The organism is Mycolicibacterium tokaiense (genome assembly GCF_010725885.1).
Classification (GTDB): domain Bacteria; phylum Actinomycetota; class Actinomycetes; order Mycobacteriales; family Mycobacteriaceae; genus Mycobacterium; species Mycobacterium tokaiense.
On sequence record NZ_AP022600.1, the window covers coordinates 230687 to 344255 of the forward strand.

Here is a 113569-nt window from a genome sequence, read left to right on the forward strand (position 1 = left end):
GTCGTCGCGGTGGCGGGCCATGACCGTGCGCAGCAAGCCGGCGGCCCGCGCGCGGCCGGACACCCTGGCGTGCGCCGAGAGGGCGTGTTCACGCTGGATCTGCGCGGCATCGAGCTTGCCGCTGCGCCCCTCCTTGCCGAGCACCGACAGCTCGACGGCGACATCGCGCAGCTCGGCGGCGAACTGATCGTGGCGACGCCTCAGCTCCGTGGCGGCCTGCCGGGCGGCGGTGAGCTCGGTGGCCACCTCCTGCGGCTGCGCCTGCGCAAGGCGGTCGGCCAGCGTCTGCACCTGTTGCGCCGCGCGCGCAGCGGTATCGGCCGCCGCGTGCACACGCACCGCCAGCTCGTCGTCGGCGACGCCGGCGCGCGCCGCAGCCAGCCGATCCTGGGCGGCGGTCAGTTCGGCTTGCGCAGTGCGCGACGCGGCCTGACTCACCTGGGCTGCCACTGTCCGCTGATTCAGCTGCGCGGCGGCCGCAACGGCCAGCTTCTGCTGGGTGGAATGGTGTGCGCGAGCCTGTTTCAGCGCGGCCTCGGCTGCGGCCTGCCCGGCCCGGGCCTGCGGCAGATCCAGAGTGGGCAGATCGTCGTCGAAGAGTCCCGCCGGGGCGGGCGCTGCGGCCTGCAAGGCGGAAAGCCGTTGCCGCAGCTCTGTTTCGTCGTCGGAGCCACGCAGATCCGACAGCCGCGCCCGCAGTTGCTCACGCCGCGCGGTGAGTTCCCGGCGAGCCTGGTCGACGGCGCGGGCGTGCTCGAGGTCGGTGGCACCGCCGCGAGCCAGCTCCGCCCGCAGATGGTCCTGTGCTGCCAGCAGTGTGGCGTGGACGTCGGCGGCACCGGCACCCGGATCGATGTGCGCGGCGACCACACCCGGCACCTGCAGGGTGACGGCCTGTGCCGCGCTGGCCTCATACGACTGGCCCGCCGCCACGGTGACCTGCTGCTCACCGACGGTCAGCGTCACCTCCGACTCCGCGGTGATGTGCACCCGTGGGGCCACCACCTCGACCCGGCCGCGAGCGATCTCGACGGCGGCGGCAGCCTTCTCGACACTGCGGAAGATGCTCTCCGACAATGAGATCGGCTGCAACTGGGCGCACACCTGCGCCAGCTCGCGGGCCAGGCTGTCGACCTTGGCCAACCGCGCCGACAGGCGATCGGCCTCGTCCCGGTCGGAGAGCGTGGTGACGCACGCGCGCGCGGCGTCGGCACGGTCCTGCGCCACGGCGAGCTGCTCGGCCGCTGCTACCGCGGCCAGCTCCGCGGTGGCCACCATGTCCCGGCCCACTGCTTCGGCCTCCTGTGCCTCGGCGGCGGCGGAGGCCGCAGCAGTGACCGCGGCCGCACGCGCGTCTATATCCGCCCGCAGACGCAGCCGGTCCTGGTGTGCCGCCGCCGCAGCCGCCTGCGCCAGCCGGGCCGCGTCGAGTTCGACCTCGGCGGTACGCAGCTCGTCGCGCAGAACGTCGATGTGGCTCTGCGCCTGTTCCGCTGCGGCACACCGCGCCGCCGCGGGCGCCAGCAGCTGCTGGGCGGCCGCGACCTCGGCGCTGAGCCGCGCGTGCTGACGGGTCAACTCGTCGACCTCGGCGAGCGCCTGCGTGCACCGGGCCACCGACTCCTCGGCGGCCTGCAGTGCCTTGACTGCGGAAGACCACTCCCCCGTGGGCTTGCCGGTGGCCGTGAAGTACCGCCCGTACTCGGCCTCGATCTTGTCGATCAGCAGCGGTTCGGCACCGGAGAGGGCACCGCCGGACTCACCGGCGGCGACGTCCAACGCTCGGGACAGCGCGTCACTGCCGGCGAGGTCCACGGCGGCCGTGGACGCCGACTGCAGCACCCGCTGGGCCTGCCACAGGCCGCTGTCGACGGTCTGGTCGAGAATGGCCCGCACCCGCTCGTGCGCCTCGTCCCCGGTGAGTTGCTCGCGGCGCGGCGCGAGCACGGTGAGTTCGGTTTCGGCCTTCTTGTGGAAGCGCTTGCGATAGACGAATCGGTATGCGCCCGAGCTGATCTCGGCCGTGACCTCCGCCCCGACATCAGCGTGGGTGGGCTTGACCTGCTTGACGTCCTTCTTGGTGGAGCGGTCCTTGGACTCCAGCAGCAGGTCCAGCGCCTCGATCATCGAGGACTTGCCCGCCTCGTTGGCGCCGTACACGACCGTGACGCCGTGCTCGGGGAAGTCGATCTCCCGATGCGAGATACCGCGGTAGTTGGTCAGGACCAGCCGGTGCAACCTCATGCCGCACCCCCCAGCGGCGCCGTGAGCCGCAGCAGCAGCGCCAGCGCGGCCTGGGCGTCACCGGCTGACTCGTCGTCCTGTTGCGCCACAGCCACCAGCTCCTCCACCGCCGAGGCGGCGAAACCTCCGATGCCGAGGTCGGTGAACTCACCGTCGGCCGGTACCACCGCGATGTCGGACTGCTTCTCCCACAACCCGACCCAGGCGAACAACCGGGAGTACTTGTCCAGGCAGGCGTCCAGGGCCGCGCGTTCGGTGACCGTGAGCGTGCCCGTCAGCGCCAGCCGGACCACGGTGCGGTCCTTGTCCGGCAGCATGTCGAGGTTCAGGTCGAGATCGGCGATGTCGCGGGTGTCGTCGACGGGGCGACGCAGGGTGACAAACCGCCAGGTACCGACCCGGTGCGGTGTCACACTCGGTTGGTCACCCAGATCGACCACCAGCACCTGCCCCGGATCGGGCTCGATGTCGTCGTAGTTCGTCACCTCGGGCGAGCCGGAATACCAGATCTGGCCCGTCGTCCCGACCCGCATTCGGGAGTGCTTGTCCCCCAACGCCACATAGTGCACTGCGCCGTCACGCAACGCGGCCTCCAGCGCCGACAGCATGATGGAGCCGGGCCGGGTGGGATCCGGGTCGAGGATGTCAACCCCACCGTGGGCCACCAGCACGCGGCGGGTGCCGTCGGCAACCACACCGTCGAGCGCCTCGGCCACCAGATCGTGGGTGGGCTTCTTGGAACGCCAAGGTGCGGCCACGATCTCGACTCCGGGCGCCACCGGGAACACCCCGGACCGGTCCAGCACCGTGACATTCGCCGGGCACTCCTGGCGGAACAGCGCGCTGGTGTACACCGACGAGGCATCCAGCGGATCGTGATTGCCGGGAAGCAGGTAGACCGGCACGCCGATCGCGCGCATGGCCTCCAGCGACTGGCTGACCACCCGTGGATCAAGCTGATTGTGCTCGAACACATCTCCGGCAACCACCACGAACTGTGCCCCGGTGTCGGCCACCAGGGCACCCAGCCCCGCCACGGCGTCACGCCGGGCGGCCGAGTAGCGGGGCTGGGCCTCACCTTCGAGGAAGTGCCGGGTCATCCCGAGCTGCCAGTCGGCGGTGTGGACGAATCGCATCCGGGCCGTCCTTCCTGAGTCGGTGTGATCGGGCGTGTGCCGTTGTGATCGAGCAGGGCGAGTCTAGGACGGCCGTCTGACAGATCAGCTCAACCGCGGCGCGCGTCTGCGTTTCACGATGGCCAGAAGCCGATCCACCAGCAGGAACGCCACCAGCGACATCCCCAGTAGCGGGCGGTGGTCGCCGGCCCGCGGCGGGTGCGATCAGCCTGGCTAGGGTCTTCCTTCATGAGCGACGCCCACCGCACGCTGATCCTGCTCCGGCACGCCAAGTCCGACTACCCGGACGGCGTCGCAGACCACGAGCGCCCACTCGCTCCGCGCGGGGTGCGCGAGGCCGGTCTGGCCGGCGACTGGCTGCGCAGCGGGGTCGTCGACCCGCCGGTGCAGGCCGTGCTGTGTTCGACGGCCACCCGCACCCGGCAGACTCTGGCCCGGACCGGGATCGACGCGCCGGCGCAGTACGTCGACCGGTTGTATGACGCCAGGCCCGGCGACGTGATCGCGGAGATCAACGCCGTCTCACCGCACGTACGTACGCTGCTGGTGATCGGCCACGAACCGGCGATGTCCTCGGTGGCGCTCGGGCTGGCGGGCGGGCCCGGCACCGATGAGTCCGCCGCCCGCGAGATCTCCCGGAAGTACCCCACCTCGGCGCTGGCGGTGCTGCGCGTTCCCGGCCCGTGGGACTCCCTGGAGTTGGGCGGCGCGGCGCTGGAGAGATTCCACGTGCCGCGCTGACGCCAGGGCTGTCGAGTCGCGAAGCTATGCAAACGCTATGAGGATGTGCGTAGCGCCGCGGTACCGAGATAGGTGATAGGGAGCCCGACGCGATCCACTGACCACCGAGGGAACCCATCTGTGACCACCGACGCCCAGCGACTCAACGGCTTCTACTTCTTTCGATCGTGGCTGCGCGACCCGTTGCGGGTCGCGGCTGTGGCTCCCTCCGGCACGGCATTGTCCGAGCTGATCACCCGGGATGTTCCAGCAGGTGCCGGCCCGGTGCTCGAGCTGGGGCCCGGCACGGGCGCGTTCACCACCGCGTTGCTGGCGCGCGGGGTTCCCGAGGCCGATCTGACGCTGGTCGAGTCCGGCCCCGACTTCGCCCGTGCCCTGCGGTCCCGTTTCCCCGCCGCGCGGGTGTTGTGTGCCGACGCCGCCGACGCCACCGACCCGGAGGCCCCCTACACGGCGGTCGTCAGCGGTCTGCCGCTGCTGTCGATGCGGGCCGACCGCGTCCAGACGATCCTGGCATCGGTGTTCGCCCGCAGCACCCCGGACGCGGCGATGTACCAGTTCACTTACGCACCTCGTTGTCCCGTCTCGTCGTCGGTCTTGGCCCAGGCCGGGTTGAGCGCCGAACTGGTGGGCCGGACCCTGCGCAACCTGCCGCCCGCCTCGGTGTACCGCATCACCAGAGCGATCGTCTGAGCGACCAGCGGCCATGTCGTCCGACGGGAGCCTGACCCCGGGACATTCACGGACGACGACACTGTGGGCCACACCACGCTCGCCTTAGGCTCGGCTGGACAGCTGAGGAGGCGATCTGTGTTGAGGGCGACCCGTACCGACGGCCCGGTCATCGACATCCACTGCCACCGCGAATGTGGCCCGGCCGGGGAGTTGATGGCCGAGGCTGCCCGCGCCGCCGGAAAAGTGGCTCTGGGACATGGCAATCCGACCACCCAGGCGGTGAACAAACGGCAGCTGGAGTTCATCCGGCCCAAGATGGACCTGCTGGACGTCCGACTCGAGGACATGGACCGGATGGGCGTCGACATCCAGGCCGTGGCGGTGGCGGTGTACCAGTACTACTACTGGGCCGATCCGGACCTCGGCGCCAAGGTGTCGCGCATCATCAACGAGGAATTCGTCGAATCCACGTCGAAGTATCCCGGCCGCTTCCTGCCGTTGGGCACCGTACCCCTGCAGGACACCGACGCCGCGATCCAGGAATTGCGGTATCTCGCGCAGGAACTCGGTATGCGCGGCATCGAGATCGGCACCCACGTCGAAGGCGAGGAGATCTCGTCACCACGCCTGGACCCGTTCTGGGCGGAGGTGCAGAAACTGGGGCTGGTGGTGGTGATCCACACCCAGGGCGCCACCCACGCACAGCGGTTGGCCGACCACAACTTCGTCAACATCATCGGCCATGCCTTCGAAGCCACGCTGGCCACCTCGCACCTGATCTTCGACGGTGTGGTGGCGCGCTATCCGGATCTGAAGATCGTGGTGGTGCACGGCGGGGGCTATCTGCCCGCCTATGCCGGGCGCATCGATCACGGCTGGCGCGCCAGGGCTGATGTCAGCGAGGGGGTGCCGGACCTGCCGACCAGCTACCTGCGCAAGTTCTTCTTCGACACCATGGTGTTCGAGCCCGCTCAGGTGGAGTACCTGGCCGGGTTGTACGGCGCCGAGCAGATCGTCCTGGGCACCGACTACCCCTACGACATGGGTGACGACGACCCCCTGGCCCTGCTGGGCGCGTGCACCGGGCTCAAACAGGACGAGATCGATCTCATCGCCGGCGGCAACGCCGCCCGACTGTTAGGACTCTCATGACCACCCTGCAGGCGCACGGTACCGTCGGCCTGGCCGTGATCGGCTGCGGGACAGTGGGGCGCATCCGCGCCAAACTGGCTCGCGAATACCCCGGTATCGGCTGGCTGGGTCTGTGTGACGTCGACGAGCAGACACTGAAGGATCTCGAAGCCGACACCGACGCCGACTTCGCCACCACGAACGTCGCCGAACTGCTGGCCCGCCCCGAAGTGGGGGCGGTGATCATCGCCACCGACGAACGCGAGCACGTGGACCCGATCCTGCGCGCGGTGGAACTCGGGGTCCCGCTGTTCATCGAGAAGCCGTTGGCCACCAATCCCGTTGAATCGGCGCAGGTCTATGCCGCCATCCAGGGTGCGCAGGTGGACGCGGTGGTGGGTTACACCCAGCGGTTCCGGCGCCGGTTCCAGACCGTCAAACAGCGGCTCCGCGACGGCCAGATCGGCGATGTCACCACGGTGGTCACCCGGGCCTTCATGAACCGGATGGTGCCCGAGGCCACCTTGCGCAAAGTCCCCGCGGACGCGCCCCGTTCCGCACTGACCCCGATGGTGATCTCCGGGACCCACAGCCTGGACATGAGCATGTGGCTGCTCGAAGGCCGCAAACCCGTTGAAGTCTATGCCCGTTCGACCGACCGCACCCTCGGTCCCATCGGCACCAAAGACGGCACCTCGGGCATCTTCACGATGGATGACGGCGTGGTGTTCAGCATGAACATCAACTGGGCCCTGCCCACCCAGTGGCCGGGTGCGGTCTACGGCCTGGAGGTCGGCATCGTGGGCACCCGCGGTGTCATCGACATCGAAGACACCCACCGCGATGTCATCCTGGCCTCCGAGATCGGTCAACCGGCCGGCTACAACAGCCGCGGCTTCGAACCGCCGGCCGCGCGCCATGTCGATTTCGTGGGCAGTTACCCACCCGGCGACATCTCCGACGGGCTGCTCTGGGGCCCCATGCGTGAGGAGACCACGACCTGGTTCGCCCGGGTCTGCCGTGGCGTTCCGACCCCGCACGCCACCGCCGCCGACGGTCACGCCAACCTGATCCACACCATGGCGATGGACCTCTCCGCCAAGACCGGAAAGCCCGTGCCGCTGCCGATTTCGGCTGATGAACTCCTCGACGAACTGAAAGGCAACTGACATGGACAGGATCAACTTCGGCGTGATCGGGACCGGCTGGTGCGGCGGTATCCGCGCCGTGGCCGCCGCCAACAGTGCCCTGGTGGACGAACTGCACCTCGCCGAGACCAACCCCGAGCGGCGCGCCGAGATCGCCGAGATGACCCGGCCCACCACCGTCACCGACCGGTGGGAGGACATCATCGACAACCCTGCCGTGGACGCGGTGGCAGTGTCGGCGACCCCGGAGACACTGCACTTCCCGATGGCCAAGGCCGCCCTCGAGGCGGGAAAGCATGTGCTGCTGGAGAAGCCGATCGCCGTCACCCTCGACGAGGCAGATGAGCTGATCGAGATCGCCGAGGCCAACAACCTGAAGTTCACCATCGGCTACTCCCAGCGCTTCAACTCCAAGCAGGCGATGATCAAACGCTCCATCACCGCGGGCACTCTGGGCGACGTCAGCAGCGTTCTGCTGAGCCGACACATCACCCGCTCGCTGGGCGCGAAGATCTCCGGTCGCACCAAACTGTCGCCGGCGGCCATGGAGGCCACCCACGACATCGACTTCGCGCTGTGGTGCCTGGAACCGCGTCGCCCGGTGCGGGTGTACTCCCAGAACGCCTGGGGCGTGAGAAAAGACACCCTGGGCTGCCCGGACACCCAGTACCTCGTCATCACCATGGACGACGGCGTGGTGGTCACCGTCGGAGCCGGGATGTCACTGCCGCCGGGTTACCCCAACCAGTCCACCACCTGGATGGAGGTGATCGGAACCGAGGGCGCCATCCTGGCCGATGCCAGCCACCGCGACATCGTGCTCAACACCGTCAGCCAGGGCGTGCAGTTTCCCCTGTCGACCATGCCCGGTGAGTACGTCGACCACGTGTATGCGGGTCCGATGGAACGCGAGACCACTCACTTCATCGAGGCCGTGGCCTACGACCGGCCGGTGATGGTGGACGCGAAACTGGCCAGGGTCACCATGGAGATCTATCTCGCCGCCGACCTGTCGGCCGAGCGCAACCAGGTGGTGGAACTCCCGTTGTCCCGGGAGGACCTCATCTCCTCACTCGGCGAGCACGCAGCGCTCGCATGAGTGCGTGGTGGCCCGAGCTGGCACCGACGGTCGCGCCGTCGCGGGTCCCCAAACCGGGTGTGCCCACGGTCGACGCGCACACCCACCTGTCGGTGCAGCCGGCCGCCACGCTGGCCAAACCGTACTTCCTGCCGGAATACGAGCCACGGTCGTTGTTCTCGTCCCCCGAGACCACGAGGTACAACGCCGAGTACCGGGCCAGTGCACACAACACCGCCCAGTTCGAGGACGCCGAGCAGCGGTTGGCGGACATGGATTTGCAAGGCGTCGACATGCAGATCCTGGCGGTGCCACCCACCGAGTACTTCTACTGGCTGCCTGAGGACGAGGCCAGACGCGCCAACCGGATTCAGCACGAGCGGTTCGCCGAGGTGGTGGCGACGTGGCCGGACCGCTTCGCCGCGGTGGCCAACGTACCGATGGAGTACCCGGCGCTCGCTGTCGAGACACTTCGGGAAGCCCACCGCGACTTCGGCTTCCGGGGCGTGGAAATCAGTGCCGATGTCCTGGGCAAGGACCTCGACGACCGCCGCTTCGACCCGGTGTGGGAGGCGGCGGTGGAACTGGGGATGACGGTGATCCTGCATCCGCAGGGCTTCACCCACGGCCAGCGCTTCAGCGACTACTACCTGGTGAACGTCATGTGCATGCCGTTGGCCTCCACGCTGGCGGTGACCCGGATGATCCTCGGCGGGGTGTGGAACCGGCACCCGGACCTCCGGCTGCTGGTGGTGCACGGCGGGGGTTATCTGCCGTTCTACTCCGCGCGCACCGATCATGCCTGGGCGGTGCGCCCCGAACTGCGCCACCACCTCGAGGTACCACCGAGTGAGGTGCTGAAGCGGATCTATGTCGACACCAATGTCTTCGACCCACGCATGGTGGAACATCTGGTCTCGACGCTGGGCGCAGACCACGTGCTGATGGGTACGGACTACCCGTTCGACATGGGTACGGTGGATCCGGTCGGGTTCCTGGACGGGGCGCAGCTGGACCCCGCTGACCGCGACCGCATCCTCGGCGGCAATGCCCTGCGTCTCTTCGGAATCGACCTGGCCGGACGATGATCCGCTGCCGGGCCGAGACGCTGACGTCGTTCGCCTGCCATGTTCTGCAGGCGTGCGGGGTGCCGCCCGCGGACGCGGATCTCACGGCGCGCCGTCTGGTCGAGGCCGATCTGCGGGGCCGCACCGGTCACGGTCTGATCCGGTTGACGCCGTATGTGGCACGCATCGAGGCCGGCGGCGTGAACGTCACCCCGGTGCTGACCATCCGGCACGAGACACCGGTGTCGGCACTGGTGGACGGCGACAACGGACTGGGCCAGGTGGTGATGACGCGGGCCACCGAGATCGCCATCACCAAAGCCCGGGCCTCCGGTCTGGCCTGGGTGGGCACCGTGCACTCGAATCACGCGGGCGCGGCGGGGCTGTACGCCGAGATGGCCGCCGACGCGGGACTGATCGGGATTTATCTTGCGGTGGCCAACGCCAACGGGATGCCGCCCTGGGGCGGCATCAATCCGATCCTGGGCACCAACCCCATCGCGATCGCCATTCCCACCAAGACTCATCCGTTCGTACTCGACATCGCCTCCACCGCGACATCCCACGGCAGTATCAAAGTAGCTGCCCAGCAGGGTGTTCCGATCCCCGAGGGCTGGGTGTCCGCCGCCGACGGCACTCCCATCACCGACCCCACCCGCGCCCACGAGGGCTTTCTGCTCCCGATGGGCGGCTACAAAGGCGCGGGGCTGACCATCGCCTTCGGGCTGCTGGCCGGTGTGCTCAACGGCGCGGCCTTCGGCGCCGAGGTCGTGGACCACCTGCACGACCTGCACACGCCCACCAACACCGGGCAGGCGATCCTGGTGTTGCGGGCCGACCTGTTCCGCGACCAGGGTGAGGTGCTGGCGGCGCTGACCAGCCACCTGGATGCGCTGCGATACTCAGGCTCCTCCGACGGCGGGCCGGTGCGCCTGCCCGGCGACTCGGCGGCCGCCACCCGCGCAGACAACGAACGGCGCGGTGTGCCCATAGCAGATAGATTGGCCGTCGACCTCGACACGGTGGCCCGCCGGTTCGCCATCGACTCCCCCCTGCATGAGGAGACCACATGAAACTCGTCACCTACCGCTACGCCGAGCGCACCGCGATCGGCATCCTCGACGGCGATGAGGTGATGCCCCTGGCAGCAGACCCCGAACTGCCGTCCACCATGGTGGATTTCGTCGCACTGGGCGCCGAGGGATTGCGGCGTGCCTCCACACTGAGCGGGCCGCGGCTGCCGTTGGCCGATGTGACGCTGCAGGCTCCGATCCGGCCGCGCAACAACATCATGTGTGTGGGCAAGAACTACTACGAACACGCCAAGGAGTTCGCCGGCAGCGGGTTCGACGCCTCCCAGAAGCAGGTCGTGCCCGATGAACCGGTGATCTTCACCAAAGCGCTGTCCTCACTGACGGATCCGGGTGCCCCGGTGAACGTCAGCGCTGACGCCACGCACACCAGCGACTACGAGGGCGAGCTGGCCGTGGTGATCGGCCCCGGTGGCTTCCAGATCGACGAGGCCGACGCCTGGAATCACGTCTACGGCTACACCATCGTCAACGACGTCACCGTCCGCGACCTGCAGAAGCGCCATGTGCAGTTCTTCATCGGCAAGAGTGCCCACACCTACGGACCCATGGGCCCGGCCTTGGTGACCGCCGACGAGATCGCCGACGTGACCGCGCTGCGATTGCAGACCCGTGTCAATGGTGAACTGCGCCAGGACACCACGCTGAAGGAACTGATCTTCGACATCCCGCGGCTGATCTCCGCGATCTCGAACGCGGTGCTGCTGGAGCCCGGAGATGTGATCGCCACCGGCACACCGGTCGGGGTGGGGCTGGGCTTCACTCCCCCGAAATTCCTGAAGCCCGGCGACGTGATGGAGGTGACGATCGACGGCCTGGGGACGCTGACCAACCCTACGGTGTAGACCGCCGCAGCGTCATCACCGTGACATCGTCGTCGGTGAACTCCCGCGCCAGCATCGACCAGATCTGGGACGCCGCAACGTCACCCGCACCGCCGAGGGTACGGCCCAACTCGTCGAGGCCGTCGTCGATGGCCCGTCCGCGGCGCTCCACCAAGCCGTCTGAATACAGCACCAGGCCGTGGTCCGTTTCGACGGTGAACGAACTCGGCGCGTACACAGCGCCGCGGGCCACCCCGATCGGTGGTGACAGCTGGATGGGAGCGGGAACGGCGTGTGACACCGAATTGGTCACGAACGGCATCAGATGACCGGCAGAAGCGGCCTCCACCTGACCGGAGCCCAGATCCACCCGGGCCACCACCACCGTGGCGAACGCTCGCGGCAGCATGTGCAAGCTGAACGTGTTCAGCTGCCCCAGCGCTTCGGCCGGGGTAGCGCCGGCGAACAGCTGAGAGCGCAGGACGTTGCGCAGCTGCGCCATGATGCCGGCCACCGTGACTCCGTGACCCGCCACATCACCGAGCACCACGATCAGCCTGCCATCGCGCAACGTGAAGGCGTCGTACCAGTCCCCGCCCACGTTGTCACCGGCGGCAGGCTCGTAATGTGCTGACAGCGACCAGTTCTCGACCTCGGGCAGCGATTCCGGCATCAGGCTGCGCTGCAGCAGCTCGGCCACCCGCAGGGCGGCCCTGGTGCGCTGATACAGCGACTCGACCAGTTGTCCGCGCAAGGTGTCGGCGGACTCGAGTTCGGTGCGCGACCACGGTTGGCCGCAGCCGTGCACGAGCTCCTGCCACCGCTCGAAGGACTTGCGCGGGCTCAGCCGTACGTCGTCACCCTCCTGGACGGCGATCGCCTTGTTGGACGGATCGCCGCCCCAGTCCACCGAGCGGACGACCTCGCGCCGGAACCAGACGACGTATTGATCGTCGGGGAGGTTGACCACCAGCGCGCCTGCGGCCAGTTGGGGATCCAGCCCCACGGCAGGCAGTTCGCGGGACAGGCACTCGGCGCTGACCACGTCGTCGACACCGGCGCGCGCCCACCCGACGACTGCCTCGACTGCCTCTGAGTCGGGGACCTTGCCGAAGGACCGCCGGTCGCCGTTGATGTTGACCACGACGCCCTCGGCGGGCACGAGGTCCAGCAGATTCGGTGTGCCCAACAAGGTTTCGGCCAACGGCAGCCGGTCATCGAAGGTGGCGGCGATGAGGCGGGTCAGCACGGCCTGCGCGGAGAGCCGATTGCGCAGCTGGTCGTCCTCGAACTGGTCCACCAGCCGCAGCGACAGGGTCGAGCCCAGGAACTCGGCCGCGGCGCGGGTGCCGTAGGGCGGCAGGTGCGGGCGGTCGTAGTGGTGGCAGGCAATGAGCCCCCACAGCTTCCCGTCCCGCAACAGCGAGATCGACATCGACGCCTGCACACCCATGTTCTGCAGGTACTCGATGTGGATGGGCGAGACGCTGCGCAGGGTGGCGAAGGTCAGGTCCTGCGGTTCGCCGCGCTCGGGGTCCACAGCGGGCACCAGGGGTGCCGGGGTGTAACCGACGTCGTCGATCAGCCTGATCCAGTTCTTCTCGTAGAGGGCGCGGGCCTGCGCCGGGATGTCGGTGGAGGGGTAGTGCAACCCGAGGAACGAATTGAGGTCCTCGCGCCGGTCCTCGGCGACCACCTCGCCGTTGTAGTCCTGGTCGTAGCGGTACACCATCACCCGGTCGAACCCCGTGAGCTCACGCACGGCCCGGGCGGTCGTGGTGTACAGCTCGGACAAGGTCGCGGCCTGGTTGAGCTGCTCGACCGACCCGCGCACCGCCTGGTAGGTGTTCGGAAACGAGAAGGGCCGCTCGCCGTAGGCGATCTCCAACTCGAAGAGCAGCACCCCTCCGGGCTCGCGGTGCAGGATGATGTCGAAAGGCTGGAGCCGGCCGTCCACGACCAGTTCACACTCCAGCGGGTTGCGTGACCGCAGGTCGGCGAAGGTCGAGGTGGCCTGTTCGACCCGGGCGGCCTGCTCGGGGCCGATCAGCGCCGACAGCTCGTGGCCCACCACCTCGTCGACAGGCAGGCCCAGCAGTTCGGTGACGTTGGCACTGACCTGACGGATCACCAGATCGGGCTCACGGAGCACTGCCAGCACACCACGGGGCTGGATACTGCCGGGGATGTGGATCGGTTCCCGCGCACAGTTGTCCAGATCGATGGGGGTGCCGACCGGGACGAACCCGTCGTCTGCCCCATCCATGCCGGTCACGCAGCCAACCTCCAACCCTGTGTTCGGTGCACACCCATCCAACCAGAAACGCGCGGGACCCTGTCCGGATCCCGCGCGTCACAGCCGGTCGGCGCTACGACACCGCCAGGGCCCCGATGTCCTCGAACGTCTTGAACACCTCGGCTTTCTTGACCGCGACGTCGGCATCGGCGACGTCGCGGGGGAACGGAAGCGTCAGTTTGATGTCATCAGCCAGCCGTCCACCCTTGGCAAACACGAGGATGCGGTCCGAGAGTTCCACTGCCTCACCCACGTCGTGCGTCACGAACACCACCGTCTTGCCGGTCGACGCCCAGATCTGATGCAGTTCGGCACGCAGGGTGCGTGAGGTGATCGCGTCGAGGTGGCTGAAGGGTTCATCCATGAACAGCACGTCGGGTTCGGTGGCGAACGCCCGGGCGATGCCGACGCGCTGTTGCATACCGCCGGAGAGCTCGCCGGGATACTTGTCACCCTTGTCGCCCAGCTGCACCATCTCGAGGTAGTGCTGGCACCGCTTGCGGGTCTCCTCGGAGCGGTCCTTCTGCACGAACAGCATGTTGTCCATCACCGAGCGCCATGGCAGCAGCCGCGCGGCCTGAAAGACGTAGCCGGCCCGTGCGGGTTTCCCGTCCTGGGTGATGCTCACCCGGCCGCTCGTGGGGACATCGATGCGGCTGAGGATGTTGAGCAGGGTGGACTTGCCGCAGCCGGACGCGCCGACGATGGAGACGAACGTGTGGCCGCTGATCTCCAGGTTGACGTTCTCCAGAGCGATGACCTTGTCGGCACCGAGGCCGAATTCCTTGTGCAGGTCAGAGACGATGATCTCAGCCATTGCTGTTCCTTCTCGGGTTGTCGGGGTCGGGGTCGGTTGTTTCGTCCGGCAAGGCTTTCGGCCCTTCGGTGGCCAGCGTGATGCTGCCCAGTGCCGCCCCGGTGGCGGTGCCCGCGGCGCCCGCGGCCTTGACCGCAGCTTTGGATGGACCGTCGAAGCGTTCCTCCACCACTTCGATGTCGACGGCCGGGCGCCACCTGAACAACCGCTTGGACAGCTGGTCGAACATGAACTTCTCGAAGATCAGCGCGAACACCACGAACAGCAGGGCGTAGCCGATCACGCCGTACGCCCGGTGCGCGTCGTACCAGAACTTGATGGTCCAGCCGGCGCCGTCCTGGCCGCCGAAGACCTCCGCCACCACCAGGCCTTTCCAGCCGAGCGCGAAGCAGTACCGCGCGGCGGCGAACAGGAATGGCATCAGCGACGGAATGAGCACATTGCGAATGACCCGCTCGCGCGGCACATCGAACGCCCGAGCCATGTCGAACAGGTCGGTGGGTGTGTTGCGGACACCCTCGCGGACGTTGATGATGACGAACGGCACGCCGGTGAGTACCACGGTGATGATCGGGCCCAGATCGCCGAACCCGAAGGCCAGGCTGCAGAACAGCGCCCAGGCCAGGTTCGGCATGGCCAGGATGGCCACCACCCAGTCGTTGAAGAACGCGTCGACTGCCCTCGACAGACCCATCGCGATCCCGATTACGGTGCCGATGATCAAAGCGATGACCATACCGATGGCCAGGCGCTGCAACGAGATCCCGAAGGTCACGTACATGTTGTGCGGGGCCAGGGTGTCTCCACGCAGCTCATCGCCCATGAAGCTGAACACCTGCCAGGGGGTGGGCAGGACGTCGACGGAGAACGGCCAGATGGTGGTGACGAGCTTGATGGCCAGCAGCCAGAACACCAGCACCACAACGGGGAACAGAATCCGGCCGGTGGTCGAGCTGCGGGTCACCTTCTGCCAGGCCTTGCCCAGCGGTGACGGAGGCGGCGGGCCGACGTGCCTGGCGGCCCGGTCTTCGTTGATCACACTCATGACTTGAGCTCACCTCTCCAGGAGAAGAACCGGCGTTCGATCGACTCGAGGACCACCTTGTCGAGGAACAGCGCGACGAAGTAGAACGCGAGAATCCAGGTGAGGAACTCGTCGAGCCGGAACAACTGGGTGGCCGTACGCATCTCGAATCCGATTCCCTGCGAGGCGGAGAAGACCTCGGTGAGCACCGTGACCTTCCAGGCGATCGAGAATCCGAACCGCACCGCGGTGAAGGTGAAGGGCGCCAGATGGGGAATCACGATGTGCCGGTTGCGTTTCACCACACTGACATCGAAGGACTTCGCCATGTCGTTGAGGTCCTTCGGGATCGATTTGATGCCCTCGGAGACGTTGACGGTGATGATGGCGAACGTGGTGAGCACGATGGCGATGATGGGCCCGGCCGTGCGGTTGCCGAAGATGATCGCGGTGATCAGGGCCCAGATCAGGCCGGGGGTGGTGACACCGACAGTCACCGCGTCGCGGAAGAACCCGTTGAGGAACCGGTTCTGCATCAGGATGCCGATACCGATGCCGATGATGAAGGCCAGCGAGAACCCGATCGCGATGCGGGTCAAGGTGGTGGCGAAGGCGCCAGGGACCTCACCAGAGGCCCACAGCCGGCCGAACGTCGTGAACACCGTCGACGGCCCCGGCAACAGCCGCTCGTCCATCAGGTTGCCGGACGCGAGCTCCCAGATCCCCAGGAAGAACACGTATCCGGCGAGGCGCCAGCCCCATGTCGTGATTCTGTCTTTGCGTTTCGCCGCGCGAACGATGTCTTCCTCGCTCGTCCGCGTGGGCGTCTTGGGTGGTGACTCCAACGTCGTGGACACTGTCGCCCTCTCGTCTCTGCTGGTCGATTCGGTCTACGGCTTGGTCTGCGCGTCGACTCCCACCGCTTCGAAACGCGGCGTGGGTGCGTCGGCGGGCAGGAAGTTGGCGTTCTCGGGGTTCAGGTTCTTCATCAGGTTCCAGATCTCGGTCTCGACCGGAATCCAATCCGGCTCCAGCGCAACGTTCTTGACGAACCAGTCGTTGTCTCCGGACATGAAGTCGATCATGTAGTTGATGTCCTCCTCGGATTCGACCGAGAAGTGCTGCGGGTACTTGCGGATGACGTCGGCTTTCTGCTCCTGGAACATCTCGACACCGTGCTGCCAGAGCTCGAGGAACTTGCCGGCCAGCTCCTGGTTGTTGTCGTACCACTCGGCCGTGGCGGTGAAGTTGTTGCCGACCACGTGCAGTTGATCGTCGCTGTCGGGGGCGAACTCCGAGTACAGCTGGAACGGCAGCTTGCCGCCGTACATGATCTCGAGCTCGCCCTTGCGCAGCTGCGGCACCGCCGCCTCGGGAATGACGGCTGCCGCTTCGCAGTCGCCGCGCAACAGGTTGGTCGGGTTGACGAAGTGGTCGTTGACGATCAACTGGAAGTCGCCGCCACCCACCCGGTAATCCAGGTTGTGCATCTCCTTGGCCAGCACCGTCCAGAAGGCGGTGTTGGAGGTGGGGCCCGACACGCAGATCTTGCTGCCCTTCGGGATGTCCTCGAGGGTCTCGTACGGGTCGCCCGCGCGCTTGAGCAGCGGCACGCGCTGGTAGTTGTACTTGCCGAATGTCACGGTCTCGATGCCGGTCTGCATCTCCAGCACCGGGGTCTCCTGGGTGGACATCGACACGATGTCGCCGTGACCGCCGGCGAAGTAGGTGAACTCGTCCCAGGTGGTGGAGGTCTCGATACGGATGTTGTTCTCGTCCTGCCACTTGGCCAGCTCGCCGGAGTCGGTGAGCAGGTCCCACACCGGGTCCGGGGCGAACGCGAAGCGGATCACCTGCCCGTCGCCGCCCGCAGCGCTCTCGGAGCCGCCGGAACAGCCGACGACCAGCGTCAGTGCCATCGCCGCGGCCGCTACCACCCGGAGTTTCTTCTTAACGGTCACGAGTGCTCCTTCTGTGTGCACACCCACCGTCTTTGGTGGATGCCGACTGTGACTTGTGACACTCAGTACAGTGCCAGTGGGCTATACCGCATATGTCGTCGCCCGTGAATTTCTGCTCGCCGCGTTGTCGCGGGCTGTGACGCCCGAGCCGGCTCCGCGCGGTGTTGACGCATCGCGTGAAACCGCAGCCCGCAACATCGCGTCGGACGCCACTGATCCAGCCGGGGCTCCCACCGTCTACTGGAGCCACCTGTCCGTCGCTGATCTGGAGGAACAATGCGACTCGGCTACTTCTCGATGCCTCTGCACCCTGCAGGCCGCCCGTGGGCGGACACCCTGCGCGAAGACCGGGAGGCGGTGATCCTGGCCGATCAACTGGGCTTCCACGACGCCTTCATCGGGGAACACCTGACCGACCGGCACGAGAACGTGACCAACAGCCTGGTGTTCCTGGCCACCCTGATCAGCGAGACCCGGCAGATCCGGCTGGGCACCGGCACCACCAACCTGTCGCACCAGCACCCGGTGCTGGTGGCGGCCAACTCGGCAATGTTCGACCACCTCAGCGGCGGCCGCTTCATCCTCGGCATCAGCGCCGGCGCACTGCCGTCGGACGCCGAGGTGCTCGGCATCCTCGACGAGGATCGCAACGAGATGTTCGCCGAATCCATCGACATCATCACCGAGATCTGGAACAGCGACCCGCCCTACTCCCTCGTCAAACCCGGCGGACGGTGGCCGGTGACCACGGAGAAGACCTTCGACGACCAGATGGGCGTCGGCATTCTGCCCAAGACCCTGCAGCAGCCCCGCCCGGAAATCGTGGGCACCGTGGTGGCGCCCTTCTCCAAGGGCGTGGTGGCCATGGGCGCCAGAAACTTTCATCCACTGTCGGCCAATTTCCTGCTCCCGCAATGGGTTGCCACCCACTGGCCCAACTACGTCCAGGGCAAGGAGAGCGTCAACGACGTCGCCGACGTCGCCGACTGGCGGGTGGCGCGCACGGTGTTCGTCGCCGACGACGACAAGGTGGCCCGCGACTACGGCCGGTTGGATCCGAGCAGTCCGTACCGGTACTACTACGAAAAGATGCTGTTCAAGATGCGCAAGATCGGCCGGTTGGAGCTGTTCAAGTCCCGTCGCGATCAGCCCGATGACGAGATCACCCTCGACAGCGTGCTGGACCAACTGGTGATCACCGGCACCGCGGAGTCCGTGGCCGAGCAGATCCTCGAATTCCGCTCGCAAACCGGTGATTTCGGGGAGCTGGTGTACGCGGGCCTGGACTGGGTGGATCCGGCGCTGGCCCGCCGCTCGATGGAACTGATGGCCGAAAAGGTGATGCCGCTTGTCAACAGCTGACCGCCTGCCCCTGCCGGAGTCGTTGACCGGCGCCCAGCGCGCAGCCGTCGACGCGATCACCGCCGGGCCGCGCGGGTCGCTGTTCGGGCCGTTCCTGCCGCTGCTGCGCAGCCCCGAGCTGATGACCCGGCTGCAGGAGGTGGGGGCGTACCTGCGCTTTGGCTCCGAGGTGCCTGCGCATCTTCGGGAGATGGTGATCCTGATCGTGGCGCGGGAGTGGGACCAGGACTTCGAATGGGGCCATCATGCGCCGCTGGCCCGATCGGCCGGACTGGGCGATGACGTGATGGCGGCGCTGAGCCGGGGCGCGGAAGTCACCGGCCCGCCGGACGTCCGCGCGGTCTGGCAGCTGATCCGGGAACTGTTCGACACGCGCGCGGTGGGCGACGCCACCTTCGAGGCGGCCCGCGCAGTGCTGGGCGATACCGGCGTGGTGGAGGCGATCGGCGTCGCCGGCTACTACAGCACCCTCGCCATGACCATGAACGCCGCCCGCACCCCGGTGCCCGACGACTACGAGCGCCTACCAGCCATGAGGAGTACCCGATGACCCCACCGTTCGTCCTTTTGCATCCACTCGGCTCTGACCGCCACTTCTGGGATCCGGTGCGGGCCGCCCTGGGGCAGCATCATTCGATCGCCCTGGATCTCCCCGGGCACGGCGCCGCGCCGGCACTGCCCGTCGGGACCAGCCTGGCCGCCTACTCCGATACGGTGGCGCAGCAGATCGCGAGGCTGGGCACCCCGGTGCACCTGGTCGGCATCTCCCTGGGTGGACTGGTGGCCCAGCAACTCGCGGCGACCCGGCCCGCGCTGGTGGCCTCGGCCTACCTGGTGGACACCGTGCCGGTTTACCCCGAACCCATGCAGCAGATGTGGCGGGACCGGGCCCACACCGCCCGCACCGAGGGCTTGGGCCCGCTGGTGGACCCGATGGTGGCCATGTGGTTCACTCCCGAACTCGCCGACGCCGGGGATCCCCGGGTATTGCAGGCCTGCAGCACGTTTCGGGCCACCGACCCCGAGGGATACGCCCGCTCGTGCGATTTGCTGGCCGGTGCCGACGTGCGCGCCCTGCTGACGCCGGATCTGCCGCCCACGGTGGTGGTGTGCGGCGAGGACGACACGCCGCCGTTCCGCGACGCCGCCGAGTGGATGGCGCGGGTCACCGGCGCCGAACCGGTCTACTGGTTGCCCGGAAAGCACGCCTGCGCGGTGGAGTTTCCCGACCGCTTCGCGGCGGTTCTGCTCAGCGCGGTGCCTGCGTGACCGGCTAGTCCTGTTCCGATGGTGGGAGCAGGCGCATCAGCCGGGCCGCGACCTGCAGCTCGGTGCGCCGCTCCCCCATCGGGTGGCCCAGCAGTTCTTCGGCCTTGTGCAGGCGGTTGCGAACGGTGTGCTCGTGCAGTTGCAGGTACTCGGCGGCCGCCACGTGGGAGCCGAACCGGAACGAGGCCTCCAGGGTCTCGCGCAACCGTGCCGCGTCCACGGTGTCCAACGCCAGCGGGCCGAGTTCGCGTTCGACGAACTGCCGGGCCAGTCGCGGATCGCGCATCAGCAGGATCTCCAGCCCGACATCGTTGTGATGCACCACCGTCGGCGCTCCGGGACGATCCCACGCCGCCCGGATGCGCTCGGCGTCCGTGGCCTCCTGCAAGGTGGTGCGGAACCCCTCGACGCCGGGGTGCGGACCGCTGACCGACGCCGGAACGCCCGCTTCGCCGAGCACCCGGTCCAGCTGTTCGAACATGGCGCGTTTCCATTCCCCGATCCGGCCGAGCCAGACCACGGTGGAGTTCAGGGTCAGTGGATACACCAGCGAGGACTGACAGCTCACCGCTGCGCGCATGCCGACGGCCAACTGCGTGGCCGCGCCCTCGGCCACGGTCGGCAGCAGCACGGCGATGTGCCGGCCACCGAGCTCGTAGGCCAGGATGGCGGCGTCCGACCCGGACAAGGCGTCACCCTCGCCGCGCAGTATGTCCTTGACCAGGCTGCGACGCATATGGGCGCGGGAGCGGTTGAGGGCCTCGTAGTCGCGGGTGTAGGTCTCGGCCACCTGGGAGGCGACAAAATCCTGGTACGCCAGGATGGTCTGAGTCAGCAGTTGTTCGGCCAGCATGGCCTCGTCCCGGTCGATGTTCCGGGCCACCACACAGTCGCGCAGCCGCGCGCTCCACGCCTCCCACATGGTGAAGAAACTGATCCGGTAGGACCGTTGCATGGACTTCTGCGGAATGCGAAGCTGCGCTTGCACTTTGGCGAAGGACAGGACTTCCGAGAGGTAGACGTCCTCGAGTGCGATCTCGCCGGCCACCACAGATCGCAAGGCGCGGGCATTCGCGCGGGTGCTGGCCGTCAGCGCGGCCCGGAAATCGTCGTCATGGGCGTGTGTGGGGAATGCGATGGCCACGCACCGGCCGATGATGCCCTCGACCACCCCGTCGGCGTCGAAGTCCCGCGCCAACGTGCGCACCCACTCGGGCAGCGGCCGGTTATCGCGCCACAGCTGCAGCGGCGTGGGCATGGGCGGCTCGCCTGCGGCAACATCGTGGCTACGGTCGGCGGTGGTCGTCACAGGGCACCTCAGTCCGGCAGTGCAATCGATTGTGTCCCGATACTAGTCATCCTGCCGACGTTTGCGTGCGCTCCGTCACATTCCACCGTCACACGCTCTCCACCACGCCGGACAGCGCCGAGCGGGTGATGGCCTCGAAGGTGCGGGCGTTGACCACCATCTCCTCCATCGGCACCGGATACTCGACCTCCCCCGCGACTGCCCTGGCAAAGGTCTCGATGTTCTCGCGCACCGAGGCGTGCGGAGGGAAGAACTCCGAGGTCTGCGCCTCGCCACGGATCTGCCGGGTGACATCCCAACCGTGGGGATCCTCGGGATGGGTGCGGTCGCGGACCTCCATCCAGCCCTGGGACCCGAGCACCGTCACCCGACCGACGAACGGGGTCGCCAGGATCGCGGTGATCAAGGCCGTCTGTCCCTTCTCGAAGGCGATGGTGATGGTCAGCGTGTCGCCGTTGGCGAAGGTGGTCGCCTGCGTGGACAACCGCGCCCACACCTGGGTGGGTCTGCCGAAGATCGCGATCGCCAGGTCCACCAGATGGATACCGGTCGCCGACAGTGGCCCCACCGGGGCCTCTGCCGCAGACAACCGCCAGTTGTCAGGCGCCAGGTCGAGGAACTTGTCCTGACTGAAGTTGCCCTCGAAGACCAGGGGCGTGCCCAGGTGGCCGTCGGCAATGGCCCGCCGCAGACCTTGCACCGCCGGCTCGAACCGGCGCTCGTGCCCGATACCCAGTTTCAACCCTTTGGCCGCCATCGCGTCCACCGCGCGCTGCGCGTCGGCACCCGAAACGCTCAGGGGCTTCTCGCAGAACACGTGCTTGCCGTGTGCGGCGGCGGCGATGATCTGTTCGGTGTGGAATTTGTGTGGGGTACAGAGGATCACGGCGTCGATGTCCTCGTCGTCGAGCGCCTCGGCATAGTCGGCGTAGGTGCGTTGCACGCACGGCGCCACCGCCTGCCTGGCGTCCGCGTTCAGGTCCACTCCGGCCACCACCTGCACCTGATCGCTCTCGGCGAGGTCGCGCACGATCTTGCCGCCCCACCAGCCCAGGCCCACCACAGCTATCTTCGTCACGCCCTCAGCCAAGTTGGTCGACCCCCGCCGGGCATTGTCGTCAGCCGTGAACTTCCGGGCCCGCACTGTCGCAACACGTCATTGGCGTTCGACACGTGTCCCTACCCGCCAGTACGGACAAGCCAGAATCACGAACTCCGTGAGTGTTTCCCGGCTCCGACCCCCTTTAGATGAGATCAGTTCCAGCGCTGACGGGAGAGTTGTATGACACAGGAGTACGTGACCACCGGTCTGGCGGTGGATACCGACCTCTTCCGTCACGTCGTCGGTCATCTGGCCAGCGGCGTGACCGTGCTGACCACGCGGGTCGACGACCGCGACCACGGGATGACGGCCAGCTCGGTGACCTCACTGTCGATGGATCCGCCGATGATGCTCGCCTGCGTCAACAACGCCGTTCCCACCGCCGCCGCGATCTCACGCAGCGGCCGTTACACCGTGAACGTGCTGGGCCAGGCCCACGGCGATCTGGCCTACCAGTTCGCCTCCCCGCGCCCGGACAAGTTCGCCGGCGTGATCATCGAGCGCGGCGGGGCCGGGGTGCCGATGCTGGCCGAGGCGATCGCGTCTTTGGAGTGTGAGGTCACCGAGCAGGTGGTCGGTGGGACCCACACCATTTTCCTGGGCCATGTGGTGGCGGCGACGGCCCGCGAAGGCTCGCCGCTGACGTACTTCCGGGGCGGTTTCGGCCGGTTTGAGTTCCAGCGCAACGACAGTGCCTATCAGCAGGCCCGGGACATGGTGCTCAGCCGCGTCTTCGGCCCCGGCGAGGTGATCACGGTGGATCATCTGGCCGAGCGCCTCGACGGCGACCGGGCCCGCGCCTTCTACGCGCTGACGCGGCTGGCCTCCGATGGGCTGGTGTTGCGGGATCCCGAACGCGGGTATGTCATCGCCTCCTTCGACGTGCGCACATCGGACCAGACGTTCGAAGCCCGGCTGGCCATCGAGTTGGGCGTCATCGACTGCGTGATCGACAACGTGAACCCGCGGCTGCTGGCCGTGGCGCGGGGACACCTGGAGACGATGTCACGCTGCCTGGTGGGCGATCACTTCGTGGATTTCCAGGCGTATCTGGACGCCAATTACGCCTTCCACGAAGCGATTGTGGCGTTGTCGGGCAATCAGCTTCTCACTGCGGCGTTCTCGTCACTGAGCATCAAGAACGTGATGACCCGCAGCTTCGGCATCACCGCGCAGTCGTCGGCGGCGTTTTTGACCGTTCAGCGCGACCTGCTGGTGGCGCTGGAGGACAATGACGCCGCGGCGGCGCGCACCGCGGCCCGCGGCTATTGCGAACTGGCCAAAGCCCGTGCCCGCCAACTGCTGTCGCTGACCGGCGGCAAGGTGTGATTTCGGCGCGCTGGTAACCGGTGAGCGGTTACCAGCGCGCCGAAATCGCTAGGGGACGCGCAGGATCAGGGCCGAGCCCTGCCCGGTGCCGCCGCACAGCGACGCCGCACCGGTGCCGCCGCCACGACGCTTGAGCTCGAGTGCCAGGTGCAGCGCGATTCGGGTGCCCGACATGCCGAGCGGGTGTCCGATCGAGATGGCACCGCCGTTGACGTTGACCTTCTCTGGATCGACACCGAGCGCTTTGGTGGAGGCGATCCCCACCGCCGCGAAGGCCTCGTTGATCTCGATGAGATCCAGAGCCTTGGCATCGATGCCCTCGGCGGCGCAGGCCGCGGTGATGGCGTTGGCGGGCTGCAGTTGCAGCGTGGAATCGGGCCCGGCCACCATCCCCTGAGCGCCGATCTCGGCCAGCCATTCCAGGCCGAGCTCCTGCGCCTTGCTCTTGCGCATCACCACCACGGCCGCGGCGCCGTCGTTGATGGTGGACGCGTTGCCCGCGGTGATGGTGCCGTTCTTGCGGAATGCGGGCCGCAGGGCAGCCAGCGACTCGGCGGTGGTGTTGCCGCGGATGCCTTCATCTTCGGCGAACTGCAGCGGCTCGCCTTTGCGCTGGGGAATCGACACGGGCACCACCTCGTCGTCGAAGAGCCCGTCCTTCCAGGCGGCGGCGGCCCGCTGGTGCGAACGGGCGGCGAACTCGTCCTGCTCCAGGCGCGCGTAGTCGTTGGCGTCCTCGGTCAGCGCGCCCATGGCCTCGTCGGTGAACACATCACGCAGGCCGTCGTAGGCCAGGTGATCGACCAGCGTGGCGTCGCCGTACTTGAACCCGCCGCGTGACTTCGGCAGCAGGTGTGGCGCCTGGGTCATCGACTCCTGCCCCCCGGCCACCACCACGTCCACCACCCCGGCGCGAATCAGCTGATCCGCCAGCGCAATCGAGTCCAGACCGGACAGACAGACCTTGTTGACCGTCAGCGCCGCGACCGACATCGGGATGCCCGCGGCCACGGCGGCCTGGCGGGCGGGCAGCTGACCGGCGCCGGCCGTGAGCACCTGGCCCATGATGACGTACTGCACCTGGTCACCGGTGATGCCGGCCTTGTCCAGCGCCGCGGCGATCGCGACACCGCCGAGCTGCGCGCCGGAGAAGCCGGACAGCGATCCCATCAGCTTGCCGACCGGCGTCCGTGCCCCGGCCACGATCACCGAGGTCATGAGAGCACCCAGGTCAGCGGCGGCTCGGTGGCAGCCACCACGTCGGCGTAGGACACCCCCGGTGCCAGTTCCACCAGCGTCAGCGAGCCGTCGCCGTCGACGTCGATGACGGCCAGGTTGGTGATGATGCGGTCGACGACCTTCGCGCCGGTGAGCGGCAGGGAGCAGGTGTCGACGATCTTCGGGGCACCCGAGCGGTCGGTGTGTTCCATCAGCACGATCACCCGGTCGGCGCCGTGCACCAGGTCCATCGCCCCGCCCATGCCCTTGACCATCTTGCCGGGAATCATCCAGTTGGCCAGATCACCATGGCGCGAGACCTGCATCGCCCCCAGCACCGCGGTGTTGATGTGACCGCCGCGGATCATCCCGAACGACGTGGCCGAATCGAAGAACGCCGCACCGGGATTCACGGTCACCGTTTCTTTGCCGGCGTTGATCAGGTCAGCGTCCACCGCGTCCTCGGTCGGGTAGGCGCCGGTGCCCAGGATGCCGTTCTCCGAGTGCAGCGTGACCCGGACGTCGGGGCTCAGGTGGTCCGGGATCAGGGTCGGCAGCCCGATGCCGAGGTTGACGTACTCGCCGTCGACCATCTCGGCGGCGGCGCGCGCGGCCATCTGGTTGCGGGACCACCCGGTGAGCGTGCTCGTCATGACTGTGCTCCTTCGCGAACGGTGCGCTTCTCGATGCGTTTGTCCTGGGGGCCGGTGTGGACGATGCGCTGCACGAAGACCCCGGGCAGATGCACGGCCCCGGGATCGATCTCACCGGGAGATACCAGTTCCTCGACCTGGGCGATGGTGACCTTGCCCGCCATGGCGGCCAACGGGTTGAAGTTCATCGCCGACTTCTCGAACACCAGGTTGCCGTCGGTGTCACCCAGGCGGGCGTGTACCAGCGCGAAGTCGGCGTTGATGGCCTCCTCCAGGACGTAGCTGCGGTCGCCGAAGGTGCGCGTCTCCTTGGCCGGGGAGGCGACGGCCACCGAGCCGTCCGCGGCGTAGCGCCAGGGAATGCCGCCCTCGGCCACCGGGGTAGAGACACCGGCGGGGGTGTAGAAGGCGGGGATGCCTGCGCCACCGGCCCGCAGCCGCTCGGCCAGTGTGCCCTGCGGGGTCAGTTCCACTTCGAGCTCACCGGCCAGGTACTGCCGGGCGAACTCCTTGTTCTCCCCCACGTACGACGCGGTGACGCGCCGGATGCGGCCCAGCCCCAACAGGATTCCGAGTCCGTGGTCGTCGACGCCGCAGTTGTTGGAGAACACCTCCAGCCCGGTGGCACCGGATTCGGCCACCGCCTGGATCAGTACATCGGGGATGCCGCACAGTCCGAAGCCGCCGACGGCGACCGTCGCACCGTCACCGATACCGGCGACGGCCTCGGCGGCGGAAGAGTAGACCTTGGAAGACAACAGGAGAGTCCTTTCGCCCATTCATCAAACGCTGACCTCGATTGTTGATCGTGCTGAGCGGTAACAGAACCCGTCGACAGAGATTCCTCGGAAGCTGCTCACATGGTGATCGCTGAACACCAATGCGTTCACTGAGCGAACGCCTAGGCTGTGGGCGTGGATACTGTGATCGCCCGGGTGGGGGCCCTGCTGCGCGCGGTGGGCGCGCACCAACCCGCGGGCGCGTCCACCACCGACATCGCCCGTACCGCCGGGCTGGCTCGGCCCACCGCGCACCGGCTGCTGGCGGCCATGGCCGAGGAAGGTCTGGTGGACCGGGATCTCAAAACCGGCCGTTGGTCGCTGGGACCGGAGCTCTACCTGCTGGGCTCCAGCGCCGCCACCCGCTACGACATCGTCGACCAGGCCCGCGACATCGTGGCCGCGCTGGCCCGCGAATCCGGCGAGAGCGCGTTTCTCTCAGCGCGCCGCGGCGACGAGACGGTGTGTGTGTTCGCCCAGGAGGGCAGCTTCCCGCTGCGGTCCCACGTGCTGCACGTCGGTATCCGCCTCCCCCTCGGAGTCGCCTCGGCGGGCCTGGTGATCCTGAGCCACCTGGCCGACCGCGATATCGAGGCGTACTTCGCGCGGGTGGACGCCAGCGACGGCTGGGGACCGATGCACTCCGAGACCAAGATCCGCGAGCGCATCGCAGCCACCCGGCGCACGGGCTACGCCGTGAATCCGGCGCTGCTGGTCGAGGGCAGCTGGGGCATCGGCGCGGCGGTGTTCGACCGCAACTCCCAGCCGGCCTGGGCGCTGAGCCTGACCGGCGTGGAGACCCGGTTCAAACCGGCCCGCCGCCGCGAGCTGGGCGCGCTGCTACTCGAGCAGGCACACGCATTGTCACTACGGCTGCGTTGACACTGCACCCACCGCGAGGAAGTACGAGTAGGGATCGCGGTGGACGCAGTGTCAACGTGCCGAGGTCAGGAGTTGGTGGCCAGCGTCAGCTCGGCCAACTTGATGGCCTGGGCGCAGGCGTCGATTCCGGGGCCCTGCGGGTTGATCCACCACCCGACCACGCCGGCGGCATCACTGGCCACACCGCACGAACCGTTGGCGTCACCGGTGCGCATGACAATGGATTGGATGCCGGCGATGCGCCGGTCCTCGATCTGGTAGTTCAGCGCCTGGGCCACTTCGCGCTCGTTGTCCAGGCTGCCCTGCTCGAACCAGAACCGGGTGATGTCGACCAGCCCGGCCGGGTTGGCGGCCTGCCAGCGGCACACCGCGCCGACGAACGTGCTCTGGATGTCGCGCGGATCGGCGCCCACGGTCTCGGCCAGCAGGTCCTGGGTCAGCACGTCACATTCCTTGAGCAGGTTGGGGTACTGCTCCTGGGAATCGTTGTTGCGCAGGGTGTCACCGGCGCCGGCGCGCAGCGCCTCGCCGTCCACGGTGCGGCTGCAGCCGGTCATCAACGTGACACCGGCGACGACGGCCGCAACGGCGGCCAGGACCCGGCGGGCGCTCACTTGGCGTTCACGATCGACTGGCGGGTCAGTTCCTCGGCCACCTGGCACGGCGGCGGGTAGTTCTGCTCGGCGAAGCTCACCGACCATTCGATGAAGTCGTCGCCGAACTGGATGCCGATCTCGCAGAGGTTGTCCCCCAGCAGCGGGTCGGTGCCGATGGCCACGAAGCCGTCGTTGCCCTCGACGGAGATGTCCTCGACGCTGGTGCGGGAGAGCTCCTGGGTTTTGCGTTCGCGTCCGATGGGGCTGCCGCGGAACCAGGTGAACGAGAAGTGCGGACCGATGATGCCGCCGTTCTGCAGCCATTGGCAGCCCACCGAATTGGTGGCGGTGTTCTTCAGTCCGCTCACTTTCGTGAGCTCCTGGATGGTCTCGTCACTGATGCCACCGCATTGCGGGAAGATGGGCCCGTGGGCGGCGCTGCCCTGTTCCTGGGGCGCCGACGATCCGGGGCTGGGTTCGCTGGGGCTCTGCTCCTCGGAACAACCCGCCAGCAACGGCAGCACAGCCACAGCCGCTATCGCCAGCTTGGTCATGTTGCGCTTCACAGCAGTCCCTTCTGACACTTCTGGCCGTCCTCGCCATGCACTGTAGCGGCCACACCTTGGCGGAACCACCGACACGCCCGTTGACCTGCTGCTTTGCTGTGACCCAGGTGCAGTGCCACAGTTACGACATGCTCGCGGCGCTGTTGCGGCAGTTCATTCGGCCGTACCGGCAGCTGGTTGGTGCGGTGATGGCGCTGCAGGTGATCAGCACGCTGGCCTCGCTGTACCTGCCGACGGTCAACGCCGCGATCATCGACGACGGCATCGCCACCGGTGACACCGCCACGATCATCCGGCTGGGCCTGGTGATGCTGGCCGTCACCGCGCTGCAGGTGGTCTGCGCCGTCGGGGCCGTGTACTTCGGGTCCCGGGCCGGCATGGGGTTCGGCCGCGACCTGCGCTCGGCGATGTTCCACCACGTGATCACCTTCTCCGAGCACGAGACGGCACGGTTCGGCGCGCCGTCTCTGCTGACCCGGACCACCAACGATGTCCAGCAGATCCAAGTGCTGGTGCAGATGACGTTCACCGTGCTGGTCACCGCTCCGATCATGTGTATCGGCGGTGTCGGCATGGCGATCCACCAGGATGCGGGCCTGTCCTGGCTGCTGCTCATCAGCGTGCCGGTGCTGGGCCTGACGAACTACTGGATCGTGCGGCATCTGTTGCCGATCTTCCGGCGGATGCAGCAGTTGGTCGACGGCATCAACCGTGTGATGCGGGACCAGCTGGCCGGCATCCGGGTGATCCGGGCCTTCGCGCGCGAGCCCTTCGAACGGGACCGGTTCGCCGCGGCCAACCGTGCGCTGTCGGACACCGCGCTGGACGCGGGCCGGTGGCAGGCGCTGATGCTGCCGGTCACCACGCTGACCATCAATCTGTCCAGCGTCGCGCTGATCTGGTTCGGCGGCATGCGGATCGACGCCGGACAGATGCAGGTGGGCTCGCTGATCGCATTCCTGAGCTACTTCATGCAGATCCTGATGGCGGTCATGATGGCGACCATCTTCCTGGCCATCCTGCCGCGGGCGTCGGCCTGCGCCGAGCGCATCACCGAGGTGCTCGCCACGACACCGGCCATCACCGATCCCGATGCCCCGGTGACCACCACACCCAGCGGACAGGTGCAGTTGCGCGACGTCAGCTTCGGCTACCCCGGCGCCGAGCGTCCGGTGCTGCAGCACATCGACCTCACCGTGCCGGCGGGCACCACCACCGCCGTGGTGGGTGGCACCGGCTCGGGCAAATCGACCCTGCTGGCGCTGATCTCGCGGATGTATGACGTCGACTCCGGCGCGGTGCTGGTCGACGGGGTGGACGTCCGATCACAGCGCACCGAGGACTTGTGGGCCGGAATCGGAGTGGTGCCCCAGCGGGGTTACCTGTTCTCCGGCACGGTGGCCGACAACCTCGCCTACGGCCGCGGCGATGCCACCGAGGAGCAGATGTGGGACGCGCTGCGGGTGGCGTGCGCCGACGACTTCGTCGCGCGCCATCCCGAGGGCCTGCTGATGCCGGTGGCCCAGGGCGGGATCAACTTCTCCGGCGGCCAGCGCCAGCGACTGGCGATCGCCCGCGCGGTGATCCGCAGACCCACGATCTACCTGTTCGACGACGCCCTCTCCGCACTGGACGTCAGTACCGACGCCGCCGTCCGCGCGCGCCTGCGTGAGGTGTCCGATGCGGCCACGGTGATCATTGTGGCGCAGCGCCTTTCGTCGATCGCGGCCGCCGATCAGATCGTGGTCCTCGATGACGGCCTGGTGGTGGGCATCGGAACCCACAAGGACCTGTTGGCCGAGTGCCCCACCTATCAGGAGTTCGCCGAATCGCAGGCGTTGCGGGTGGGTGATCACCGGTGAGCGGACCGATGCGCGGCCCGATGCGCATGCAGCAGGGCCCGGCCGAACGCTCGCGCGATTTCACCGGCTCCGCGCTGCGGCTGCTCAGACGCCTCACCCCGCAGCGCTGGCTGGCCGCGGTGGTGGTGCTGCTCTCGGTGGCCGGCATCGGCATCGGGGTGATCGGTCCCCGCATCCTCGGGCACGCAACCGATCTGCTGTTCAACGGCGTGATCGGCAAGCAACTTTCTGTCGGGCTGACCAAGGAGCAGGCCATCGAGGCCGCCCGCGCCCGCGGCGACACCACCTTTGCCGATCTGCTGTCCGGGATGGCCGTCACCCCCGGACAGGGGGTGGACTTCGCTGCGGTGGGGCGCACCCTGTTGCTCGCCCTGGGCTTGTATCTTGTTGCTGCCCTGCTGGTCTGGATCCAGGCCCGGCTGCTCAACGTGGCGGTGCAGCGCACCATGGTGGCGCTGCGCTCCGATGTGGAGGACAAGGTGCACCGGCTGCCGCTGGCGCACTTCGACACCCGCCAGCGCGGCGAGCTGCTCAGCCGGGTCACCAACGACGTGGACAACATCGCGACCTCGGTGTCGATGACCATCAACCAGCTGCTGTCCTCGGCGCTGACCGTGGTGGCCGTGCTGGTGATGATGCTGATCATCTCGCCGCTGCTGACCCTGCTGACGGTGATCACCGTGCCGTTGACGCTGTGGGCCATCCGGTCGATCACCCGGCGCTCACAGAAATTGTTCGTCGCGCAGTGGCGCAACACCGGACGGCTCAACGCCCACGTCGAGGAGACCTACAGCGGCTTCACCGTGGTCAAGACCTACGGCCATCGGGCCAGCGCGCAAGAACGCTTCCGCGAATACAACGACGACGTGTTCCACGCCAGCTTCGGTGCGCAGTTCCTGTCCGGACTGGTGGGCCCGGCCACGATGTTCATCGGCAACCTCAGCTACGTGGCCGTCGCGGTGGTCGGTGGCCTGCAGGTGGCGGGCGGGCAGATCACCCTGGGCAGCATGCAGGCGTTCATCCAGTATGTCCGGCAGTTCAACCAGCCACTGGGGCAGCTGGCGTCGATGTTCAACACCTTCCAGTCCGGCATCGCCAGTGCCGAGCGGGTGTTCGACTTCCTCGACGAACCGGAAGAGTCGCCCGACGCGGTGGCGTCGCTGCCGGCGGGAACCGCCCCGCGGGTCGAGTTCGACCGGGTGTCGTTCGGCTACCGCGCGGACGCCCCCGTCATCGAGAACCTGTCACTGACTGCCGAACCGGGCTCCACGGTGGCGATCGTCGGGCCCACCGGCGCAGGCAAGACCACGCTGGTGAACCTGCTGATGCGGTTTTACAACGTGGACTCGGGCCGGATCCTGATCGACGGCGTGGACACCGCGTCGGTGAGCCGGCAGTCGCTGCGCGGACAGATCGGCATGGTCTTGCAGGACACCTGGCTGTTCGGCGGGACCATCTACGACAACATCGCCTACGGCAGGCCCGGCGCGTCCGAGGACGAGGTGATGGCGGCGGCGCAGGCCGCCTACGTGGACCGCTTCGTCCACATGCTCCCCGACGGCTACGACACCCGCGTCAACGACGACGGCGGGAAGATCAGCGCCGGCGAGAAGCAGTTGATCACCATCGCCCGGGCGTTCCTGGCGCAGCCGCGCATCCTGGTTCTCGACGAGGCCACCAGCTCGGTGGACACCCGCACCGAGCTGCTGGTGCAGCACGCGATGGGCGAATTACGCAGGCAACGAACCAGTTTCATCATCGCCCACCGCCTGTCCACCATCCGCGACGCGGATCTGATCGTGGTGATGGACGGCGGCGCGATCGTGGAGCAGGGCACCCACGAGGACCTGATCGCCACCCGGGGCGCCTACTTCGCGATGGTCAACCGCTGACCGTCAGAGCTGTGGCCCCTGGTTGCGCAGCTCGTCGACCTCGGTCATGGCGGTGCGCAGCTTGGCCAGCCACTCCTCGGTGTGCTCGCCCACCAGCCGCACCGACCACGCCAGGGCGTCCGAGCGGGACCGGGCCACACCCGCGTCCACCAGGGTGTCGAGGACCTGCCGCTCGGGCTGCTTGAGCCTGGTCATCACCGGAACGGCGATGTGGGTGAACAGGATTCGCTCGGTGGTGTCACCGTCGGCCACCTCGACCCCCCAGGAGACCTTGCGGCGGTAGCGGTCTTCGGCCTCGTCGGCGATCCGCATGCGATCCGAGCGGGTCTGCTCGCGGAAACGGGCCACCCGGCCGGAAGCGCGGGCCTTGGAGTCGTCGCCGTCGGCCGGCAGCCGGCCGATGACGGTGATCTCTTCCTTGTCGACGGACACCTGGGGGTCGCCGTCGAACCAGTCAGCGGGGAGCCGGCCGGCGAACCAGTCGGCGGCGTCGGCAGCGTCGGGCTGCGGACGGGAATGATGATGCCTTCTCATGCTTACATGATTACACCGTTACAGCACGGGTGGCGCTGTGTTCGCCGCGGGCGAACCCCCTGCGCACGACAACCGGCGGCCTACGCTGGAAGCGTGACCGGACCGAATCAGGGCAGTTGGCAGCCCGACCCAGAAGGCCGATACGACGTTCGCTGGTGGGACGGATTCCAGTGGACCGATCAGGTACACCACCAGGGGCAGCAGTTCACCGCCCCACTCGGGGCGCCACCGAGCTCGCAGGCTCAGAGCGCGCAGTCGCAGGCCCAGCCGGTTCCGCAGGCGCAACCGGTGGCGCTGGGCCCGGCTGCCCAGGGTGACGGCTTCGCCGGGATCAGCGGCGATCTGGTCGACGGGCGCTTCAGCGAGAAGGAATCGCGGCCCATCGCCAACCAGAACATCAAGATGCTGCGGGTGCGCCTGGGCGAACCGTTCATGGCGCGGCAGGGCTCGATGGTCGCCTATCAGGGCAATGTGGACTTCGAGTACGAGGGCAGCGGCGCCGCCAAGTTCCTGAAGAAGGCCCTCACCGGCGAAGGTCTGCCGCTGATGCGGTGCACCGGCCAGGGCGACGTGTTCCTGGCTGATCGCGCCTTCGAGGTCCACCTGCTGCAGATCACCGACTCCGGGCTGTCGATCAGCGGCAAGAACGTGTTGGCCTTCTCTCAGAGCCTGGACTGGAACATCGAACGGGTGCGCGGCGCCAGCATGGCCGCAGGCGGACTCTTCAACACCACCTTCCGCGGCTCCGGCTGGGTGGCGCTGACCACCGACGGCCCGCCGGTGGTGCTCAACGCCGCCGAGGCACCCACCTTTGCCGACACCAATGCGATCGTGGCGTGGTCGGCGAGCCTGCAGACGCAGCTGAAGACCAGCTTCAAAGCCGGGGCCCTGATCGGCCGCGGCTCCGGTGAGGCCGTGCAGGTGTCGTTCCACGGCAACGGTTTTGTGATCGTGCAGCCGTCGGAGGGCGTACCGATCCCTAGCCAGCCGTAGCGGCCCGGCGGGCCCGGAACACCTTGGTCTCGCCCTTCACGCCCTTGAGGTGCTTGCCCCCGGCGAAGGACCAGTCGTAGCCGGGGGCGTCGCCGATCGCCTCCCGCGCCGCCTCGGTCACCAGCACCGCCCCCGGGCGCGCTGCCCCGGTGACCCGGCTGGCCAGATTCACCGGCGCGCCGAACCAGTCGCCGGCGCGGCTGACCGCCTCACCGAACGACACCCCCACCCGCAGCCGCGGGAAATCCTGGATCTCCTGGGCGGCCTCACAGAGGGTGACCATGGCGTCCAGCAACAACACCGGGTCCGGGCAGACCAGCATCACCGCGTCGCCGATGGTCTTGACCAGCCGCACCGGCGGCACGGCGACATCGCGGGCCAGGTCTGCCAGGTGGTTGGCCAGCCGTTCCAGCTCTTCGGGTTCGACGGCCTCGCCCAGGCGGGTGAACCCCACCAGGTCGGCGAACGCGACGCCCACCTCGCGTGCGCCCGGCAGCGGCGCACCCGCGGCCCGTTCACTGGCGCTCACGGCCTCGGTCTCCATCGAGTGGCGCAGTTGCAGCAGCAGCATCTCGCGCACCAGCTCACCGAGCAGCGGCTCGACCTGGACCACCAGTTCCTCGAGCCGCTGCGCGATCTGCAGTTCGGTGGCCCCCGGTTGCAGCACCGCGGCCATCCCGGTGTAGCGCATGACCTCAGCCGCGGTGGCCAATCCGTCAGCCAGCGTGCGGGTCACCTGCACCAGGTTGTCCGGGTCCAGGCCCAGTTCGACACACTGCTGCAGCACCGCGGCGATGTGGCCGTCGGCGCGCAGGAACACCGGCGCATCAGGGCTCTCCACCCTCGGCAGCCCCGCGGCCCGCTGGAGTCGTTGCACGAGTTCGAGGTCCATCCCGGTCTCGTCACTGATCTGCCGGGTGGAGACATAGGTGCCGTCGTCGCCGATGATGCGTCGCGGCGCCAGCAACATCGGCGAGAACGAGTTGCGGATCTGTTCGGCGGTGATGCCGCGCTGCTGCAGCCAGGCGATCAGCTCAGCGCGTTCGTCACTGCTCTCGTCGGCCACCTGAGAAAGGTACAACGCCTGGTGGAAGTACAGAGCCTGGTGAGGGTGCGACGCGGGCCTGGCGCACAGCGGGAGCGGTCGACGGGGCCAGCAGATCGGCCGGATCCTCCGGATAGCGCACCACCACGGTGGCGGTGTCGACGAACCGGTACGGCCGCCCCGCCACGATGCCGGTGAATTGTTTTCGCAGTCGCGACATCTCGGCCCGCACGGTCACCACCCGGGTGGGATCACCGTAGAGGTCGGCGGCCAACGCCGGCGCCGAACGCCCCTCGGGATGGCGCGCCAGGATCAACAGGATCTCCGCGTGCCGCAGCGAGATGTCGTGGCGCCAGCTACCGAACTGTCCCGCCATCTCCAGCACCGGCGAGCCGGTCAGGTCCAGCGTCACCCGCAGGTCGGAGGCTTCCACGTCCTCACCCGCCACCCGGACCAGCCATCCGCCGGGCAGCAGTTCGATGTCGCACATACCCAGCGGCGGAACCCAGGCGCGGCCGGGGGCCAGCTCCTCGGGCAACAGGATGCGGTTGTGCAGCGGCAGCGAGTCGACGGCGGCCACCCAGCCCTCGGTGTCCACCGCCAGCGCCGGCGCACCGATGCGCGCCAGAATCGGTGCGGCGACCGTGCGCAGCCGGTTGAGAGTGCGGTCATGCTGTTCGCGCAGATGCGATTCCGCCAGCCGGGCCACCACATCCACCAGGGCGACGGTGGTGGGGTGCACGGTGGCGGCCGGCCCGGAGACGTCGACGACGCCGAGCACCTGGCCGGTGCGCGGGTCGCGGATCGGAGCGCCGGCACACGTCCACGGGTGGTGGCTACGTAGGTAGTGTTCGGCGCAGAAGACCTGCACAGCGCGGTGCGACGCCAGGGCGGTGCCGATTGCGTTGGTGCCCACCGCCGACTCGCCCCAGTGCGCCCCTTCGACGAAACCGAGCCGATCAGCGTTGGACAGCACCTGCGGTGAGCCGGTGCGCCACAGCACGCGGCCCTGGGCGTCGGCCACCACCAGGATGTTGTCCCCATCGGCGACAAGCGATTCCAGCCCCCGCGACACCTCGTCGAGCACCGCCATCAGCCCCGACTCGCGGCGCAGTGCATCGATGGCACCGGCCTCCACCACCGGCGGGGTGTGCTTGTCGGGGTTGATGCCCTTGGCCTTCATCCGCTGCCACGAGTCCCCGATGACCGATCGCGGCCGAGCCGGGGCCCGGGCACCGGCCATGGTCGCGTCGTAGACAGCCGACATCAACCGCGCGTAGCTGCGCGGGTCTTCGCCGACGGCGACGGCGGGTTCAGGCACGGGCATCGCCTGTGATTGTGCTCCCGGTCACATCGAAGCGCCAGCGCCGCAGGTCAGCCCTCACCGGTAAACCAGGCCGCCGTCGATCAGGACCGACTGTCCGGTCATGTAGTCCGCATCCGGTCCGGCCAGGTATGAGACGAACCCGGCGACGTCCTCGGGCGTCTCGGCCCGACCGAGCGCGATGCCGCCGACGTACTTGTCGTAGGTCTCGCCGACGGCCGCGCCGGTCAGGTCGGCGAACCGCTGGTCGATCTCCACCCACATGTCGGTGCCGACCACCCCCGGGCAGTAGGCGTTGACGGTGATGCCGTCGGCGGCGTACTCCTTGGCGGCGGCCTGGGTGAGCGCCCGGACGGCGAACTTGGTGGCGCTGTAGACACCGAGCATCGCGAACCCGTCGTGACCGGCGATGGAGGAGGCGTTGATGATCTTGCCCTTGGTCTTCCGCTGCCGGAACCGGGTGCCTGCGGCCTGGATACCCCACAGCACCCCGTCGACGTTGATCGACCAGATGCGTTGCAGCTCTTGCGGTGTGACCTCGGAGATGGGACCGACCAGCGCGACACCCGCGTTGTTGACCATGATGTCGAAGCCGCCGAGGGCCTGCTCGGCGTGCTCGACGGCCGCGAACACCTGATCCCGATCCCCCACGTCGGCAACAAAGGCGGTGGATTTCTGCCCGATCTCGGTGATCTCGTCGGCGACGGTGTTGATGCCGTCGGGACGGACGTCCACCAGAGCGACGTCGGCGCCGTCGCGGGCCAGTCGCAGCGCGATGCCCCGGCCGATACCGCGGCCGCCGCCGGTGACCAGGGCCACCTTGCCCGTGAGTGTCATGATGCTCCTTCGATACTGGGGTCCACGAGGACCTTCATCTTGGTTCCGGCGTGCAGGGCCTCGAACCCTTCGTCGATCACGTCTTCGAGTGCGATCGGAGTGACCCAGCCGGTGGTGTCGTAGGCACCCTGGGCCATCAGGTTGATCACCGCCTCGAAGTCGGCGCCGGTGTAGCACAGCGAGCCCTGGATTCGGGACTCGTTCATCACCAGGTTGAGAAGTGGTGTGGTCAGGGGCTTTTCGTAGATCGCCACGCTCACCATCGGCTTGCGGGCCCCGACGCAGGCCAGTGCCGTCTGCACCGCAGGCTGCACCCCGGCGGCGTCGAACACCGCGTCAGCCTTGCGGCCACCGGTGTGGTCGGCGATGAACTCCGGCACGTCGAGCTGGGAAGGATCCAGGGTCCTGGCGCCGAGGTGCTCGATGGCGGCGCGCCGGGTGGCCGACGGCTCCACCACGAACACATCGTCGATCCCCTTGCCGCGCAGCGCAAACCACAAGCCGATGCCGATGGGGCCGGCGCCGAACACCATGGCCGTGTCCCCGGGTGTGGTGTCGCCGAGGGTGGCGGCGTGGTAGGCCACCGACATCGGTTCCACCAGTGCGCCGAGTTCCAGGGACACAGTGTCGGGCAGCCGGTGCAACATGTGGACCGGAACCACCGAGTACTCGGCCATGCCACCGTCGGACATCAGGCCGTGGAACCCGATCTGCGCGCAGATGTTGTAGTTGCCGGCCCTGCACGCCGCGCACTCGTGACAGGTGTACAGCGGCTCGACGGCCACCCGGTCACCTTCGGACCAGCCCGTCACCCCGTCGCCGACGGCGGTGATGGTGCCGCTGAACTCGTGCCCCAGCGTCAGCGGCAGCTCCTGGTGGGTCAGCGGATGCGGCGAGGTGGGCACGAAGATCGGACCGGCGTAGTACTCGTGCAGGTCGGTGCCGCAGATGCCGTTGAACCCGACGCGGAGCTTGACGGTGCCCGGTGCGGGGTCCGGTTCGGGGATCTCGGCCACTTCGACCTTGTTGGGTCCGTGGTACACAGCTGCTCTCATGCCGCCATGTCTATGTGACCGCCGACACACGGCGAAAGAGTTGCAGGGGGTTGCGTCGGACGGCTGCAACGGTGCGCAACTCTTGCTGCGGGTGGCGCTCGGGGTGTGCCCTGGGTCACATGACTACCACTCTTGAACCTTCCGTTGATCTCAGCCCGCAGCAGCGGGTCGACGCCTGGCTCGCCGATTTCGAGGCCGCGCTCGCCGTCCGCGACGTGCCGCGCGCGGCCGCCAAGTTCGCCACCGACAGCTTCTGGCGCGACCTGGTGGCCTTCACCTGGAACATCAAGACCGTCGAAGGCCGCGACGGTGTGGCCGACCTGCTGACCGAACGCCTGGCCGACACCGATCCGTCCGGGTTCCGCACCCGGGAGGCTCCGGTGCAGGAGGGTTCCGGGGAGGAGGCAGTCACGTCCGCGTTCATCGAGTTCGAGACCGGCGTCGGCCGTGGCATCGGGCACCTGCGCCTCAAGGGCGACGAGGCCTGGACCTTCCTGACCGCGCTGCAGGAACTGAAGGGACACGAGGAACGCAAGGGCCCCTCGCGGGTGATGGGCGCGGTGCACGGCAGTGATCCCGACCCGCGGTCCTGGGCGGAGAAGAAGGCCGAGGAGGACGCGTCGCTGGGGCGCACCGTGCAGCCCTACATCCTGGTGGTGGGCGGCGGACAGGGCGGCATCGCGCTGGGCGCACGGCTGCGCCAGCTCGGGGTGCCTGCCCTGGTGGTCGACAAGCACGACCGGCCCGGGGATCAGTGGCGCAAGCGCTACAAGTCGCTGTGCCTGCACGACCCGGTCTGGTACGACCACCTGCCCTATCTGCCGTTCCCGCAGAACTGGCCGGTGTTCGCGCCGAAAGACAAAATCGGCGACTGGCTGGAGTTCTACACCCGCGTGATGGAGGTGCCGTACTGGTCGAGGACGTCGTGCACCTCGGCGCGGTATGACGGCGAGCGTTGGACGGTCGAGGTGGACCGCGACGGCGAGAAGCTGACCCTGCACCCCACGCACCTGGTGCTGGCCACCGGGATGTCGGGCAAGCCGTCCATCCCGACGCTGCCCGGCCAAGACGAGTTCGCCGGCGAGCAGCATCACTCCTCGGCGCACCCGGGCCCGGATCGCTACGCCGGCAAGAAGGTGGTGGTGATCGGGTCCAACAACTCCGCGCACGACATCTGTAAAGCACTGGTGGATAACGGGATCGACACCACGATGGTGCAACGCAGCTCGACCCATATCGTGCGCTCGGATTCGCTGATGGAGATCGGGCTGGGTGACCTGTACTCCGAACGCGCCCTGGCTGCGGGGATGACGACGGAGAAGGCGGATCTGACCTTCGCCTCGTTGCCGTACCGGATCATGCACGAATTCCAGATCCCGCTGTACGACCAGATGCGTGAGCGCGACAAGGACTTCTACGACCGGCTGACCGCCGCGGGTTTCGAATTGGACTGGGGCGACGACGGTTCGGGCCTGTTCATGAAGTACCTGCGGCGCGGGTCCGGGTACTACATCGACGTCGGCGCCTGCGATCTGGTGGCCGACGGCACCATCAAGCTGGCCCACGGCCAGGTGTCGCACCTGACGTCGGATTCCGTGGTGCTGGCCGACGGCACGGTGTTGCCCGCCGACGTGGTGGTGTACGCCACGGGGTACGGCTCGATGAACGGCTGGGCTGCCGATCTGATCGGTCAGGACGTCGCCGACAAGGTCGGCAAGGTGTGGGGCCTGGGCAGCGACACCACCAAAGATCCCGGTCCGTGGGAGGGCGAGCAGCGCAACATGTGGAAGCCCACCCAGCAGGAGAATCTGTGGTTCCACGGCGGCAATCTGCACCAGTCCCGGCACTATTCGCTGTATCTGGCACTGCAGCTCAAGGCGCGCTACGAGGGCATCCCGACGCCGGTGTACGGCCTGCAGGAGGTGCACCACCTGTCGTGAGCTGGGGCTTGTGGAGTCTCACCGGCGCTGGCCGCCGGTGAGGCTCCACATATCGCCCTGGTAAACAGGTAACCGTGTGGCGGTGGGTCATCGGGGTGGCGACGTTGGTGGTCGTCACGTTGATGGCCGGCTACGTGGTGATGAATGCGCGCACGGTCCAGTTGGCCGGCGAGTTGGTATCCCGCGTAGACACGACCGACAAGGTGGTGGCCCTGACGTTCGACGACGGCCCGAGTGCACACGCGCCGGAGGTGCTGGACATGCTGGCGGCTGCGAAGGTGCCGGCGACCTTCTACCTCAACGGCGCCGACTTGGACCGGCATCCCGCCGAGGGCAGGGCGATCGCGGAGGCCGGGCACGACATCGGCAATCACACCTACACACACCGGCGGATGGTGCTGGTGTCACCGACGACTGTCGCCGACGAGATAGAGCGCACCGATGCGGCGATCGCGCGAACCGGCTACCAAGGTCCGGTCACCTTCCGTCCGCCGTTCTGCAAGAAGTTGTGGACGCTGCCGCGGTATCTGGCCGAGCATGATCGCGTCAGCATCACGTGGGATGTCGAGCCCGATTCCGCCGGAAACCCTGACACTGCAACGATTGTCGACGAGACGGTGGGTTCGGTACGCCCCGGGTCGATCATCCTGCTCCATGTGATGGCGGACTCCCGGGCGCCGTCACGGGCTGCGGTGCCGCAGATCATCGAGCGACTGCGCGCTGACGGCTATGACTTCGTGACGGTCAGCGAACTGCTGGGCCGATGAATGTGCAAGGCCTGCCGCCCATCGTCGGCGGTGCACCCACCGTGTTGTTCCTGGGCAACGCGCCGAGTGTGCTGTCGCTGGCGCATCAGCAGTACTACGGCAATCCGCGCAACGCCTTCTGGACCATCACCGGTGCGCTGTACGGGTTCTCCGCGTCAGCGCCATATCCGGAGCGGACGGCCGCCCTGATCAACCACGGCGTGGCGGTGTGGGACGTGCTGCGGTTCTGCCGACGCGCCGGCAGCCTGGACTCAGCCGTGGAGCCGGACAGTATGGTGGCCAACGACTTCGGTGCGTTCTACCGCGAGTATCCCACCATCACCCGGGTGTTCTTCACCGGCGGAGCGGCAGAGGCCAACTACCGCAGGCTGGTCGGATTCGACGACGCGCGCCGGTTCATTCGGTTGCCTTCGACCAGCCCGGCGCACACCATGCCCGTCGCGCAGAAGCTGGCGGCGTGGCGGGAGGCGTTGCAGTGACCACCTATGGGTCATCGCCGGGGTCGATGATCCGTTCCGGGTGGTGCAGGTTGTTGGTGCGGGACTGACCGCAGTCGAGGTGTGGCGGCGGTATCCACTCCGTCACACCGTCGTCTGGGCGGTTGCGGGTGGTCCAGCCGGTGGTCTCCACCATCCGATTGTTCGGCCCGCACGCCAACGTCAGGTCCTCGATGTCGGTGCGCCCGCCGTCCTTCCAGTCCTGGTTGGCGTGATGCACCTGGGAACGGTAGGCGCTGGCGGTGCAGCCGGGCATGGTGCAGCCGCGGTGTTTGGCCAGCAGCATCAGGCGCTGGGCGAGGGTGGCGGTCCTCTTGGCGCGGCCCAGGTGCAGGGGCAGGCCTTTCCCGTCGAACAGCGCCAGCCACGGCCGGGAGTGGGCGGCGAACTTCAGCACATCGGCGATCGGCAGCCTCGTGCCGCCGGCAGTCAACCCGTGGCCGGTGCCCTTCTCCAGATCGGTCAGACTCACGGTGATGACCACGTTCGCGGGCAGGCCGTTGATGGTCCCGGTCGGCTGCGTGGTGAGCAAGCGTTGGCACAGAGCCAGCAGCGCATCGTGGTTCCGTTTGCCGGCGGTGCGGGTGTCGTTGCGTATCTGCTCTTCGGTGGGTTCACCCTCGAGGCAGGGATTCTCATCAGCCGGGTTGCACATCCCCGGGGCGGCGTTGCGCTCCAGCAACGGCTCCAGAGTCGCCCACGCCTCCGGCGTCAACAACCCTTCGAACGGGCGCATCCCGTCCGGGCGCTGCTTACCCACCCGGATATAGGCCAGGGCTTGACGGTCTTCATCGGAGAGCTCCCCGTCCTGGTTCAGCAGATACAGCATCTGCGCTGCGGCTGTCCGGAACGCTTCGGGGCCGAGTTCGCAGGCATGCTGGGCCAACTGGGCCTCGGCGTTCTCCCGGGTCTGAAAGTCCACGAAGCCGGGCAGCTCACGGAAAAACCACCGCAGATGCTTGATGTGCTCGGCGCCGATCAACCCCTGCGCCTGACCGCGCGCAAACCCCGGCATCGAGGGTGACATCGGCTCACCGGTCAGCGAGGTCCGCGGCCCCAACAACGCCGCCTCATCCAACCGGCGGCGCGCCTCCGAGCTGGAGATCCGCAACCGCTGCGACAACACCGCCGCGTAACTCTTCGCACCCAAGGCCACCGGTGAACTCTGAGACGTGATCCGCTGATACACCCGATGATCGAACACCGGCTGCGCGCGGGTGATGGCTTCACGGCGCTGCTGCAGCGCCAACAACTCGGCATCGGAGAACGCGTCGATCGACAACCGATTCATCCGGGCGGTCAGCTCTTCGATCTGCGCCAGGGCAGCCAGCATCGCCTCCCGGTCTGCGACTGCCGATCTGCCCATGCCTCGAACATACGGGCGACCACCGACATTTAGATTGAGTGAGTGCTCGCGGACAGCCAGGCTACCGACTGGAACCTTCTGGGATTCCTGATTTCTGAGTGGCTGTCGCGGCACAACCTGCGCGATTCTGGTGTCCCTGTTCGGGAACTTGGAGCCGACTGATGGTTGGACTCCTGCTTATGGAATGTCTGGGCTATGCCAGCCTCGATCGCAGGTTAACCACCCACTTGATCGAAAGGACATGGCATGGAACTGATCCTAGGCATTGATGTCGCCTGCAGGGCTGCTCATCAAGCGTCCCTGGCGCGCCCTGACGGGACCTTCGTCTGGACAGGTCGGCGATTCTTCACTCGCCCCGATGAACTCGAGAAGCTCTGGACCGCTTGCGGACTAAAGAAGCGCGACACCGTACGCATCATCATGGAACCCACCCGCAACGCCTGGGCGCCGTTGGCATCGTGGTTCCGCCACCGAGGTGCACGAGTGTCCATGGTTCCCACGACGCAATCTGCCGATCTACGAGCCTATTACTCCAAACACGCCAAAAACGACCACCTCGACTCCAAAATGCTGGCCCGGCTGCCACTCCTGCACCCCGAAGGATTGCGCGATCACACCGGCGGCGGCCCGGCTGAGCCACTGCGCCGGATCGTCAAAATCCGATCATCCATCGTCAAACGCCGCACCGCGGTCTTTCAACGCCTCGATGCCCAACTGGAGTTGCTCGGCCCGGCCTGGTACGACGCCTTGAGTGCCCGATTCGGCAAGACCGCCCTAGAACTGCTGGCCCGCTACGCCGATCCCAACACAGTGATCCGCCTCGGACATGCACGGCTGACCCGATTCCTGATCCGCCACTCCCGCGGCGCCTGGCGTGAAACCTACGCCACCGCGATCCTCGCTGCAGCTCGGGAATCGTTGCAGCTGTGGGGCTCTGGCGACGACGCGCGCATCGATTTCGCCGAGTTGGCCGCCGATATCGCCGTAGAAGCCGAACAAGCCCTTGCGTTGACCGAACAAATCGACGACCTCGATGAACGAGCCGCCAACCTCTACGCCGAAGCCGACCCCAACGGCATCATCGCCTCCGCGCCCGGCGTCGGTCCGATCATTGGCGCCGTCATCGCCGGCCGTCTCGGGACCCCACCGATTCCACTCGTTAGCTGCCATCCGCGCCTACTCCGGGCTGATTCCCAAGCTCAACCAGTCCGGGCAAACCCATCAACAGACCGGATTGACCAAGGCCGGCGATCCGCTGCTGCGGGAAGCGCTCTTCGCCGCCGCCGATCATGCCCGCAAGACCGATCCCCAGTTGGCCGCCAAGTACAAACGGCTCATGCAAACCGAGCGTCATCATGACTCAGCGCTCTGCCACATCGCCACCATACTGCTGACCCGTATCGCCACCTGCCTCCGCACAGGTCAGCCCTACAAAATGCGGGATATCGACGGCCGACCCATCCACGCTGACGAAGGCCGAAAATTGGTCACCGCCCACCACCGCGTCGACCAGAAGATTCGAGTCAAGGCCGCCGACACCCGCCGCACACAGCGACTCAAAGGAAGGACGGGCCGGGGACAACAGGAGTCGCCAAGCGCTCCAATCCACCGGCCCGTCAACCACAGTCTAGAAGCCGCCTCATGACTTGACATCGCTTAGGAACTCAAAGATCGGCGCGATGTGACGTCAGATAACCAAGTGGCACAAGGGATTCAGCTGACTGGCGGGCGACGGTCGGCCCACGGTCGGTCGGCCTCGATCTCGGCGGACAAGGCCAGCAAGGTGGCCTCGTCGTAGGGGCGGCCCACCAACTGGATGGATAGCGGCAGGCCGTGGCGGTCGAGCCCCCACGGCACCACCGCAGCAGGCTGCCCCGTCGCGTTGAACGCAGCCTGGTACGGCGTACGCGCGGCGACCAGCGACAGCGTCGACACCGCACCGAGGCGGCGATAGGCACCCACCCGGGACGGCCCGGTCGCAGTACCGGGGGTGATCACCACGTCAACGTCGTCGAAGATCGACAACACCCGCGCGGAAAAATCTGCTTCGGCCGCACGGATTTTCGCGAGACGGGCATCGGAGATCATCCGGCCGATCCGCGCCATACCGCGGGTACGGGAGTCGAGCCGCTCGGCGTGCGGGAGGGTGCGCACGTCGTCGTAGATGCCGCGGAAGTACCGCGGCAGCACGTGTCCGTACACGCCGGTCTTCGGGTAGTCGATCTCCCGGACGATGACGTTGTGGCCGAGTTCGCGCAGCAGCGCGCCGGCCTGATGGACCGCGGCGCGCTGTTCGGCGTCGCGGTGCGCGGTCACCAGCGGAGGAACGTTGACGCTCAACGCGATTCGCAACCGATTGGGCGGTCGCGACGCCGCTCGCACAAAACCACCCTGGGGGCCGGGCATCGCCTTGTCGCACGTGACGTCGAGGAACAGCGCGGCGTCCTCCACCGTATGGGCCAGGGGCCCGTAGACCGACATGCCGCACCAAGCGTCGTCGTGCGGGGCCAGCGGCACGCGGTCGCGCTGCGGTTTGAGACCGTACAAACCGCACCACGTCGACGGGATGCGAATCGAACCCGCCCCGTCGGAGCCCAGCGCGATGGGTGCCAGCCCCGCGGCCACAGCGGCCGCACTGCCACCGCTGCTGCCACCGGGGGTTCGGGCCAGGTCCCATGGGTTGTGGGTGGCGCCGTAGGCGATGGTCTCGGTGAACGGCCAGATCATCATCTCTGGCACGGCGGTCTTGCCCAGGATCACCGCACCCGCATCACGCAGCAGTCGCACCACCTCGGCGTCGCGGGTGGGTGCCGGCCCGTGGGCGTTGCTGCCGTAGGTTGTGGTGGCTCCGGCGACATCGACGTCGTCCTTGATGGCGATCGGTACGCCCAGCAACGGGAGTCGCTCCCCCGCGTCGAGGCGCTCCTGGGCCGCCGCGGCCTCGGCCCGAGCCTGGTCGGCGAACACCGTGCGGTATGCCCGCAACTCAGGGTCGAGCCGGTTGATCCGGTCCAGGTAGAGCTCGGCCAGCTTCGGCGCGGTGACGGCTCCCGTGGCCAGCATGCGTGCCTGCTCGGCGGCCCCGGCGAAGGCCAACTCGATGTTGTCCATCGGCGCAGCGTAGCTCAGGCGCCGTGCACCGCTGCGTATTCGCCTGGGGCGCAACCCAGCATAGACCGGAAATCGTTGCTGAAATGCGCCTGGTCGTACCAGCCGTGACGCACGGCCAGCTCGGCCAGGTCGATGCCCGGGTGGGTTTCGATGTCCAGCGCCGCCCGCTGCAACCGGTAGCGGCAGAGCACCCACTTCATCGGCACCCCGACATACCGTTTGAACACCTTCTGTGTGGTGCGCGCACTCCACGGCGCCCGGGCGGCCACCTGCTCGACCCGGCGGACGTCGGCATCGTCGCGGATGCCGTCGAGCAGGGTGCGCAGAGCCCGGTAGGTGGGATCCGGCTGACCTCGGTGAGAGCTGATCGCGTCATCGAGTTGTGTTGCGGCACAATCACGATCGTCCTCAATCCGCAGCGGCGCCCCGAACAGGTCCCCAACCGGCACCGTCTGCCCGGTGTACGCCGAGGCGTCGTGATCGAAGCGCGCCGCGAATCCGCCGGGATGGAACCGGGCCCCCACCACGGTGCCGCGACCGTGCAGCGTTGTCCGGAAGACGCTGGCCACCACCCCGTGGGCCAGGGTGTTCGGTAGCGGGTGGCCGTGCCGCGGCCCGTCGGTGCCCCACTCGTGGGTCAGGTGCATGGCGGGAAAGGAGATGACGGTGCTGTGGTGCTCCTGCCCGGGTGGCAGGTCCCAGCGCACCGACCAGAAGTGCTCTACGTACTCGGCGGCTGCGGTCGACGGCGCCCACCGGGACAGTTCGAAGGCATCTGCGGAGTGCGCCCGCCCGACGATCCCGAGTTGCGGCGCGTTTTTCCAAGCCGTCACGCACCGATTCTAGAAACACTGGACCGCATGAGCGTGTCACCGATCCCCGACGGCTACACCAGCCTGACCCCCTTCATCGTGGTCGACGGCGCTGCCGCCGCGATCGACTTCTACACCTCGGTGTTCGGAGCACAGCTCCTGGAGAAGATGGACACCCCGGACGGCCTGATCGCCCACGCCGAACTCGACTTCGGTCACGGCCGGCTGCAACTGTCGGACCCCAACCCGCAGTTCGGTCTGGCCGCAGCCCCGGCGGCCGACACCAGCAGCCATTCGATCGTGCTGTACTGCACCGATGCCGACGCTGTGGTGACCCGCGCCGAAGCTGCCGGCGCCACCATCCGCGAACCGCTCTCGACCTTTGCCACCGGCGACCGCTACGCATCGCTGGTGGACCCGTTCGGGCAGCGGTGGGCGGTGATGACCCGCGTCGAAGAGGTCAGCGCGCAGGAGCGCGAGCGCCGGCTGGCCGAGTGGTCGGCCGAGAACCTCTGAGGGGCTTCGCTACCGTGGCGGGATGTCTTGTGTGTTCTGCGCCATCGTCGCCGGTGCGGCCGACGCCATCCGGGTCTACGAGGACGACGACTACCTGGCGTTTCTCGACATCCGGCCGATCGTCCGCGGCCACACCCTGGTGGTCCCCAAGACCCACAGCGTCGACCTCACCGACACTCCGGCCGACACGGTCGCCGGGCTGGTGAGGGTGGGTCAGCGGATCGGGCAGGCCGCGCGCCACTCGGAGTTGGCCGCCGACGGCAACAACATCGTGATCAATGACGGCAAGGCCGCGTTCCAGACGGTGTTCCACATCCATCTGCACGTGGCGCCCCGTCTCGACGGCGACAAACTGTCTTTCGCCAAGGGACTGGTGGTGCGCAAGGACCCCGACCGGGAGGGCACCGGCCGCATCCTGCGGGATGCGCTGGCGCGACTGCCCTGATTCACGGCGTCAACGCGCCGGCCAGTAACGCCGCTGCCGGGCCCTCGGGCGCCTGTCGCCGGTGCCACAGCGTGAGCAGCAGGTCAGCGGCCGGGAGGGCGAGGGTGACCTGGTCGCCGTGCCCGACGGTGACCGCGGGTCTGTCGAGGTCGGTCGCCTCCAGCCGCAGGGCGGCCGGCAACGGCGGCGTCCGGCCGAGCGCCACCTGGCGCGGATAGAACACCTCAGCCACCTCGGCCACGCCGTCCCACGCCAGCGCCGGGTCCAGGTTGTCGTCGATACCCTGCGCCGACAGCAGATCCCAGGTGTGCACCACTGTCTCGTGCATCTGGCGCCGGATCCAGAACGCGACGTTCCCGGGTCCGGACACCGGTCCGAACACCCAGGCCGGGGCGTCCGGACCGGCCGCCATCAGGGTCTCCACCAGATTCTCGGCCTGCTCGGAATACCACTGCCGCAACGACTCCCGCGGTACGCCGGCACCGGCCGGCGTCCCGTCACCGGTGTCGGCGCCCACCCGCCCGGCCGCCCAGCTGTGGATACCGCCGAGGTGGCGGACCAGGTCGTCGACGGTCCACGACGGACAGGACGGCACCGCGGCGCCCAGGTCGGAGGTGTCGAGGATGGTGGCGAACCGGCGCGTCGCCTCGGCCAGGGCGTCGGTGGAGAGCACGGGTCGTATTGTCGAGCCACCGGCCGCTGGAGACGATGGGCAAAACTGCCAACCATCGTCGAGATCCGGACAGTTCAGCCCAGCGGTAGCGCGGGGTTGGCCGAATCCAGGTGCTCGACGGTGGTGAACACCAACTCCTCGGTGCCCACGTTCTCGATGTCATGCAGCAGGAACTCTCCCGCGGCGAAGGAGAAGTGCCGGGTCTCGCCGGCGTTGTAGGACACCTCGCGCGTGGTGCCGTCGGAGGTGTGCTGGCGGCTGCGGCCGGCGTTCACCGCGGTCCAGAAGTAGTCCAGCACGTGCCGGTGGGTGTGGAACCGCTGCCCCGGCGCCAGCCGGATCTCCCAGACCCGCACCCGTTCGTTCTGCGACAGCAGCCGGGACCCGACGTGCCCATCGTAGGCATACGTCTCGAACTCGGCTTTCAGCTCGTCGCTCCAGCCCTCGAAGTTCTGGGCGACCAGCACGCCGGCCAGCGGGGCATCAGTGAGGTATTCGGTGGTCATGTTGGTTCTCCTTGTGTTGTGGGCGAAATCGCTACTTGCCGGGGGCGTAGAGGCCGAAGCGCAGGTCGGGATCGCCGGGGGTCCACGTGCAGTCGAACTGCGACCGGGTGCCCATCGCCTTGACCCGCTGCAGCAGCCGCTGCCCGAGTTCCAGCTGCCCCGGCTCCCATTTGGCCAGGGCGTCGGCGATGTCGTCGGCCTCGGCCAGGGCATCGAACAGCGCCCAGGCATTGGCGGCGGCCTTGGCGGTGCCCGCCGCGGCGTGCGGGCGAGCCGCGCTGGCCGCATCACCGATCAGCGCCACCCGGCCCATCGCCATCCGGCTGGTCCCGGCGTCGTAGACCGCCTGCAGGTAGGGCTGCTCGGTGCGCACCACCACCTCGGCGGCCGCCGGCGCCAGCAGTGCGATTGCTGCTGAGCGCATCTCGTCGACGAACCGGTCCTGGACCGCACCCGGGTGCAGGGACACCTTGGCGGCGAAGCCCCGCTTGTCGGTCATCAGCTCGTCGAGCTCGTGTCCTTCGGCCACGTTGCGGTACCAGACGTAGTTCAGCAGCCGCTCACCGACGGCCAAACCGCCCTCGTTGGACGGGATCGGGTAGACGTTGATGTGGGTGTGCGGAGCCACGCTGTAGGAGATCGCGTCGTGCAGGAGTTCGAATGTCTCCGGCGAGACGTCCTTTTCGAGCACGGTGCCGCGCCAACCGACGTAGCCGGAGTATTCGAGTTCGGACTCCGGGGAGATCTTGCGCCGGCTCGGCGAGGTGATGCCGTCGGCGAAGACCACCAGGTCGGCCCGTTCCCGCAGCCCGGAGGCGAAGCGCACCTCCACACCGCGGTCGTCCTCCTCGAACCCGGCGGCGTACTCCCCCAGGTGGTAGTGCTCGGTGCCGAAGTCGGCGAGCAGCGCCCGGTAGAAGGTGCCCCACGAGGTGTAGCTCCAGGGTGCGTTGTCGCGGTGCAGGATGGTGTTGTCGGAGTCCAGGTACTGCACGTAATGCGTTGAGGTGCTGACCTGTTCGGGATGCTGGGTACTGCATTCGGCGAACCAGCGGATGGTGTCGGGCTGCAGGACGATCCCGCCGCCGCGACCGTCGAGGCTGGTGGGGGTGCGCTCGTAGACGTCGACGTCGAACCCGAGGCGGCGCAGCAACAGTGCCGCGGTCAGGCCTCCGATCGAGCCGCCGACGACGATGGCCCGGCTTCCGGTCCAGTCGTGGCGGGCGTTGACTGCCTCAGACATGGGTGTCTCCTTCGAGATCGAGGAACCGTCGCGCGTTGGCCTCCAGAACGTCGTCGTCCAGGCCCACGCTGTGGGGAAGATCAAGCGGCCGTTCGACACCCATGTCGAACGGATAGTCACTGCCGCACACCAGGTGTGTGGGGTCGGCATGGGCGCGCAGCAGCTCGAGTGCCGGCCCGTCGTGGGTCAGGGTGTCGAACCACAACTTGGCGAAGCCGTCCCGCGGTGCGGCGGTGCCGGCGCTGCGCACATCGGCGCGGGCCTGCCAGCCGTGCTGCCAGCGACCCACCAGCGCGGGCGCGCAGCCGCCGCCGTGCAGCATCGCGATGCGCAGGTCCGGATGCTGTTCCAGCACCCCGCCCAGCACCAGAGCTGCTGCGGCCGTGGCCGTCTCGGTGGGATTGCCGATCAGGTTGACCAGGTAGTAGGACGTCCACTCGGGGCGCGGCAGTTGCATCGGATGCACCAGCACCGCCAGGTTCTCCTCGGCGGCGATGCCCACGATGTCGCGCATCGGACCCCGGTCGAAGGACTCGTTGCCCAGCAGCGGCGGGACCGCGATACCGCGGATGGCCGGGTCGAAGGTGGCCATCTGCTTGCGGGCGGCGTCGGGATCGTGCAGCGACACCAGACCCAGGCCCAGCAGCCGGCCGTCGCTGTCGTGGCACACCTGGGCCAGCGCGTCGTTGAACGCACCCACGTACCCGTCGACCCCGGGGTCGTCGGTCACCGGGAAGGCGAACGGCGGCGCGGAGAGCACCCGCGATCCCAGCCCGGCGGCGTCGGTGTCGGCGAGCACCCGCTGCGGGTCACTCATCGCGTCGGTGGCGATGGACAGCGGCAGCTCACCGAGATGCAGTTGCCCGTCGCGGCCGTTGAGTGCCGGCAGCGGTGAACCCGGTGGCAGACCGAACAGCTCCTGCGGCAGCCAGTGCGCGTGCACGTCGATGGCGCCGGAGCGGATCATGCTGCACTCCCCTGCGCCACCTGCGCGGCCTCCAGCTTCTCGAACCGGGCCAGCACCTCGGCCTGCAGCATGGCCACGGCGGGGTCGGAGGCCCGGCGGGGACGGGGCAGGTCGACGTCGATGATCTCGTGGACGCGTCCGCCCGGCTCGAGAACGATGATGCGGTCCGACAATTGGACGGCCTCGGTGACGTCGTGGGTGACGAACATGACGGTGCGGCGCGACTCCAGCCAGATGCGCTCCAGATGTTCGCGCAGGGTGCGGGACGTCATCGCATCCAGGTGGCTGAACGGCTCGTCCATCAGCAGCACGTCGGGTTCGACGGCGAAGGCGCGGGCGATGCCGATGCGCTGCTGCTGGCCGCCGGAGAGTTGGGACGGGTAGCGGTCGGCGCAGTGTGACAGGCCCACCAGGTCCAGGTAGTGCTTGGCGCGGTCCTGCCAGCCGGGCCGCTCGTGTTGCACGAAGCCGAGATTGGCCATCACGGTGCGCCACGGCAGCAGCCGCGGATCCTGGAAGACGTATCCCACCCGGGCGTCCCGGCTGCCCGAGCGCAGGCTGACGGTGCCCGAGGTGTGGGTCTCGATGCCGGAGACGATGTTCAGCAGGGTGGTCTTGCCACTGCCGGACGGGCCGACGACGGAGACGAACGTCTCGCCGGAGATGGTGAGGTCGATGTTGTCGATGACGCGGGTGCGGTTGCCCTTGCGGTCGTGGTAGTCCTTGACCAGATCGCGGATTTCGATGGACGCCATGGGTTTTCTCTCTTTCAGACCGTGCGCCAGCGGGTGGCGTACTTTTCGATGGGGCCGAGGATCAGCAGGTCGGCGATGACGAGCACCAAGATGAACACCAGCACCCAGGCGAAGAAGCCGTCGAGTTGGTTGGCGTCATACCAGTAGCGTGACCGCCACCCGACCCCGGAGGTGGAGCCGAACCACTCGGCCAGCAACAGGCCGTTCCACGCGCTCATGATGGCGAAGCGCACCGCGGCCACGGTGGATCCGGCCACCGCCGGCGCCACGATGTGACGCAGGATGTAGGAGCTGGGCACCCCGAAAGACCGTGCCATCAAGACCAGTTCGGCGGGTACGGCGCGGGTGGCCTTGGCGATGTTGACCACCACGAACGGCAGTCCGGACAGGAACACCGTGACCACCGGGGTGAGCCAGCCGAAGCCGAACCACATGGTGGTCAGCAGCGCCCAGATCACCGCGGGTATGGCCAGTCCGGCGGCGTTGAGGTCGGAGAAGGCCAGGTCTGCGAGTTTCGACATGCCCATGAGCACGCCCAGGGCGGTACCGACCACCAGCGCCAGCACCAGGCCGAGGGCAAATCGGTTGGCCGACAACGCCAGGTTGTGCCAGAGTTCGCCGGCGGCGGCCTCGCCGGCCAGGCGTTCGACGGTCAGGGCCGCCGACGGCACGCGGTTGCCGACCACCACCGCGATCTGCCACACCGCCAGGATGCTGAGTACGGAGGCGATGATGGCCACGGCCGAGGAGCCCTGGGCCTTCACCTGCCGGGTCAAGGTGGTCATGCGAGGTCCTTCCGCCAGGCGAAGAAGCGGGCCTCGGCGTAGGCCAGGCCGCGTTCGATCAGGATCATGGTGATGATGAACAGCCCGGTCCAGGCCAGCATGTCGGCCACCTGGAACTCCTGGTAGGCCTTGCGGATCATGAAGCCCACGCCGTCGCTGGCGCCGAACACCTCGGTGAGGGCCTCCACCTTCCACGCCATCGCGAAGCCGTAGCGCACACCGGCGAACACGAAGGTGGCCAGGGCGGGCAGATACAGATGGCGCAGCACGTCGCGCCGGTTGCGCTCGAAGGCCTGGCACATCGCCAGCAGGTTGCCGTCCACCGAGCGCACGCCTTCGGCCACGTTGATGGCGATGAACGGGGTGGCCACCAGAGCGGACACCACGATGGGGCCGCCGGCACCGACCCCGAAGATCAGCAGGCCGAACACCGCATAGGTCAGGCCCGGCATGTTGCCGAGCACGAACAGCGGCAGCGAGAAGTAGGTGGTCATGAACCGGCTGCGGCCCATCGCAAAGCCGACGACCAGCCCCACCACCATCGCGATCAGGAAGCCCGCCACGATCTTGGCGATGCTGGAGGCGAAGTTGGTGAAAGCCGCTCCAGACACCGTGATCTCGATGATCTGTTCGCCGACGGCCAGCGGTGCGGGCAGGATCGGGTCATCGATCCAGGCGGCGATGGCAGCCCAGGCGGCCACCGCGAGCACCAGCGCGACGCCGGAGACCAGCCACCGCCGGGGACCCCTGGATGGTCTGGATTTCGGCTCGTCGGGCACGCGCACCGGCGCCGAGATCGTCTGCGTCACTGCTGGACTCCTTCGGTGGGGAGGAACTGGGGATCGGCAATCTCGTCGCCGATGATGCCGGTGCTGCGCATCAGGTCGAAGATCGAGCTCTCGTCGTCGGCCCACTGCTGGTCGAAGCGCACGTCGTCGACCACCCAGTCATGTTCGGCCACATACTGTTTCATGAACTCGATGTCCTCGGGCGTGGCGACAGCGAAGTGCTGGGGGTAGCGTTCGATCATCTCGTCGCGATGACCCTGCCACTCGGCCAGGCCGAGCTCCCACAGGTCCAGGAACGCCGACACCTCTTTGGGGTGTTCTTCCACCCACTCCTTGCGGGCGACGAAGACGTTGCCCATCGGACCGTCGTGGCCGGGCGCGTTGAGCTCGGCGAACAGGTCGGCCGAGGATTTGCCGTCGTAGAGCGGGCGCACGGCGCCGTCACGCAGTTCCCGCGCGGACAGGTCCGGATAGCAGATGCAGGCGTCGATCTCGCCGCGCGCCAACAGGTTCGACAGGTTCTGGATGTCGGCCACCACGATCTCGAAGTCGGATCCCGAGCCCTGCTCGTCGACGAGGTTCATGTCGTGCATCTGCTTGATCAGCGCGCTCCACACCAGGGTGCCCGACACGGTGGTGAACACGCCGATGCGCTTGCCGCGCAGATCCGCCACGGACTGCGCCGGGTCATCGGCGCGCACCAGGAAACGGCTGCGCTCGGCGTTGTAGCGGCCGATGATGACGGTCTCGCGCTGCGTCTGCTCCTCGAGATAGGGCACCTCGAAGGACGCGGTGGAGATGATGTCTGCGTGCCCGCCGGCAAACAGGCCGAATTCGTCCCAGGTGGCGCTGGTCTCGATGGTGTAGCCGGTCTGCTCCTCCCACTCGTCGACCAGGCCGGTGTCGTGCATGTAGTCCCAGATGGGGTCCGGCGCGAACGTGAAGCGGATCTCACCGTCCTGTGCGGCCCGCGACGACGCCGGCCCACCGAGCCCGGCCGAGCAGCCGCTGGTGAAGATCGTCGTCGCGACGGCGGCCAGTGCCATGGCCACCTGCGTGTGCCTCCTCATGGGCACCTCCTCGTGAGTCTTGTGACGGCTGTCACCGTCGGAGACCACGATGCGTGACGGAGGACACTCGCAGCAATGTCTGCGCACACACACTTATGCTGGTTTGTGTGTCCACAGAAACACAGCATCCTCCCCTGGAACGGTGGCTGGACGCCTTGGCCGGCATCGGGGAGGCGGTGGGTGGGGACGAACCCGTCACCGACCTGCTGAACCGCGTCGCCCGCACCGCTTGCACACTGCTGGGCTACGACTTCTGCGCGGTGTTCCTGCCCGACGACAGCCGCCACGCGCTGACCATCGTCGGCTACCACGGCCTGTCCCCCGAGTACGTCGCGAAGGTCAACGCCCAGCGGCCCATCCTGCTCGACGAGTCCGGCGGCGAGGAGGCACCCACCAGCGTCGCGTTCCGCACCGGCGATGTGGTGGCCCTCGAGGACATCGAGTCGATGCCCGGCATCGGCCCGTGGGGCGGGGTGGCCCACGAGCAGGGCTACCGGGCGCTGGTCTCGGTGCCGCTGCGCCGCGGTGGCCGCGTCGTGGGCGCCCTCAACGGCTACCACGCGCAGCCGCACCACTTCGACCACGCCGAGATCAGCCTGGTGAACGCCATGGCCACCCAGGTGGCGATCGCACTGGGCACCGCCCAGCTGCGCGCCAGTGAGCAGAACACCATCCGCGAACTGCGCCGCTCGGAGGAAGTGCACACCCTTCTGACCGCCATCGCGCTGCGGGGAGAAGGGGTGGGTGGTGTCGCCGCGGCGCTGGCCGAGCTGCTGGGTCACGACGTCCTGATCGAGGACATCTACGGCGAGCGATTGGCCGGCGGGTTCACCGAGCCGCGCCCCGAGGCCGCCGCCACCGAGGTGATGCTGGACGGAAAAGTGCTGGCCCACATCCGCATCGACGCCGACGCCCAGGATCTGTCGCGCCTGGATGTGCGCGCGGCCGAGCAGGCCGCGGTGGTCACCGCGCTGGAGCTGCTGCGCGCCCGCACCGCCGCCGAGGTGGAGCAGCGGTTGCGCGGGTCCCTGGTCGCCGACCTGCTGGCCGCCGGCTCCGACGTCGAGGCGCTGCTGGACCGGGCCCGGCGGCTGGGCTGGGATCTGTCGGGACCGCAGCACCTGGTGGCGCTGCGCTGCGCCGGCCCGCGCGACCGGTTACTGGCCGCGGCCGATCGCGTGGTCTCCCGGGTGTCACCGCGGCCACTGGCGGCGATCCACCGCGACGACCTGGTGCTGGTGTGGTCTCCGACCGCAGGCGACGTGGCCGTGTTCGCGGCACAGCTGATGGGGGCGCTGGTGAGCGCGGGCACCGCGGCAGGCGCGGTGGCCGCGGTGACCGGCGCCGAGCCGCCCGCCGGTCTGCCCACCCTGTTCCGCACCGTGCGGGGAGCGTTGAACGTCGCCGACGCGGACGCCGGCCTGATCGATCTGCGCGAGGCCGCCATCGACCATCTGCTGCTACAACTCGACGACCCGGCCGCGCTGCGGGATTTCGCGGATTCCACGCTGGGCCCGGCGCTGCGCTATGACCGCGAGAACGGCACCGAGCTGCTGCGCACCGCCCGGGTGCTGCTGGAGCAGGACCTGGACCGCCACGCCACCGCCGCGCAGCTGCATCTGCATCCCAACACGGTGGCCCAGCGAGTGCGTCGACTCGAAGGGCTGACCGACCTGAAGCTCGCCAAACCCCGTGACCTGCTGCGGCTGACGTCGGCCTTGACCGTCGCGCGCATCATCGGGCTGGGCTGACAGACTGGAGCGCATGAGTTTGTCGCCCCTGGAGAAGATCGGCCTGCGGCTGTTGCGTGTGCATGACGTGATCTATCAGAAGAGCGGCGGCCGGATCGGGCACCGGCTGCCTGGCGCTCCGCCCAGCCTGCTGCTGCACTCGGTGGGCGCCAAGACCGGCGCGGCGCGGGTGAACACCTTGACCTATGCCACCGACGGCGGGCGGTACCTGATCGTCGCCTCCAACGGCGGCGCCAACAGGTACCCGGCCTGGTACCACAACCTCAAGGCCCACCCCGACGTCGAGATCAACGTCGGGACACAGCGTTTCGCGGTGCACGCCGACATCCTGCTGCCGGAGCACCCGGAGTACGCGCGGCTGTGGCAGGTGGTCAACGCCAACAACTCCGATCGCTACACCAACTACCAGCAGCGCACCGACCGGCCCATCGCGATCATCGCGCTGCGTCCGGTGTAGTCGCCAACCGGAATGCGTTGAGCCCGGGCATCGTTGTCTGCCGAGACGGACACGGGTAGCGACGGGAGAGGCCGCGGGTGCGACGCTGGGAAATGGACGGTATCGGTCGGCACCATCTGAGATTGCGCGACGTGGACATTCCCGAGCCGGCACCCGGGGAGATCCTGGTGCGGGTGTCCGCCGTGTCCTTGAACTACCGCGACAAGATGGTCATCGAAACCGGGCGCGGACTGGACCTGCGTTTCCCGTTCACCCCGGGTTCCGACCTGGCGGGAACCGTTGCGCGCGTAGGCGAAAACGTGACGCGCTTCGAGGTCGGTGAGCGGGTGATCTCCACGTTCACCCCCGATTGGCGCGACGGCACCCGCGGCGGAAGCGCCCGCACCCCTTCCTATCGCACCCTCGGGGGTTTCTACCCCGGTGTGCTGGCCGAGTACGTGAGCTTGTCCGAGGAGTGGTTCGTCTCGGCTCCCGACACCGTGTCCGCAGAGCAGGCCAGCACGTTGCCGTGTGCGGGGGTGACCGCCTGGTTCGCACTCGTCGAGCGGGGGCGGGTCCACGCCGGCGAAACAGTCCTGGTGGAGGGCACGGGCGGGGTGTCGTTGTTCGGCATCCAGATCGCCAAGGCCCATGGCGCCCGTGTCATCGTCTCCGGGAGCGCGGCCAAGCTGGACCGGGCGCGGGCCCTGGGCGCCGACGATGTGGTCGACCGGCAGGACCCCGACTGGGTGTCCACCATCTACTCACTCACCGGTGACCACGGCGCCGACCACGTGCTGGAGATCGTCGGTGGCGCGCACCTCGGCGCGGCCGTCGAGGTCGCGGCCGTAGGCGGCAGGATCCATCAGATCGGCGCACTGGAGGGCTTTGAGATCAGCGCACCCGCAATGCCGCTGATGTTGAAAGACGTGGTGATCCACGGCATCGGCACCGGCCACCGCCGCGCACTGGAGGACCTGGTGGCAGCGGTGGACCGGGTCGGCATGACACCGACCGTCGACCAGGTCTACCCGATGTCCGAGCTACCGGCGGCCCTGGATCACCTGGACCGCGGGCCGTTCGGCAAGCTCGTCGTCGAGGTGGCGGGCGGAGGTTAGAAGAGTTCCTTGGCAAGCAGTTCCAGCGTCGCCACCCGTGCCGGGGCGGAGGCAGCGGCGGTGCCGCGGAACGCCGACCCCACCGGGTTGATCATCACCTCGTCGACACCGAAGTGTTCGGCGATCTCGCGCACCTGCTCAGCGGCCTCGGCCGGAGCGCCGACGACAGCCCGGGCGCGGCCGTCTTCGATGATGGCGCTCTCCTGGGCGGTGAACTGCATCTGCTCCGCCTCCTCGACGAGATCGACGGCGCGCAAGGGCTTTCCGGTCCGCAGCGTCGACATCATCACCAGCTGCGGCAGCAGCAGGGCGTGCGCTTCCTCGGCGGTGGGGGCCACCGAGGCGTTGACCGTCATGAACGTCACCGGCTCGGCCGCCAGGTCGCTGGGCTGGAACTCCTCGCGATAGGTCGCCAATGCCTCCTCGGTGCCCTGCCCGGCGAAGTGGTGGGCGAACACGTACGGCAGGCCCTTGGCGGCAGCCAGGTGCGCCGAGTACATCGACGAGCCCAGCAGCCACAGCCGCGGCTCACCGGCTGCTGCCGGCGTGGCCTTGAGGACGTACTCCGGGCGCATCAGCTGACGGGGCATCTCCACCCGGACGCCGGTGGCGCTCATCATGGCGGCCACCTCGTCGAGGTAGCGGGGAAAGTTGGCGATGTCGGAGTCGTCGCGACCCGCGGGACCCCGCAGCGCCATCGACGTCACCGGATCCGAACCGGGCGCGCGGCCCAGGCCCAGATCGATGCGCCCGGGGGCCGCGGCCTCCAGCAGCGCGAACTGCTCCGCGACGGCCAGCGGTGCGTGATTGGGCAGCATCACGCCGCCGGAACCGAGCCGGATCTGCCGGGTCTGACCGGCCAGATACGCCAGCACCACGGGCGGGCTGGTGGCCGCCACGGCGGGCATGTTGTGGTGTTCGGCCACCCAGTAGCGGGTGTAACCCAGCTCATCGGCAGCCTGCGCCAGTTCCACCGTGGCAGCCAAGGCGTCAGCGGAGGTCTGGTCGGAGCGAACAGGGACGAGATCGAGCACAGATAACCGCATAACTGGTCCCAACGTCGTCATCCCCTCATTTATTGCGACTTCGGCGCGCAGATAAGCGCTGAGCGGTTACGGGCGCGCCGACATCGCATCGGCCCGGCCGAACACGTCGTCGAGCATCGCGGGTGTCAGTCGGCCGGTGAACATGTTCTGCTGGCTGGGGTGATAGCAGCCGAGCAGCGCCAGCCCCGGCCTGACCTCGAACAGCACGTTGTGTCCGAACTTGGGCCTGCGCGACTCCCCCAGCATCGACAGCGCCACCTGCCAGGCGAAGCCGCCCAGTGCGACCACCACCTGCACGTGCCGGGACACCAGGCGCCACTCGGCCGCCAGCCAGGGCGCGCAGGTCGTGCGCTCCGCCGGGGTGGGCGCGTTGCCCGGCGGCGCGCACCGCACCGGTGCGCTGACGCGGATGGCGGTGGTGTCCAGGCCGTCGGCGGCGTCGACGCTGGTGGGCTGATTGACCAGGCCCACGCGGTACAGCGACGCGAACAACTGGTCACCTGAACGGTCGCCGGTGAACACCCGCCCGGTGCGGTTTGCGCCGTGCGCCGCCGGTGCCAGACCGACGATGAAGATCCGCGGGTTCACCGCACCCCACCCCGGCACCGGGCGGCCCCAGTACGGCTGGTCGGCGAACGCCCGCCGCTTCACCTCGGCCACCTCCTCGCGCCACTGCACCAGTCGCGGGCAGGCCCGGCACACCGAGATCTGCGCATCGAGCTGCTTGAGGGTGCGCGCGTCGGCGGCCAACTGCTCCACCGTGGCGGCGTCGCCGGCCGCCGGCGTGGCCGGGCGGGCCGGATCACCGGGCCAGCCTCGGCCGGCGGGCACCGGCGAGGCAAAGAGCCGACCGGTCCGGGGATGAGGGTGCATCGCTCCATCGTGGCCGAAAACCCATGGCTCCCGTGCGCAGCGCGCTGCTAAGTTCATCCCGCTATGGGCAAGCGCGGACCGGTGTTCACCATCTTGTTCGCCGCGCTGATGGCCGGGACCGGCAACGGCATCTCCATGGTGGCGTTCCCCTGGCTGGTCCTGCAGCGCAACGGCTCGGCCGTCGACGCCTCGATCGTGGCGATGGCCGGCACGCTGCCGCTGCTGGTGGCCACCCTGATCGCCGGAGCCGCCGTGGACTACCTGGGCCGGCGCCGGGTCTCGATGATCTCTGATGGTCTCTCCGCGCTGTCGGTGGCCGCGGTGCCGGTGCTGGCGCTGAGCTTCGGGGTGGACAGTGTGAACGTCGGTGTGCTGGCGGTGCTGGCCGCCCTGGGCGCGTTCTTCGACCCGGCCGGGATGACGGCGCGGGAGACCATGCTGCCCGAGGCGGCCCGCCGGGCGGGCTGGACGCTGGACCACGCCAACAGCGTCTACGAGGCCGTCTTCAACCTGGCCTACATCGTGGGCCCCGGCATCGGCGGCCTGCTGATCGCCACCATCGGCGGCGTCAACACCATGTGGGTGACCGCCGCGGCGTTCGTGTTGTCCATCGCCGCGATTCTCACGCTGCGCCTGGAAGGCGCGGGGAAACCGGACCTCGAGCAGCTGCCGGAGAACGTCTGGGCCGGCATCGTCGAGGGGCTGAAGTTCGTGTGGCACAACAAGGTGCTGCGCGGGCTGGCGTTCGTGGACCTGACCGTGACCGGGCTGTACATGCCGATGGAGAGCGTGCTGTTCCCGAAGTACTTCACCGACCGCAACGAGCCGGCCCACCTGGGTTGGGTGCTGATGGCGCTGTCCCTCGGCGGGCTGATCGGGGCGCTGGGCTACGCGGTGCTGTCGAAGGTGATGAGCAAACGCGCCACGATGTTGACCGCGGTGTCGACGCTCGGGGTCGCGATGACGGTGATCGCGTTCCTGCCGCCGCTGCCGATGATCCTGGCGCTGTGCGCCGTGGTGGGGCTGGTCTACGGCCCGATCGCGCCGATCTACAACTACGTGATGCAGACCCGCGCCCCCGCCCATCTGCGCGGCCGGGTGGTCGGGGTGATGGGATCGCTGGCCTACGCCGCCGGACCGCTGGGGCTGATCCTGGCCGGGCCGCTGGCCGACACCGCCGGGTTACAGGCCACCTTCTTCGCTCTGTCGGCGCCGATGCTGCTGGTCGCCGCCATCGCCTTCGTCATGCCGTCGCTGCGGGAACTGGACCGCGACCCCGGACCTCTAGGATCGTCACTGTGAGCCCCATCACGGAATTGGTCAGCGAACTCCCCGACGGCACCGTCGTCACCGACCCCGACATCGTGGCCGCCTACCGGCAGGATCGCGCCGCCGATCCGGACGCCGGGACGGCGACGGCGGTGATCCGACCGCGCACCACCGAGGAGGTGCAGACGGTCCTGCGCTGGGCGACGCGCCACCGGGTCGCGGTGGTACCCCGCGGTGCGGGCACCGGGCTGTCCGGCGGGTCCACCGCCGTCACCGGTGGGGTGGTGCTGTCCACCGAGAAGATGCGCGACATCACCGTCGACCCGGTGACCCGCACCGCGGTGGTGCAGCCGGGGCTGCTCAATGCCGAGGTCAAGAAGGCCGTCGCGGAGTACGGGCTGTGGTACCCACCGGACCCGTCGTCCTACGAGATCTGCAGCATCGGCGGCAACATCGCCACCAACGCCGGCGGTTTGTGCTGCGTCAAGTACGGCGTCACCACCGACTACGTGCTGGGGCTGCAGGTGGTGCTGGCCGACGGCACCGCGGTGCGCCTGGGTGGGCCGCGCCTCAAAGACGTTGCCGGCCTGAGCCTCACGAAGTTGTTCGTGGGCAGCGAGGGCACCCTGGGGGTGATCACCGAGGTGACGCTGCGCCTGCTACCGCCGCAACCGCACGCGTGCACCGTGGTCGCCAGCTTCTCCTCAGTGCGGGCCGCCTGTGATGCGGTGGGCGCGGTGAGCACCAAGATCCGGCCCGCGATGCTGGAGTTCATGGACGCGGTGTCGATCAATGCCGTCGAGGACAAGCTCAAGATGGGGCTGGACCGTTCCGCGGCCGCCATGCTGGTGGCTGCCTCCGACGAGCGGGGCCCCACCGGCGCGGAGGACGCCGAGTTCATGGCCGCGGTGTTCACCGAACACGGTGCCAGCGAGGTGTTTTCGACAGCCGATCCCGACGAGGGTGAGGCGTTTGTGGCGGCCCGGCGCTTCTGCATCCCGGCGGTGGAGGCCAAGGGGTCGCTGCTGCTCGAGGACGTGGGGGTGCCGCTGTCGGCGCTGGCCGATCTGGTGGCGGGGATCGAGAAGATGGCCGCCGACACCGGGTTGCTGATCTCGGTGATCGCCCACGCCGGCGACGGCAACACCCATCCGCTGATCGTCTACAACCCCGACGACGTGGCCGAGACCGAGCGCGCCAACAAGGCGTTCGGCGACATCATGGACCTGGCGATCAGCCTGGGCGGCACCATCACCGGCGAGCACGGTGTCGGCCGCCTCAAGAAACCGTGGCTGGCAGGCTATCTGGGTCCGGAGGCGATGGAACTGAACCGCCGGATCAAGACCGCGCTCGATCCGGACGGGATTCTGAACCCCGGCGCAGTGGTCTGAGCCGGGCTGCCCGCTCCCACGGCCACGTCATCGCGGCCCACACCAGGATCACGACCACGATCTCGACCACCACGTACAGCGGCCAGGGCCCCAGGAGGTCCAGCACCGACGAGGTGGGCGGCTTGCCGTTGAGGTAGCCGTAGTTGGTGCCGGCGAGGCTGTTGAACCCCAGCGTCAGGGCCACCCAGGCCAGCGCCAGCAAGACCGCGAGCCGGAACTCGGCCCACCGGGGTCGCATGCCTCGACCCCAGGTCAGATAGACGGCGGCCCACACCACCAGCACGTGCAGGGCGAAGAACGTCAGGAACAGGTGGTGCGGGAAGTCCGGGGCACCGTCGCGCGCGGTGCCGATGTCCGGGGTGAGCAGCGCCTGGGAGCTGAGCAGCAGACCCCAGAAGTAGGTGACGCCGAAGGCCCACCGCGCCCCGAACCAGAGTGCCACCGCCGCAATCAATTCCGCGATGTCGCACAGCTGCAGGGGGATCGAGTTCTGGATGTCGAAGCGGACCAGCTTGTAGGCTAGCGCCACCAGGAACACTGCCACGATCACCAGCGCGAAACACCGGCCGAACGTGCGGGCCTGCGCCTCGGTCTGCCGGCGCCCGATCCAGACGAGCGCGCCGGCGCCGATCGTGAACACGGCCAGCACCGTCAGGTGCGACGGCCCGTATGCCACGAACTCTCCGGCTGCGAGAGTCACCATGGCGCCATTGTGACAGTCGGCGCGAGCTCCAGCCAGGAAGCTGAGCATTGACATGTCTGCGATTGTGTCGTACTCATAAGACATGACAGCTGCTCTGTCTCATGCCCCGCGGTTCGAATTGCCGACGGCAGCCACCTGGTCAGATCCCTGGCTCATGTACCGAGCGCTACGCGACGCCGATCCCGTCCACCACGTCACGACGGACACGCCGGGCGGCGACTACTACGTGCTGTCCCGCCACGCCGACATCTGGGCCGCCGCCCGGGACCACGAGACCTTCTCGTCCGCGCAGGGCCTGACTGTCAACTACGGCGAGTTGGACATCATCGGACTGCGGGACAACCCGCCGATGGTCATGCAGGATCCGCCGGTGCACACCGCGTTTCGCAAGTTGGTGGCTCGCGGCTTCACTCCCCGACAGGTCGAGGCGGTGGAACCGCAGGTCCGGGCGTTCGTCGTCGAACGGATCGAAGCGCTGCGCGCGGGCGGTGGTGGCGACATCGTCGCCGAGTTGTTCAAACCCCTGCCCTCGATGGTCGTTGCGCACTACCTGGGCGTGCCTGCCGGCGACCGGGAGCGGTTCGACGCCTGGACCGACGCCATCGTGGCAGCCGGCGACATGAACACCGCGCTGGAGACGCTGGGTGAGTCCCTCGGCGAGATGATGGCCTACTTCGCCGAGCTGATCGAACGCCGCCGCACCGAGCCCGGTGACGACACGGTGTCGCATCTGGTCTCCGGTGGCGTGGACGCCTTCGCCATCCTGGCCTTCGCCTTCACCATGGTCACCGGCGGCAACGACACCACCACCGGAATGCTCGGCGGCTCAGTGCAACTCCTGCACCAGCGGCCCGACCAGCGCCGCCTGCTGGCCCGGCAGCCGGAGCTGATCCCGGACGCGATCGACGAGTTCCTGCGGCTCACCTCACCGGTCCAGGGGCTGGCCCGGACCGTCACGCGCGACGTCACCATCGCCGACACCACCATCGCCGAGGGCCGCCGGGTACTGTTGCTCTACGGCTCGGGCAACCGGGACGAGCGCCAATTCGGTCCCGACGCAGCCGAATTGGACGTCACCCGGAAACCCCGCAACATCTTGACGTTCAGCCACGGCGCCCACCACTGCCTGGGCGCGGCCGCGGCGCGGATGCAGTCCCGGGTGGCGCTGACCGAACTGCTGACCCGGTGCCCGGACTTCGAGGTCGACGAATCGGGAATCGTCTGGGCATCGGGCAGTTACGTGCGACGACCGCTGTCGGTGCCGATGACGGTGCGGCGCTGATGGCGGGCAACGACTGGCTGGGCACGCGGCGCAACGAGGTGGCAGCCGACCGGATACTCGACGCGGCGGGTGACCTGTTCGCCGAACGCAGTCCGGGTTCGGTCGGCATGCACGAGATCGCCGCGGTCGCAGGCTGTTCCCGGGCCACGCTGTACCGCTACTTCGAGAACCGCGACGCGCTGCACACCGCGTACGTGCACCGCGAGGCCCACCATCTGTACGCGCGGATGACCGAGTGCATCGCCGAGGTCGCCGATCCCCGCGAACGCCTGATCGCGGGGTTCCTGACCTCGCTGGAGCTGGTGCGTCAGAGTCCGGCGCTGAGCTCGTGGTTCGCCGCCAGCGCCTCTCCCATCGGCGTCGAGATCGCCGAGAGCTCAGAAGTGATCCAGGCGATGGGCTCGGCCTTCATCGTCTCCCTGGGCGCCGACGACCCTGCCGCCGTGCAGCGCAAGGCCCGTTGGCTGGTACGGGTGCTGACATCGCTGCTGCTGCTGCCGGGCCGGGACGCCGCCGACGAGCGGGCGATGGTCGAGGAGTTCCTGGTGCCGATCATGGCACCGGGTCACACCGTCAGCCGCAACTCCGCGCCCGGATGAGTGCTCAGGGTGATCACCACGTCCCCGGAACCGGTGGCGAACTGCGTATTGGCGTAGCCGATGAATCCGTAGTGTCCGTCGATCACCGAGACCGCGGTGATGTCGCCCTCGCCGCTCGCGCCGGTGGTCTGATTGGTCCACGTCGCGGCGACCGTCAGCGTGCACGAACCGTCGTAGCGGCCTGCGTCGTAGCTGATCGCCACCCGCACGCCGTTGCCGTCTGCCATCGGCGTCACCTGCGCGTCGGCGCTGACGGTGCCGCCGCAGCCCGGGGAGGCCACCACCGGCACCGCCGGGAGTTGCGCGTAGGACTCGGCCGCGGCGGGCGCGGCGAGCAGCACCGCAAATACGAACAGCACTCCGATCAACCGGGTCATACCGGATGTATCGGCGCGCACGACGGCGGTGTTAGTCAGGCCACCCAGTACCCCTGCGCCTTGACCGACTTCTTCGGGATTGCGTAGTCCTCCCGCAGCACCTTCGCCACGCTGCGGGTGGTGCGGTTGTCACACGCCACCCAGCCGAAATGGTCCGTCGCCTCGAACGCGGACTCGGCGACCGCCTGCACCAGCGCAGCTCCGGCGTCGCGGCGATCCACCCAGGTCACCGGGCGGTTCCCGAACACGGGGAGGGCGCGGTCGTCGTCGTGACCCGCCTCCAGGAACACCGTCGCCGGGGTGTCGCCGATGGCCTCTAGCAGCGAGTTGATCGCGGGCAGCGACGCGGTGTCACCGACGACGACGTAGCCGGCCGGCGTCGGGGAGGGCAGCGCGAAGTTGCTGCCCAGCACGGTCACCTCGAGCACGTCACCGGGCTGCGCCTGCTGCGCCCAGCGGGTGGCCAGTCCCTCGTGCAGCGCGAAGTCGATGTCGACGCTCCCCGCTGCGGCGTCGGGGTTGACCAGGGTGTAGCCGCGTTGGTGAGCCTTGTCGCCGTCGGGGAACCACCCGCGGATCCACATGGTCGGATGCACCGCGTTCTCGCGCAGCAGCTTGCCGGAATCGAAGTGCAGCCGCAGGTAGTGCGGGCTGATCTCGGTGCGCCCGGTGACGGTCAGCTGGTAGTCGCCACCACGCCAGAGCTTGACGAGGGCCCCGGTCAGTCCACGGGAGGGTTTCACATCAGCCATGCCAGTAAGGCTAGCCTAACTTCTTGTCGGTGTGGACCTCACGACCGGACGCGGGTGAGGCGGTGCAGCAGCCACGCCACCGGAACCGACACCGCCATGGTGGCCGCGAACAGTTGCCACATGGACCCGGTGTACACCGGGTCGCGCAGCACCTCGACCATCACGAGCTCCATCAGGACCAGGTGCACCAGGAAGATCTCATAGGAGATCTCCCCCAGCCACACCATGGGTCTGCTGGCCAGCAACCGCGAGTACCAGCCCCGATCACCCAGTGCCAGCGGCGCGATCACCAGCGCCGAGATCACGGCATAGAAGCCGGTCTTGAACAAGGCCTCGTACAGCTGCGCCGGCGAGGTGGTGGGCTCCCCGCCGATCGGTGTGGACACGATCAGAAAGCAGATCAGCGCAATCGGCAGGGCCAGGAACGCATAACACCGCACCCGCATGGCCTGCAGGACCGCCAGCAGCATGCCCGCCAGGAACCACACCAGATAGGTGGGCAACCAGAGCCGGGCGCCGTCGGGCAGCACGGTGGTGTCGTGCACCAGCACCAGCCACACCGGTGAGATCAGGGCCAGCCCCGCCAGCCCCGCCAGCAGCAGGCCCGGCCGCCAGGCGCGCCGGCACAGCACCACCAGCAGCAGGTAGGCCAACGCGGGCAGCACCACATAGAACGCGGCCTCGACCGCCAGGCTCCACATCTGCGTGAGCCCTTGGTGCAGAAACGAATTCAGGTAGCCGTCGGTGTAGATCTGCGTCAAGGTCAGGTTGCGGAACAGCCCTTCCCAGGTATGCCCGGGGTTGGGGCCTGCGGTGCGAAAGTGGTAGAGCAGATACGCCAGCAGCACCGTCACCACGTAGGCGGGCATGATGCGCCGCACCCGGTGCCAGGCGTACCGCGTGACCGACGGACCTGGGCGTCCCTCAGACGCGGCCTGCACCCACGGCCGGAACAGCAGGAAGCCCGACAGCGCGAAGAAAATCGGGACGCCGATCTCCATGCGCGAATACACCAGTCCCAGGTAGCCCTGCGGGTACTTGCCGGTGGTGTACGCGGCATGAGTGGCGACCACCAGAATGGCTGCCACCGCGCGGATTCCGGTGAGCGAGGCCACCCGGTCGGCGGTGGAAATCTGCTCGAGACCACCGACGGCGTCCACCCGATCGGACGCGGTCATGGGTTCTTGCGGTACTTCTTGGTGTCGCGTTTGGGAGGTCCGGAACGGCGGGGCGCGCCACCGTCATCGGGCTGCAGGTTGATCAGGTTGCCCTGGATGCGGGTCCTGGCCAACTTCTGCAGCGTCTCGGCCGGCAGGTTCGGCGGCAACTCCACCAACGAGAAGTCCGGCTTGATGGTGATGTGCCCGAAATCGCTGCGGTGCAGCCCGCCTTCGTTGGCGATGGCGCCCACGATGGCACCCGGCATCACCTTGTGCCGTTTGCCGACGTCGATCCGGTAGGTGGCAAAGCCACCGTCGCGGCGCATCGGCTTGTCCGGCCGCGGCGGGCGGTCGGCGCGCTCGCGGCGCTTCTCCGGCGGCGGCTCGGTCAGCAGGAACTCTTCCCCGTCGCGGCTCTGCAGCGCCAGCGCCGCGGCGATGTCGACCATCGGCACGTCGTGATCACGCTCGTAGCCCTCGATCAAGGTGCGGAACAGGTCGATCCCCGGCTTGGCCAGTGCATCGGTGATCGAATCGCGGAACTTCTGCACCCGCTTCTCGTTGACGTCCTCCACCGACGGCAGGTCGATCTCGACGAGTTTCTGCCGGGTCACCCGTTCGATCGCGCCCAGCAGGTGGCGTTCCCGCGGCGTCACGAACAGGAACGCGGTGCCGGAGCGGCCGGCGCGGCCGGTGCGCCCGATGCGGTGGACGTAGGACTCCGGGTCGTGCGGGATGTCGAAGTTGACCACGTGCGAGATGCGCTCGACGTCCAGTCCGCGGGCAGCCACATCGGTGGCCACCAGGATGTCGATCGAGCCGTCCTTGAGCTGGGCGATGGTGCGCTCACGCACGGCCTGCGGGATGTCGCCGTTGATGGCGGCGGCGGCAAAACCGCGGGCGCGCAGCTTCTCGGCCACCTCCTCGGTGGCCTGCTTGGTGCGCACGAAGACGATCATGGCGTCGCCCTGCTCGACCTCGAGGAGCCGGGTGAGCGCGTCCATCTTGCGCGGGTAGGACACCAGCAGGTAGCGCTGCGTGATGTTCTCCGCGGTCTGGGTCTTGGACTTGACCATGACCTCGACCGGATCGTGCAGGTACTTCGACGTGATCTTCTTGATGGCCGGTGGCATGGTGGCCGAGAACAGCGCCACCTGCTTGTACTCCGGGGTGTCGGACAGGATGCGCTCGACGTCCTCGGCGAAGCCCATCTGCAGCATCTCGTCGGCCTCGTCGAGCACCAGGTAGTCCAGGTGCGAGAGGTCCAGGTTGCCCTTCTCCAGGTGGTCGATGACACGCCCGGGGGTGCCCACCACGATCTGGGCGCCGCGCTTGAGGCCGGCGATCTGCGGCACATAAGAGGAGCCGCCGTACACCGGCAGCACGTTGACCCGCAGCTTGGCGCCGTAGCGGCTGAACGCCTCGGCCACCTGCAGCGCCAGCTCGCGGGTGGGGGCCAGTACCAGGGCCTGGGTGATGCGGCTGTTGGTGTCGATCTTGCTCAGGATGGGGATGGCGAACGCGGCCGTCTTACCGGTGCCGGTCTGCGCCAATCCGACCACGTCGGAGCCCGCCAGCAGGGCCGGGATGGTGGCTGCCTGGATGGCGGACGGGGTTTCGTAGCCGACCTCGGAGACCGCCTCCAGGACCGCTGGGTGTATCTGCAGATCAGCGAAGGTCTCCGGCGCCGAGGCGGCGTCGGAGGACGGGGTGGGCTGATCGGGTTCCGGAGTGCTCATCGGGGTATCAGTCTAGAGCCAGAAGGCGACCATGCCCGACCGTCGCCGGATCGGGGGTGGGTCCACCAGCCGGTAGCGTGGCGCGGTGTGTGGCGAACGGGCGAGAGAACAGCACTGATCGGTCGCACCGTCGGGGGTGCGCTGGCCGCGGTGGCCGTGGCTCTGGCGCCGGCCTGCAGCTCCGGTGACTCCACCGCATCGCAGACCCCCGAGGCCACCTCCACCAGCCCGGTGCCAGCCGCACCGCCCCCGACCACCATCGCCCCGCCCCCGCCGCCGACGGACGAGCCCGCCGACCCGTGCGCGGTGAATCTGGCGGCTCCCGCCATCGTCGCGGCGGTGTCCGAGCTGCCGAAGGATCCGCGCAGCGGGCAGAATTGGAACCCCGAACCGCTGGCCGGAAACTACAACGAGTGCGCGCCGCTGTCCGCGGTGATCGTCAAGGCCAACACCAACGCCGACAACCCCAACACCCGCGCTGTGCTGTTCCATCTGGGCAAGTTCATCCCCTCCGGGGTGCCGGACACGTTCGGTTTCAACGGTATCGAGACCACCCAGAGCACCGGCGACACCGTCGCACTGAAATTCACGAACGGACTGGGGCTCGACAGCATCGTGAAGTTCCGCTGGAACGGCAACGGCGTGGAGCTCATCGGTAACACCGGTTAAGGCTGTCCCCGCCCCCACCTACAGTGGCGGGCGTGTTCGTCGACGGGGGCAACGTGCTCTACAGCGCGTCAGATCTGGCTGCCGCGGCGCGCTGTGAATACGCCCTGCTGCGGGCCTTCGACGCCAAGCTGGGCTGGGGCCCGCCGGTCGATACCGAGGACCAGCTGCTGGCACGCACGTCCGCGCTGGGTGACGAACACGAACACCGCCGCCTCGAGGAGTTGCGCGGCCAGTTCGGTGACGAGGTCACCGTCATCGGGCGGCCCACCTACACCGGCGGGGGGCTGTCCGCCGCCGCGGCCCACACCCTGCGCGCCGTCACCGACCGGGCGCCGGTGGTGTACCAGGCCGCCATGTTCGACGGCCGCTTCCTGGGGTTCGCCGACTTCCTGATCCTCGATGACCACCGCTACCGGGTGGCCGACACCAAACTCGCACTCTCGGCCAAGGTCGAGGCCCTGCTGCAGCTGGCCGCCTACGCCGACACCCTGACCCAGGCCGGCGTCCCGGTGCACGACGAGGCCGAACTGATCCTGGGCAACGGCACCGCAGTCCGCTATCGCCTCGACGAGATCATCCCGGTGTACCGCCCGCGGCGCGCGGAGCTGCAGCGTCTGCTCGACGCCCACTTCGCCGCCGGAGCGCCGGTGCGCTGGGAGGACGACGAGATCCGGGCCTGCTTCCGCTGCCCCGAGTGCGAGGTCAAGGTGCGCGAGCACGACGATCTGCTGCTGGTCGCGGGGATGCGGGTCAGCCAGCGGGCCCGGTTGATCGAGGCCGGGGTGACCACCGTCGCCGAGCTGGCCCAGGGCACCGCAGCCGTTCCCGATCTGCCGCAGCGCACCGTCACCGCGCTGCGCGCCCAGGCTCGGTTGCAGCGCCAACCGCGGATCGACGGCAAACCACCCTACGAGGTGGCCGACGCGCAACCCCTGATGGTGTTGCCCAATCCGGACAAGGGTGACCTGTTCTTCGACTTCGAAGGTGACCCCCTCTGGACGGCCGACGGCAGCCAGTGGGGCCTGGAATACCTCTTCGGCGTCCTGGATTGCACCGACCGGTTCCAGCCGCTGTGGGCCCACGACCGCGCCGCCGAGCGGAAAGCGTTGCAGGACTTCCTCAAACTCGTCGCCAAACGCCGCAAGCGCTACCCCGGCATGCACATCTACCACTACGCCGCCTACGAGAAGACCGCGCTGCTGCGGCTGGCCGGGCGCCACGGCGTGGGCGAGGACGCGGTGGACGATCTGCTGCGCAACGGCGTACTGGTGGACCTGTTCCCCTTGGTGCGCAAGAGCATCCGGGTGGGCACCGAGAACTACAGCATCAAGTCGCTCGAGCCGCTGTACATGGGCGCGGAGTTGCGCACCGGCGAGGTCACCACCGCCACCGCCTCCATCACCGAGTATGCGCACTACTGCGAACTGCGCGACCAGGGCCGCGACGACGAGGCAGCGGCATTGCTGCACGCCATTGCCGAATACAACCTCTACGACTGCCGGTCCACCCGCCGGCTGCGGGACTGGTTGATAGGCATCGCCTTCGAAGCCGGGGTTCCGCCGCTGGGGGCACAGCCGGTGCGCGACGGCGCTGAGGCCGATGAGGACGACCAGCTGGCCCGCACGCTCGCCGCCTTCGTCGGAGACGACCCGGACGACAGGACTCCCCCGCAGTCCGCCGTCGCCCTGTTGGCCGCCGCCCGTGGCTACCACCGGCGTGAGGACAAACCGTTCTGGTGGGCCCACTTCGACCGGCTGAACAACCCGGTGGACGAATGGGGTGAGGACACGGGCGTTTTCTTGGCCGACGGGGCCGAGGTGGTCGCCGACTGGCACATCCCACCGCGGGCCCGCAAACCGCAGCGGCGCATCCAGCTCTCCGGTGCGCTGGCCTCAGGTGAGCTGAGCCGGGAGATGTTCGCGCTCTACGCCCCGCCGTCCCCGCCGGGGCTCACCGACGACGTGGAGCGCCGCGCAGCCGGATCGGTCACGCTTCTCGAGTGCGACGACCTGGAGACACCCACCAGCGTGACGGTGGTCGAACGGGCGGCCAAGGACGGCAGCACCTTTGACCAGCTGCCGTTCGCGTTGACTCCGGGCTCCCCCATCGCCACCAAGGCGCTGCGCGAATCCATCGACGGCACAGCACAATCGGTGGCCGCCGGGTTGCCCCGCCTGCCGGAGACCGCCGTGGTGGACCTGCTGTTGCGCCGCCCGCCCCGCACCCGCTCAGGTGCACCGCTGCCGCATGCCGGCGCGCCCGTCGAGGACATCACCGCAGCCCTGCTGGACCTCGATTCGTCATACCTCGCGGTGCACGGCCCGCCCGGCACCGGCAAGACCCACACGGCCGCGGCCGTGATCGCGAACCTCGTCACGAACGCCCGGTGGCGGGTGGGCGTGGTGGCACAGTCTCATGCGGTGGTGGAGAACCTGTTCTGCGGGCTGCTGCGGGCCGGGGTCGATCCCGAGGTCATCGCCAAACGCGACACCCGTACCGAGGACGCCCCGTGGCAACAGTTGGACGCCAACGCCCACGCGGCGTTTGTCTCCGAGCATGAGGGATGCGTGATCGGCGGCACCAGTTGGGATTTCGCGAATGCCGGACGCATCCCACCCGGCTGCCTGGATCTGCTGGTGGTCGAGGAGGCCGGCCAGTTCAGCCTGGCCAACACCATCGCGGTGGCACCGGCCGCGGCCAACCTGCTGCTGCTGGGAGATCCGCAACAGCTGCCTCAGGTCAGTCAGGGCACCCACCCCGAACCGGTGGACGAGTCCGCGCTCGGCTGGCTGGTGGACGGCCGGCACACGCTGCCCGACGAACTCGGCTACTTCCTGGACCGCTCCTGGCGGATGCACCCGCAGGTGTGCGCCGCGGTGTCGCGTCTGTCGTATGACAACCGGCTCACCGCGGTGGACGAGGTGAGCGGTCGGCGTTGCCTCGAGGCAGTGGAACCCGGCGTGCGGGTGTTGACCGTCGATCACGAGGGCAATGCCACCGAGAGCCGGGAGGAAGCCGCCGCCATCGTCGCCGAGATCACCGCCATGGTCGGCAGGGCGTGGACCGACGAGGACGGCACCCGTCCGCTGACCGCGGCCGACGTCCTGATCGTGACGCCCTACAACGCCCAGGTGGCGACGCTGCGCGAACAGCTGGACGCCGCGGGTCTGAGTCAGGTGCGTGCCGGGACCGTCGACAAGTTCCAGGGGCAACAGGCGCCTGTGGTGTTCGTGTCGATGGTGGCGTCCTCGATCGACGACGTGCCCCGCGGGATCTCGTTCCTGCTCAATCGCAATCGGCTCAACGTCGCCGTGAGTCGCGCTCAGTACGCCGCCGTGATCGTGCGTTCGGTATTGCTGACTGAATACCTGCCCGGCACACCGGACGGCCTGATCGACCTGGGCGCGTTCCTGACGCTGAGCAGCTAGTCGCGGTGCGGGCCCGCATGACGCCCGTATCGCGGCGCGTCCAGCGGCTCGACGTCGGCCCCCGGGTGTTCGTACGGCGCGATGTCGTCCAGATAGTCGATGTCACGCCCGTAGCTGGGCGCGGCGTCCTCGTCGACCAAGGAGTTCCAGAACTGCACCGGATCGGCCGGCGTCGCGCGGACCGGGAGTCGATCGGTCAGCGGCTCCACCGCGGGCACCCGGGCGAACTCCTCGGTGCGCGGGTCGCGGCTCACCGGCAGGTAGGCATCATCGGCGAAGTCGTCGTCGTAATCGTCGTCGTAGTCGTCATCTGCGTAGTCGTCATCGTCGTAGTGGTCATCTGCGGCGGCGCGCTCGTCATAGGCGTCCACCGCGGGTATCACCTCGGTCGGGGTGCTCACCGGCACCGCCGCCCGCCGCACCGAGCCGAGCAGGAAGATGGCCGCGATCACGCCGAACAGCCCGATGAACGCGGGCAGCAGCAGCGACTGGGACAGGGCGGCGGCGAACGGTTCCCGCAGGAACGCAGGCAGCTCGGTGACCGCTCCTTCACCCGGCGGCGGTCCCTGCCCGTCACCGGGCATCTCCGCACTGATGCGGGCCGTCATGAAGGCCGCGATGGCCGCGCTGCCGATGACCGAACCGACCTGCCGGGTGGCGTTGTAGACCCCGGAGGCGGCACCGGCGAGGTCCGGGGGCAGGTTGCGGGTGGCTGTCGCGGCCAGGGGCGCGAAGATGAACGCCGTCGCCACCCCGAGCGCGGTCAGCGGCAGGATCAGCCGCCAGATCGGAGTGCTCGGTGCCATCTCGGCGGACAGCCAGGTCAGCGCGATGGCCAGCACGGAGAAGCCGAAACCGACGACCGGACGCGGGTGCGAGCGGTCCACCAGGCGACCGACGAACGGGGCCAGGACACCGGTGGCCACGGCCATGGGTGCGGTCAGCAGTGCCGACTGGGTGGGCGAGAGCCCGCAGACCGCTTGCGCGAAGAACATCACCGGCACGATGAAGGCGGTGATGACGAAGCCGATGACGGCGCCGCCGGCGTTGGCCAAGCTGAAGTTGCGATCGGCGAACATCCGCAGCGGGATCAGCGGCTCGTTCGTGTTGACCGCCTGCCAGTAGACGAACGCGCCCATGAAGGCCAGCCCCGCGACGATCACGAGCCAGATCCACCATGTCCAGCTGTTGGCCTGGCCTTCCTGCAGAGCGAAGACAATCAGGAACATCCCGAGGCCTGACAATGCGACGCCGAGCAGGTCGAAACCGCGGTTGGTGGTGGGCAGCACCGGGATCAGCCACACCGCGAGCGCGATGCCCAGCACACCGATTGGAACGTTGACGATGAAGATCCACTGCCAGCCGAGGCTGTCCACCAGCACGCCACCGGCCAAGGGACCCACCAGGGTGGCGACCCCGGCGGTGGCACCCCAGACGCTCATCGCCACACCGCGGCGATCCGGCGGGAAGATGCGGGTGATGGTGGACAGGGTCTGCGGGGTCAGCAGCGCCGCTCCGACACCTTGCAGCACCCGCGCGGCGATCAGCATGCCGATGGAATCGGACAGGCCGCACCACAGCGACGCGACAGTGAACACCGCCAGGCCGGCGATGTAGAGGTTCTTGGGACCGAACCGGTCACCGAGGCGACCTGCCACCAGCAGCGGCACCGCGTAGGCCAGCAGATACGCGCTGGTCACCCAGATCACCGCGTCATAACTGGCGGCGAGGTTCTCCATGATGCTCGGGTTCGCGACCGCGACGATGGTCGAGTCGACCAGGATCATGAAGAACCCGATGAGCATCGCCCACAGTGCGTTCCACGGGTTGGTCTGCGCTTGGGCGGCCGACGGCAACCTCCGGGCGGTCTGCCCGCCGGTTTCCGTCATACCGCCACCCACTCACTGTCGATCGATGCCTCCGGGCATGGTGCCACCTCAACCTGTCACGCTCACGCGGAGGGGACCGATCTCAGGCGGCTTCGGCGGCCAGTTCGGAGCGCGCGGGTGCAGTGTCGGTGGCGGCCTGTCGCACCGACAGCAGGGCGACCAGCGCGATGACGACACTGACTGCCATCACCGCAGCCATGGCCACCTCGTCATTGCCCAGCACGCCGACCAGCGGCGCCACCAGCGCGCCGAGCCCGAACTGTGCGGCACCCATCAGAGCCGCAGCGGTGCCGGCGGATTCCGGGTGCCGCGACAGCGCCAACGCGGGTGCATTGGGCATGACGAGGCCCATCGCGGCCAGGATGGTCCACACCGGGATCAGGAAGCCCCACACGCCACCGGTGTGCGTCAGCGCCATGGCGACGAACACCACGCTGGCCACCACCGCCGCGCTCAGCGCGGTGAGAACGATCCGCATCGGCGAGAACCACTTGAGCAGCACGGGGTTGGCCTGCGTCGACGCGATCAGCGCCACGGCACCGGCGCCGAAGAGCAACGCGAAGTCCTGCTGATTGACCCCATAGCGGTCCTGCAGCACAAACGCCGCACCGGCGATGTAGGCGAACAATCCGGCCATGGCCAGGGCCGCCACCGACACCAGCACCACGAACCGGGCATCGCGGAGCAACCGGACGTAGGTACGTGCGACCCCACCGATCCGCAGCGGCGGGCGATGCGAGGGCGGCAGCGTCTCCGGCAGAGCGAGCGCCCCCATCAGCAGCAGCAGCCCGGCCATCACCACCAGAGCGGCGAACACCCACCGCCACGAACCGTGCAACAGCACACCGGCACCCAGCGAGGGGGCCAGCACGGGCGCCGCCCCGAGCACCAGCATCAGCCGCGACATCATCGTGGCCGCGGCGCGCTCGCGATAGAGGTCGCCGACCACAGCCAGCGCCACCACCATGCCCGCAGCCGCGCCCATGCCCTGCAGCACGCGCCCGAACCCGAGCACCGCCACGTTGGGCGCCGCCATACAGATCAACGAGGCGACGATGTGCAGCGCGATGCCCGCCATGAGTGGGCGCCGGCGGCCCAACGAATCCGACAGCGGACCGATGATCAGCTGCCCGAGCGCCAACCCGGCCAAGGTGCCGGTCAGAGTCAACTGCACCACCGAGGACGTCACCGAGAGGTCCTCGCCGATGGTGGGCAGCGCAGGCAGATACATGTCGATGGTCAGCGGACCGAGGGCCACCAGGGCGCCGAGGACCAGGATCATTCGGATGCGGTTGGGTGCCGCCTGCTCGGAAAAGACCACGCTCTACAACAGCATCGACAGTCAATGAATTTCTTCCCGACACCCCCGACAGTGACCGGACTCACTGTCAGGCACCGACCCGGCCCGCCGTTCGTTGCCTTTTCGCTAGCCTTGACAGCAAGGACGTCCAGGGAGGCTCGGTGAACATGGAACGGTCCCGCGACAAACACGTAGTGCGCTCGGCTCCGGACCTGCCCGCCAACGCGGAGGCAGACCCGGGTACCGCGGCGAAGGTGCTCTCCCACCTCATCGAGACCGGCTCCCGCGTGCAGGCACCGGCCGTCAAGGCCTATGTGGATCGGCTGCGTGCCGCCGACCCGACCGCCACCCCGGCCGAGATCGTCGCCAAGCTGGAGAAGCGCTACCTGGCCGCGGTGATGGCCAGCGGCGCGGCCGTGGGGTCGGCGGCGGCGTTCCCGGGAGTCGGGACCCTGGTGGCGATGTCGGCAGTGGCCGGCGAAACCGTGGTGTTCCTCGAGGCCACCGCGGTGTTCGTACTGGCGGTGGCCGAGGTCCACGGGATCGGGGCCGAGCACCGGGAACGCCGACGGGCGCTGGTGCTCTCGGTGCTGGTCGGCGAGGACAGCAAGGGCGCGGTGGCCGACCTCATCGGGCCCGGCCGCACCAGCGGAGCCTGGCTCACCGAGGGTGCAGCCTCGCTGCCGCTGCCCGCGGTGTCGCAGCTGAACTCGCGGCTGGTGAAGTTCTTCGTCAAGAAGTACGCACTGAAGCGCGGCGCTCTGGCGTTCGGCAAGATGCTTCCGGTCGGCATCGGCGCCGTGATCGGAGGCGGCGGCAACCGGCTGATGGGACGCAAGATCGTCAAGAACGCACAAGCGGCCTTCGGCCCCGCCCCCGGCCGGTGGCCGGGCACCCTGCATGTGTTGCGCTGAGCCGCCGGCGACCGCGGCGGAACTGTGCACAACGTCTCCGCTGCCGGCATGGTCTGACGTACAGCACACGCGATAGCCTTTAGTGCGGCGAAACACGCCCTATGTGGCAAGCAGCCACCGCAGACCGCTTGCCCGAGAACCGCAGAAGACACAGAACTAAAGAGCACTGAATCGAGGCGAGCAGCTGCTGTGAGCAGTACAAGTTCACCATTCGGGCAGAACGAATGGTTGGTCGAGGAGATGTACCAGAAGTTTCGCGAGGACCCGTCCTCGGTGGATCCGAGTTGGCACGAGTTCCTGGTCGATTACAACCCCGACCACGCGAGTGACACCCCCGCAGCCTCGAGCGCCGCCCCGACCAAGGCCGCCGCCCCGGCCAACGGCCGCGCCCAGGCACCCGTGGCGCCCCCGGAGCCCAAGCCCGCTCCCCCGCCCGTCAAGCAGGCCCCGCCCGCCAAGACCCCGCCGACCAGTAACGGCGCCTCCGCACCCACTCAGCAGCCCACACCGGCCAAGCCGGCCGAGAAGCCGGCCGCCGCCAAGGAGCCTGCGGGCGCCGGCGACGAGACCCAGGTGCTGCGTGGTGCCGCCGCAGCGGTCGTCAAGAACATGAACATCTCGCTGGAGGTGCCCACCGCCACCAGCGTGCGGGCCATCCCGGCCAAGGCGATGATCGACAACCGGATCGTCATCAACAACCACCTCAAGCGCACCCGCGGCGGCAAGATCAGCTTCACCCACCTGCTGGGCTACGCGATCGTGCAGGGCGTCAAGAAGTTCCCGAACATGAACCGGCACTTCGCCGAGATCGACGGCAAGCCGAATGCCGTCACACCAGCGCATACCAATCTGGGCCTGGCCATCGATCTGCAGGGCAAGAACGGCAGCCGCTCGCTGGTGGTCGCGGCCATCAAGGGTTGCGAGACCATGAAGTTCGGGCAGTTCATCGCGGCCTACGAGGACATCGTGCGCCGCGCGCGCGACGGCAAGCTCACCGCCGAGGACTTCGCCGGTGTGACCATCTCGCTGACCAACCCCGGCACACTGGGCACCGTCCACTCGGTGCCGCGGCTGATGTCCGGCCAGGGCGCGATCATCGGCGCCGGCGCCATGGAGTACCCCGCCGAGTTCCAGGGCGCCAGCGAGGAACGCATTGCCGAGCTGGGCATGGGCAAGCTGATCACCCTGACGTCGACCTACGACCACCGGATCATCCAGGGCGCCGAGTCCGGCGACTTCCTGCGCACCGTGCACCAACTGCTGCTGGCCGACGAGTTCTGGGACGAGATCTTCTTCGAACTCGGCATCCCTTACGAGCCGGTCCGCTGGCGCACCGACAACCCCGATTCGATCGCCGACAAGAACGCCCGGATTATCGAGCTGATCGCGGCCTACCGCAACCGCGGTCACCTGATGGCCGACACCGATCCGCTGCGTCTGGACAAGACCCGTTTCCGCAGCCACCCGGACCTCGACGTGCTGTCGCACGGACTGACGCTGTGGGATCTGGACCGCGAATTCAAGGTCGACGGCTTTGCCGGCGCCGAGTACAAGAAGCTGCGCGACGTGCTCTCGGTGCTGCGGGACGCCTACTGCCGCCATGTCGGTGTGGAGTACACCCACATCCTCGAACCCGAGCAGCAGAAGTGGCTGCAGGACCGCATCGAGGTCAAGCACGACAAGCCGACGGTGGCCCAGCAGAAGTACATCCTGAGCCGGCTCAACGCCGCCGAGGCCTTCGAGACCTTCCTCCAGACCAAATACGTCGGGCAGAAGCGATTCTCGCTGGAGGGCGCTGAAACCATCATCCCGATGATGGACGCGGCGATCGACCAGTGCGCCGAGCACGGCCTCGACGAGGTGGTCATCGGCATGCCCCACCGCGGCCGGCTCAACGTACTGGCCAACATCGTCGGCAAGCCGTACGCGCAGATCTTCAGCGAGTTCGAGGGCAACCTCAACCCGTCGCAGGCCCATGGCTCCGGCGACGTGAAATACCACCTGGGCGCCACCGGCACCTACATCCAGATGTTCGGCGACAACGACATCGAGGTGTCGCTGACGGCCAACCCGTCGCACCTGGAGGCCGTCGATCCCGTACTCGAGGGATTGGTCCGGGCCAAGCAGGACCTGCTCAACAAGGGCGACGGCGCTGACGGTTTCAGTGTTGTGCCGCTGATGCTGCACGGTGACGCCGCCTTCGCCGGTCAGGGTGTGGTGGCCGAGACGCTGAACCTGGCGCTGCTGCGCGGTTACCGCACCGGCGGCACCATCCACATGATCGTCAACAATCAGGTCGGTTTCACCACCTCACCGGAGAACTCCCGGTCCTCCGAGTACTGCACCGACGTGGCAAAGATGATCGGAGCGCCGATCTTCCACGTCAACGGCGACGATCCCGAAGCCTGCGTGTGGGTGGCCAAGCTGGCCGTCGACTTCCGGCAGAAGTTCAAGAAGGACGTCGTGATCGACATGCTGTGCTACCGCCGCCGCGGGCACAACGAGGGTGACGACCCGTCGATGACGCAGCCCGCGATGTACGACGTGATCGATCACAAGCGCGGTGTCCGCAAGTCCTACACCGAAGCGCTGATCGGCCGTGGCGACATCTCGATGAAGGAAGCCGAGGACGCCCTGCGCGATTACCAGGGGCAGTTGGAGCGGGTGTTCAACGAGGTGCGCGAGCTGGAGAAGCACGCCGTCGAACCCAGCGAGTCCGTGGAGTCCGAGCAGCTGCCGGCCAAGGGCCTGACCACCGCGGTGGACAAGTCGCTGCTGGCCAAGATCGGCGACGCCCACCTGGCCATCCCGGACGGCTTCACCGTGCACCCCCGCGTCAAGCCGGTGCTGGAGAAGCGCCGCGAGATGGCCTACGAGGGCAAGGTGGACTGGGCGTTCGGCGAACTGCTGGCGCTGGGCTCACTGGTCAACGAGGGCAAGCTGATCCGCCTGTCCGGCCAGGACTCCCGTCGCGGCACCTTCACCCAGCGGCACTCGGTGGTGATCGACCGCAAGACCGGCGAGGAGTTCACCCCGCTGCAACTGCTGGCACTCAACGAGGACGGCACACCGACAGGCGGCAAGTTCCTGGTGTACGACTCGGCGCTGTCGGAGTTCGCCGCGGTGGGCTTCGAGTACGGCTACTCGGTGGGCAACCCCGAGGCGCTGGTGCTGTGGGAGGCGCAGTTCGGCGATTTCGTCAACGGCGCCCAGTCGATCATCGACGAGTTCATCAGCTCCGGTGAGGCCAAGTGGGGTCAGCTGTCCGATGTGGTGCTGCTGCTGCCGCACGGCCATGAAGGGCAGGGCCCGGACCACACCTCGGGTCGCATCGAGCGGTTCCTGCAGCTGTGCGCGGAAGGGTCGATGACGGTGGCCCAGCCGTCGACCCCGGCCAACTACTTCCACCTGCTGCGCCGGCATTCCCTGGACGGGATCCACCGCCCGCTGATCGTGTTCACCCCGAAGTCGATGCTGCGCAACAAGGCCGCGGTCAGCGACATCAAGGAGTTCACCGAGGCCAAGTTCCAGTCGATCATGGAGGAGCCGTCGTACACCGACGGCGAAGGCGACCGGTCCAAGGTGCAGCGGATCCTGCTGTGCAGCGGCAAGCTGTACTACGACCTGGCCGCCCGCAAGGCCAAGGACAAGCGTGAGGACATCGCGATCGTGCGCGTCGAGCAGCTCTACCCGCTGCCCCCGCGCCGGCTGGGCCGCACGCTGGACGCCTACCCGAATGCGCAGCAGTTCTACTGGGTGCAGGAGGAGCCGGCCAACCAGGGTGCATGGCCGACCTTCGGACTGGCGCTGCCGGAGTTGTTGCCGGAGAAGCTGACCGGGATCAGGCGGGTGTCGCGACGGGCCATGAGCGCGCCGTCGTCGGGCTCGTCGAAGGTGCACGCGGTCGAGCACCAGGAGATTCTGGACGAGGCGTTCAACTGAGGTTCTGACGCCGAGACTGCACGCAGTGCGGGGTTTTCTTCGGAATCCCCGCACTGTGTGCATTGTCGAGGTTCGTCGGTCGAGGCACCAGGTCGGCGTGCGTCGGTCAAGATGGGGCGATGGACGTCAACGAGGTTCTTCTGCCCGGTGTTGGGCTGCGTTACGAGTTCGACAACACCGACGGTGACCGCATCGGAGTCATCGCCAAGCGAGGCGGCGACTTCGAGGTGGTGCTCTACGCGGCCGAGGATCCTGACGTCGCGCAGCCGCTGTTCCACCTCAACGCCGACGAGGCCGATGCGCTGGCCCAGATCCTGGGCGCACCCCGCATCGCCGAGCGGTTCGCCGACCTGACCCACGAGGTCCCCGGCCTGGAGGCGGGGCAGGTTGCCATCGAGCCCGCCAGCCCCTACGCCGACCGGCCGCTCGGTGACGCCCGGATCCGCACCCGCACCGGCGCCTCCGTCGTCGCGATCGTGCGCGACGAGGACGTGGCGCCGTCGCCGGGCCCGGCCGACGTGCTGCGCGCCGGCGACATCCTCGTCGTCATCGGCACCGAGGACGGCATCACCCAGGTTCAGCACATCGTCGACAAGGGCTGAGCCCGGTGCACGGACCGGTCGCACTGCTGATCCAGATCGGGCTGCTCCTGGTCGTCCTGACCGTCCTGGGTGCGCTGGCCCGCAAGGTGTCGCTGTCCCCGATTCCGCTGTACCTACTCGCCGGGCTCGCTCTCGGCGAGGGTGGGATACCGATGGAACCGTCGGCCGCCGAGTTCATCGAGACCGGCGCGCTGGTCGGGGTGGTCCTGCTGCTGCTCACCCTCGGGCTGGAGTTCTCGGTCACCGAGTTCGCCGCCAGCATGCGCAAGCATCTGCCCTCGGCGTGGGTGGACCTGGCACTCAACGCGACCCCCGGTGCCCTCGTCGGCTGTCTGCTCGGCCTGGACTTCGTCGGCATCCTGGCGATGGCGGGGGTCACCTACGTCTCGTCGTCCGGGGTGGTGTCGCGGCTGCTCACCGACCTGCGCCGGTTGGGCAACCGCGAAACCCCCGCGGTGCTGTCAGTGCTTGTCCTCGAGGATTTCGCGATGGCGGTGTACCTGCCGCTGCTGGCGGTGCTGGCCGCCGGAGGGACATGGCTCAACGCCGTCGTCGGGATCGCCATCGCGATCCTCGCCTTGGCGGTGACCTTTCTGGCGTCCTACAAATGGGGTCACGTCGTCGAGCGGTTGGTGTCCCATCCGGACTCGGAGCTGCTGCTGCTGCGGGTGCTCGGACTGGCGCTGCTGGTCGCCGGGCTGGCCGAATTCGTGCATGTGTCCGCCGCGGTGGGCGCCTTCCTGGTGGGCCTGACGCTGAGCGGGGAGACCGCGGTCCGGGTGCGCGAGCTGCTGAGTCCCTTGCGAGATCTGTTCGCCGCGATCTTCTTCGTGTCGATCGGGTTCATGGTCGATCCCGCGGTGATGATCCCCATGCTGCCGCTGGCGGTGCTGCTGGCGCTGGTCACCGCGGCCACCAAGGTGGTCTCAGGGATGTACGCCGCCAAGCGGGACGGCGTGGCACGCCCGGGACAGCTGCGGGCGGGCGCGGCGTTGATCGTGCGCGGCGAGTTCTCGCTGGTCATCATCGCGTTGGTGGGTGAAGCGATCCCGGTGATCGAGGCGATCGCCATGCCCTACGTCTTCGTGCTCGCCTTTCTCGGCCCGGTGGCCACGGTGCTCAGCGGCCGGATCGCCGCGGCGCCTGCACTGCGGCGCCGGGTGACGCGGCCCGCCCGAGTTCGGCGTACCGAGCCGCCGTCGGGATGACGAGTCAACGGCGCGTCCTCGCTGCGCGTCCAACTTCGTCGTAGGACGGATGCTCGTGATCCCACTCACCAGGATGCCTGCTCAGTTGCCGGGAAAGGTGGCGAACCTCGTCGCGCAGTTCGTCGATCTGCGCGGCGGTCGCCGCACGATTCGCCGAATCCTCCTCGGACACGCGCTCGACGATCCATGAGGCCACGGTTGCGGTGATGACGCCGATCAGGCTGATGCCACCGATCATCAGCAGCACGGCAATTCCTCGACCGATCGTGGTCACCGGGTACTCGTCGCCGTAACCGACAGTTGTCACCGTCACGATCGACCACCAGAGCGCCTCGCCGAAGTTCGTGATCGTGGCCTCGGCAGCGTTGCGCTCGGTCTCGAGCATTGCCAGCGATGCCACATAGACCAGGAGCGCCGCACTGGCCGCGGTGTACATCACCACGCGACCGCGAATGGCGTCGCCGCCGGCCCGGTGCAGCACCTTGACCAGAACCACGAGCCGCAGCAGGCGCAGCGGGCGCAGGAACGGAAGGACGACGATCGCAAGATCCAGCAGATGCCGGAAGAACCACCGGACCCGTTGCGGGGCCAGCGCCAGTCGGACGAGGTAGTCCACGACGAATGTCACGTACAGCACTGTCATCACCGCGTCCAAGGTGTTGTTGACAGCGCGCGGCGGCTCAGCGAGCACCTGCACCGAATAGACCACCAGGAAGATGACGGCGACCGCCGCGAGCACCCATTCGCTGCGGGATTCCCACCGATCGAGCCGTTGCGCGGAGCCCATCGATCGATACTCACCTTCCGGTTTACTGGTGCCCGGTCGCCTGCCGTGACGATGTGACGCCACACGCTAGACGCAGGGTTACCCACTACGGGCCCGACGGCACCGTGACGGCTGCACCGCCACATGGTCCCGTCAGATGTAGTCAGATACCAGACCGGCGCGCTGGTCGGTGAGGCGATCCCGGTGATCGAGGCGATCGCCATGCCCTACGTCTTCGTGCTCGCATTTCGCGGCCCGGTGGCCACGGCGCTCAGCGGCCGGATCGCGGCGCCTGCCCTGCGGCGCCGGGTGACGCGGCCCGCCCGACTTGGGCGTGCCGAGCCACCGCCGTGATGACGACGTTCTGACCTCGAGAATGCACCCAGGGCGGGGATTCATCGGAAATCCCCGCCCTGGAAACAGTTTCGGGCCTAGATGCCCAGAAGGCCGGGCAGGATCTGCGGGTTGTTGATCCGGTCTCCCAGGGCGGCGACAGCGCCCGGGCAGAACAGCGAGATGGCCACGCCGGTGAACATGGTGGCCGGGCCGAGGGGGCGGCCGATGGAGTTGGAGACGTCGGCGGCCACATCAGCCATCCGCTGACCGGGTTCGGCGAGCATCGGGCAGACCTGCTGGCCGACGGACACGGCGGTGCCGGGGTCGATCCCGGTGATGCCGGCATTCGTGATGGCAGCCAGGAAGGCATCGCTGCCGGGGTCAGCCTGGGCAGGAGCGGCCGAGGCCAGCATGACGCCGGCAGCCATCGCTGCCACGGCGATCGGGGTGAACTTCATGCTCAGAAAATCGCCGACCGAGGGGGCTCCGTTACTCATCGACGTAGGGTGACGTGTGACATCCGGCAGCCTTGCGGCCCAGTCTGCGGTCCGTCGTTGGCAGATGGACGACGTGACCTTCACCTACGTCGTCGACGGGGCGATGTGGCTGGCCGCGGATGGGTTCCTGCCCGCGATCCCGCAGAGCTACTGGGACGACCACCCTGACGAAGTCGGTCCCGACGGCTTGGTGGCGATGTCCACCGGCGGTCTGTTGGTCCAATCCCCTCTGGCGACCGTGCTCATCGACGCGGGTATGGGGCAGTCCGTCGGCGAGAGCGCCCTGGGCCGTACCGATTGCGGTGAGTTCCTCAACACCCTGGCGCGTCTGGGCGTCGACCGTGACGCCATCGAGGTCTGCGCTCTGACCCACCTGCACGTCGACCATGCGGGATGGATCTTCGTCCAGGACGGGCCCGGGCCTCGGCAACCGACCTTCCCCCGAGCGCAGTACGTGGTGGCCGAGGCGGAGTGGGCGCCGTTGCAGCGCGGCGAACGCCCCATGGGCGCTTCCGATCGCGAATCCGTGCTGGAGCCGCTGGGCCGCCACCACAACGTCGTGTTCATCGCCGACGGGGACGAGGTGGCGCCAGGAGTGCGGGCGCTCGTCACCCCGGGGCACAGCGCCGGACACACCTCGTACGTCATCACGTCCTCGGCCGGCAACCGGCTGGTCGCGTTCGGCGACGCCTTCCACGTTCCCGCCCAGCTGGCCAATCCTGAGTGGGGTTCGGCGCCGGACACCATGCCTGCGACGGTGCCCACGGCCCGGGCCCAGCTGCTCGACGAACTCTGTCGACCGGGCACGTTCGGCTTCGCGATTCACTTCGGCGATCAGCCGTTTGGACAGGTGATGCGCGAACCGGGTGCGGCGCGCTGGCAGCCCCTGGCCACTGACGTCCTGTTCGGCCCACCGCGCTGACCTCCGCCAGCCGAAGGCGCGGTACCCGCCGTTACCCGCCGGTAGCGGTACCGGCGGTACCGACTAAACTCAACACAAGTCGAATAGCGATGCGAAGGAGTGTTGGGCATGGAGGGCTTCGCCGGAAAAGTCGTCGTCGTCACGGGCGCCGGGTCGGGGATCGGCCAGGCACTGGCCATCGAACTCGGGCGTCGGGGGGCCAAGGTGGCGATCAGTGATGTCGACACCGACGGTCTGGCCGTCACCGAGGAAAAGCTCAAAGCCATCGGGGCACCGGTCAAGGCTGACCGCCTCGATGTCACCGAGCGTGAGGCGTTCCTGCTCTACGCCGACGCGGTGAAGGCCCACTTCGGCAAGGTCAACCAGATCTACAACAACGCCGGTATCGCCTTCACCGGCGATGTCGAGATCAGCCAGTTCAAGGACATCGAACGGGTGATGGACGTCGACTTCTGGGGCGTGGTCAACGGCACCAAGGCCTTCCTTCCCCACCTGATCGAGTCCGGCGACGGTCATGTTGTCAACGTGTCCAGCTTGTTCGGCATCTTCGCGATGCCGGGCCAGTCTGCTTACAACGCAGCCAAATTCGCGGTCCGCGGGTTCACCGAGTCACTGCGCCAGGAGATGCTGGCCAAGAATCACCCCGTTGCGGTGACCTGCGTGCACCCCGGCGGCATCAAGACCGCGATCGCGCGCAACGCCACTGCGGCCGAGGGCCTGGACGCCAAGGAGATCGCGCAGGTTTTCGACAAGAAGCTGGCCAACACCACACCCGAGCGCGCGGCCAAGATCATCCTGGAGGCGGTACGCAAGAAGAAGGCACGGGTGCTCGTCGGTCCCGACGCCAAGGTGCTCGACGTCGTCGTGCGGCTTACCGGATCCGGGTATCAGCGGCTGTTCCAGGGCGTGGTGTCGAGGGTCCTGCCGACCTGACACCCACTTCACAGTTTTCAACGTTTTGTAGAGACGACTTCAACAAATTGTTGTAGCGTCTGATCGCACCACACCTTTGGAGGTCTGATGCGATCAACGTCACGTCGTCAGCTCAGCGTGCTGTGCGCTGCCCTGCTCGCCACCGCTGCCACTGCCTGCGGCAACGGTGTCGGCGGAGGCGGCGACGCCACGCCGGAACAATCCGGGACGGCGGGCGGTGCGTCGGAAAGCCAGTCGGCGATACCCGATAACGCCGGCCTGATCGCGGAGATCGAGGCGGATGAGGCACTCTCGGCCGGACTTCCGCCTGAAGTGGTGCAGTCCAAGACCGTGAACATCGGCTCCAACATCCAGTCCGCTCCCAACAACTTCTACGCCACGGACGGAACCACCCCGATCGGCTACGAGGTGGATCTCGCCAAGGCCATCGGCGCCAAACTGGGTGTCGAGATGGCCTACCAGGACATGGCCTTCGGTTCGCTGATCACCAGCCTGCAATCCGGGCGCATCGACATGACGATGGCCGGTATGAACGACACCAAAGAACGTCAACAGCAGATCGACTTCGTCGACTACTTCTCGTCCGGGATCACGATCATGGTGCAGAAGGACAACCCGCAGGACATCACCGGTCCAGATGCCCTGTGCGGCAAAGCTGTTGCCGTGGTCCAAGGGACCAGCCACCAGAAGTTCGCTGCGGCGCAGAGCGAGAAATGCGCGCAGGAGGGTCAGCCGCCGGTGAACGTCACCGCCACCGACAGCGATACGCAGAACCAGAATCAGCTGCGCACCGGGCGCGTCGCCGCCATCCTCAACGACCTGCCCAGCGCGGTGTACATCTCCAGGACCGCCGCGGACGGAAACGCTTTCGAGGTGGTACCCGGGCCGCCCATCGAAGGCGGACCGTACGGAATCGGCTTCGCCAAAACCGATCCTGCCCTGCGTGATTCGGTGGAAAAGGCGCTCGCCGAGCTGATGGCCGACGGTACGTACACGCAGATCCTGGAGAGCTGGGGCGTGGAAGAGGGCGCTCTGACGGAGCCGGCGATCAATGGCGGCTGAGCCACTGCCCGATGGGCCCCTGCCCATCGTTCGCCTGCGGCACTGGGGACGATGGGTCAGCGCGGTCATCATCCTCGGCCTGCTCGTCGGCCTGATCGTCACGCTCGCCGAGGCGCAGATCCAGTGGGCGTCGGTGCCGGACTTCGTGATCTACCGCGTGATGATCGTCGGTCTGGTCAACACGGTGATCCTCGCGGTGGTGGCCCAGACGCTGGCCATCGTCATCGGCATCGTGATCGCGCTGATGCGGCGCAGCGCCAACCCGGTGGCAGTGTGGTTCGCCTCCGCCTACATCTGGCTGTTCCGCGGTCTGCCGGTGCTGCTCCAGATCCTGATCTGGTACAACCTGGCTCTGGTGATCCCGACGATCTCGATCCCGTTGCCGTTCGGCGGTTACCTGCTCAATGAGCCCACCAACGTCCTGGTGAGTGCCTTCACCGCCGCCTTGCTGGGGCTGGCCCTCAACGAAAGCGCCTACATGGCCGAGATCGTGCGCGCCGGGCTCAACAGCGTGGACAGCGGGCAGACCGAGGCGGCGAAGTCCATCGGCATGAGTCCGGGCCTGACGCTGCGCCGGGTGGTGCTGCCCCAGGCGATGCGGGTGATCATCCCGCCCACCGGCAACGATTTTGTGGACATGCTCAAGGGCACGTCCATCGCCTCGGTGATCGGGGTGACCGAACTGCTCCACGCGGCCAACAACATCTCGTCCAACAACCTGCTGGTGATGGAGACCCTGTTCGCCGCCGCCGTCTGGTACATGGCGGTGGTGACGGTCGCCGGATTCGGACAGCACTATCTGGAGCGCAGATTCGGGGGTACCGAACGCAGCGCCGCCGCGCAGGCCGCCCGAGCGTTGCGCGCCATCCCGCTGACCAGGAGCGCCCGTGTCTGACCCACTGCTGCGGGCCGTCGGCATCCGAAAGAGCTACGGCCACAACGAAGTACTCCGCGGAATCGATCTGGAGGTCCACCGCGGCCAGGTGGTGTGCCTGCTCGGCCCGTCGGGCGCCGGAAAGAGTACATTCCTGCGGTGCCTGAACCATCTCGAGACCATCGACGCCGGCCAGGTGTGGGTGGACGGCAAGCCCATCGGATTCGCACTGCGCGGCGGGAAACTCCATGAACTGCGCGAACGTGAAGTCGCCAAGCAGCGCCGAGACATCGGCATGGTGTTCCAGCGGTTCAACCTGTTCGGACACCGCACCGCCCTGGAGAACGTCACGGAGGGGCCGATCCGCGTCCTCGGCGTCGCTGCCGAGGTGGCACGCAAGGAGGGCCTGGCGCTACTGGACCGGGTGGGCTTGGCCGACCGCGGCGACGCCTATCCGGCGCAACTGTCCGGGGGCCAGCAGCAACGGGTGGCGATCGCCCGATCGTTGGCGATGAAGCCGAAGCTGATGCTGTTCGACGAGCCCACCTCCGCGCTGGATCCCGAGCTGGTGGGCGAGGTGCTCTCGGTGATGAATTCGCTTGCCCAGGAAGGGATGACCATGGTGGTGGTGACTCACGAGATCAGCTTCGCCGCCGAAGCCGCCGATGAGATCGTGTTCATGGCCGACGGCGCCGTGGTGGAGACCGGCCCCCCGCAGCGCGTGCTGAAGAACCCGGAACACGAACGCACACGCCAGTTCTTGGCTCGGGTGCTCGCGTGAAACCCCTGTCTCCGCGCTACCAGCTGCAGTTCTCCGAGCCGGAGGGCTATCTGGACTTCGCCCGGTTCGGTCCGCCGTCGCACGCCGTCCTGGACACCACGGCCAGGCTGTTGGAGAAGGCAACCCATGCGGGCCCGGCCACCGTCGACGAACTGATGCGCGAAGAGACCCGCGCCAAGGCCGCCGCCGCCCGACTGTGCCGCAGCGACATCGACCACATCGTGTTGCTGCCGAACACCAGCCTGGGCCTGATGCAGGCGGCGTTCAACGCCCCGGTCGGCAGCACCGTGCTGGTCTCGGAGGCCGAGTTCCCCGCCAACACCTACCCGTGGGCCCGCGCGGAGCAGGCCGGGCGGCTGACTGTCCGTCAGCTGCCGGGCGGCTTCGTGACGGCCGACCGGGTGGCCGAGGCACTGACCGACGACATCTCCATGGTCTCGGTCAGCGCGGTCGACTTCCGTACCGGCTACCGGGCCGACCTCGCCGCACTGCGCGACGTCATCGGCGACCGCCTGCTGGTGGTGGACGCCATCCAGGGCTTCGGCGTGATCGAGGAGCCCTGGGAGGTGGCCGACATCCTGGTGGTCGGCGGGCAGAAATGGTTGCGCTCAGGGTGGGGCACCGGGTTCGCGATGCTGTCGGACCGGATGGCCGACCAGATGGATCCGATCCTGTCCGGCTGGACCGGTGCGCGCGACCCCGGCCTGTTCGACAACGAGATCCACCCCGCGGACTACACCGCGGCCGCGTGGTCGATCTCGAACCTGAGCCCCGTGACATCAGGGGCGTTCGCCGCCGGCTTGGAGTTGGCGGAGGAGGCGGGCGTCGGCGAAATCGGCGCCCAGATCGAGATGCGGGTCAACGCCTTGGAAGACGCCCTGCTCTCGTCCGGTGCCGAGATCGTCTCCGCGCGCCGGCGCCGGGCGGGAATCCTGGCGTTCACCGTGCCGGAGCACACCGCAGAGCAGGTGGGCGCGGCGTTGACCGCCGGCGGGATCGCGGCCACCATTCGGCCCGAACACGTGCGCCTCTCCCCGCATGCGACCACCTCGTTGGAGGTTGTCGACCGGCTTCGGGCGGCCCTGGGGTCATTGGCGACGCCCAGCAGGGTGGAAGTGACCACCCCGGCGAGCCCGGCCGGCGCCGTCACCCACGAGCTGCTGGCGTCGTTCATCCCCGCGGTACACGGGTTGGCGGCGATGCTGGGTCCGGGCAACGAAGTGCTGCTGCACGACTTCTCCCGGCTCCCCGATTCCATCGCGGCCATCGCCGGGGACCTCACCCACCGCACCGTGGGCGGACCGATGACGGACCTGCTCCTGGGCCTGATCCGCCGCGGCACCACCCAAGACCTCATCAACTACCGAACCAACAATCCCGACGGGCGCCCGATCCGGTCATCGACGGTGTTCCTCCGCGATGCCGACGGAGTCGCCATCGGCTGCTTGTGCGTGAACAGCGAACTCAGCGAATCGGTTTCAGAGGTGCCGCCGGACCGAGCGGAGAGCTTCCCCCCTGATGTGGACAGTCTGCAGCGCTTCCTGGTCGACCGCGCCATCACCAAGGTCGGCATCGAGCCCGCCCAGATGAAGAAACAGCACAAGGCTGCGGTGGTGCGCGAACTCGACGAGGCGGGCTTCTTCCTCATCCGGGATTCCGTCGACCATGTGGCCGGCCAACTGGACGTCACCCGCTACACGATCTACAACTATCTCAACGAGGTCCGGGCTGACACGACTGCGCCGGGCGCCTAGCGTCCGATCGGGTTGTCGGCCAACCATGCGTCGGCCACCTGACGGGGGTCGGCGCCACCGGCGACGTCGGCCCGCATCCGCTTGAGCGACGCGGTGTCCAGCACACCGGCCACTTCGTTGACCGCAAGCACCTGACGCGCGGTCAGCGCGTTGCGCCGGTACAGCGGCACGGCATTTTCCGCCTGGATCAGTGCCGGGGTGCTGTCGGCGAGCACCACCACCTCGGCGGGCACATCCGGATCCGCGGTGGTGGTCCATGCGACGGTGATCTCACCCGCGTCCAGGGCCTCGAAAAGCGTGGTGTCGTCGGGGAATTCGCGAGGCGGCGGCAGCGCGCACCGGCCCACCCGCGCGGGTGTCCCGGCACCGCGAACCGCGCCTGCGACCACGTCCCCACAATGCTGTATCAGCGCGTCGAGGTTGGTGTCGCCCCACGCGGTGGCGGTCTGCTCGCTCACCGCGGCGGCCGGCTTGTCCTCCGCAGCCGTGGTGTAGTCCCCGGCTGCCAGGCCTTCGGGCAGGACGCCGACCATCTGCTCGTACACCTCGTCGTCGGAGCGCGCCGACGTCCCCGGGGCGAACGTGTCCAGGAGTGTGCCGGTGAAACCGGGCGCGACGATCACATCGCCGGAGTCCAGCCCTGCCAACGGATCCGGGACCACGGCCACCCGCGCGTCGGTGCCGTAGAAGCGCAGCGCCGCCGCATACAGATTGGCCAGCAGTTCCGATTCAGCGCCGGCGTCGGCGCCCACGGTCAACGGCGCCGGCGGCGTGGACTCACCGCCGCAGCCGGCCACCACCACGGCCACCGCGGCGAGCACCCCGGCACGTACGCCGAATGCGGATCGCCATGACTCAGCCACGCGGGCCACGTTACTGCACGTCACCTCCGGCTCCCTTCAGCTACGGCGCGTAGCATTCCGGCTGATCAGCCGAGCACGGGAGGGCAGATGCCGACATTTCGAGCGCGGCCGACGAGCAGTACCAGCGACCCCGTCGATGCCCGGCGGATCCACATCCCGGTGGCCCGCGCCATGGTGGACTGCGGCATCTACGTCGACGGTGAACGTCTTCCCGGTAAGTACACGCACCTGGCGGCCCTGCAGAAGGTGCGTGACATCGAGTGCTCCGAGCACAAGACGTTTGTCTGGATCGGCCTGCATGAACCCGACGAGCACCAGATGCAGTCGGTGGCCGAGGTCTTCGGGTTGCACCCACTGGCCGTCGAGGATGCGGTGCACGCCCACCAGCGGCCAAAGCTGGAGCGCTACGACGACACCTTGTTCCTGGTGCTCAAGACCGTCAACTACGTGCCGCACGACTCGGTGGCCCAGGCCCGCGAGATCGTGGAGACCGGCGAGATCATGGTGTTCGTCGGCCCCGACTTCGTGGTGACGGTGCGCCACGGGGACCACACCGGGCTGGCCGGGGTGCGGCACGCGATGGAAGCCGACCAGAAACAGATGGCGCTGGGCCCCTATTCGGTGATGCACGCCATCGCCGACCACGTGGTGGACAGCTACCGCAGCGTCACCGCGCTGATGGAGTGCGACATCGACACCATCGAGGAGGACGCCTTCTCCACCCGCAACACCGACATCGCGCAGATCTACATGCTCAAGCGGGAAGTGGTCGAGATGCGCCGCGCCATCGCACCGCTGTCGGTCGCGCTGCAGCGACTGAGCGACCACAAGGATCTGATCTCCAAGGAGATCCTGCGCTATTTCCGCGACGTGGTGGACCACCAGAACCAGGCCGCCGACCAGATCAGCAGCTACGACGAGATGCTCAGCTCACTGGTACAGGCCGAGTTGGCCAAAGTGGGCATGCAGCAGAACACCGACATGCGCAAGATCTCGGCGTGGGTGGCCATCGCCGCGGTGCCCACCGCGATCGCCGGTATCTACGGGATGAACTTCGAGCACATGCCGGAACTGCAGTGGACGTGGGGCTATCCCACCGTGCTGTTGGTGATGTTCACCGTGTGCAGCCTGCTCTACCGGACGTTCCGGCGTAACCACTGGCTCTGATTACAGCCGGGCGACGAGGCGGGTGAGGGCACCCCGAGCGCAGCGAGGGGTCGGCTGAACCCGGGGAGGAGAGCCGGCGTGGGAATTTAGAGCCGGGCGACGAGGCGGGTGAGGGCACCCCGAGCGCAGCGAGGGGTCGGCTGAACCCGGGGAGGAGAGCCGGCGTGGGAATTTAGAGCCGGGCGACGAGGCGGGTGAGGGCACCCCGAGCGCAGCGAGGGGTCGGCTGAACCCGGGGAGGAGAGCCGGCGTGGGTCTCTACAGCCGGGCCGGGTCCCGCACGTCAACACCGTCCTGCTCCCAGGTGCGACGGAGTTCGTCGATGCCCTTGAGCCGCACCCAGGCCGCCTCGTTGGCCGAGATGGGCGTCGCGGTGAGGAACCTCACCGGCTCACGCGGTGGATCCAGTGGTACGTCGGGAATTTCACCGGCCCCGAGAATCACTGCGCTGACTCTGGCCCCCTCCCACAGCGTCGCACCCAGATCGATCAGGGCATCCTGTTGCAGCACCACCCCGTCGACCGCGGGGGTGGCGGCCAAGATGGCGATGGCACGGGCGAGTCCCGGGGTGGGAGCCGAATCACGCATGCTGACAACCACTTCGGCGCGCGGACCCTGCAGCGGATCGGCGGCCAACTGCGTCGGGTCCCCCATCGGGTGGCGCGAACAGCCCAACGACACGTAGTGGATCAGCCCGTCAGCGTCAGGGCCGAACCGCAGCACCTCGATCCGCTCGACGCCCAGGAAGGTGACGCTGGCCGAGTCAGGGTCCTGACCGGCGAAATACCCGCGCAGGTGCGCGCGGACAACCTCGAGTACCTGCGTCATCGTGGAGCCGCACACCGCCTTCCGGCTCACCGGCGGGCGTGTCCCCGCGGGTGCACCGTAGAGCGCCACCGCCGCGGGATGCAACACGGCCCGCTCGGGCTACAACGTCAGCCGTGCCAGCATGTCCCGGGCCCGCTCGGCGTTCTGCGGATCGCACAGGACGTCGTAGCGGCCTGCCACCAACTGCATGGTGGAACTGAAATCCCTTGTGCCCTTGGCCATGGCGTAGGGGATCGCCGAGGTGATCAAGCCGAAGAAGACACCGGCAATCAAGCCGGTCAGCAGTGACGACCACGGGTTGGGACTGAAAAATCCCAGCACCAGGCCGATGAAGATACCCAGCCAGGCGCCGGTGAGCACACCGCCTCCGAGCACCTTGGCCCAGCTCAGGCGGCCGGTGACCCGCTCCACCTGCATCAGGTCCACCCCGACGATGGTGACCTGCTCGACGGGGAATTCGTTGTCGGACAGATAGTCGACGGCTTTCTGGGCTTCGGCGTAGGTGGGGTACGACCCGATGGGCCACCCCTTCGGCGGCGTCGGCAATCCCACGGGAGCACGCCGGCCTCGCGCACCGCCGGTAGCGCCGCCCGGCGTCTGCCCGGACTGGAACGGACTGGTCATAGCTCGTCATCCTCCTCTGGGCACCCGTTTTCGGCCAGTGTTTCCGGTGTCGGCGTACCCGCTTCTGCACTGTCAACGACCAAGCGCGGGCTTTGGTGCCCTGATGCCATGTGCGCCACTCCTCCTCATCGCTCGTGCCTCGCTCTGCATCGTCGTCGCCGGCCCTCGATCCTGCCGCGTCACCAGCGCATACGCTAGGTTGTGAGGCATGACCCTGCCCGGCGGAGACACCGGCGACAAGCCGAGTGAGCAGTCCGGCGCGGACCCGTCCGTCGAGCAATCCCCGCACCAGCAGGCCGCGCCGGGCTACCCGGGCGCCGGAGGCTATCCCCCGCCGCCCGGGTTCACCGACTACGGCCAGCAGTACCGGCCCGGTTATCCCGACGGCGACCAGTACGGCTACGGATATGCACCGCCGCGGCAGACCAGCACCAACACCATGGCCATCGCGTCGCTGGTCACGTCTGGGCTGGGCATCGTCCCGTTCTGCGGCGGCATCCTGTCGATCGTCGGGATCGTGCTCGGCGCGGTGGCGCTGAGCCAGATCAAGGAGACGCGGCAAGAGGGTTACGGAATCGCCGTGGCCGGAATCGTGGTCGGTGTGGCGATGCTGATCGTCGGACTAATCTGGACCATCTTCGCGCTTCGCTGACATCGGAGGCAGGAACCCCATGACCAACCCGGAACCACGCTCCGGCGGGAACGAGTACCCGTCGCTGGAGAACTCGCCCCCGGCGACGGATCCGTACTCGCCGGTCGACTATCCGGCGCACTACCCGGATGCCGCCTACCCCCCGCCGCCGCCGTCGGGATATCCGCCGCCGCCCGCGGGTGGCTATGCGCCGCCGTCCGGCGGCTATCCCCGCCGTACCCGCCGCCGCCGTACCCGGGCCAGCCCGCGTACCCCGGATATCCGATGTACAACCCGTACGACCCCTACTCGCAGGGCAAGCCGCCGGGCACCAACGGCAAGGCGATCGCCGCCCTGGTCACTGCTGTCGGCGGCATCGTCTTGTGCGGATTGCCGTCCATCGCCGGAATCATCCTGGGCATCATCGCCATGCGTGAGACCAAACAGACGGGCCAGGACGGCTACGGCCTGGCGCTGACCGGTCTGATCGTCGGGAGCCTGGTGGTGGTGTTCGGCATCCTGTACATCGTGTTCCTGGTGGTGGTCGCCGCCAACAGCTCCAGTTACACCTATTAGCGCCCGCTGTCCGGCGTGAACGGCGGCGCCTGGCGCTGCATGCCCGCCGCACGGCCCTTCCCGGCGATCACCAGCGCCATCTTGCGGCTGGCCTCATCGATCATCTCGTCGCCAAGCATCACCGCGCCGCGCGCACCGCCGGCGGTCGAGGTGTGCCACTCGTAGGCCTCGAGAATCAGCTCGGCATGGTCGTAGTCGGCCTGCCGGGGGCTGAAGATCTCGTTGCCCGCCGCAATCTGGTCGGGATGCAGCACCCACTTGCCGTCGTAGCCCAGCGCCGCCGAACGACCGGCCACCGCCCGGAACGCGTCGGTGTCACGCACCTTCAGATACGGCCCGTCGATCGCCGCCTTCCCGTGGGCGCGGGCGGCGATCAGAATTGCCATGAAGACGTGGTGGAACGCGTCACCGATGTCGTAGCCCTCCGGCTGCTCGCCGACCACCAGCGTGCGCATGTTCAGGCTGGCCATCATGTCGGCCGGCCCCAACACCAGCGCATGCACCCGCGGGTGGGCGGCGATGGCGTCGACCTGGGACAGGCCCCGGGCGTCCTCGATCTGGGCGTCGATGCCGATGCGGCCCACCTCCAGCCCGTGGGTGTGTTCCAGCTGGGTCAGCAGCAGATCCAGCGCGCTGACATGCGCGACATCGGTGACCTTGGGCAGCACGATGACGTCGAGCGCCCCGGCAGCGCCCGCCACCACCTCGATGACGTCAGCGTGGGTCCACGGTGTGGTCCAGTCGTTGACCCGCACTCCGCGCATCTGTTGACCCCACCCGGACTCGGCCAGCGCCGCGGCCACCACCGGGCGGGCCGCGGCCTTGGCCTCCGGCGCCACCGCATCCTCGAGATCCAGGAACACCTGGTCGGCGGGCAGTCCCTTGGCTTTGTCGATGAACTTGCGGCTGCTGCCGGGAACCGACAAGCACGTTCTACGGGGTCGATACGCGGTATTCACCCGTTCACTCCTACCCTTTGTACCTATGGCATCGGTCAACAGGGTCTTCGCGGCCCGCCTCGCGGGCTTGGGCGTGCTGGGCCCCGACGGCGAATCACTGGGCCGGGTGCGCGACGTCGTGATCAGCATCAGCATCGTCCGTCAGCAACCACGCGTGCTCGGCCTGGTGGTCGAATTGCTGTCGCGGCGAAGAATTTTCGTGCCGATCCTGCGCGTCACCGCCATCGAACCGCAGGCCGTCACCCTCAACACCGCCAACCTGTCGCTGCGGCGGTTCGCGCAGCGCCCGGGTGAGGTGCTGGTGCTGGGGCAGGTCCTCGACACCCGGGTGCGGGTCAACGATCCCGAGCTGCCCCAGCTGCAGGCGGTGGACGTGGTGGTGGTGGATCTGGCCATCGAACCGGTGCGCTCGCGGGACTGGATGGTGACCCGCGTCGCTGTGCGCAACCACCGGCGGCTGGGCCGTCGCACCACGGTGCACGTCGTCGACTGGCAGAACGTGCACGGTCTCACCCCGTCCGCGCTGGCCATGCCCGGCCAGGACGTCGCGCAGCTGCTGCACCAGTTCGAGGACCAACGGCCCATCGAGGTGGCCGACGCCATCCGGGAGCTGCCCACCAAACGACGCAACGAGGTGGTCAACGCCCTCGACGACGAACGGCTGGCCGACGTCCTGCAGGAGCTGCCCGAAGACGACCAGACCCAACTGTTGATGCAACTGACCACCGAGCGCGCCGCCGACGTGCTCGAGGCGATGGATCCCGACGACGCCGCCGACCTGCTGGGTGTGCTGAACCCCAATGAGGCCGAGGTGCTGCTGGCGCGGATGGATCCCGAGGACTCCGATCCCGTGCGACGGCTGCTGCAGCACTCCCCCGACACCGCAGGCGGCCTGATGACCTCCGAACCGGTGGTGGTGGCCCCGGACACCACCGTGGCCGAGGCCCTGGCCCGGGTGCGTGACCCGGACCTGACGCCGGCGCTGTCGTCGCTGGTGTTCGTGGTCCGCCCGCCCACCGCGACGCCCACCGGGCGGTATCTGGGCTGTGTGCACCTGCAGCGTCTGCTGCGCGAGCCGCCGGCCTCACTGGTCAGCGGCATGGTTGACAAGGACCTGCCCAGCCTCACCCCGGACAGCTCGCTGGCCGCGGTGACGCGGTACTTCGCGGCCTACAACCTGGTGTGCGGGCCGGTGGTCGACGACGAGACCCACCTGCTGGGTGCGGTCACCGTCGACGACGTGCTGGACCACCTGCTGCCCCACGACTGGCGTGAACGCACCGACGAGCCCGAACTGGATCCGGCGCCGTGAGCGAAACCAGCGCGCGCGACCGGCTGGGCACCCCGCGGGTCTCACGCCGCCGATTCACGCCGCGTTTCGACATGGAGGCCGCGGCACGGGTCAGCGAATCCATCGCCCGGTTCCTGGGAACGGGCCGGTACCTGGCCATCCAGACGATCGTCGTGATCGTCTGGATCCTGCTGAACATCGGTGCGTTCGCCTGGCAGTGGGACCCGTACCCGTTCATCCTGCTGAACCTGGCGTTCTCCACCCAGGCCGCCTACGCCGCGCCTTTGATCCTGCTGGCCCAGAACCGCCAGGAGAACCGCGACCGGGTGGCGCTGGAGGAAGACCGGCGTCGGGCTCAGCAGACCAAGGCCGACACCGAGTTCCTGGCCCGCGAGCTGGCGGCGCTGCGCCTGGCCGTGGGTGAGGTCGCCACCCGCGACTATCTGCGCCGCGAACTCGACGAGATCCGCGAGATGATCGAGGCCATCGAACCCGCCCTCGCCAGGACCGAACGGCAGGTGCGCAAGACCAAGAAACAGATACGCCAGAGCCCACCGGAGAGCCCCTCCCGTCAACCCTGACAAATGCCGCCCCAGGTGTCACAGGACTCTGTATGGTGATCGAGTTCACGCGGTCTCACCCAGGGCGGTCCAGTGCGTATACCGGGACAAGGTCTCACCCACGCGCTGAAGACTGCCCGCCGCAAGGTGTCCGGCGCACCCAGGACATCCGCGCTCACGGCCGCGGCCCTCACCCCGCTCATGCTCGCCGCCGCCGTCGGGGCCTCGGCCCCTGACGCGCACCCGGTGCGCGAGCAAGCCATCACGCCGCTGGCAGCGGTGGCACCCGTCGACCTGTCCGGTCCGGTGGTGATCTCGGTCAAGCGCGCGCCGACCCGGTTCCGCTTCGCCGAGACCACCAACTCCGCGCCGCCGCCGCCCATGGTGGTGTCCGCGCCGGGAACACTGCGGATCCCGGCAATGGCACTGTCGGCCTACCGCAATGCCGAAGTGATGATGGCCCGCGCGCAGCCCAACTGCGGCGTCAGCTGGAATCTGCTGGCCGGCATCGGACGTATCGAGTCGATGCACGCCAACGGCGGGGCCACCGACTCCCGGGGTACGGCCACCCGGCCCATCTACGGGCCGACCCTGGATGGCACCCTGCCCGGCAACGAGGTGATCGTGCACAGCACCCAGGCCGGCCGCACCGTCTACGCCCGGGCCATGGGTCCGATGCAGTTCATTCCCGGCACCTGGTCGCGCTACGCCTCCGACGGCGACGGTGACGGCAAGTCCGACCCGCAAAACCTCTACGACTCCACCCTGGCCGCAGCTCGCTACCTGTGCAGCGGCGGGCTCAACCTGCGCGACCCGGCACAGGTGATGACTTCTGTTCTGCGGTACAACAATTCAGTGGCCTATGCCCGCAACGTCCTGGGCTGGGCAGCCTCCTACGCCACCGGCGTGGAGCCGGTGAACCTGCCTGCCATCACCGGCTCGGTGCCCGAACTCGTCACCAACGCCCACCTCGACGGCGGCAACGGGATCGGACCCGACTTCCCGATGACGGCCGCCGGTCTGCCTGCCGGTGACCCCCTGGCGCTGCTGCCGCTGAACCTGTCGCAGACCGACGTCGCCAACCGGCTCCCGGTACCGCCCGGCCCCGCCGACGCGGCAGGCCCGCCCGCCGCCGCACCGTGCACCATCTTCTGCATCACCAGCGGACCCGCAGCACCCGCGCCGGTGGTGGGAACCCCGGGTCTGCCGCCGGCCCCGATGGCACCGCCCCCTCCTCCGCCGCCGCCTTGGGCCAACCTGTTCGCGCCCGCCCCGCCCCCGGCCCCGGCGCCCGCCCCGGCGCCTCTGGGCCCGCTGCCCGGACCGGCCTGACCTGTCTCTCGCGCTTCGTGCTGGCCCTGCACCCACGCGTCGGCCCACATGTGTGCGGTTTACTGCCCGACACGCCGCAGCGGCTGAGCTGAGCACACATGTGTCGCCGGATGGAGGCGGCATTCTCGGGTGGCTCGACCCCGCCTACACTCGGCGGTGACATGTCTCAAAGCAGCGACCTCATCCCCGCCGTCCGCGCGGCCCTGGGCAAGGTGATCGACCCGGAACTCCGGCGGCCGATCACCGAACTCAACATGGTCAAGAGCATCGACGTCGACGCCGACTCCGCGGTGCACGTCGAGATCTACCTGACCACGTCCGCCTGTCCGAAGAAGACGGAGATCACCGAGCGCGTCAGCCAGGCCGTCGCCGACGTCCCCGGCACCGGCGCGGTCACGGTCGCCCTCGACGTGATGAACGACGAGCAACGCACCGCCCTGCGCAAGCAGCTGCGCGGCGACTCCGCCGAACCCGTGATCCCGTTCGCCCAGCCCGGCTCGCTGACCCGCGTGTACGCGGTGGCCTCGGGCAAGGGCGGCGTCGGCAAGTCCAGCGTGACGGTCAACTTGGCCGCCGCCATGGCCGCCCGCGGGCTCTCGGTGGGGCTGCTCGACGCCGACATCTACGGACACTCGGTGCCGCGGATGATGGGCACCGACGACCGGCCCACCCAGGTCGAGTCGATGATCGTCCCGCCGGTGGCGCACGACGTGAAGGTCATCTCCATCGCGCAGTTCACCCAGGGCAACACGCCGGTGGTGTGGCGTGGCCCGATGCTGCACCGCGCCCTGCAGCAGTTCCTCGCCGACGTCTACTGGGGCGATCTGGACGTGCTGCTGCTGGATCTGCCTCCCGGCACCGGCGACGTCGCCATCTCGGTGGCGCAGCTGATCCCCGGCGCCGAGATCCTGGTGGTCACCACCCCGCAGTTGGCCGCCGCCGAGGTCGCCGAGCGTGCCGGGGCGATCGCCCTGCAGACCCGTCAGCGGGTGGTCGGTGTGGTGGAGAACATGTCCGGCCTGGTGCTGCCCGACGGCACCACCATGCAGGTGTTCGGCGAGGGCGGCGGCACACAGGTCGCCGAGAGCCTGTCCCGGTCGGTGGGCGGCGACGTCCCGTTGCTGGGGCAGGTACCGCTGGACCCCGCGCTGGTGAACGCCGGTGATTCCGGCGTGCCGTTGGTGCTGAGCGCTCCGGATTCGGCCGCGGGCAAGGAACTTCGGGGCATCGCCGACGCACTCACCGCCCGCAAACGCGGACTGGCCGGAATGTCGTTGGGACTGGACACCACTCGGCGCTGAGCGCTCTCAGGTGGCGTCGGTGTCGAACGGCGTGGCAGTCGTGGCGGGCGGCGTGGTCGGAGACGGGGTGGGCGTTCCCGCAGCAGGCGGTGCCGGTGTGCTGGGGCCCGGTTCAGATTTCTTGTCGAACTTGCCGGTGAACAACGAATCATCGCCGTCCAGAAGGTGTTTGGTGAGCGCGGCCCGCGGCGTCATGCCCCGCAGCTTCTGCAACTCCGAGAGCGGCTCGCGCAGATCGTCGAAGTCCGTACCGAAGTCGTCCTTCAGTTGCGAGGTGGCACCCGAGACGTATTCGCGCGCCTGACGCACCGCCCCTGCCGTCCACCGGATGGCACCGGGCAGCCGCTCGGGTCCGAGCACCACCAGACCGATGATGACCAGGAGCAGCATCTCGCCCCAGCCGAGATTGGCAAACACTAGCTGTCCGGTGTCGGGTTCACGGTCAGCGTCAGACGGCGGCCATCGCGCACGACCTCGATGGGCGAATCCTGCCCGATGGGCAGCTGCCGGACGGCCACGGTGAACTCGTTGGCATCGGCCACCGCACGGTCGCCGACCTTGACCACCACGTCGTTCTCCAGGATGCCCGCACGTTCGGCGGGGCTCCCTGCACGCACGTTTGCCACCTGGGCACCGGAGGCCAGGTCGTTGCTGACCGACCGCGCGGACAGACCCAGGGTCGGGTGGGCGATCTTGCCGTCGCGGATCAGCGCCTCGGCGACCTGCTTGACCTCGTTCACCGGGATGGCGAAGCCCAGACCACTGGCGCTGTCGGACAACGATTTCCCGGCGGTGTTGATGCCGATCACCTGGGAGTCCATGTCGATCAGCGGACCGCCGGAGTTGCCGTGGTTGATCGAGGCGTCGGTCTGGATGGCGTCGATGACGGTGTCGGTGTCCGACCCGTCGCCGGACAGTGGCACCGGACGGTGCAGCGCGCTGACGATGCCGGAGGTGACCGTCGAGCGCAGGCCCAGGGGTGCACCGGCGGCAATCACCTCTTCGCCGACCACCACGTCATCGGAGTTGCCCAGACGCGCGACGGTCAGGTTGTCGACATTGTCGACTTTCAGCACCGCGAGGTCGGTCTTGGGGTCGCGACCCACCAGGTTCGCCGGGACGGACTTGCCGTCATTGAAGACGACGGACATCTTCCACGCACTCGGGTTGGTGGCAGCTTCGGAGATGACGTGGTTGTTGGTCACCACGTAACCGCGGCCGTCGATGACGACGCCGGAGCCCTGCGAGCCCGCGTTGTCGCTCTTGGCTTCGATGGTCACCACCGAATCGGCCACCGAGGCCGCCACGGACGCGATCTGGCCGGCCGGGATGTCGCCGCTGCCGGAGGTCTCCAGGGTGACCTTGGAGGTGGTGAAGGCCTGGACCACTTCCGCGGTCTTGCGTCCGACCCAGCCACCGGCCACGCCGATCACCAGAGCGACGATGGCCAGGACGGCGAGCGCCGCGTAGGACACCCGGCCACCGAAGAGCACGTCGCGCACCCCGAGCTTGCCGGCCGGAGCGCTCGCCACCTGAGGAGCCGGTGGGGTGACGGCCGGAGTGCCCAGGGCAGCTGCCGCCGCCGGGTCGCGCCACGGGTCGTCGGCCGGGTCGGGTGAGGATCCGTTTCGCCTGGCGGCTTCTTCGGCCTCCAGTGCTCCGGAATCCACCGGGTGGCGCTGCAGGGATTCACCGTTGACGTAGGGCTTGCCGAAGGCTTCGGCGAGCACCGGGTCCGGCGGCTGATCGCGGGGCTCGTACTCGGAGTTCTCGCGGAACTTCTGCGGCCGCAGATCGCCGGCGACAAACGAGCCGTCCACCCCGTCGGGTCGTCCGAACGCGCGCCGCTGGGCGTCGTCTACCGGCGGCCTGGAGACGGGACGCGGGGCCAACCGGGGCCCAGTAGGCCCCTGGCCTGAGATGTCCTGGTCCGTACTCACGTCATCCTCATTCTGGGGGCGCTCGCGTGCGAGCCGCTCGATACCGACACCCGCGCCCTGGGAGAAACCGGGCGCGGCCCCATCCACACTACCGGCGGCGACGGCGAGGCCGCGCTGCGTCTTCTGACAATCGGGTGTCGTCGGCCAGCTGTCCACCGATGCGTTCCGGCGCATCGTCAGGTGGCGTGACCGGGGCATGGGGAATCTGGGAGAGCATGCCCAGCAGCCCGCTGGGGATGTGGATCGGACACGAGTCCCGCAGCGCTTCCCGGGCCTGTCGCTGGGCATCCACCTCGGAGGCACAGTCGGAACACATGGACAAGTGGTGGGCGGCTCGTAGGTGCGCGTTCATCCGCAGTTCGCCGTCGACGAACGCGGCGATCGCCTCGATGGAGAGGTGCTCTGTGGAACCGAATTGACGAGGTGCACCCACCGGAGAATCACTCTGCGAGGCGAAGTGAGCGGGAAGCCAGGAGAACGCCCGTCGGAATACGTGTCCCCGGTCGCTCATTCACCCCGCTCCTTCACCTCAGCGCAACGGTCTTACCGATTCCTTACAAATGTAGCGCGCAATCGGCGTTCCGACACCCCGACTCGAGGATCTTCTCAAGCAAAATCTGCCGCAGCGTCAACGCGCTGCTGAGCCGCGAGGAATTCCCGCAGGGCCTGCCGGCCGCGATGGATCCGGCTGCGGACGGTGCCGAGCTTGACGCCCAGGGTGGCACCGATTTCCTCGTAGGACAGGCCTTCGATGTCGCACAGGACCACGGCGGCGCGAAACTCCGGCGGCAGTGAATCCAACGCGGCTTGCAGGTCGGGACCCAGACGCGAGTCGTGATAGATCTGCTCGGGATTCGGTTCGTCGGCGGGAACCCGGTCGTAATCCTCCGGCAACGCTTCCATGCGGATGCGACTCCGGCGGCGGACCATGTCGAGGAACAGGTTGGTGGTGATGCGGTGCAGCCAGCCTTCGAACGTTCCGGGCTGGTAGTTCTGCACGGAACGGAACACCCGGATGAACGTCTCCTGGGTGAGGTCCTCGGCATCGTGCTGATTGCCGGAAAGCCGGTAGGCCAGCCGATACACACGATCGGCATGCTGACGGACCAGGTCATCCCATGAGGGCATGGTGGCGATGTCGCCCGTGGCGTCGAAGACCGCAGTGCCCTGCAACTCGTCGGAAGGCTGAACCCAATCAGCCTCGGCGGTGTCAGCGACGTGCGACATGTTGTGCGGCGCCGTCATCGTGGTCGTCAGATCCTCCTGATCAGCGTGTTGCTGAAGTGTAGTGCCAGTTGGTGGAACCGGCAGGTCGATAGCCGTGAAAACGCGTGAGGGGTGAACGCTATTCCCGGACCAGCGACCGCCGAGTTCCATGCCCACACCCTCGCCCATCGGCGTGTGCCGGCCATATGAGCACACTGATGTTTTCCTGTGAATGCCTCATTGCAGCAGATAAATGCCCGGATTGACAGGTCTCAAACCTGCCCGGCAGCGCAGCGGAGTGCGGTTGGCGCGCCTGCACAGCACCCGGGGTACGGCCATCTACGCTGCGGTCATGGCCCCCGAAGATCAGCAGTCCCCGGCCGAAGCCATCGTGTCGCACGCCGAGAACGCGATCACCGAGGATGCCGTGCTGGCGGCCGCGCGCGAGCGGGCCACCGACATCGGTGCGGGCGCAGTGACGCCGGCGGTCGGTGCGCTGCTGAGCCTGCTGGCCCGGGTGAGCGGCGGCAAGGCCGTGGTGGAAGTGGGCACCGGCGCCGGGGTGAGCGGCCTGTGGCTGATGTCCGGGATGCGGGACGACGGCGTGCTGACCACCATCGACGTCGAACCCGAGCACCAGCGCACCGCGAAGCAGGCGTTCAACGAGGGCGGCATCGGCCCCTCCCGGACCCGACTGATCGGCGGCCGCGCTCAGGAGGTGCTGACGCGGTTGGCCGATGAGTCCTACGACCTGGTGTTCATCGACGGCGAGCCGTCGGACCAGCCCGAGTTCGTGGTGGAAGGCATCCGGTTGCTGCGCCCCGGCGGCGTCATCGTGGTCCACCGGGCCGCTCTCGGCGGACGCGCCGGCGACCCGGCCGCCAACGACGCCGAAGTGTCGGCCGTTCGGGAAGCTGCCCGGCTGATCGCCGAGGACGAGCGATTGACCCCGGTGCTCATCCCGCTGGGCGACGGCATCCTGGCCGCCGCCCGCGAGTGAGTCAGGCCGTCACGCGCAGAGGCCGACGATCTCCTGGCGCAACCGGTCGCCCTCGGTGAGCCGACCCTGCTGCACCGGATCCTGATTGGTCACGCCCGTGAGTGCGTTGACGCCGATGTCCTGCAAGATCAGGGCGAACTGACGCACCGGGTCGACCAGCTCGGCCGGGGTGTCCTCACCGAGCTGCTGCTGGAGATAGAGCCCGCCGCCCAGCAGCGCAAGGCGGGCGTTCGCCGCGACCGCGGTCTGTGCCACCGGATCCGGGCCCAGGTTGCCGTTGGTCTGCAGTTGCACGGAGCGGCTGACGGTATCGACGGCGGCGCACACCGCGGACTTGGCGGCGCCCGGATCGGCAGGTGCGGCCTCCGTGCTGGTCTCTGATTCGGAACCGGCGGCTGCGGGTGACGACTCGGCGGACTTGGAGGTCAACGCCCAGACGGCCACGGCCACCGCAACGAGGGCGACCACCAGCGCCAGCGGCGCGATCCACGCGGGCGACTGCCGCTGACGGTAACTGGGCGGAGTTGCGCGGGAGCTCGGGGTGTCGGACATGCGGCGATAGTAGCGGCACAGCGCGCCCGCACAGGCCGGTACGTACCGAATCCACCCGAAGCGCAGTGCATCTCATTTTCGTCGCCGGGCTGGTCAAACACCGATCCTGTGGTGTAGCAAAGGTGCTGATGGCCAACCAACACCAGAGCTCCCGCCCGGAGCGTGAGGCGATGTCACGGCGTCTGATGCGCCGTTCGGCGGTATCGGGCGAGATTCAACTGCCCGCCGTTCCGAGCATGATCGACGACTACGTAGCGCTGTGCGGCAACGTCTTTTCCGACGTGGGCCGAGCGTTCGACGATGCGGAGCTCGACCACCTGCGGCAGATGCTGCAGCGCCAACTCGACGATGCGTTCCGGAAATCGCCGCGCTCCACCATCACCGTCAGCTACCGCGCGGGTATCGCGTCGCTGTTGACCTACGAGATCACCGTCGAATGGTGGTCACTGGAGAAAACCTACGAGAACTGGATCGCCACGCGCACACCACCGCTGTTCGGTACCGAGCCCGACGCCCGGGTGTGGGCGCTGGCCACCGCCGCGGCTGATCCCGCAGCCTTTCCCGTCCTGGATGTCGGCGCCGGAACAGGGCGCAACACAATGGCTTTGGCGCGGCGGGGCCACCCGGTGGACGCGGTGGAGCTCACCGCGAAGTTCGCGGAACACATCGCCGACGAGGCCGAGCGCGAGCAGCTGCCGGTCCGGGTGATCATCGGCGACGTCTTGGCCTCCACACAGGGCCTGCGTAACGACTACAAGATGATCGTGCTCTCGGAGGTGGTGTCGGATTTCCGGTCCACCGAGCAACTGCGCGCCCTGTTCGAGTTGGCGGCAGCACACCTGGCGCCGGGCGGCCAACTGGTGTTCAACACCTTTGTCGCAAAACCCGGCCGAGAGCTGGATGACGCCGCACGCGAACTGGGCCAGCAGTGTTACTCAACGCTTTTCACTGCTGACGAGATCGCTTCCGCGGCAAGCGGCTTGCGCCTACTTCTGGTCAGCGATGAGTCGGTGTACGACTACGAAAAGGCCCACCTGCCCCCGGACACCTGGCCGCCCACCAGTTGGTACGCCCAATGGGTCAGCGGCCAGGACGTGTTCGACCTGCCCCGGGAGCAGTGCCCGGTCGAGATGCGCTGGCTCGTCTACGGCAAGATCGGCACACCACAGCCGTAATAGACTCGAAGACAACAGAAGTGGGGCGCCGGCCAGGCCGGCGCCCCACTCTTGTCGTCAGCTGTCAGTCGTCGCTGGAGGCGCTTCCGGTGTTGCCGCCGGTCTCGCCATCGCTGGAGCTGCCGTCAGCGCCGTCGTCGCCGTCAGCGCCGTCGTCACCATCGGTTCCGACGCCGCCGCCGACCGCGGTTCCGGTGCCACCTGCGCCACCGTTGCCGCCGGCTCCACCGACTCCACTGGTGCCACCCTCGCCACCTTCGCCGTCGTCGCCGTCGTCGCCGCCTGACCCGAAGAAGCCGCCGCCGCCGCCGGCACCGGCGGCACCGCCGTCGCCACCGTCGCCACCGTCGCCACCGTCGCCGCCGACGCCACCGTCGCCACCGTCGCCACCGTTGGCATCGGTTCCGATGACCCCGACGGCCGTGCCGCCGTTACCACCCGAGCCGCCCGCGCCACCGGAGCTGGTGGTGTTGCCACCGGCGCCGCCGACACCGCCGCTGCCACCCTTGCCACCGCCGCCGAAGAACCCGCCTGAGCCGCCGGCGCCGCCGGCGCCACCGGCGGTGCCATCTTCGGCGTCCACGCCGTCGTTGCCGTTGGCACCGTTACCGCCGTTGCCGGCGTTGGCGTCGATACCGACCGCACCGACACCGGCTCCGCCGTCACCACCCGACCCACCGGCACCGCCGGGCGTCAGGCTCGGGCTACCCGCTCCACCGTTGCCGGCGGGAACGAGCGGCGGGACCTGCGGCAAGCCGGGTGCGCCCGGAAGCCCCGGCAGCGGGATGTTGGGCACCGCGTCGTCGCCGTCCACACCGTTGCCGCCGTTGCCGCCGTTACCACCCTGACCGAAGAGGCCGAAGAAGCCTGCGTTGCCACCGGCGCCGCCGTTGCCACCAGCGGTCTTCTCGCCCCCGAGCAGCGGATCGACACCGTCGCCGCCATTACCACCACTGCCGCCGTTGCCGAAGAAGGCGAAGAAGCCGGCGCTACCGCCGTTGCCGCCGTTGCGACCCAGGGTGCTGTCGCCGCCGTCGCCACCGTCGCCGTAGTAGAGGCCGCCGTTGCCACCGTTTCCGCCGCGGATGACGCCCAGCGGATCGGTGTAGCCGTCGCCGCCGCTGCCCACGAAGATGCCGCCGTTGAAGCCGTCCGGATGCAGAGCGTTGCCGTCTGCGCCGTTGCCGATGAAGAAGTTCAGAACCGGGATGGCGCCGGCGAAGTCGAGGAAGGCCTCGATCGGAGCTGCGAAGGGCTCCGGGGCCAGAGATGCCCCGAACAGCGAGTTCGGCGTCGGGCTGGATACAAGACCGGCGGTGAAGACCGTGTCTTCACAGCCGAACAGCTGGGTGCAGGTCTCTTCGACCGGCGCCGCGGCGGCCGTGCTGGCGGTGGCCAGCATGGCGACCGCAGGCGCTCCGAGGATCAGGCCCGCGCCCGCCACGGCCGCGCCTGTGGCGACCAGCGAGCGCCGGCGACCGGCAGACTTCGAGTGCTTGGACATATGGACTTCCCCTCCGCAGACGTGGCGCACATCACAGATAAGGTGATTGCCTCAGCAACGTAACACCCCGCGCGCCCGCTGGGAACCACCTGGCCAAAAATTTTGTTTGCAGGACACCTGCGTTTGTATTGCTACTTGCCATCGCCCACCTGCTTTACCTGAGATTCACCTGAACAACCCTGAGCGGGGCCACAGGATCTCGATTGATTCGTTTTTCCAGCTGAAACCAGATCTTTTGTAGAAATCCGCAGGTCAACGTCTATATGGATCCAAATGATGGCGGCATCATCTCAGGTTTGACTCAGCTTTCGACGCTTCGCCCCCGCTGATATCGCGATTAGCTGCCAGCGGCCGTCCACTCACGTTGAATTCATCTTTGGCCACAATTTCGGGGCCTCCAGCAAGCGCCTGAGACAACGTCCACAAAACGAAATCTGGTGTTGCGTCGAACGCGCGTTTAACATGTTGAACATGCGTTCAGCCGATTTGACCACTGCCGCCAGAATCCGCGACGCCGCCATCGCGCAGTTCGGCGAGCACGGCTTCGGCGTGGGCGTGCGGGCCATCGCCAAGGTTGCCGGCGTGAGCCCCAGCCTGGTGATACACCACTTCGGCTCCAAAGAAGGACTGCAGTCCGCGTGCGACGACTACATCGCCGAATTGGTTCGTAGCTCGAAATCGCAATCGCTGCAAACCCATGACCCCGCGGCATGGTTCGCCGCGCTGGCCGAGATCGACGACTTCGCACCGGCGATGTCCTACCTGGTGCGCAGCATGCAATCCGGCAGTGAGCTCGCAAAGGGACTGTGGCGCACCATGATTGCCAATACTGAGGCCTATCTGGCCGACGGCGTGGCCGCCGGCACCATCCGGGAATCGCCAGATCCGAAGGCGCGCGCCAAGTTCCTGGGAATCATGGGCGGCGGCGGGTTCCTGCTGTACCTGCAGCTGCACGAGCACCCCGACGACATGCGCAGGGTGTTGCACGACTACGCCAACGACATGGTGCTGCCCGCGCTGGAGGTCTACACCCATGGCCTGCTGACCGATTCCGCGATGTACGACGCGTTCGTCGCTCGACAGATTGGAGAACAAGATGGCCATTGACATCCGGGGGCTGCGGAAGACATTCGGTTCCGCGGTCGCACTGGACGGCTTGGATCTCGGCGTGCGTGACGGTGAGGTCCACGGGTTCCTCGGCCCGAACGGAGCCGGCAAATCCACCACCATGCGTATTCTGCTGGGACTGGTCAGGGCCGACAGTGGAACCGTCCGACTGCTGGATGGCGATCCGTGGACCGACGCTGTGCGACTGCATCGTGATATCGCCTATGTGCCAGGCGATGTCACGCTGTGGCCCACGCTGACGGGAGGCGAGACCATCGACCTGCTGGCCCGGATGCGCGGCGGGCTGGACCACAGACGTCGCACCGAGCTCATCGAACGATTTGCCCTCGATCCCACCAAAAAGGCCCGCACCTACTCGAAAGGCAACCGACAGAAGGTTTCTCTGGTATCGGCCTTTTCGTCAAATGCCCGCCTTCTACTGCTCGACGAACCCAGCACCGGGCTGGACCCGTTGATGGAGAACGTCTTTCAGCAGTGCGTCGCCGAAGCGCGAGACCGCGGTGTCACCGTTCTGCTGTCCAGTCACATCCTGGCCGAAACCGAGGCGCTCTGCGAACGGGTGACGATCATCCGCGCGGGCCGGACCGTCGAGAGCGGGACCCTGGCGGACCTGCGCCACCTGAGCCGGACCTCGATCAAGGCCGAACTGGCGGGCGACCCGGGGGATCTCAGCCGCATCCGCGGCGTCGAGGATCTCGTCATCGACGGGCATACGTTGCGCGCCCAGGTCGACAGCGACAGTCTGGCCGAGGTGATCCGCGCGCTCGGCGAGGCCGGAATACGAAGCCTGGTCAGCCAGCCACCCACCCTCGAAGACCTCTTCCTGCGCCATTATGACGTCGGGACACCACGGGTAGGCGCGGCATGAGTACCGCAGTTGCGAGCCATCCCGCCCATCGGGCGCCCTCCCTCAGTACCTCCGAATTCACCGGCACCACCCACCTGCTGCGGCTGTACCTGCGCCGCGACCGGCTGGTGGCCCCGCTGTGGATCCTGCTGCTGTCGGTCCCGCTGGCGAGCGTCTACATCGGAAGCGTCGACGCCGTGTACCCCACCGCCGCGGACCGGGCTGCGTTCGCGGCGTCCATCATGGCCAGCCCGGCGCAGCGGGCGCTGTACGGCGGCATCTACAACGACAGCCTCGGAGCCGTCGGCATCTGGAAGGCCGGCATCTTCCACCTCTTGATCGCTGTCGCCGTCATCATGACGGTGATCCGCCACACCCGCGCCGACGAGGAGGTCGGGCGCACCGAGTTGCTCGACTCGACGGTGGTGGGCCGGCGGGCCGGCCTCGCCGCCGCGGTGCTCCTGGCATTCGGCGCGGCAGTGCTGACCGGGCTGATCGGCTTCGCCGGGCTCGCGACGATGGACATCCCGGTAGCGGGGTCCCTGGCCTTCAGCGCCGCGCTCACCGCGTCCGGGCTGGTGTTCGCCGCTGTGGCAGCGGTGGCCGCCCAGCTCTCCCCCAGTGCGCGGACGTCGCGCGGCATCGCGTTCTCGGTGCTGGCGGCGGCATTCACCGTGCGCGCAGTAGGCGACGCCGGGGCCGGCGCGCTGTCATGGCTCTCCCCGTTGGGGTGGTCCCTACAGGTGCGCCCCTTCGCCGGTGACCACTGGTGGGTGCTGGCCCTGCACCTGATCACCACCGCGGCGCTGACCGTCGCGGCCTTCCTCTTGCTGGGCCGCCGCGACGTCGGCTCCGGCTTACTGGCGCAGCGCCCCGGACCCGCAGCGGCCGCGCCGCGTCTGAACGGGCCGGGCGGCCTGGCCTGGCGCCTGGACCGCGGTGCGGTGCTGCTGTGGACTGTCGGGCTCACGCTCTACGGACTGCTCATCGGCAGCGTGGTGCACGGTGTCGGCGACGAGATCGGCAACAGTGACCTGGCCCGCGACATGGTGACCAAACTGGGCGGGACCTCGGCGATGGAACAGGCATTCCTGGCGGTGGCCTTCACCATGCTGGCCATGGCGGCCTCGGCATTCGTGGTCTCGCTGGTGCTGCGGCTGCACCAGGAGGAGACTGCCCAACGCCTCGAAACCCTGCTCGCCGGCTCGATGAGCAGAACCCGTTGGCTGGCAAGCCATGTCGCGGTGGCGATGCTGGGTTCGGCGGGCGCCATGGCCGTCGCCGGGGTGGCCGCCGGACTGGCCTACGGCGCCGCCGCCGGCGATGTCGGAACAACTCTGCCCACCGTGGTGGGCACCGCGCTGGTCCAGTTACCCGCGGTCTGGCTGCCCGGCGCCGTCGCGCTGGTGCTGTTCGGTGCGCTGCCCAGGTTCACACCGGCGGCCTGGGGTGTGGTGGCGGGGCTGATCGCGATGTACCTGCTCGGTTCGCTGTCCGGTGCACCGCAGTGGCTCCTGGATCTGCAGCCCTACAGCCACATTCCGCACGTCGGCACCGGCACCTTCAGCGCCACCGCCCTGGTGTGGCTGGTGGTGCTCGACGCTGCACTGGCGGTCGCGGGAATCATCGGGTTCCGGCGCCGCGATCTGCGCTGAGCGGGGTACCCGTGGGGCATGCAGACGTTCTTGCCCTGCCCGGGTTTCATCGACTCGGCGGGCCTCCTCGATAGCAAGAGACTGGGCAAGCAGCGAGTCGAGACCATCCAGGTACTGCGGGCGCTCACCGTGCCGGGATACGGCTGGCGCCGTCACCCCGCGGCGGCCATGTGGGCGGGCTACGAGGAGGCGCTGGTGCGCTACGGCCTCGATGTCTGCGGTGTCTGGACGGCCCACGGCCGTACTGACACCTGCGCGGCGACCCTGCTGACCGACGTACGGGCAGGCATCGGGACCACGGTGGTCCGCACCCAGGACGAGTTGGCGGCCGCGGGTGAGATACCGCCCTGGCTGGGGGATCCGAGCCTGCACCACAGCCACCAGTCGGCGTTGGTCAGGAAAGACCCCGGGCACTACCGTCCGTTGTTTCCCGACGTGCCGGATGACTTGCCCAACGTCTGGCCGGCCTCGGGCCGTCCACGACGGGTGTTGCTGACCTGAGTCAGATCCAGACGCCCTTGCCGACAGCCACCACGCCGCCGGAACTGATGGCGAACCGCTCCCGGTCCTTGTCCAAATCCACGCCCACCATCTCGCCGGGACCGACGACGACGTTCTTGTCCAGGATGGCGCGGCGCACCACTGCTCCGCGGCCCACGCGGGCGCCCGGCATGATCACGCTGCCCTCGACGATGGCGCCGTCGTCGATGACGACGTTGGACGACAGCACCGAATTGCGCACCGAGGCCGCCGAGATGATGCTGCCGGCGCCCACCACCGACTCCTGCGCCGAGCCGCCGTTGACGAACTTCGCCGGGGCCAGGTTCTCCGAGCCGCCGCGGATGGGCCAGCGCTTGTTGTACAGGTTGAAGATCGGGTGCACCGACACCAGATCCATGTGCGCATCGTAGAAGGCGTCCAGAGTTCCCACGTCGCGCCAGTAGCCGTGGTCGCGCTCGGTGGCGCCGGGCACCTCGTTGTTGTTGAAGTCGTAGACCGCGGCCATGCCGTCGGCCACCAGCCGAGGGATGATGTCGCCACCCATGTCGTGATCGGAATGGTCTTCGTCGGCGTCGGCGCGGATGGCGTCGATCAGCACCTTGGTGGTGAAGATGTAGTTGCCCATCGAGGCGAACGTCATCTCCGGGTCATCCGGGGTGCCCGGCGGGTCGGAGGGTTTCTCGATCCAACCCCGGATCCGCCCGGAGTCGTCGGCGTCGATGCAACCGAAGGCCGACGCCTCCGCGCGCGGCACCCGGATACCGGCGACGGTGGCGCCTGCCCCGCTCTCGATGTGCGCCTGCAGCATCTGCTCGGGGTCCATCCGGTACACGTGGTCGGCCCCGAAGATCACGATGTAGTCCGGATCCTCGTCGTAGATCAGGTTCAACGACTGGTAGATCGCATCGGCAGAACCGGTGTACCACCGTGGGCCCAACCGTTGCTGTGCCGGAACCGGCGTGATGTATTCGCCTGCCAGGCCGGACAACCGCCAGTTCTGCGAGATGTGCCGGTCCAGGGAATGCGATTTGTATTGCGTGAGAACGCAGATGCGCAGGAACCGCGCGTTCACCAGGTTCGACAGCACGAAGTCGATCAGCCGGTACCCGCCGCCGAAGGGAACCGCGGGCTTCGCCCGATCCGCCGTCAGCGGGTAGAGCCGCTTGCCTTCACCGCCGGCCAGGACGATTCCCAGCACATGTGGCGCTTCCCTCATGAGACAAACCTATCGGCACCGACCCACCGCGGCTAGGGCAATGGCCGAGTTTTGTGGGCCTTCTTACGTGGTATGGGCGGTTGTTCTGCAAGGTATTTGGCGTTCGACAGCCGTCAGGTTGACCCAATACCTGCGCCCGCAGGCCCGTACTACTACGGTCGTGCGTATGCGGGTGGCGATGATGACACGGGAGTATCCACCTGAGGTGTACGGCGGCGCGGGTGTCCACGTCACCGAACTCGTCTCACAACTGCGCACC

108 protein-coding genes and 1 pseudogene (2 of these 109 cut by a window edge) are annotated in these 113569 nt (G+C 68.1%); 57 read left to right on the plus strand and 52 right to left on the minus strand.

The window, feature by feature from the left end; translation table 11 throughout:
* Nucleotides 1-2244 carry the 5' portion of an AAA family ATPase gene (locus G6N58_RS01075; RefSeq protein WP_115280089.1) on the minus strand. 396 nt of this gene lie to the left of the window's left edge, so only the first 2244 of its 2640 coding nucleotides appear in the window; its start codon is at nt 2242-2244; the stop codon falls past the left edge of the window.
* The gene (locus G6N58_RS01080) at nt 2241-3380 is read right to left on the minus strand and encodes a metallophosphoesterase family protein (protein ID WP_115280088.1); all 1140 of its coding nucleotides are present in this window, start codon (nt 3378-3380) and stop codon (nt 2241-2243) included. The genes G6N58_RS01075 and G6N58_RS01080 overlap by 4 nt, the downstream gene beginning before the upstream one ends.
* 228 nt (nt 3381-3608) lie before the next feature.
* On the opposite strand from G6N58_RS01080, the gene G6N58_RS01085 reads away from it, so the two are divergent.
* The 8 genes from G6N58_RS01085 (at nt 3609) to G6N58_RS01120 (ending at nt 11156) form a co-directional block, all read left to right on the plus strand.
* The gene (locus G6N58_RS01085; protein WP_115280087.1) at nt 3609-4121 is read left to right on the plus strand and encodes a SixA phosphatase family protein; all 513 of its coding nucleotides are present in this window, start codon (nt 3609-3611) and stop codon (nt 4119-4121) included.
* A gap of 120 nt (nt 4122-4241) precedes the next feature.
* Nucleotides 4242-4814, plus strand: a complete 573-nt coding sequence (locus G6N58_RS01090; RefSeq protein WP_115280086.1) for a class I SAM-dependent methyltransferase — start codon at nt 4242-4244, stop codon at nt 4812-4814.
* Nucleotides 4815-4931: 117 nt separating this feature from the next.
* A complete protein-coding gene (locus G6N58_RS01095; RefSeq protein WP_115280085.1) occupies nt 4932-5948 on the plus strand; it encodes an amidohydrolase family protein in 1017 nt (338 codons plus the stop codon).
* On the plus strand, nt 5945-7096 hold the full coding sequence (locus G6N58_RS01100) for a Gfo/Idh/MocA family protein (protein WP_232067687.1): 1152 nt from the start codon (nt 5945-5947) through the stop codon (nt 7094-7096). Before G6N58_RS01095 ends, G6N58_RS01100 begins: the two co-directional genes overlap by 4 nt.
* 1 nt (nt 7097) lies before the next feature.
* The gene (locus G6N58_RS01105; protein WP_115280084.1) at nt 7098-8174 is read left to right on the plus strand and encodes a Gfo/Idh/MocA family protein; all 1077 of its coding nucleotides are present in this window, start codon (nt 7098-7100) and stop codon (nt 8172-8174) included.
* Nucleotides 8171-9241, plus strand: a complete 1071-nt coding sequence (locus G6N58_RS01110; RefSeq protein ID WP_115280083.1) for an amidohydrolase family protein — start codon at nt 8171-8173, stop codon at nt 9239-9241. The genes G6N58_RS01105 and G6N58_RS01110 overlap by 4 nt, the downstream gene beginning before the upstream one ends.
* A complete protein-coding gene (locus G6N58_RS01115) occupies nt 9238-10293 on the plus strand; it encodes an Ldh family oxidoreductase (RefSeq protein WP_115280082.1) in 1056 nt (351 codons plus the stop codon). Before G6N58_RS01110 ends, G6N58_RS01115 begins: the two co-directional genes overlap by 4 nt.
* Nucleotides 10290-11156, plus strand: a complete 867-nt coding sequence (locus tag G6N58_RS01120) for a fumarylacetoacetate hydrolase family protein (RefSeq protein WP_115280081.1) — start codon at nt 10290-10292, stop codon at nt 11154-11156. Before G6N58_RS01115 ends, G6N58_RS01120 begins: the two co-directional genes overlap by 4 nt.
* On the opposite strand, the gene G6N58_RS01125 is transcribed toward G6N58_RS01120, so the two are convergent.
* From G6N58_RS01125 to G6N58_RS01145, 5 genes are all read right to left on the minus strand, one after another.
* Nucleotides 11146-13401, minus strand: a complete 2256-nt coding sequence (locus G6N58_RS01125) for a SpoIIE family protein phosphatase (protein WP_115280080.1) — start codon at nt 13399-13401, stop codon at nt 11146-11148. The two genes, G6N58_RS01120 and G6N58_RS01125, sit on opposite strands and share 11 nt — an antisense overlap.
* A 103-nt stretch (nt 13402-13504) precedes the next feature.
* Entirely contained in the window at nt 13505-14248 is a 744-nt protein-coding gene (locus G6N58_RS01130) for an ABC transporter ATP-binding protein (RefSeq protein ID WP_068918237.1), read from the minus strand.
* Nucleotides 14241-15293: an ABC transporter permease gene (locus G6N58_RS01135; protein ID WP_115280079.1), complete on the minus strand. Its 1053-nt coding sequence runs from the start codon at nt 15291-15293 to the stop codon at nt 14241-14243. Before G6N58_RS01135 ends, G6N58_RS01130 begins: the two co-directional genes overlap by 8 nt.
* On the minus strand, nt 15290-16129 hold the full coding sequence (locus G6N58_RS01140) for an ABC transporter permease (RefSeq protein ID WP_147289401.1): 840 nt from the start codon (nt 16127-16129) through the stop codon (nt 15290-15292). Before G6N58_RS01140 ends, G6N58_RS01135 begins: the two co-directional genes overlap by 4 nt.
* A gap of 33 nt (nt 16130-16162) precedes the next feature.
* Complete coding sequence (locus G6N58_RS01145) at nt 16163-17233, minus strand: type 2 periplasmic-binding domain-containing protein (protein WP_147289400.1); 1071 nt, start codon at nt 17231-17233, stop codon at nt 16163-16165.
* Nucleotides 17234-17509: 276 nt separating this feature from the next.
* Here G6N58_RS01145 and G6N58_RS01150 point away from each other — a divergent pair, with 276 nt between their 5' ends.
* The 3 genes from G6N58_RS01150 to G6N58_RS01160 are packed head-to-tail and all read left to right on the plus strand — an operon-like array spanning nt 17510 to nt 19864.
* Entirely contained in the window at nt 17510-18595 is a 1086-nt protein-coding gene (locus tag G6N58_RS01150; protein ID WP_115280076.1) for an LLM class flavin-dependent oxidoreductase, read from the plus strand.
* Nucleotides 18582-19145 carry a carboxymuconolactone decarboxylase family protein gene (locus G6N58_RS01155; RefSeq protein WP_147289399.1) on the plus strand — a complete coding sequence of 188 codons (564 nt, stop codon included), beginning with the start codon at nt 18582-18584 and terminating at the stop codon, nt 19143-19145. The genes G6N58_RS01150 and G6N58_RS01155 overlap by 14 nt, the downstream gene beginning before the upstream one ends.
* Nucleotides 19142-19864 carry an alpha/beta fold hydrolase gene (locus G6N58_RS01160; RefSeq protein ID WP_115280074.1) on the plus strand — a complete coding sequence of 241 codons (723 nt, stop codon included), beginning with the start codon at nt 19142-19144 and terminating at the stop codon, nt 19862-19864. The genes G6N58_RS01155 and G6N58_RS01160 overlap by 4 nt, the downstream gene beginning before the upstream one ends.
* 4 nt (nt 19865-19868) lie before the next feature.
* On the opposite strand, the gene G6N58_RS01165 is transcribed toward G6N58_RS01160, so the two are convergent.
* Both G6N58_RS01165 and G6N58_RS01170 read right to left on the minus strand, forming a co-directional pair.
* Nucleotides 19869-21173: a PucR family transcriptional regulator gene (locus tag G6N58_RS01165; protein WP_115280073.1), complete on the minus strand. Its 1305-nt coding sequence runs from the start codon at nt 21171-21173 to the stop codon at nt 19869-19871.
* A gap of 88 nt (nt 21174-21261) precedes the next feature.
* On the minus strand, nt 21262-22251 hold the full coding sequence (locus tag G6N58_RS01170; RefSeq protein ID WP_115281904.1) for a Gfo/Idh/MocA family protein: 990 nt from the start codon (nt 22249-22251) through the stop codon (nt 21262-21264).
* A gap of 204 nt (nt 22252-22455) precedes the next feature.
* On the opposite strand from G6N58_RS01170, the gene G6N58_RS01175 reads away from it, so the two are divergent.
* Nucleotides 22456-23604, plus strand: a complete 1149-nt coding sequence (locus tag G6N58_RS01175) for a flavin reductase (protein ID WP_115280072.1) — start codon at nt 22456-22458, stop codon at nt 23602-23604.
* Between the two features lie 48 nt (nt 23605-23652).
* On the opposite strand, the gene G6N58_RS01180 is transcribed toward G6N58_RS01175, so the two are convergent.
* From G6N58_RS01180 to G6N58_RS01190, 3 genes are read right to left on the minus strand one after another with little or no spacing between them, the layout of a single operon-like run.
* Nucleotides 23653-24822: an acetyl-CoA C-acetyltransferase gene (locus G6N58_RS01180; RefSeq protein WP_163907813.1), complete on the minus strand. Its 1170-nt coding sequence runs from the start codon at nt 24820-24822 to the stop codon at nt 23653-23655.
* Nucleotides 24819-25475: a 3-oxoacid CoA-transferase subunit B gene (locus G6N58_RS01185; protein WP_115280071.1), complete on the minus strand. Its 657-nt coding sequence runs from the start codon at nt 25473-25475 to the stop codon at nt 24819-24821. The genes G6N58_RS01180 and G6N58_RS01185 overlap by 4 nt, the downstream gene beginning before the upstream one ends.
* Nucleotides 25472-26233: a CoA transferase subunit A gene (locus G6N58_RS01190; RefSeq protein ID WP_232067689.1), complete on the minus strand. Its 762-nt coding sequence runs from the start codon at nt 26231-26233 to the stop codon at nt 25472-25474. Before G6N58_RS01190 ends, G6N58_RS01185 begins: the two co-directional genes overlap by 4 nt.
* A gap of 165 nt (nt 26234-26398) precedes the next feature.
* Here G6N58_RS01190 and G6N58_RS01195 point away from each other — a divergent pair, with 165 nt between their 5' ends.
* Nucleotides 26399-27136 carry an IclR family transcriptional regulator gene (locus G6N58_RS01195; RefSeq protein WP_115281903.1) on the plus strand — a complete coding sequence of 246 codons (738 nt, stop codon included), beginning with the start codon at nt 26399-26401 and terminating at the stop codon, nt 27134-27136.
* 65 nt (nt 27137-27201) lie between these two features.
* Here G6N58_RS01195 and G6N58_RS01200 read toward each other — a convergent pair whose 3' ends face one another.
* Together G6N58_RS01200 and G6N58_RS01205 are read right to left on the minus strand one after the other, a co-directional pair.
* Nucleotides 27202-27693 carry a DUF3558 domain-containing protein gene (locus G6N58_RS01200; protein WP_232068065.1) on the minus strand — a complete coding sequence of 164 codons (492 nt, stop codon included), beginning with the start codon at nt 27691-27693 and terminating at the stop codon, nt 27202-27204.
* A 53-nt stretch (nt 27694-27746) separates the two neighbouring features.
* Nucleotides 27747-28298: a DUF3558 domain-containing protein gene (locus G6N58_RS01205; protein WP_163907815.1), complete on the minus strand. Its 552-nt coding sequence runs from the start codon at nt 28296-28298 to the stop codon at nt 27747-27749.
* Nucleotides 28299-28426: 128 nt separating this feature from the next.
* On the opposite strand from G6N58_RS01205, the gene G6N58_RS01210 reads away from it, so the two are divergent.
* Both G6N58_RS01210 and G6N58_RS01215 read left to right on the plus strand, forming a co-directional pair.
* Entirely contained in the window at nt 28427-30160 is a 1734-nt protein-coding gene (locus G6N58_RS01210) for an ABC transporter ATP-binding protein (protein ID WP_115281901.1), read from the plus strand.
* Between the two features lie 8 nt (nt 30161-30168).
* Nucleotides 30169-32052, plus strand: a complete 1884-nt coding sequence (locus tag G6N58_RS01215) for an ABC transporter ATP-binding protein (RefSeq protein WP_172545119.1) — start codon at nt 30169-30171, stop codon at nt 32050-32052.
* 3 nt (nt 32053-32055) lie between these two features.
* Here G6N58_RS01215 and abmR read toward each other — a convergent pair whose 3' ends face one another.
* A complete protein-coding gene (gene abmR, locus G6N58_RS01220; RefSeq protein ID WP_115280067.1) occupies nt 32056-32586 on the minus strand; it encodes an ATP-binding transcription factor AbmR in 531 nt (176 codons plus the stop codon).
* 93 nt (nt 32587-32679) lie between these two features.
* Here abmR and G6N58_RS01225 point away from each other — a divergent pair, with 93 nt between their 5' ends.
* On the plus strand, nt 32680-33579 hold the full coding sequence (locus G6N58_RS01225; RefSeq protein WP_172545017.1) for an AIM24 family protein: 900 nt from the start codon (nt 32680-32682) through the stop codon (nt 33577-33579).
* Here the strand turns inward: G6N58_RS01225 and G6N58_RS01230 are convergent.
* Genes G6N58_RS01230 through G6N58_RS01245 form a run of 4 tightly spaced genes read right to left on the minus strand, consistent with a single transcriptional unit; the run spans nt 33566 to nt 37840 of the window.
* Complete coding sequence (locus G6N58_RS01230; protein ID WP_407664183.1) at nt 33566-34678, minus strand: adenylate/guanylate cyclase domain-containing protein; 1113 nt, start codon at nt 34676-34678, stop codon at nt 33566-33568. The genes G6N58_RS01225 and G6N58_RS01230 overlap by 14 nt on opposite strands.
* Entirely contained in the window at nt 34626-35951 is a 1326-nt protein-coding gene (locus tag G6N58_RS01235; protein WP_170314324.1) for a GAF domain-containing protein, read from the minus strand. The genes G6N58_RS01230 and G6N58_RS01235 overlap by 53 nt, the downstream gene beginning before the upstream one ends.
* A gap of 54 nt (nt 35952-36005) precedes the next feature.
* Nucleotides 36006-36785: an acetoin reductase gene (locus G6N58_RS01240; protein ID WP_115280065.1), complete on the minus strand. Its 780-nt coding sequence runs from the start codon at nt 36783-36785 to the stop codon at nt 36006-36008.
* Nucleotides 36782-37840, minus strand: a complete 1059-nt coding sequence (locus G6N58_RS01245; RefSeq protein ID WP_115280064.1) for a 2,3-butanediol dehydrogenase — start codon at nt 37838-37840, stop codon at nt 36782-36784. The genes G6N58_RS01240 and G6N58_RS01245 overlap by 4 nt, the downstream gene beginning before the upstream one ends.
* A 119-nt stretch (nt 37841-37959) precedes the next feature.
* On the opposite strand from G6N58_RS01245, the gene G6N58_RS01250 reads away from it, so the two are divergent.
* The 3 genes from G6N58_RS01250 to G6N58_RS01260 all read left to right on the plus strand — a co-directional run bounded on the left by G6N58_RS01250 (nt 37960) and on the right by G6N58_RS01260 (nt 41026).
* Entirely contained in the window at nt 37960-39780 is a 1821-nt protein-coding gene (locus G6N58_RS01250; RefSeq protein ID WP_115280063.1) for a flavin-containing monooxygenase, read from the plus strand.
* A gap of 122 nt (nt 39781-39902) precedes the next feature.
* The gene (locus G6N58_RS01255; RefSeq protein WP_115281899.1) at nt 39903-40547 is read left to right on the plus strand and encodes a polysaccharide deacetylase family protein; all 645 of its coding nucleotides are present in this window, start codon (nt 39903-39905) and stop codon (nt 40545-40547) included.
* Complete coding sequence (locus tag G6N58_RS01260; RefSeq protein ID WP_115280062.1) at nt 40544-41026, plus strand: DNA-deoxyinosine glycosylase; 483 nt, start codon at nt 40544-40546, stop codon at nt 41024-41026. Before G6N58_RS01255 ends, G6N58_RS01260 begins: the two co-directional genes overlap by 4 nt.
* A gap of 4 nt (nt 41027-41030) precedes the next feature.
* Here the strand turns inward: G6N58_RS01260 and G6N58_RS01265 are convergent, their stop codons facing one another.
* Nucleotides 41031-42410 carry an HNH endonuclease signature motif containing protein gene (locus tag G6N58_RS01265; RefSeq protein ID WP_115280061.1) on the minus strand — a complete coding sequence of 460 codons (1380 nt, stop codon included), beginning with the start codon at nt 42408-42410 and terminating at the stop codon, nt 41031-41033.
* A gap of 246 nt (nt 42411-42656) precedes the next feature.
* Between G6N58_RS01265 and G6N58_RS31285 the strand changes: the two are divergent.
* Nucleotides 42657-43079: pseudogene (locus G6N58_RS31285) on the plus strand (IS110 family transposase); the annotation flags it as partial.
* A gap of 364 nt (nt 43080-43443) precedes the next feature.
* Complete coding sequence (locus G6N58_RS31290; protein WP_232068066.1) at nt 43444-44055, plus strand: transposase; 612 nt, start codon at nt 43444-43446, stop codon at nt 44053-44055.
* A gap of 68 nt (nt 44056-44123) precedes the next feature.
* Here G6N58_RS31290 and G6N58_RS01275 read toward each other — a convergent pair whose 3' ends face one another.
* The gene (locus G6N58_RS01275; RefSeq protein WP_115280060.1) at nt 44124-45521 is read right to left on the minus strand and encodes an amidase; all 1398 of its coding nucleotides are present in this window, start codon (nt 45519-45521) and stop codon (nt 44124-44126) included.
* A 14-nt stretch (nt 45522-45535) separates the two neighbouring features.
* On the minus strand, nt 45536-46354 hold the full coding sequence (locus tag G6N58_RS01280) for an AraC family transcriptional regulator (protein ID WP_115280059.1): 819 nt from the start codon (nt 46352-46354) through the stop codon (nt 45536-45538).
* A gap of 27 nt (nt 46355-46381) precedes the next feature.
* Between G6N58_RS01280 and G6N58_RS01285 the strand changes: the two genes are divergently transcribed.
* Together G6N58_RS01285 and G6N58_RS01290 are read left to right on the plus strand one after the other, a co-directional pair.
* Entirely contained in the window at nt 46382-46849 is a 468-nt protein-coding gene (locus tag G6N58_RS01285) for a VOC family protein (protein ID WP_115280058.1), read from the plus strand.
* Nucleotides 46850-46871: 22 nt separating this feature from the next.
* Nucleotides 46872-47294, plus strand: a complete 423-nt coding sequence (locus G6N58_RS01290) for an HIT family protein (protein ID WP_115280057.1) — start codon at nt 46872-46874, stop codon at nt 47292-47294.
* A gap of 1 nt (nt 47295) precedes the next feature.
* Here the strand turns inward: G6N58_RS01290 and G6N58_RS01295 are convergent, their stop codons facing one another.
* The 8 genes from G6N58_RS01295 to G6N58_RS01330 all read right to left on the minus strand — a co-directional run bounded on the left by G6N58_RS01295 (nt 47296) and on the right by G6N58_RS01330 (nt 54081).
* Nucleotides 47296-47967 carry a maleylpyruvate isomerase N-terminal domain-containing protein gene (locus tag G6N58_RS01295; protein ID WP_163907817.1) on the minus strand — a complete coding sequence of 224 codons (672 nt, stop codon included), beginning with the start codon at nt 47965-47967 and terminating at the stop codon, nt 47296-47298.
* Between the two features lie 74 nt (nt 47968-48041).
* Nucleotides 48042-48473, minus strand: a complete 432-nt coding sequence (locus tag G6N58_RS01300) for a cupin domain-containing protein (RefSeq protein ID WP_115280055.1) — start codon at nt 48471-48473, stop codon at nt 48042-48044.
* 31 nt (nt 48474-48504) lie between these two features.
* The gene (locus G6N58_RS01305) at nt 48505-49716 is read right to left on the minus strand and encodes an FAD binding domain-containing protein (protein ID WP_115280054.1); all 1212 of its coding nucleotides are present in this window, start codon (nt 49714-49716) and stop codon (nt 48505-48507) included.
* Nucleotides 49709-50683, minus strand: coding sequence for an amidohydrolase family protein (locus G6N58_RS01310; protein WP_115280053.1), 975 nt, complete (start codon nt 50681-50683; stop codon nt 49709-49711). The genes G6N58_RS01305 and G6N58_RS01310 overlap by 8 nt, the downstream gene beginning before the upstream one ends.
* Complete coding sequence (locus G6N58_RS01315) at nt 50680-51438, minus strand: ABC transporter ATP-binding protein (RefSeq protein WP_115280052.1); 759 nt, start codon at nt 51436-51438, stop codon at nt 50680-50682. Before G6N58_RS01315 ends, G6N58_RS01310 begins: the two co-directional genes overlap by 4 nt.
* Before the next feature lie 14 nt (nt 51439-51452).
* Complete coding sequence (locus G6N58_RS01320) at nt 51453-52223, minus strand: ABC transporter permease (protein WP_068918270.1); 771 nt, start codon at nt 52221-52223, stop codon at nt 51453-51455.
* Entirely contained in the window at nt 52220-53032 is an 813-nt protein-coding gene (locus tag G6N58_RS01325) for an ABC transporter permease (protein ID WP_115280051.1), read from the minus strand. The genes G6N58_RS01320 and G6N58_RS01325 overlap by 4 nt, the downstream gene beginning before the upstream one ends.
* On the minus strand, nt 53029-54081 hold the full coding sequence (locus G6N58_RS01330) for an ABC transporter substrate-binding protein (protein WP_115281898.1): 1053 nt from the start codon (nt 54079-54081) through the stop codon (nt 53029-53031). The genes G6N58_RS01325 and G6N58_RS01330 overlap by 4 nt, the downstream gene beginning before the upstream one ends.
* 107 nt (nt 54082-54188) lie before the next feature.
* Here G6N58_RS01330 and G6N58_RS01335 point away from each other — a divergent pair, with 107 nt between their 5' ends.
* The 3 genes from G6N58_RS01335 to G6N58_RS01345 all read left to right on the plus strand — a co-directional run bounded on the left by G6N58_RS01335 (nt 54189) and on the right by G6N58_RS01345 (nt 57386).
* Complete coding sequence (locus G6N58_RS01335) at nt 54189-55832, plus strand: helix-turn-helix domain-containing protein (RefSeq protein ID WP_163907818.1); 1644 nt, start codon at nt 54189-54191, stop codon at nt 55830-55832.
* Between the two features lie 13 nt (nt 55833-55845).
* Nucleotides 55846-56289: a nitroreductase family deazaflavin-dependent oxidoreductase gene (locus G6N58_RS01340; protein WP_115280049.1), complete on the plus strand. Its 444-nt coding sequence runs from the start codon at nt 55846-55848 to the stop codon at nt 56287-56289.
* 131 nt (nt 56290-56420) lie between these two features.
* A complete protein-coding gene (locus tag G6N58_RS01345) occupies nt 56421-57386 on the plus strand; it encodes a zinc-dependent alcohol dehydrogenase family protein (protein WP_232067691.1) in 966 nt (321 codons plus the stop codon).
* Here G6N58_RS01345 and G6N58_RS01350 read toward each other — a convergent pair.
* Both G6N58_RS01350 and G6N58_RS01355 read right to left on the minus strand, forming a co-directional pair.
* Nucleotides 57383-58432: an LLM class flavin-dependent oxidoreductase gene (locus G6N58_RS01350; protein ID WP_115280047.1), complete on the minus strand. Its 1050-nt coding sequence runs from the start codon at nt 58430-58432 to the stop codon at nt 57383-57385. The two genes, G6N58_RS01345 and G6N58_RS01350, sit on opposite strands and share 4 nt — an antisense overlap.
* Before the next feature lie 66 nt (nt 58433-58498).
* Nucleotides 58499-59305 (minus strand): uracil-DNA glycosylase, encoded by an 807-nt coding sequence (locus G6N58_RS01355; protein ID WP_115280046.1) that lies wholly within the window; start codon nt 59303-59305, stop codon nt 58499-58501.
* 63 nt (nt 59306-59368) lie between these two features.
* Here G6N58_RS01355 and tap point away from each other — a divergent pair, with 63 nt between their 5' ends.
* Nucleotides 59369-60607 carry a multidrug efflux MFS transporter Tap gene (gene tap, locus G6N58_RS01360; RefSeq protein ID WP_115280045.1) on the plus strand — a complete coding sequence of 413 codons (1239 nt, stop codon included), beginning with the start codon at nt 59369-59371 and terminating at the stop codon, nt 60605-60607.
* Nucleotides 60604-61965, plus strand: a complete 1362-nt coding sequence (locus tag G6N58_RS01365) for an FAD-binding oxidoreductase (protein ID WP_115280044.1) — start codon at nt 60604-60606, stop codon at nt 61963-61965. The genes tap and G6N58_RS01365 overlap by 4 nt, the downstream gene beginning before the upstream one ends.
* Here the strand turns inward: G6N58_RS01365 and G6N58_RS01370 are convergent.
* Nucleotides 61913-62668: a YwaF family protein gene (locus tag G6N58_RS01370; RefSeq protein WP_115280043.1), complete on the minus strand. Its 756-nt coding sequence runs from the start codon at nt 62666-62668 to the stop codon at nt 61913-61915. The genes G6N58_RS01365 and G6N58_RS01370 overlap by 53 nt on opposite strands.
* 82 nt (nt 62669-62750) lie before the next feature.
* Between G6N58_RS01370 and G6N58_RS01375 the strand changes: the two genes are divergently transcribed.
* Nucleotides 62751-63950, plus strand: a complete 1200-nt coding sequence (locus G6N58_RS01375) for a cytochrome P450 (protein WP_115280042.1) — start codon at nt 62751-62753, stop codon at nt 63948-63950.
* Nucleotides 63950-64549 carry a TetR/AcrR family transcriptional regulator gene (locus G6N58_RS01380; RefSeq protein WP_115280041.1) on the plus strand — a complete coding sequence of 200 codons (600 nt, stop codon included), beginning with the start codon at nt 63950-63952 and terminating at the stop codon, nt 64547-64549. The genes G6N58_RS01375 and G6N58_RS01380 overlap by 1 nt, the downstream gene beginning before the upstream one ends.
* On the opposite strand, the gene G6N58_RS01385 is transcribed toward G6N58_RS01380, so the two are convergent.
* The 4 genes from G6N58_RS01385 to G6N58_RS01400 are packed head-to-tail and all read right to left on the minus strand — an operon-like array spanning nt 64516 to nt 68577.
* On the minus strand, nt 64516-64926 hold the full coding sequence (locus G6N58_RS01385; RefSeq protein ID WP_115280040.1) for a hypothetical protein: 411 nt from the start codon (nt 64924-64926) through the stop codon (nt 64516-64518). The two genes, G6N58_RS01380 and G6N58_RS01385, sit on opposite strands and share 34 nt — an antisense overlap.
* A 35-nt stretch (nt 64927-64961) precedes the next feature.
* On the minus strand, nt 64962-65678 hold the full coding sequence (locus G6N58_RS01390; RefSeq protein ID WP_115280039.1) for a siderophore-interacting protein: 717 nt from the start codon (nt 65676-65678) through the stop codon (nt 64962-64964).
* A 38-nt stretch (nt 65679-65716) separates the two neighbouring features.
* Nucleotides 65717-66856, minus strand: coding sequence for an acyltransferase family protein (locus G6N58_RS01395; protein WP_115280038.1), 1140 nt, complete (start codon nt 66854-66856; stop codon nt 65717-65719).
* Nucleotides 66853-68577, minus strand: coding sequence for a DEAD/DEAH box helicase (locus G6N58_RS01400; RefSeq protein ID WP_115280037.1), 1725 nt, complete (start codon nt 68575-68577; stop codon nt 66853-66855). The genes G6N58_RS01395 and G6N58_RS01400 overlap by 4 nt, the downstream gene beginning before the upstream one ends.
* 114 nt (nt 68578-68691) lie before the next feature.
* Here G6N58_RS01400 and G6N58_RS01405 point away from each other — a divergent pair, with 114 nt between their 5' ends.
* Both G6N58_RS01405 and G6N58_RS01410 read left to right on the plus strand, forming a co-directional pair.
* Complete coding sequence (locus G6N58_RS01405; RefSeq protein WP_232068067.1) at nt 68692-69246, plus strand: LppP/LprE family lipoprotein; 555 nt, start codon at nt 68692-68694, stop codon at nt 69244-69246.
* Between the two features lie 32 nt (nt 69247-69278).
* Nucleotides 69279-72674, plus strand: a complete 3396-nt coding sequence (locus G6N58_RS01410) for a TM0106 family RecB-like putative nuclease (RefSeq protein WP_115281896.1) — start codon at nt 69279-69281, stop codon at nt 72672-72674.
* On the opposite strand, the gene G6N58_RS01415 is transcribed toward G6N58_RS01410, so the two are convergent.
* Together G6N58_RS01415 and G6N58_RS01420 are read right to left on the minus strand one after the other, a co-directional pair.
* Complete coding sequence (locus tag G6N58_RS01415) at nt 72671-74563, minus strand: MFS transporter (RefSeq protein ID WP_115280036.1); 1893 nt, start codon at nt 74561-74563, stop codon at nt 72671-72673. The two genes, G6N58_RS01410 and G6N58_RS01415, sit on opposite strands and share 4 nt — an antisense overlap.
* Nucleotides 74564-74645: 82 nt before the next feature.
* Nucleotides 74646-75845 (minus strand): multidrug effflux MFS transporter, encoded by a 1200-nt coding sequence (locus G6N58_RS01420; RefSeq protein ID WP_115281895.1) that lies wholly within the window; start codon nt 75843-75845, stop codon nt 74646-74648.
* Between the two features lie 185 nt (nt 75846-76030).
* Between G6N58_RS01420 and G6N58_RS01425 the strand changes: the two genes are divergently transcribed.
* The 4 genes from G6N58_RS01425 (at nt 76031) to G6N58_RS01440 (ending at nt 82529) form a co-directional block, all read left to right on the plus strand.
* Nucleotides 76031-76777, plus strand: a complete 747-nt coding sequence (locus G6N58_RS01425; protein WP_115280035.1) for a hypothetical protein — start codon at nt 76031-76033, stop codon at nt 76775-76777.
* Nucleotides 76778-76966: 189 nt separating this feature from the next.
* Entirely contained in the window at nt 76967-80719 is a 3753-nt protein-coding gene (locus tag G6N58_RS01430; RefSeq protein ID WP_115280034.1) for a multifunctional oxoglutarate decarboxylase/oxoglutarate dehydrogenase thiamine pyrophosphate-binding subunit/dihydrolipoyllysine-residue succinyltransferase subunit, read from the plus strand.
* 119 nt (nt 80720-80838) lie between these two features.
* On the plus strand, nt 80839-81321 hold the full coding sequence (locus tag G6N58_RS01435; RefSeq protein WP_115280033.1) for a cation:proton antiporter regulatory subunit: 483 nt from the start codon (nt 80839-80841) through the stop codon (nt 81319-81321).
* Between the two features lie 5 nt (nt 81322-81326).
* Nucleotides 81327-82529 carry a cation:proton antiporter gene (locus G6N58_RS01440; RefSeq protein WP_115280032.1) on the plus strand — a complete coding sequence of 401 codons (1203 nt, stop codon included), beginning with the start codon at nt 81327-81329 and terminating at the stop codon, nt 82527-82529.
* 4 nt (nt 82530-82533) lie between these two features.
* Here the strand turns inward: G6N58_RS01440 and G6N58_RS01445 are convergent, their stop codons facing one another.
* Nucleotides 82534-83316 (minus strand): potassium channel family protein, encoded by a 783-nt coding sequence (locus tag G6N58_RS01445; RefSeq protein ID WP_115280031.1) that lies wholly within the window; start codon nt 83314-83316, stop codon nt 82534-82536.
* Between the two features lie 123 nt (nt 83317-83439).
* Here G6N58_RS01445 and G6N58_RS01450 point away from each other — a divergent pair, with 123 nt between their 5' ends.
* Nucleotides 83440-83649: a hypothetical protein gene (locus tag G6N58_RS01450; protein WP_115280030.1), complete on the plus strand. Its 210-nt coding sequence runs from the start codon at nt 83440-83442 to the stop codon at nt 83647-83649.
* A gap of 77 nt (nt 83650-83726) precedes the next feature.
* Here the strand turns inward: G6N58_RS01450 and G6N58_RS01455 are convergent, their stop codons facing one another.
* On the minus strand, nt 83727-84128 hold the full coding sequence (locus G6N58_RS01455; protein WP_435406173.1) for a DUF732 domain-containing protein: 402 nt from the start codon (nt 84126-84128) through the stop codon (nt 83727-83729).
* Nucleotides 84129-84144: 16 nt separating this feature from the next.
* Between G6N58_RS01455 and G6N58_RS01460 the strand changes: the two genes are divergently transcribed.
* The 6 genes from G6N58_RS01460 to G6N58_RS01485 all read left to right on the plus strand — a co-directional run bounded on the left by G6N58_RS01460 (nt 84145) and on the right by G6N58_RS01485 (nt 90454).
* Entirely contained in the window at nt 84145-85050 is a 906-nt protein-coding gene (locus G6N58_RS01460; protein ID WP_147289398.1) for an MBL fold metallo-hydrolase, read from the plus strand.
* A gap of 108 nt (nt 85051-85158) precedes the next feature.
* Nucleotides 85159-85983 (plus strand): SDR family NAD(P)-dependent oxidoreductase, encoded by an 825-nt coding sequence (locus G6N58_RS01465; protein ID WP_115280028.1) that lies wholly within the window; start codon nt 85159-85161, stop codon nt 85981-85983.
* 87 nt (nt 85984-86070) lie between these two features.
* The gene (locus G6N58_RS01470; RefSeq protein ID WP_115280027.1) at nt 86071-87045 is read left to right on the plus strand and encodes an ABC transporter substrate-binding protein; all 975 of its coding nucleotides are present in this window, start codon (nt 86071-86073) and stop codon (nt 87043-87045) included.
* On the plus strand, nt 87035-87940 hold the full coding sequence (locus tag G6N58_RS01475) for an amino acid ABC transporter permease (RefSeq protein ID WP_115280026.1): 906 nt from the start codon (nt 87035-87037) through the stop codon (nt 87938-87940). The genes G6N58_RS01470 and G6N58_RS01475 overlap by 11 nt, the downstream gene beginning before the upstream one ends.
* Nucleotides 87933-88700 carry an amino acid ABC transporter ATP-binding protein gene (locus G6N58_RS01480; protein ID WP_115280025.1) on the plus strand — a complete coding sequence of 256 codons (768 nt, stop codon included), beginning with the start codon at nt 87933-87935 and terminating at the stop codon, nt 88698-88700. Before G6N58_RS01475 ends, G6N58_RS01480 begins: the two co-directional genes overlap by 8 nt.
* Complete coding sequence (locus tag G6N58_RS01485) at nt 88697-90454, plus strand: aminotransferase class V-fold PLP-dependent enzyme (protein ID WP_115280024.1); 1758 nt, start codon at nt 88697-88699, stop codon at nt 90452-90454. The genes G6N58_RS01480 and G6N58_RS01485 overlap by 4 nt, the downstream gene beginning before the upstream one ends.
* On the opposite strand, the gene G6N58_RS01490 is transcribed toward G6N58_RS01485, so the two are convergent.
* Nucleotides 90451-91317 carry a glycine betaine ABC transporter substrate-binding protein gene (locus tag G6N58_RS01490; RefSeq protein ID WP_179968205.1) on the minus strand — a complete coding sequence of 289 codons (867 nt, stop codon included), beginning with the start codon at nt 91315-91317 and terminating at the stop codon, nt 90451-90453. The two genes, G6N58_RS01485 and G6N58_RS01490, sit on opposite strands and share 4 nt — an antisense overlap.
* 87 nt (nt 91318-91404) lie before the next feature.
* Here G6N58_RS01490 and corA point away from each other — a divergent pair, with 87 nt between their 5' ends.
* Complete coding sequence (gene corA / locus G6N58_RS01495) at nt 91405-92484, plus strand: magnesium/cobalt transporter CorA (protein WP_115280022.1); 1080 nt, start codon at nt 91405-91407, stop codon at nt 92482-92484.
* 258 nt (nt 92485-92742) lie between these two features.
* On the opposite strand, the gene G6N58_RS01500 is transcribed toward corA, so the two are convergent.
* Together G6N58_RS01500 and G6N58_RS01505 are read right to left on the minus strand one after the other, a co-directional pair.
* Nucleotides 92743-93312, minus strand: a complete 570-nt coding sequence (locus tag G6N58_RS01500; RefSeq protein ID WP_115281893.1) for a suppressor of fused domain protein — start codon at nt 93310-93312, stop codon at nt 92743-92745.
* Nucleotides 93313-93411: 99 nt separating this feature from the next.
* Nucleotides 93412-93936: a YflT domain-containing protein gene (locus tag G6N58_RS01505; protein ID WP_115280021.1), complete on the minus strand. Its 525-nt coding sequence runs from the start codon at nt 93934-93936 to the stop codon at nt 93412-93414.
* 208 nt (nt 93937-94144) lie between these two features.
* Here G6N58_RS01505 and G6N58_RS01510 point away from each other — a divergent pair, with 208 nt between their 5' ends.
* Nucleotides 94145-94588, plus strand: coding sequence for a DUF4190 domain-containing protein (locus tag G6N58_RS01510; RefSeq protein WP_115280020.1), 444 nt, complete (start codon nt 94145-94147; stop codon nt 94586-94588).
* 264 nt (nt 94589-94852) lie between these two features.
* Nucleotides 94853-95143 (plus strand): DUF4190 domain-containing protein, encoded by a 291-nt coding sequence (locus tag G6N58_RS30665; protein WP_163907821.1) that lies wholly within the window; start codon nt 94853-94855, stop codon nt 95141-95143.
* On the opposite strand, the gene G6N58_RS01520 is transcribed toward G6N58_RS30665, so the two are convergent.
* Nucleotides 95140-96102 (minus strand): HpcH/HpaI aldolase/citrate lyase family protein, encoded by a 963-nt coding sequence (locus G6N58_RS01520; RefSeq protein WP_115280018.1) that lies wholly within the window; start codon nt 96100-96102, stop codon nt 95140-95142. The genes G6N58_RS30665 and G6N58_RS01520 overlap by 4 nt on opposite strands.
* 25 nt (nt 96103-96127) lie before the next feature.
* Between G6N58_RS01520 and G6N58_RS01525 the strand changes: the two genes are divergently transcribed.
* The 4 genes from G6N58_RS01525 to G6N58_RS01540 all read left to right on the plus strand — a co-directional run bounded on the left by G6N58_RS01525 (nt 96128) and on the right by G6N58_RS01540 (nt 100586).
* Nucleotides 96128-97414, plus strand: a complete 1287-nt coding sequence (locus G6N58_RS01525; RefSeq protein WP_115280017.1) for a magnesium transporter MgtE N-terminal domain-containing protein — start codon at nt 96128-96130, stop codon at nt 97412-97414.
* The gene (locus tag G6N58_RS01530) at nt 97411-97974 is read left to right on the plus strand and encodes a DUF1003 domain-containing protein (protein WP_232067692.1); all 564 of its coding nucleotides are present in this window, start codon (nt 97411-97413) and stop codon (nt 97972-97974) included. The genes G6N58_RS01525 and G6N58_RS01530 overlap by 4 nt, the downstream gene beginning before the upstream one ends.
* 72 nt (nt 97975-98046) lie before the next feature.
* Nucleotides 98047-99285 (plus strand): lytic transglycosylase domain-containing protein, encoded by a 1239-nt coding sequence (locus G6N58_RS01535; RefSeq protein WP_435406172.1) that lies wholly within the window; start codon nt 98047-98049, stop codon nt 99283-99285.
* A 161-nt stretch (nt 99286-99446) separates the two neighbouring features.
* Complete coding sequence (locus G6N58_RS01540; protein WP_115280016.1) at nt 99447-100586, plus strand: Mrp/NBP35 family ATP-binding protein; 1140 nt, start codon at nt 99447-99449, stop codon at nt 100584-100586.
* Between the two features lie 6 nt (nt 100587-100592).
* Here the strand turns inward: G6N58_RS01540 and tatB are convergent, their stop codons facing one another.
* The 4 genes from tatB to sigE all read right to left on the minus strand — a co-directional run bounded on the left by tatB (nt 100593) and on the right by sigE (nt 103903).
* Nucleotides 100593-101003: a Sec-independent protein translocase protein TatB gene (gene tatB, locus G6N58_RS01545; protein WP_115280015.1), complete on the minus strand. Its 411-nt coding sequence runs from the start codon at nt 101001-101003 to the stop codon at nt 100593-100595.
* Nucleotides 101003-102526 carry a serine protease HtrA gene (gene htrA, locus G6N58_RS01550; protein WP_197746389.1) on the minus strand — a complete coding sequence of 508 codons (1524 nt, stop codon included), beginning with the start codon at nt 102524-102526 and terminating at the stop codon, nt 101003-101005. The genes tatB and htrA overlap by 1 nt, the downstream gene beginning before the upstream one ends.
* An 88-nt stretch (nt 102527-102614) precedes the next feature.
* The gene (gene rseA, locus G6N58_RS01555) at nt 102615-103037 is read right to left on the minus strand and encodes an anti-sigma E factor RseA (RefSeq protein WP_115280013.1); all 423 of its coding nucleotides are present in this window, start codon (nt 103035-103037) and stop codon (nt 102615-102617) included.
* A 95-nt stretch (nt 103038-103132) separates the two neighbouring features.
* Complete coding sequence (gene sigE / locus G6N58_RS01560) at nt 103133-103903, minus strand: RNA polymerase sigma factor SigE (protein ID WP_163907823.1); 771 nt, start codon at nt 103901-103903, stop codon at nt 103133-103135.
* A gap of 181 nt (nt 103904-104084) precedes the next feature.
* On the opposite strand from sigE, the gene G6N58_RS01565 reads away from it, so the two are divergent.
* Complete coding sequence (locus G6N58_RS01565; RefSeq protein WP_115281891.1) at nt 104085-104732, plus strand: O-methyltransferase; 648 nt, start codon at nt 104085-104087, stop codon at nt 104730-104732.
* A gap of 9 nt (nt 104733-104741) precedes the next feature.
* Here the strand turns inward: G6N58_RS01565 and G6N58_RS01570 are convergent, their stop codons facing one another.
* Nucleotides 104742-105284 carry a hypothetical protein gene (locus G6N58_RS01570; RefSeq protein ID WP_115280011.1) on the minus strand — a complete coding sequence of 181 codons (543 nt, stop codon included), beginning with the start codon at nt 105282-105284 and terminating at the stop codon, nt 104742-104744.
* A gap of 128 nt (nt 105285-105412) precedes the next feature.
* Here G6N58_RS01570 and G6N58_RS01575 point away from each other — a divergent pair, with 128 nt between their 5' ends.
* On the plus strand, nt 105413-106459 hold the full coding sequence (locus G6N58_RS01575; RefSeq protein ID WP_179968206.1) for a class I SAM-dependent methyltransferase: 1047 nt from the start codon (nt 105413-105415) through the stop codon (nt 106457-106459).
* Nucleotides 106460-106523: 64 nt separating this feature from the next.
* On the opposite strand, the gene G6N58_RS01580 is transcribed toward G6N58_RS01575, so the two are convergent.
* The gene (locus G6N58_RS01580; RefSeq protein ID WP_178057583.1) at nt 106524-107963 is read right to left on the minus strand and encodes a PGRS repeat-containing protein; all 1440 of its coding nucleotides are present in this window, start codon (nt 107961-107963) and stop codon (nt 106524-106526) included.
* A gap of 471 nt (nt 107964-108434) precedes the next feature.
* On the opposite strand from G6N58_RS01580, the gene G6N58_RS01585 reads away from it, so the two are divergent.
* Genes G6N58_RS01585 through G6N58_RS01600 form a run of 4 tightly spaced genes read left to right on the plus strand, consistent with a single transcriptional unit; the run spans nt 108435 to nt 112094 of the window.
* Nucleotides 108435-109070 carry a TetR/AcrR family transcriptional regulator gene (locus tag G6N58_RS01585; protein WP_115281889.1) on the plus strand — a complete coding sequence of 212 codons (636 nt, stop codon included), beginning with the start codon at nt 108435-108437 and terminating at the stop codon, nt 109068-109070.
* A complete protein-coding gene (locus G6N58_RS01590; protein ID WP_115280010.1) occupies nt 109060-109959 on the plus strand; it encodes an ABC transporter ATP-binding protein in 900 nt (299 codons plus the stop codon). Before G6N58_RS01585 ends, G6N58_RS01590 begins: the two co-directional genes overlap by 11 nt.
* The gene (locus tag G6N58_RS01595) at nt 109956-111593 is read left to right on the plus strand and encodes an ABC transporter permease (RefSeq protein WP_115280009.1); all 1638 of its coding nucleotides are present in this window, start codon (nt 109956-109958) and stop codon (nt 111591-111593) included. The genes G6N58_RS01590 and G6N58_RS01595 overlap by 4 nt, the downstream gene beginning before the upstream one ends.
* Before the next feature lie 18 nt (nt 111594-111611).
* Nucleotides 111612-112094: an MSMEG_6728 family protein gene (locus G6N58_RS01600; RefSeq protein ID WP_115280008.1), complete on the plus strand. Its 483-nt coding sequence runs from the start codon at nt 111612-111614 to the stop codon at nt 112092-112094.
* Nucleotide 112095: 1 nt separating this feature from the next.
* On the opposite strand, the gene glgC is transcribed toward G6N58_RS01600, so the two are convergent.
* Nucleotides 112096-113310 (minus strand): glucose-1-phosphate adenylyltransferase, encoded by a 1215-nt coding sequence (gene glgC, locus G6N58_RS01605; RefSeq protein ID WP_115280007.1) that lies wholly within the window; start codon nt 113308-113310, stop codon nt 112096-112098.
* A 166-nt stretch (nt 113311-113476) separates the two neighbouring features.
* On the opposite strand from glgC, the gene glgA reads away from it, so the two are divergent.
* On the plus strand, nt 113477-113569 hold the 5' portion of the coding sequence (glgA, locus tag G6N58_RS01610; RefSeq protein WP_115280006.1) for a glycogen synthase. It continues 1062 nt past the right edge of the window; only the first 93 of its 1155 coding nucleotides appear in the window; its start codon is at nt 113477-113479; the stop codon falls past the right edge of the window.

Bases quoted from the DNA above. Each gene is read 5' to 3' on its own strand.
- G6N58_RS01080 (WP_115280088.1), bottom strand. From the start codon at position 3,380: ATGCGATTCGTCCACACCGCCGACTGGCAGCTCGGGATGACCCGGCAC.
- G6N58_RS01085 (WP_115280087.1), top strand. From the start codon at position 3,609: ATGAGCGACGCCCACCGCACGCTGATCCTGCTCCGGCACGCCAAGTCC.
- G6N58_RS01100 (WP_232067687.1), top strand. From the start codon at position 5,945: ATGACCACCCTGCAGGCGCACGGTACCGTCGGCCTGGCCGTGATCGGC.
- G6N58_RS01105 (WP_115280084.1), top strand. From the start codon at position 7,098: ATGGACAGGATCAACTTCGGCGTGATCGGGACCGGCTGGTGCGGCGGT.
- G6N58_RS01110 (WP_115280083.1), top strand. From the start codon at position 8,171: ATGAGTGCGTGGTGGCCCGAGCTGGCACCGACGGTCGCGCCGTCGCGG.
- G6N58_RS01115 (WP_115280082.1), top strand. From the start codon at position 9,238: ATGATCCGCTGCCGGGCCGAGACGCTGACGTCGTTCGCCTGCCATGTT.
- G6N58_RS01120 (WP_115280081.1), top strand. From the start codon at position 10,290: ATGAAACTCGTCACCTACCGCTACGCCGAGCGCACCGCGATCGGCATC.
- G6N58_RS01125 (WP_115280080.1), bottom strand. From the start codon at position 13,401: ATGGATGGGGCAGACGACGGGTTCGTCCCGGTCGGCACCCCCATCGAT.
- G6N58_RS01130 (WP_068918237.1), bottom strand. From the start codon at position 14,248: ATGGCTGAGATCATCGTCTCTGACCTGCACAAGGAATTCGGCCTCGGT.
- G6N58_RS01135 (WP_115280079.1), bottom strand. From the start codon at position 15,293: ATGAGTGTGATCAACGAAGACCGGGCCGCCAGGCACGTCGGCCCGCCG.
- G6N58_RS01150 (WP_115280076.1), top strand. From the start codon at position 17,510: ATGCGACTCGGCTACTTCTCGATGCCTCTGCACCCTGCAGGCCGCCCG.
- G6N58_RS01160 (WP_115280074.1), top strand. From the start codon at position 19,142: ATGACCCCACCGTTCGTCCTTTTGCATCCACTCGGCTCTGACCGCCAC.
- G6N58_RS01175 (WP_115280072.1), top strand. From the start codon at position 22,456: ATGACACAGGAGTACGTGACCACCGGTCTGGCGGTGGATACCGACCTC.
- G6N58_RS01180 (WP_163907813.1), bottom strand. From the start codon at position 24,822: ATGACCTCGGTGATCGTGGCCGGGGCACGGACGCCGGTCGGCAAGCTG.
- G6N58_RS01185 (WP_115280071.1), bottom strand. From the start codon at position 25,475: ATGACGAGCACGCTCACCGGGTGGTCCCGCAACCAGATGGCCGCGCGC.
- G6N58_RS01200 (WP_232068065.1), bottom strand. From the start codon at position 27,693: ATGACCGGCTGCAGCCGCACCGTGGACGGCGAGGCGCTGCGCGCCGGC.
- G6N58_RS01210 (WP_115281901.1), top strand. From the start codon at position 28,427: ATGCTCGCGGCGCTGTTGCGGCAGTTCATTCGGCCGTACCGGCAGCTG.
- G6N58_RS01215 (WP_172545119.1), top strand. From the start codon at position 30,169: ATGCGCGGCCCGATGCGCATGCAGCAGGGCCCGGCCGAACGCTCGCGC.
- abmR (WP_115280067.1), bottom strand. From the start codon at position 32,586: ATGAGAAGGCATCATCATTCCCGTCCGCAGCCCGACGCTGCCGACGCC.
- G6N58_RS01235 (WP_170314324.1), bottom strand. From the start codon at position 35,951: ATGCCCGTGCCTGAACCCGCCGTCGCCGTCGGCGAAGACCCGCGCAGC.
- G6N58_RS01240 (WP_115280065.1), bottom strand. From the start codon at position 36,785: ATGACACTCACGGGCAAGGTGGCCCTGGTCACCGGCGGCGGCCGCGGT.
- G6N58_RS01245 (WP_115280064.1), bottom strand. From the start codon at position 37,840: ATGAGAGCAGCTGTGTACCACGGACCCAACAAGGTCGAAGTGGCCGAG.
- G6N58_RS01250 (WP_115280063.1), top strand. From the start codon at position 37,960: ATGACTACCACTCTTGAACCTTCCGTTGATCTCAGCCCGCAGCAGCGG.
- G6N58_RS01255 (WP_115281899.1), top strand. From the start codon at position 39,903: ATGGCCGGCTACGTGGTGATGAATGCGCGCACGGTCCAGTTGGCCGGC.
- G6N58_RS01260 (WP_115280062.1), top strand. From the start codon at position 40,544: ATGAATGTGCAAGGCCTGCCGCCCATCGTCGGCGGTGCACCCACCGTG.
- G6N58_RS01265 (WP_115280061.1), bottom strand. From the start codon at position 42,410: ATGGGCAGATCGGCAGTCGCAGACCGGGAGGCGATGCTGGCTGCCCTG.
- G6N58_RS31290 (WP_232068066.1), top strand. From the start codon at position 43,444: ATGAACGAGCCGCCAACCTCTACGCCGAAGCCGACCCCAACGGCATCA.
- G6N58_RS01275 (WP_115280060.1), bottom strand. From the start codon at position 45,521: ATGGACAACATCGAGTTGGCCTTCGCCGGGGCCGCCGAGCAGGCACGC.
- G6N58_RS01285 (WP_115280058.1), top strand. From the start codon at position 46,382: ATGAGCGTGTCACCGATCCCCGACGGCTACACCAGCCTGACCCCCTTC.
- G6N58_RS01290 (WP_115280057.1), top strand. From the start codon at position 46,872: ATGTCTTGTGTGTTCTGCGCCATCGTCGCCGGTGCGGCCGACGCCATC.
- G6N58_RS01300 (WP_115280055.1), bottom strand. From the start codon at position 48,473: ATGACCACCGAATACCTCACTGATGCCCCGCTGGCCGGCGTGCTGGTC.
- G6N58_RS01305 (WP_115280054.1), bottom strand. From the start codon at position 49,716: ATGTCTGAGGCAGTCAACGCCCGCCACGACTGGACCGGAAGCCGGGCC.
- G6N58_RS01310 (WP_115280053.1), bottom strand. From the start codon at position 50,683: ATGATCCGCTCCGGCGCCATCGACGTGCACGCGCACTGGCTGCCGCAG.
- G6N58_RS01315 (WP_115280052.1), bottom strand. From the start codon at position 51,438: ATGGCGTCCATCGAAATCCGCGATCTGGTCAAGGACTACCACGACCGC.
- G6N58_RS01320 (WP_068918270.1), bottom strand. From the start codon at position 52,223: ATGACCACCTTGACCCGGCAGGTGAAGGCCCAGGGCTCCTCGGCCGTG.
- G6N58_RS01330 (WP_115281898.1), bottom strand. From the start codon at position 54,081: ATGAGGAGGCACACGCAGGTGGCCATGGCACTGGCCGCCGTCGCGACG.
- G6N58_RS01340 (WP_115280049.1), top strand. From the start codon at position 55,846: ATGAGTTTGTCGCCCCTGGAGAAGATCGGCCTGCGGCTGTTGCGTGTG.
- G6N58_RS01350 (WP_115280047.1), bottom strand. From the start codon at position 58,432: ATGCGGTTATCTGTGCTCGATCTCGTCCCTGTTCGCTCCGACCAGACC.
- G6N58_RS01355 (WP_115280046.1), bottom strand. From the start codon at position 59,305: ATGCACCCTCATCCCCGGACCGGTCGGCTCTTTGCCTCGCCGGTGCCC.
- tap (WP_115280045.1), top strand. From the start codon at position 59,369: ATGGGCAAGCGCGGACCGGTGTTCACCATCTTGTTCGCCGCGCTGATG.
- G6N58_RS01370 (WP_115280043.1), bottom strand. From the start codon at position 62,668: ATGGTGACTCTCGCAGCCGGAGAGTTCGTGGCATACGGGCCGTCGCAC.
- G6N58_RS01375 (WP_115280042.1), top strand. From the start codon at position 62,751: ATGACAGCTGCTCTGTCTCATGCCCCGCGGTTCGAATTGCCGACGGCA.
- G6N58_RS01380 (WP_115280041.1), top strand. From the start codon at position 63,950: ATGGCGGGCAACGACTGGCTGGGCACGCGGCGCAACGAGGTGGCAGCC.
- G6N58_RS01385 (WP_115280040.1), bottom strand. From the start codon at position 64,926: ATGACCCGGTTGATCGGAGTGCTGTTCGTATTTGCGGTGCTGCTCGCC.
- G6N58_RS01390 (WP_115280039.1), bottom strand. From the start codon at position 65,678: ATGGCTGATGTGAAACCCTCCCGTGGACTGACCGGGGCCCTCGTCAAG.
- G6N58_RS01395 (WP_115280038.1), bottom strand. From the start codon at position 66,856: ATGACCGCGTCCGATCGGGTGGACGCCGTCGGTGGTCTCGAGCAGATT.
- G6N58_RS01400 (WP_115280037.1), bottom strand. From the start codon at position 68,577: ATGAGCACTCCGGAACCCGATCAGCCCACCCCGTCCTCCGACGCCGCC.
- G6N58_RS01415 (WP_115280036.1), bottom strand. From the start codon at position 74,563: ATGACGGAAACCGGCGGGCAGACCGCCCGGAGGTTGCCGTCGGCCGCC.
- G6N58_RS01420 (WP_115281895.1), bottom strand. From the start codon at position 75,845: ATGATCCTGGTCCTCGGCGCCCTGGTGGCCCTCGGTCCGCTGACCATC.
- G6N58_RS01425 (WP_115280035.1), top strand. From the start codon at position 76,031: ATGGAACGGTCCCGCGACAAACACGTAGTGCGCTCGGCTCCGGACCTG.
- G6N58_RS01435 (WP_115280033.1), top strand. From the start codon at position 80,839: ATGGACGTCAACGAGGTTCTTCTGCCCGGTGTTGGGCTGCGTTACGAG.
- G6N58_RS01445 (WP_115280031.1), bottom strand. From the start codon at position 83,316: ATGGGCTCCGCGCAACGGCTCGATCGGTGGGAATCCCGCAGCGAATGG.
- G6N58_RS01450 (WP_115280030.1), top strand. From the start codon at position 83,440: ATGGTCCCGTCAGATGTAGTCAGATACCAGACCGGCGCGCTGGTCGGT.
- G6N58_RS01455 (WP_435406173.1), bottom strand. From the start codon at position 84,128: ATGAGTAACGGAGCCCCCTCGGTCGGCGATTTTCTGAGCATGAAGTTC.
- G6N58_RS01465 (WP_115280028.1), top strand. From the start codon at position 85,159: ATGGAGGGCTTCGCCGGAAAAGTCGTCGTCGTCACGGGCGCCGGGTCG.
- G6N58_RS01470 (WP_115280027.1), top strand. From the start codon at position 86,071: ATGCGATCAACGTCACGTCGTCAGCTCAGCGTGCTGTGCGCTGCCCTG.
- G6N58_RS01475 (WP_115280026.1), top strand. From the start codon at position 87,035: ATGGCGGCTGAGCCACTGCCCGATGGGCCCCTGCCCATCGTTCGCCTG.
- corA (WP_115280022.1), top strand. From the start codon at position 91,405: ATGCCGACATTTCGAGCGCGGCCGACGAGCAGTACCAGCGACCCCGTC.
- G6N58_RS01500 (WP_115281893.1), bottom strand. From the start codon at position 93,312: ATGACGCAGGTACTCGAGGTTGTCCGCGCGCACCTGCGCGGGTATTTC.
- G6N58_RS01505 (WP_115280021.1), bottom strand. From the start codon at position 93,936: ATGACCAGTCCGTTCCAGTCCGGGCAGACGCCGGGCGGCGCTACCGGC.
- G6N58_RS01510 (WP_115280020.1), top strand. From the start codon at position 94,145: ATGACCCTGCCCGGCGGAGACACCGGCGACAAGCCGAGTGAGCAGTCC.
- G6N58_RS30665 (WP_163907821.1), top strand. From the start codon at position 94,853: ATGTACAACCCGTACGACCCCTACTCGCAGGGCAAGCCGCCGGGCACC.
- G6N58_RS01525 (WP_115280017.1), top strand. From the start codon at position 96,128: ATGGCATCGGTCAACAGGGTCTTCGCGGCCCGCCTCGCGGGCTTGGGC.
- G6N58_RS01540 (WP_115280016.1), top strand. From the start codon at position 99,447: ATGTCTCAAAGCAGCGACCTCATCCCCGCCGTCCGCGCGGCCCTGGGC.
- rseA (WP_115280013.1), bottom strand. From the start codon at position 103,037: ATGAGCGACCGGGGACACGTATTCCGACGGGCGTTCTCCTGGCTTCCC.
- sigE (WP_163907823.1), bottom strand. From the start codon at position 103,903: ATGGAACTCGGCGGTCGCTGGTCCGGGAATAGCGTTCACCCCTCACGC.
- G6N58_RS01565 (WP_115281891.1), top strand. From the start codon at position 104,085: ATGGCCCCCGAAGATCAGCAGTCCCCGGCCGAAGCCATCGTGTCGCAC.
- G6N58_RS01570 (WP_115280011.1), bottom strand. From the start codon at position 105,284: ATGTCCGACACCCCGAGCTCCCGCGCAACTCCGCCCAGTTACCGTCAG.
- G6N58_RS01575 (WP_179968206.1), top strand. From the start codon at position 105,413: ATGGCCAACCAACACCAGAGCTCCCGCCCGGAGCGTGAGGCGATGTCA.
- G6N58_RS01580 (WP_178057583.1), bottom strand. From the start codon at position 107,963: ATGTCCAAGCACTCGAAGTCTGCCGGTCGCCGGCGCTCGCTGGTCGCC.
- G6N58_RS01585 (WP_115281889.1), top strand. From the start codon at position 108,435: ATGCGTTCAGCCGATTTGACCACTGCCGCCAGAATCCGCGACGCCGCC.
- G6N58_RS01590 (WP_115280010.1), top strand. From the start codon at position 109,060: ATGGCCATTGACATCCGGGGGCTGCGGAAGACATTCGGTTCCGCGGTC.
- G6N58_RS01595 (WP_115280009.1), top strand. From the start codon at position 109,956: ATGAGTACCGCAGTTGCGAGCCATCCCGCCCATCGGGCGCCCTCCCTC.
- G6N58_RS01600 (WP_115280008.1), top strand. From the start codon at position 111,612: ATGCAGACGTTCTTGCCCTGCCCGGGTTTCATCGACTCGGCGGGCCTC.
- glgC (WP_115280007.1), bottom strand. From the start codon at position 113,310: ATGAGGGAAGCGCCACATGTGCTGGGAATCGTCCTGGCCGGCGGTGAA.